Genomic DNA, 115,343 nt, shown 5'->3' on the forward strand with positions numbered 1-115,343 from the left:
TAAAATCTGCACTGAAAGATTTACCTCTTCCTCTTGCCATATCTTTCTCCTAAATTATTCAATTTATTTTATCTTTTAGGAATTTAAACTTTGTTGTTTATGTCTTAATATTTAGTGGCATTATAATCAAGAACCATATGAAGCAGTGATGCTAAGAAAAGACAAAACAACTTTTCCAGCAATAATTAGAGGAAAGAATATTACTTTGAATAATGAAGTAATTCGTATCTCTGCAATTATTGATATAACTAAGATAAAAGAAAAAGAAAGAGAAATATCTAAACTTGCTTTTTATGATTCTCTAACATCTTTACCAAATAGAACCTTGCTTAAAATAAAAACAGAAGAACTTATTTCTAATAATAAAAGAAATTTAGATTATTGTGCATTCATTTTTATTGATCTTGATCACTTCAAAACTATAAATGATACAAAGGGTCATCTTACAGGAGATATTATTTTAACTCAATGTGCGAAGAGACTTGAAAAACTAATAAAAAGAGAAGACATTATTGGAAGATTTGGTGGAGATGAATTTATTATACTAATTAATACTCATAATAAAAATAATATAGAAGCAAAAGAAATTATAAAAAAAATTGCAAAAAAAATTCTAAATACAATAAAAGAAATTTTTACAATAAATGATGAACAGTTTCAACTTAGTGCAAGTATTGGTATTGCTATGTTTAATAAAGAAATTTCATTCCATGAACTACTAAGAAGAGCTGATACTGCAATGTATTCTGTAAAAGATAAAGGAAGGGATGATTTTTGTTTTTTTAATTCTAAACTCCAAGAAACAATAGAGAGAAAAGCTATAGTATTACAAAGATTAAGAAAAGCTATACATGCAGAAAAAATAGATATCTATTTTCAAAAACAAGTAAACTCAAACAATAAAACTATAGGAGTAGAAGCACTTGCAAGATGGAATGATAAAAAATTAGGACTTGTAAGTCCTAGTGAATTTATACCAATAGCTGAAGAAAGTGGATTAATTATTAAATTTGGTTACTATCTGATTGAAAAAGCAGCAAAGGTTTTATATGAATGGAAAGAAGATATAATTAAAAAGTATTGGAGAATATCTATAAATGTAAGTCTTACTCAATTTCAAAGAGATGATTTTGAATATTTAATAAAAAATACTATTTTAAAATATAATATAAATGCAAATCTACTTAGGTTAGAAATTACAGAAAGTATTCTACTAGAAAATGCAGATAGAGCTTTAAAAAAGATAGACTATCTTAAAAGTTTGGGATTAACAATTTCTATTGATGACTTTGGAACTGGTTATTCTTCATTAGCTTATTTAAAAAAAATCCCAATAGATGAGTTAAAAATTGATAAATCTTTTATTAATTCTATTGATACAGATAAAAGTGATGAAACAATAGTATCAGCAATTCTAGAAATAGGAAATCAGTTTGGGTTTGAAGTAATTGCAGAGGGAGTTGAAAATATAGAAATATACAATAAACTTTTAAGTCTAGGTTGTAAATATTTTCAAGGCTATTATTTTGCTAAACCTCAGAAAAAAGAAGAATTATAGTATAAACTTCTATTACTCCCTAAATAACTTATCCTAAAAAATAGTAGAATCAAAATGTTTATGTTATGATTCTTAAAAAAGGATTAGTAAGTGAACAATAAATATACCTACAAAGGTAATAGCTACTATATTTTAGAAGATAAAGTTAAAATCCAAATCGATGATGTTTGGGTAGAAGGTGTTTTATACACAACCGATGATTGTGAGTACAAGTTTGTAAGAAGCAAAGAAGAGTTTTACTCAAAATTTAAAAAAGTAGAAGAGTAGTTTTAAGATAGTTTATCTATCCATTAAAACTTCTGCTTCACTTCTAAGTTTTTTATTTAAAAACTTTTTTTCTCTATCAGAAAATTTTGAGTTACTTTTTTGTTTAGTTTCTTTATAAATTTTCTGCTTTTCTGGTTTTTCTTCTACTTCTTTTGAAACAGTATTGTTTTGTTTAAAAAGTGTTAATAATATATATGCTGACACACCTATATTTAGTAAAATCACAAACCATTTTATAGGAAGAATATAATCTAGATATTGAGTTTTTTCAGTCAACTTCAAATATTCTATAATATCTGCATATATCCACTGAGATAACAATACAGTTGAAAGTAATAAAACTACAAGGGTAAGTCGCTTTCTAAACTTATATACAAGTGTCCAAAATATTGCTGATTTAACTTGTCTAAACATACATTACACCAAAAAATCAAGTCCAAGTAATGCCAATGCTCCAACCAAAGTTGTATTTTTCATAGTATCTTTAATTTTTTGTTTTTCGGCTGTTAACATTACTTCAATCTCTTCATCACGATAATCATCAAATGACTTATGTCTCATTGCAAGTTCAGCTTTTAAATTGATTACTGCTTTTTCTTGTATTTTAAAATCTATTTTTTCTTTTACACTATCACTTTTTATTTTGGCATAATCATAAGATTTATCAAATTGTTCTTTTGTAATATTTACCAAGTTTTGTGATGATGTTTTAAACTTTTCAATTAGTGCCATTATAATACCTTATTATATTTATAGGTATCGATTGTAGCGTAAATACTTTTAAATGATTAACTTCATTAAAACTTATATGTTAATACAACTGCCATTACTTTAGTATCTACATCATCTCTATTTTCAGGAAGCTCTTTTCCATTTTGAAATGAGTACTTAGCAATAATATCAAAGTCTTTAAATTTCTTACCAAAACTTAGCATATAGGTTTTATCTTGCTGCATAGCATGATGTTGTACTTTTGTTCCATCATCTAAAACTGTAAAAATTCTCTCTCCAAAAAAAGCGCCAACACCAGCTACATAGCCTTGATAGTTTGCTGCAAATTTTATACCAGTAGTAAAATAGTCTTTGTCTTTAAATACATAGCTTCCATAAGTTTTACCATCAATATCAATCTTTTTAGCAATAGCAGTTGCTCTTAGTTTGATATCTTCTATTTTAAAGCTTTTTGAAATAGCAAAATCATATTGCTTTACATCAAAATCTTTATAGTCACTTTTGTATGCATTTAATGAACTACTTAAACCTTTAGAGAACTGATAAGTTCCACCTAAACCATATACTTTCCCTTGGTCTGTTGGTGCTAGATTATCTATAATTTTTATATAACTAGTCTTTAAAGAAAAAGTGTCATTTATTTTATAGTTATATTTAATACTATATTTTTCTACATCCAGAGATTTCAAATTTACATTTGAAATAGAATGCTTTCTAATAACATTATCCCCTTGATAAGATAAGTCAATTTTATGATTTGACACCTTATGTGAAATACCTACAGTTTTAACATTTCCATCTTTTTTTGTCATAGAGTTTTTATAGTCTTTAAACCCATACTCATAAGAGATACTAGTATTATTTGCATATAAAAGACCACTTACAAATAAAAAAGATAATATTGTTTTCTTCAAATTTCAATCCTTTTTTTGCAACTTAGTTGCATATTTTGAAGAATTATAAGTAAAAACTATTTAAATGCAACTTAGTTGCATAATTAAAACTTATTTGTTTATATTAAACTTTTTTAGATTTCTTAAAACCATTCTATATGAAAAATAAATAACCACAGACCATAAACAAAGCCATATTATCGAACTTAAATATTCCATCATTTTTCCTTAATAATTGTGTGCATGAGGATCTTCTATCTCCTCTTTTGTGATTTTCACCTTATCCATTTGATACCAAACATAAGTTATATATGCGATTACAAAAGGAACCATCAACGATACATATGACATTGCAGTTAAAGTATAGTGACTTCCTGAACTATTTTGTATGGTAAGTGAACTTTGTAAATCAAAAGTTGAAGGATAGTAAGCTGTATTATTAAAACCAACATTTAAAAATAGTGCCATTACAGTTAACACAATCCCTACTCCACCTGTTTTAATACAACAGGTCATATTAAGATGAATTGTTGCAAAAACTGCAATAATAACCATCAAAACACCAACAACAAACATACCTAAAACAAATGGCATATCTAAAAAGTTTTGAAGATACTTATACTCTTGTATAAATACAACTGTATTTTCATCATAAGCAAAACCATTTTTAGTAAATAGTAAATATAAAAATATTAAAAAGAAACATAAGAATATAAGCATATCAATTTTTATACTTTTGATTGCTCTTTGTTTTATTGTTTCATGGCTTATGTTATTTATAAAATAAAGTGCTCCAGAGATTCTTACTAAAAAGAATAAGGCAAAACCTAATGATAAATTGAATATATCAGTTAAAGCTTCTAATCCTCGGAAAGGCGTTTGCCAATGGGAAAAGTTATTATCATCAACTAAAAATGAAGAACCTGAAAAAAATGTTGCTATTGCAACTCCAAGTAAAATAACTCCTAAACTTCCATTTATAAACAAGAAACTTTCATATACTTTTTGTCCTAGAAAGTTATCAGGCTTTTTTCTAAACTCATAACTTACTGCTTGAATAATAAAACAAAAAAGTATTGACATCCAAACCCAATATGCTCCACCAAAACTAGTAGAATAAAACAGAGGAAAAGCAGCAAATAAAGCTCCTCCAAATAAAACTAAAGTAGTAAAACCTAACTCCCACTTTCTACCAAGTGAGTTAATAAGCATAGTTTTTAAAACTTCATCACCTTTTGAAAGTCTTCCTATTAAGGTTTGTCCACCTTGAACAAACATAATAAAAGCAAAGAGTCCTCCAAGTAAAGATATTATAATCCACCAATATTGTTGTAGTTGTAAAAGTGTTAATTCTTCAAACATCTTAGTGACCTCCATTTGGACCGATTTTTATCTGCTTTAGCATAATTTTTATCTCTGCTATTAATAAAGCAGTAAATAAAAAGGCAAATAAGAAAAAGGTAATTTGTACATTCGTTGTTGAAATATTTGTTACAGCAACACCAACTGGCATTAAATCTTGTATAGCCCAAGGTTGCCTTCCAACTTCAGCTACTATCCACCCTGCTTCACTTGCTATGTATCCTAAAGGAATCGAAAGCACTGCACTTTTAAGAATTAATGAATAGTTCATAATCTCTTTTTTAAGTGTTAAGAATAATAAAAGAGCAAAAAGAATTAAAAACCAAGTTCCAAGAGCAACCATTAAGTGAAAAGTATAAAATGTTATTGCAATAGGAGGAACTATATCCTCTGGTTTTTCTAAGTGTCCATAGCCAAAGTACTGCATGTTTTCTTCTAAGACTTTTTGATATTGTGATGCTTTTAATATGTCATTACTTTTTTTAGCTTCTTTATAGTTTTTTAAAGCCTCTACTGCAATTTTTCCTTTATCTATTTTTGATTGTGCTGATTCGATATTGTATTTTTCATTTCCATAAACTAAATCATTAAGTCCTGGAACAAAAGCATTTATATCGTGATAACCTAAAAAAGATAGTGCATAAGGAGCTTCCAATTCAAAAAGAAAAGGCTCTTCATCGTTTGTTAGAGTCTTTTTAGGATTTAATACTCCTATTCCTACAATTCCAGCTTGTTCTTTCCCTTCATAAAGACCTTCCATCGCTGCTAGTTTTACTGGTTGTTTAAGTGCAACTTGATGAGCTGACTCATCTCCTGTAAGAATAATAAATATAGAAGAAATCAAACCAAAAGTAGCTCCTACAATCATAGACTTTTTGGCAAAAAGAACTTCTCTTTTTCTAAGTAAATACCAAGCAGAAATTCCTACTACAAAAAGTGAAGCAACAATATATCCACTTGTAATTGTATGTAAAAATTTAGAAATAGCAACGGGAGAAAATAAAACATCCCAGAAGTTATTCATTTCATTTCTTACAGTATCAGGATTGAAAGTCATACCTACTGGATACTGCATCCAACCATTTGCAACTAAAATCCAAAGTGCACTTAAGTTTGAACCAATTGCAACTAACCAAGTTGATAAAAGGTGAAAGCCCTTTGAAACTTTATCCCAACCAAAAAACATCACTGCAAAAAATGTTGACTCCATAAAGAAAGCCAATATTCCTTCAACAGCAAGGGGAGCTCCAAAAATATCTCCAACAAACCAAGAGTAGTTTGCCCAGTTTGTACCAAACTCAAACTCCATAATAATACCAGTTGCAACTCCTATTGCAAAGTTAATTGCAAAAAGTGTCATCCAAAATTTTGTAGTCTTTTTCCAAAACTCATCACCTGTTTTAACATAGATTGTTTCCATAAATGCAATGATAAATCCAAGTCCTAAAGTTAAGGGAACAAAAAGCCAATGATAAATTGCAGTTAATGCAAATTGAGCCCTTGACCAATCTACTAATTGCTCTTCCATTTCTATTCCTTTGTTATATTCTTATAAACAAAATCTATTTTTTCTTGTTCTGTTATATATTCTGTTTTTATATTTTTATCATGTATAAAGTATTTCAAAAAGATTAAAATAACTGCAAGTTTTATGAAAACAATTTTCCATAAAGTTTTACCTAATGTCATATTTTTAAAGCCATCAATATACATAAATAAAAAGTTTTTACATTTGTTCATCTTATAATCCTATTATAATATAGACTTATATTGGAATTATAATAAGATAAAGTTAATTCTTTGTTAATTTTATTATAAGTTAAACTTATACTAGACAAGAACTATTAAATAAATAGTTCTTATTTTGAAGATTATTTTCTAAGTAGTTGTGTATTTAGTTTTAGGATATCATTTAAAGAGTTGAATACTTCAGTTGTAGCATCTTCTATTTGTGCAGCTGCTGTTTTAAGTGATTTATTATCAACTCTTGAAGCATTTAGATTTATATAATCTTGTACTTTACTATGGACTAGTTCATGCTTTTTCTTTAAGATTTTCCACTCATTTGAGTGTACAAAATCTCTTTGTTCTGTTTCGCAAGTTAGTACCCATTTTCCTAGGTTACAAGATTTACAATCAGTTACCGTACAAGTCTCAAATTTATCTAAATCATCAAAGAACTTTCTTTTGAAATTGATATGGTCATTCTTATATTTTGATACTTCTTGAATAAGATTAATATCATCAACCATATCATAATACTTATCATCTATTTGCGCTTGAGACGTGATTCCTAACAGTCTAGTTGAAAGGTTAGCAACCTGTTTTGATAGATTGTCAATATTTGATGAAGTAGTTGCATTTTTTTGCGTCATTTGATCAAGTAAATTTACAGCATCATTAATTTGAACCATTCCTGTTTCTTGCTCTTTTATTGCTGAACTTACACTATCAATAATACCTCTTGTTTGTGAGATTTTATTTGATAAATTGTCATATCCAACAATCATTTCATCAGCAATTGTTTTACCCTCATCTGATTTAGTACTAGCTTCCTCAACTAATGTTTTTATCTCCCTTGCAGCTTCAGCAGATCTATTTGCTAGGTTTCTTACTTCACCTGCAACTACTGCAAAACCTTTTCCGGCTTCACCAGCAGTAGCAGCTTCTACAGCTGCATTTAGTGATAAAATATTTGTTTGGAATGCAATCTGGTCAATAACAGAAATTGCTTCATTGATAGCACTTACTTTTTCGTTTATTTCATCCATAGAAAGTGAAGTTTTATTAGCTAAATCATTTCCTTCTTTCGCAGTATGGTCAAGCTCACCTGCAATATTAAGCATCCGGCTTACATCATTTGAGCTTGATTTCATATTACTTGTTATCTCTTCTACAGCTGCGGCTGTTTGTTCTAAACTTGAGGCTTGTTCATTTGCACTACTTGAAAGCATTTGAGATGATTGAGTTAAAGTTCTAGTATTATGTTGTAACTCTTCTCCTGCATTTGTAATCATAGCTATAAGCTGAGATGTAGATTGTCCTAAAAGAACAGAACCAGTCGAAAGTGTACCAAAGTCACCATACATACCAATCTTTTCTTCATCATTTAATCTAAAGTTGTATTTACCCATCGCATAGTGGTCAAGAACTTTATTTATATTATTTACTTTTTGTTTTGTATAAGTAATCATTTTATTGATAATCTGTTTTAAAGACTCAACTTCACTTGTAGAAGCTACTTCATGTACTTTGTATTCAAAGAAACCATTTGAAACTTTACCCATAACATCAGAGATTTCACTTACTACTTTTTTATCTTGTTCAATAGAAGCTTCAATTCTTTTGATTTTTTCATTCATATCTTTTGTCATTAAAGCAAACTCATCACTTCCTTTTACTTCCATAGGATGAATATGCTCTTTTTCTCTAATAACATACATAAAGAAATCTTCAAGTCCAGATTTAAAGTTTTTTAAAGACTTAACAATAACTCTTGTCATAAAAATACTTATAATAAACACAATAACTAACATGATAATATTAAATGTAACCATCATAATAAAATCAGCATTTAAACTAGAGTTTTTCTTATCGATATATTTTTTAATATTTACAGCTAAACTATTTGATAAAGAGTTGAAATAATCAATTCTATTTGAAGAAGATAAAAACCATTTTTCAGAATCTACTCCATACATATTTGAACTTAATAGATTAAGTGATTTTATCGCTTTTGCATCATCTATTTCTATCATAGAGTTTATCTCTTTGATTGGTTTATTTAAAGAGTGTGCATCCATGATATCTAAAGAACTAGCCAAGTAGTTGTCAAAAACTCTTTTTATATCTTTTAAAAGTCTTTTCTCTTCTTTTGTTGTATTAGGAAGTCTTCTATATCTATTTAGCTTTCGTGAAACAGAAGTGTGAAATTTTTGAATCTTGTTCATCTTATTTTCATCACCACTTAAAACATAGTCTTTGAAATTATGAATTAAACCACCATATCCTAGATATGCTTGTACTTCTGAAATAAGTTTGTCTTTTTGACTTTTGTTATAGATAATATTTCTAAAATCATCTACTTGTTTACATTCATCACAAGTTGACATTTTTTCTATTAATTCTAATTGTTCTTCTGTAGCAACTTTTTTAAAAAGTTCTAAAAATGTTTCTTGGGCAACAACTGATGAAGTAAAATTAAAATAATCATCATTTGACAATTGTCCCTTTTCAAATACTTCTCTTACAACTCTTCTTTCATTTGTTGCTTTTTCAATAATATTTGCAATAGAGATATATGCTTGAAGTTTCTTTGATAACTCTCCATCATTACTATAACTTAGAATTTCATCCATAAAAGATAGTATAGTATCGATAATCGAAGTATAATAAACAATTAAATCTTCATCACTAATAGAAATACTATCAACTTTATTTCTTGTTTCTTGTATTGAAGTCAACTGCTTTTTTAGTGTATCTATTTTAGTGATTACGTCATTTCCATATTTAGAAGAGTCAAACTCTTTTAAATACTCACTTAAGATATCAATTTTAGTATCCGTATCTTCTCTTAAATTTAAAAGTTCACTTTTTTTGTTTTTTCCATAACTTGAAATAAATATTAAACTAACTTCTCTTTCTTCTTGTAATGAACTTAATACCTTATTTGAAAGAATTGTAAACTCCAAATAGCTTTTAGTGTTTACCATTGAGTTTTTTTCATCTAGTTTACTAAGAAGTATGTCTGCACAAAGGAATATGATAGTTAAAATAGGAAGTGTCAAAATAAGTAAAATCTTATTTTTTAAAGAGATGTTATGCATAAAGTTTTACCTTAAAATATTATTTTTAAGGTGACATAGTAGCTTTAATAAGTTACAAGGTGGTTACATATATTATTTTAATGCCAAAAGCTTATAAAGAGTTGGTAGATAGTTTTATTATTATTTACCCAAACTAGTGGTGATTTATTGTGTTTATGGAAAAATTCTATTTCTAAAAGAGCTTCTTCATAGGATATAAACTCTTGATTTTGTACTTCAAAAACAACCCAATCATATCTATGGAGAAAATAAAAGGAACACTTCTTAAAAGTTATATCATTTTGAAAGTCATCAAAACCTATATAATAACCTCTTATACTATCTTGGAATTTTATTTGTAAGTTTTTTTCATAAAAAGGCAAGTAAATATTTGCTTTATAACAAACCTCTTGTTTAAGATTAGTTAAATCAATTCCTTCTAAATACTCTTTTGTACTCTCTTTAAAAAGTAGTGGTAATTGTTTATCTTTTAGTTTCGTTAGTTTTCTAATTAAGGTATCGTTTTTATTTGGACCAATATATCTATCAAGCTCTTTTTCTAATCTTGCATCATAAAAATAGTATTTATATATTAGTTCAACATGTTTAAAACAGTTTTCTTTTTTATCAAAAACTATGAAATCCAACTCACCTAAGGTATTTTTATTTTTGATTATTTGAATATTTTTTTTAAGAACTTCATATCTGTTACTTAGATTTAAATAGTGTTCAAAAAAGTACTCTACTCTTTTTCCTAAAGGAAGTTTAGTATCAATTCTTATATTTTCTATTTTTAAATCTGAAGTATCAATCTTCTCAAAAGAGAACTGCTTCAAAGTATAAAGTTCATCAAAAAGAACAGGTGTATTATAAAAGCCTAAAAACTGCTCTTTTAAACTACTCATTATAAATCATCAATTAATTTAATTCTATCTCTACAATCTTCTAAATAAGTGATTCCAAAAAGATTATAGTGATTTAAATAGTGGTATAGATTATATATCTCTTTTCTTGTCTCAAAATCTTTTTCCAATGGGTACTCTTTATTATACTCATCATAAAACTCTTTTGAAAAACCACCAAACATATAAGTCATAGCAACATCAACTTCTCTATTTGCAAAATGAACAGAAGGGTCCATTAAATATATATTTTTATCTATATCATTATAAAGAACATTTCCATACCATAAATCACCATGCACTATAGAGGGATGTTTCGTATGTTTATTCAAATAAGAGATTAGTTTCTTTTTGTTTTTTTCTAATACTGATAAAAAATCATTTTTAAGTTTTTCATTCTCAATTAAAGACACTTGATACAGCAATCTATACTCAAAGAAAAACTCTCCCCACTCTTTAGTTAAAATATTTTTTTGATTTGCAAGACCAATGAAATTATCAATTTCAAAACCATAGTTTTTGAACTTTATCTTATGAAGTTTAGCTAAACCTTTTCCAAGTTTCTTCATATTGTTTGTGTCAAAATCTTTTATCAAAATTTTTTGAAGATGTAGTTCTCTTTGTGTAACTTTATATATTTTAGGAACAAAAATTTCTTTTATATTATAAAGGTCTAAAGATTTTCGTAAAAGCGTTAAGCCTTGCGCTTCTCTTATTAGAGATGCGTTATTTATCATGTGTTCTTTTATAAAAATAGACACTATTTAAGCCTGTTTTTCGCTAGTTCTATATCACTTTTATATTTGTAAATCATATAATCGATTAATGTACTTCCTCTATTTTTTGAAAAAAATGATAGCATTTCAATAATTCTATATGACATTCTAAAAAATGCAGTAAAAGGAATAAGATAAGTTACTAAAGTTTCATATCTTCTATATGGATAATATAAGTCAAACTCCATTTTCAGTTCAGTTAAAATTTTATTCTCTTCTAATAATTGTTCTCTTGACTTTTGATTCATTGTTCTAATTGCAATAACTAAATTTATAAAAAACATTAATAGGTTTAAATTCCAACCTAAAATAAATATCTCTTCATACGACAATTCTACTTACTCCCATATTTATTTCGGTTATTTTAACTAAATACATATGTGTTTATTCTTTTACATAAGTTCTTTTTGTATAATACATTTTTCAAAAAGGATTTACTTGAAACTATTAGAAGAAAATATTACTCAAACAATAAATGAATCATATTTAATAGAAACACTAAATTTAAATAATAAAAAAATATTAGAGCTTGGTTGTGGAAATGCAAACATGACAAAAATGATTGCACAAAATGGTTTCGATAGACAAATCATTGCCTGTGAAGTAGATGAAATTCAACATGAAAAAAATCTAAAAGAAAATATAGATAATATAGAATTCATTTTAGCAGGAGCAGAAGATATTCCACTAGAAGACAATTCAATTGATTTTGTTTTTATGTTTAAATCATTTCATCATGTCCCAAAAAATATGATGCAAAAAGCATTAAGTGAGATAAAAAGAGTTTTAAAGCCAAATGGTATTGCTTATATTTCTGAACCACTTTTTCAAGGTGAACAAAATGAACTTATAAGATTGTTTCACGATGAAGAACAAGTAAGAATTGATGCCTTTGAAGCTATAAAAGAAGCAGTAGAAAAAGAAGAGTTTAAACTATTTCAAGAAATCTTTTTTCAAAGTGAAGTTACATATGAAAGCTTTGAAGATTTTGAAAATAAAATGATGAATGTAACTTATAATGATAATAATATAGATGAAACTTTACGAAAAAAAGTAGAAGAAAAATACAAAAGCTTGGGTGTTAAAAAATGTAGTAATGAAAAACTAACATTTTTAAAACCATTCAGAGTAGATATATTACAAAAGGTATAAAAAATATGGAAGAAACAATCACACAAGAAGAATACAACAACAATATCCAAACACTTATTTCTTGGGCACATGCTTATTATGTAGAAGACAATCCAATTGCAACAGATGAAGAGTATGATAAGTTATCAAGAACTTGTTTAGCTTATGAGCAAACATACCCTCAAAACTCTCACCCAAACTCTCCTAATAAAAGAGTTGGAGGAATGGTTTTAGAAGGTTTTGAAAAAGCCTCTCACCTTTCAAGAATGTGGTCTCAAGAAGATGTGTTTGATACACAAGAGTTAATAGACTGGATAAATAGAGCTAAAAAAGTAAATACAAACTTAGAGTTTATGTGTGAACCTAAGTTTGATGGGGCTTCATTAAATCTTATTTATGAAAATGGAGTTTTAAAACAAGCAATTACAAGAGGTGATGGATCGGTTGGAGAAGATGTTACAAACAATGTAAAAACTATCCACTCTATTCCACTTCAAATAGAAGAAAAAGGCCTTTTAGAAATAAGAGGTGAAGTTGTTATAAAAAAAGCTGATTTTGAAAAAATCAATGAGCTTAGACTAAAAAATGAAGAACAACCCTTTGCAAATCCTAGAAATGCAGCTTCAGGAAGTTTAAGACAACTAGACCCAAGTATTACTGCTTCAAGAAAACTATTTTTCAATGTTTGGGGAGTAGGACAAAATGATTTAGAGTTTAAAAGAATCTCTGAAAAAATGGATTATATCTACTCTTTAGGTTTTGTAAAACCTCCTTTACAAGTAGTTGTAAAAGATGTGGAAGGTATAGAAAAAGTTTACCATGAGATAATTGCTTCAAGAAATAATATTCCTATGATGCTTGATGGAATGGTTGTAAAAATTGATGATATAGAAACACAAGAAGAGTTAGGATATACAGTTAAGTTTCCAAGATGGTCTTGTGCCTATAAATTCCCAGCAGTTGAAAAAACTACAAAAATAAAAGATATCATTCAACAAGTTGGAAGAACAGGTGTTATCACTCCTGTTGCAGTAGTTGAGCCAACACATATTGATGGAAGTATGGTTGAAAGAGCTTCTTTACACAATTATGATGAGATAGAAAGACTTGATTTAAGAATCAATGATGAAGTTATTATTATCAAAAGTGGGGATATCATTCCAAAGATTACAAAAGTATTTCATGATAGAAGAGATGGAAGTCAAGAAAAAATATCTAGACCAACAAACTGCCCAAAATGTGATAGTCAATTACATGATGAAGGTACTTTAATAAAGTGTCAAAACCTAGATTGCCCAAGTATTGTTACAAACTCTATTATCTACTTTGCTAGTAAAAACTGCATGAATATAGATGGTTTAGGAAACAAGATTGTAGAACTACTTGTGAATGAAAAAAAGATTTATGATATCTTAGACTTATACTCTTTAAAATATGAAGATTTACAAGACCTAGAAGGGTTTAAAGAAAAAAGAATCTCAAACCTTTTAAATGCTATTGATAAAACAAAAGGAACTGAACTACATAGAGTTATAAATGCTTTAGGAATCGAACATATTGGAGAAGTGGCTTCAAAACAAATCTGCTTAGAGTTTGGCTTAGAAGTTATAAATATTGATTTAGATTCTCTTATTGCCCTTGATGGAATTGGAGAACAAATGGCTAAGTCTTTTGTTGATTTTATGAGAGTAAACCATGATTTAGTTACTAAACTTATTGAAATAATTAACCCAAAAGTTGAAGAGAAAATTGAAGTAAGTGAAAATGCTTTTAAAGGCAAAACAGTAGTTTTAACAGGAACTATGAGTAAAAGTAGAGGTATTATTAAAAAAGACCTTGAAGCTTTAGGAGCTAAAGTTAGCTCATCTGTATCTAAAAAAACTGACTACCTTATTTACGGTGAAGATACAGGAAGTAAATATGACAAGGCAGTTGATTTAGGTGTAAATACTCTTACAGAAGAGCAAATGTTAGAGATGATTTAATTCATCTCTAATTTTTATTATTTACTATATCTTCATCAACTAAATTTTGTAAATCAATTAAACAACCATCTAAATCCATAATATCTTTATAATGCAAGTCTAATTCATCAATCATACTATTTATTTTGACTTGTTCTTGATAAAGCTTATCCTTCTCTTCTAAATCTTTTTTATGTTGTTTGTTTTCATTAAAAAGCTGAAGATATACACTTAGCTTTGAACAAAAAATCTCATCATCTATTGGTTTAGAGATAAAGTCAATTACCTTTGAAGAACTAGAATAAGCTCTTCGCTGATGTTCTAAGTCATTGTAAATACCTGTTATTAACATCACTGGTATGTCTTTTGTAGCTTCCACTTCAGATAGATATTTTACAAACTCAAAGCCATCAACTCCTGGCATTTGAATATCACTTAAAATTAAATCAATATCATTTTTCATTATATGCAATAAAGCTTGCTGTACATTTGAAGCTTCTAGTATTTCAATATTATCAAAACTACTTTCAATAAGTAATCTTAATGAATAAATATTATCTGCAATATCATCTAAAATTAAAACTTTAAAATTATTATTCATTACTTATCCTTTATTTGTTTTATTATTTCTTTTGAATCTAATGTTTTATCTATAGTTTCAAACTTAGATAAGCTATTAGCTATTTTGTTTTTATCAACCAACAATAAAACCTCTTTCTCTTCTATTTTTTCTATTTTTTCTATATCTTCATTTTCAACATCAATAATATAAAAGTCATAATTTTTTCTTTTTTTAGACTCTATAAAATCATCTATACTATTAACTTGTTCTACATTAAGATACTGATTTAGTCCAACTATAATTTTAAACATATTTATAGGGTTTTTATTTAAAATTAAAACTGTTTGTGTTTTTTCTTTTATATCTAAATTATCTTTTTTATCTATATTTTCAAGGGCTTTAATCTCTTCTTCATTTTTAGCAATAAAAACTCTAAAAATACTTCCTTTTCCAAAAACACTTTGTACTTTAATATCTCCACCTAATAAAATACTTAGTTCTTTACAAATTGCAAGACCTAGTCCTGTACCTCCATATCTTCGTGAAGTACTCTCTTCTGCTTGTTTAAATCTATCAAAAATATGTTCTAATTTCTCTTCTTTTATTCCTATACCATCATCTTTTACAAGTATTTCAACAAAGTTATTTTTATCTTTTACTTGCACTTCTATCTTTCCTTTTGCAGTAAATTTTAAAGCATTACTTAAAAGGTTTTCAACTATTTGTTTGATTCTTTGTTTATCATTATGAATAAACTTAATTGAGTCTTCAACTGAAACTTTTAGTTCTAGATTTTTATTTGTAACTTGTGGTTTAAAAATTTCTGTTATATCCTTGATTAAAAGTTTTAAATTTATATCCTCTTTATTAAGAATAATTTGATTTGCTTCAAGTTTTGAAATATCTAAAACATCATTGATTAAATAAAGTAAATCATGTCCACATTTGTTTATCATATTTAGATTGTAAACATCTTTTTCACTTAGATTTTCTTCTTTATTTCTTACCATTACAGAACTAATTATATTAATAGAATTTAATGGTGTTTTTAACTCATGACTCATATTTGCTAAGAAATCATCTTTTGCTTTATTTGCAATAATTAACTCTTCTTTTTGTTCTTCTAAGTCCTTAGTTAATAGTTTTAATTTCTCTCTTCTTGTTTTTAAATCAAACTGCATTTTATTTAATGAGTTTGCTAAAACTCCTATTTCATCTTTATTGTTTTTATAAGGTATTTCTGGTGTTTTTGTTTCACCAATCTCTTTTGCTACATCTGAAAGATTTGTTAACATTCTTGTTAATCTAGAACCAATTAAATAAGAAAGAAGCGTTGAAAATAGTATTTCTATAAAAATAATACTTAGAGTATTTCTAATATTTTTTGAAATAAACTGTTTATTTTCTGAAGTATCAAAAACAATATAAATACTTCCTAATTGCGTCTCATCCTCTTTTATCTCTTTATATCTAATCTCATAGTTTTCATCATCAATTTCATATTTAAAATCTTTTTCAAATGTAATTAACTCATCTAAAGAAAAGTGCTTAAAGTTATAGACTTCTGATAAGATTTTTTTATTTGAATCTAAAACTACAATAGAATCAATATGTCTTAACTCTTCTGTTTTATATAAAAGATTATCCATAGTTGCTAAATCATAAATACTTAATGGAACTTTTAACATCTCTTCTAGAAAAGTTATATTAGATTCAATTTGCTCTTTAATTAGTTTATTAGAAGAGTTATTTATTGCTATGAAGTTAACTGATACAATTAAAACAATAAAAAATACTTCTAAAAGTACAAAAGATACTATGAACCTATATTTAAATGACATGTATGTCCTTTGTCAATTAATTTGACTTTATCTCTTTGATTACTTCATACTCACTTGAATCAGTAACAATAAACTTCTTTATACTTAAAATCTTTTTTAAATCTTCTGGCATATCTAAAAATGCTTTTTGTAGTTTTTCTATTATATCTTTATCTACTCTTGGATGAGCAGCAATTGGGTGACTTGGATATGCATTTGTTTTATAAACAATAGATATTTTTTCTTTATCATTCTTATCTTTAAAATTATTGTATGTTCTAACTATTCCACCACCTACATCACCTACTTCTCTAGCAACTCCTTTGTATACTGAGTCATGTGAGTTTACATATAAAACCTTTGCTTGCTTATCAATATCAAAGTTATATAGTTTTCTTAACTCATATTTTGTTAGTAAAGTTGCTGCAAAAGCATTTGGTGCAGGAAATAAAAATGTCTTATCTTCTAAGTAATTACTCTTTAAACTAAAGTTTTTATCTTTACTTAATAAAATACCTTCAATTTGTTTATTTGCTCTTGTAAAAGCCTCATAGTTTTGCTGTTTATTAGCAACTATAAAATGATATGGATTCATATAGGCTATATCATATCCACCAGAGTATAATACCTTTTCAAAACTAGGAATAGACCTTTCAGTTTTAAATATTACTTTTATGCCAGTTTCATCATGTAGATACTGTGTAATTTTTTTCCATTTTTTAGAAAGTTTCAAGGGACTTTGTTGTGGTACAACACCCAAAGTAAGTTCAACTGCAAAAGCACTTATACTAAGAACTAGTAATAAAGCTAAAACTCGTTTCATAAGACATCCTTTTAATATATTAACACTATTATAACACTTAATAGTATTCAAAAAGTATTAGAAGAATATCTTTTCCCAAAATTTTTTATAAAAGTAAAATGTTACTTTTTTATATAGTTTTTTATATATCATAAAAAAAGTTTATAAATCCCTCTTTTATTTTTACTTTATTTCATATAATAAGATTAGTAAATTATATAAGGCTATAAGATGAGTAATAGAAAAGACAAATCATTAACAATGACTATGCTAATGACACCAGATAAAGCAAATTTCACTGGAAATACAGTTCATGGTGGAGAGATTTTAAAAATGCTTGATCATGTAGCTTATGCGTGTGCGGCGAGATACTGTGGAACATATGTTGTAACACTTTCAGTTGATATGGTTTTATTTAAAGACCCAATTAAAATTGGTTCATTAGTAACATTCCATGCTTCAGTTAACTACTCAGGTAGAACATCAATGGAGATTGGAATCAAAGTAATTTCAGAAGATATAAAAGACCATACTTTAAAAAATACAAATGTTTGTTACTTCACAATGGTTGCAGTTGATGAGGACGGTACTCCAGTTCCTGTACCAAAACTAGAACCTGAAACAGAAGATGAAAAAAGAAGATATAACGATGCTTTAAAAAGAAGAGAGTTTAGAATGTCTTCAAAACACTCTAAAAGTCATTAATTATTTTTTATGAGAAAAGAAGCTTCTTAAGCTTCTTTTGACTCAATATATTCTTCGTAAGTTCCCTTGAAATCTACAATAGAACCATCTTCTTGAATCTCAATAATTCTATTTGCATAAGCGTCTAATAACTCCCTATCGTGAGAAACACAAATCACAGATCCTGGATATTCTAATAATCCTTCTCCAAGTGCAATAATAGCTTCTAAGTCTAAGTGGTTTGTAGGCTCATCAAGTACCATAAAGTTTGGTTGCTCTAACATAATCTTAGATAACCACATTCTATGTTTTTCTCCCCCTGAACAAGACTCAACTTTTTTCTCTTGCTCTTGACCGTTGAATAACATTCTTCCTAGACAGTTTCTAATCTCATTGATGTCTGCATCTCTATCGAAACCTCTTAACCAATCATATAAAGTCATATCACCTTTGATAATATCAGTTGCATTTTGTGGGAAGTATCCATTTTGAATAGTTGCACCCCAGTGAACTTCACCAGCATCTGGTTTAATATTACCAACTAAGATTTCACATAGTGTTGTTTTACCAATACCATTTGGTCCAATCAGTGCAATTTTATCACCTTTTTCAACTGAGAAAGAGATGTCATTTAATACTTGCTCATCATATGATTTAGAGATATTTTTAACAGTTAGTAACTCTTTACCAACTTCTCTTTTTTGTCTAAAGATAATTGAAGGGTCTCTTCTACTTGAGATTTGGATTGCTCCCATATCAAGTTTATCTAGTTGTTTTTGTCTAGAAGTAGCTTGTTTTGCTTTAGAAGCATTTGCTGAGAATCTAGCGATGAACTTTTCTAGTTCTTCTTTCTCTTTTTGCTTTTTATTCATATCAGCTTGTGCTTGTTTAGCTAATACTGTTGAAGCAATATACCAATCATCATAAGTACCAGTAAACTCTCTAATTTGCTTATAATCAACATCTAAGATGTGAGTACATACTGCATTTAAGAAGTGTCTATCGTGAGAGATAACTACCATTGTACCATCATGGTGTTGTAATTGATTCTCTAACCATCCAATTGTTTCGATATCTAAGTTATTCGTAGGCTCATCTAAGAATAATACATCAGGTTTTGGATATAAAACTTGTGCTAAAAGGATTTTGAATTTATCTCCACCAGTTAATGATGACATTAAATCAGTTTGTTGAGATGCAGGGAAACCTAAATCTTCTAAAATCTTTGTAATTTTTACATCATACTCATATGTTGGGTCTTCTTCAACGCAAACAATTTCTAACTCTGCAAGTCTGTTATTTACTTCATCAGTAAACTCTGGACTCATATATAATTCTTCTTTTTCTTTTATTGCGTCATATAATCTTTTGTTTCCTAATAAAACTGTATCAAATAAAGAATACTCTTCATATGCAAATTGGTTTTGGCTTAATGTTCCAACTTTTTTACCATTTTGAACTTGTACTTCACCTTCTGTTGCTTCATCTTCACCAGAAAGAATCTTAAGAAAAGTAGATTTACCTGCACCATTTGCACCGATAAGACCGTATCTTTTCCCTTGATCTAGTTTTAAATTGATATCTTGAAATAACACTCTTGGTCCGAATGCTTTTTTAAGATTTACTACTTGAACCATAAAATTAACCTTTTTGTTCTTGATTTTGGGCGATTATATCTAAAGTAAACTATAAATACATTTAGAGATTTTTATAATCTCTATTTATATAACTTTAGAGGAGAGAAAAGGTGGAAAAGCTTAAAAGCTTTCCCACTCATCATCATCTTTTGTATTGTTTGCAGTTATTGTTTTTGTTTGTGATTGTACTGAGTTGGTACTCTTTTTTGTTTCACTTTGAGAAATAGTACTCTTTGTTGTATTTGCTTTTACAGGAGTAGCTTGAACTGTTTTTTGCTTTGTAGTTTTTGTTTTGTTTGAACCGATATTTATATTATCTTTTCCATCAAACTCTTTTTTATTTGCATCTTCTACAATATCCTCAGAGATTTTTGCAGTTTGTGTTGCAATATCATATGTTTGTGTTGCAACTGAAGCATTCTCTTGAGTTTGTTTATCTAAAGAGTTTACAGCATCATTAATTTGTGAAATTCCTACTTGTTGCTCTTTAGAAGCTGATGAAACTTCATTTATAAGTTCAATTGTTTTAGAGATATTCGTATTTAATTGAGAATAACCTTGAATCATCTCTGTAGAGATTGTTTTACCCTCATTTGCTTTTACATTTGCATCTTCTACTAAAGTCTTAATCTCTTTTGCTGCTTCAGCTGACCTTGAAGCTAGGTTTCTAACTTCTTGCGCAACTACAGCAAAACCTTTACCTGCTTCACCTGCTGTTGCTGCTTCTACAGCTGCATTTAGTGAAAGAATATTTGTTTGGAATGCAATTTGGTCAATTACAGTAATTGCTTCATTAATTGCTCCAACTTTTTCATTTATCTCATCCATTGAAGCAGTTGTTTTAGTTGCTAAGTTTTCACCTGTAGATACAGATGCAGTTACATCACTTGCTAAGTCTGACATTTGATGCATTTTTTCAGAGTTATTGTTAACTGTAGATGTAATCTCTTCTAATGCTGCTGCTGTTTCTTCTAAAGAAGCTGCTGCTGTATTTGAAGCATTGTTTAGATTATTTACATTTGATAATAACACTGAAGATGAATCTTGTAAGATAAGTCCATTTCTTTTATTATCTTGTAGCATTTTTGTTGTTGCTTCACCTAGGTTATTTACTCCAAGAGCAAGTTTTTCTAAATGCTCTTTAATACCTTGACTATCAACTTTTGCTCTAAAGTCAAGATTTGAAAAGCTTTCTAATACAGCTAATACTTTACTAATATTTGTTTCAAGGTTATCACCCATTTTATTAACAACTGTTAATAATTCACTTAGACCTTGATTTCTAGTTGAAACATTAATTCTTTGAGATAAATCACCTTGTTCAAATTCGTGCATTACTTGAACTACTTGATTTATAACATTTTTTTCACTCTCTAATTCAAGTTCAATATTTTTGATATTTTGGTTGATTACTTTAGACATAGTTCCTACTTCATCTTTTGAACTATCATCTAAAAGTTTTACACTATCAACTTCTTTATTTAAATATCTAAAGAAGTCTTCTAAACCTTCTTGGAATGCATAAATACTTCTATTAAGTCCATTACTAATATAGAAACTAAATACCAATACTAAAATAATAGAAATAACAATTAAAGTGAAAATCATAATTTTGATTTGAGTAAATTTATCTTCAATTGCCTTTAAAATATCTTCAGTCATTTTTGCATGCATTTTTTCAGTTTTATGAATTGTAGCTCTCATTTGTTTCATAATACCATCATTTGAAGTAAGACCTTTTTTTACTTCTGCATCAATTAATAATAAAAAGTCTTTTTTATACGTTTTAAGATTTTCAACTCTTTCAGGTGTCATCAAAGTAGAAGAAGCCAATAACTTATCAATTATAGATTCAAACTTTTTTACATACTTTAAATCTCTTCTTAACATGAAATCTTTTTCTTGCTTTCTTAAATCATAAACTATAGCAAGAAGTTCACTATTGTTTGATTTTTTTGCTGATTCTTGAACCTTATGAACAGAAGCTCTTAAACTTCCATATAGCCCATCTTTAGGATTAAGCCCTATTTGCTGTTGTAATGTAACTAAATCTAAAAAAACACTTTCATACTCTTTTACATAAGCTAAGAACGTTTCAATATCTTCTGTTGCAATATCTTGTTCTGTTAAATCTTTTAAAAGCATTTTTTCATTGTTTTCTAAGTCATTAACAGTCTTTACAAATTTATCTTTGTATTTCAAATCTTTTCTAGCTAAAAAATCTTTTTCATGCTTTCTTAACTCATAAGCATTTGAACTAAGTCTTTCAACTAAAAGTTGACTTTCTGCTAATACATGAAAATCGTGAATTATTTTATTAACAAAAAAAGCAGTTAAAAGAAAACCAAATGTAGAAACAGAAGCTATGATAATAAGCTTCATTTTGATAGTTAAATTTTTCATCTATTCCCCTAAGAAATCAGTTATATCAAATTATATAACTAAATAGTATCATAAGAGTAATAAAATGAGGTTAAAAAATATACTTAATTCAATAATTCAGGTTCGTGGTGGTAAAAACCTTGTGAGTAGTCGATTTTTAGAGACTTTACTATCTCGTCAACTTCTTTATTATGAATAAATTCTGCTACAGTTTGAATATTTAAAACTTTTGCAAAATTTACAATAGTAGAAACTGTAAGTTTAAGGTTGTCATTAATATGAATATTTTTGATTAATGAACCATCAATTTTTAGAATATCAACTTTTAATTTAATAATATACTCAAAGTTAGAATAACCTGTTCCAAAGTCGTCAATTGCTACTTTACAACCCAGTTTATGTACTTCTTTTATAAATGCTCCAACTTCCTCAAACTTCTCTATCTCTTCAGACTCTACAATCTCTAAAGTAACTTTGTGGGCAGTATTTGTCTCTTTTAGTTTAGAAATAAGGTAATCAATAGTTTTTCTATCTTTAATGTCTTCAATCATTAAATTAATAGAGAACTCTTCATCTTTATCTTTAAAGTAGTTACAAGCTTTGTCTATAACAATCTTTGTCATCATAGGATATAGTCTTGCTTTTTTTGCATGATTTAAAAACTTAAATGGAGAAACAATAGTTCCATCTTCTAATCTTAATCTCATTAAAGTTTCATATTTATATTCACTAGAAGTATTACAAACAATCTTTTGACCATAAATTAAAATATTGTCAGTTTCAATTGCCGTTTTTATCTGTTTTGTTAGCTCAATATTCTCTCTTAATTCTTTATAGATAGGCATATTTTCATCAAAGATTACAATATCTTTATGGGTTTGTTTTGCCCATTGTAGAGATACTTCTGCTTGAGTTAATAGTTTATCACCATGTCCAGCTAAACCAACACTATATGAAATATCAAACTCATATTCCCCTATTTTATACTTTTGAATTAAAGGATTATGAATAATACTATCTGTTGTTCTTAATAACTCTTCTTCTGAAATATTCCCATATGCTAATAATCCAAAAACATCCCCAGAAAGTCTATATACTTTTAGGTTAGTTGATCTATGTTTAACTAATCTTTTTGAAAGAGTTTTTAATATCTCATCCCCTACTTCAAAACCGTAGGCATCATTAATATCTTTAAATCTATCGATATTGATTAAAGCAAGTTTTGGTTTTACAAACTTTTTTATATCATCTAATAGTCTTTGTCTGTTTGGTAAAGAAGTTAAATCATCAGTAAACTGCTCATAAATAACTTTATCTTTTTCAAAAACTTCAGTTAAATCATTTCTAATACCGATAAACTCTACAATTTCATCATTTTTATCTAAAATAGGAACAAGAGTTGTATCAACAAAATATGAATCCCCATTTTTCTTTCTGTTTTCAATTACACCTTTGAAAACCTCTTTATTCATAATTTTTCGCCAAAGTGTTTGAAAAAACTCTTTTTTAGTATTTGGATGTCTAATAATATTATGACTTTGCCCGATTAATTCTTCTCTGCTATAGCCTGAGATTTTACAGAAGTTATCATTTACGTAAGTGATAATACCCTTTTTATTTGTTTTTGAAACAATTGAACTTTCATCTAATGCTTTTCTAAACTCTTCTAGTAAAAAGATTTTATCAATTAATTGTTCCCATTGATGGTCAGTTTTTAGTATTTTATTTATTTCAGAAAAGTATTTATTTTTATTTTTTAATTTTTCATTTTTCTTTTGTAAGTTTTCTTCGTACTCTTTCTCTTTTGAAATATCTCTAAAAGTTGTAAAGAACATTTGTCTGTGGTCAATTGTTACTGCTTTTAAAGTAATTTCAACTAAAAACTCATTGCCTTCTAAGTCTTTATGTAACCATTCAAACTGCGTAAAACCTTGCTTTATACACTCATGAAAAATTTCATTTGCTTTCTTTTCAGAGTTTTGACCATCTGGTTGATTTTTTGGTGATAATTGAGAAGGATGAAGCTTATAGATATCCTCTTTTTTATTGACTTTGAAAACCTTTGCCATGGCATCGTTTGCCTCAACAATCAAACCATTGTCAATAATAAACATAGGCATATGGGCATTTTCAAATAGATCTTTATAATAAATATCATTAATGTAAGCCAAAAAAAGTCCTTCAATAACCAAAAATAGTATATATATTATACATCAAAAAAGTTTATAGGCTAGTTAAGGGTAACAATAGTCTATATTTTTCCTATATTTTGACAAAATAAACCTATTAAAACTACTTAATTAAATATATAATAAAATAAAAAGAGTCTATCATGGAAACTTCAAACAAAAAAATCTGGTTAGTTGGTGGAAGTAGTGGTATAGGACTAGAATTAGCAAAAATAGTTTTAGAAAATGGCTTTAAATTGGTAGTTAGTTCAAGAACTGCATCAGAAAATGAACAACTTTTAAAACTAAAAAGTTCATATAAGGATAATATCTATTTACTAGATTTTGATGTAAAAGATACTAAAAACGTCCAAGCAAAAGTAAAAGAGGCTTGGGAAGCCTTTGATGGCTTAGATATTTGGTTTTATAATGCAGGAGCTTATGAAGTCATGGATATGAAATCATGGGATTATAATAAGTTTGCACAAATGAATAGTACAAACTATTTAGGTGCAATAAATATCATGACAACTATTTCAAAATATTTTATAAAACAAAAAAGTGGTAAATGGGTTTGGAACTTAAGTCTTTCTACATATTTTGGACTTCCAAAAGGCGGTGGATATTCTGCTCCAAAAACAGCTTTACTAAATCTTGCACAATCAATTCATCCAGAGCTAAAAGAAGAGAATATTGATTTACAAATTATAAATCATGGCTTTGTAAAAACTAGACTTACAAATAAAAATAACTTTGAAATGCCTCAACTTATGGAAGCAAACTTTGCGGCTAAAGAGATTTTTAAAGGTATTACGAAAGACAATCGCTTTGAGATAAGATTTCCTACAAAACTAAGACTATTTCTACAGTTTTTGAGTCTTATTCCATATAAGTATTCCCTTGCGATTACAAAAAGGATGTTAAAATGAAAGCTCAAAACTATGGCTTATTTTTCGAGTCTATCAATAAAGACACACCATTAAAAGAGTATGCAAAATATTTTGATTTGAATGCAAAATTTAAAGACCCTTTCCATGAAGTAAAAGGTTTACAAAATATTTTTAGAGTCTTTTTAAATATGTATAAAAAGTTAGATGAACCAAAATTCAAAATTGATGAGATAGTTGAAAATAGAAATATTGCTTATATTAAATGGACTTTTACTTTTAGATTTAAAAAAGAAAAAAAGACTCAAAGTTTTGAAGGAGTTAGTAGAGTTATTTTCAACTCAGATGACAAGGTAATTCTACATGAAGATTTTTGGGATGCAGCTTCAAATCTATATGAAAAACTACCTGTGGTATCATTACTTATAAAATTTATAAAAAGAAAAATAAATGACTAAAGCAACTTTAACCTACTATAGTCTTCTTGCTGTTCCTTTAGCAATACTTGGACTTCCATTGTATATTTATTTGCCAACATTTTATGCAAAAGATGTTGGAATAGATATGGCTATTGTAGGTGGTACGCTTTTTTTAGCAAGACTATTTGATGTTTTTTTAGACCCTTATTTAGGTTATTTAAGTGATAAAAGCAAACAAATATTTAACTCAAGAAAACCTCTTGTACTAGTTGGAGCTATTTTATTAACTATTAGTTTTTATTTACTTATAAATCCAAATGAAGAGTATGCAAATCTTTGGTTATTTACCTTTTCATTTATAGTTTATATTGCTTGGAGTATGGTTAATATTCCTTATCTTACTTGGTCAGCAGAGATTACTTCAAATTATCACTTCAAAACAAAGCTAAATAGTGTACGAGAGATAGGAACAATTATTGGTGTATTAATAGCTTTACTTCTTCCTTTTCTATTCTCTATTTCAAATAATACAAAAGAGGTTTTAGATTTACTATTTGTTGTTTTTCTTATACTTTTTACTTATTTTACTATTGTTTCATTACTTAAAATAAAAACAGTTACTACAAAAGATAGTGAAGATTTTAAGATTTCATATTTAAAAACTATTTACAAAGAGTTACCGAAAATCAAAACACTTCAAATAGGATACTTTTTTAATAACCTTGCAAATGCAATTCCAGCAACACTATTTTTGCTTTTTGTAGAGTTTGTAATAAGAAAACCTGATTCAAGTGGTTTACTATTGATATTATATTTTTTATCAGGGGTTTTAGCGCTTCCTGTGTGGACTGCTATTTCTAAAAAAATCAGTAAAAAAAGAGTATGGATTTACTCTATTATTTTAGCCTCTAGTGCTTTTATTTTTGTTCCATTTTTAGATGAAAATAGTTTTATTCCTTTTTTAATAATATGTGTTGTTTCTGGCTTTTCTTTAGGAGCTGATTTGGCTTTTCCAACTTCAATTCATTCTGATTTAACTCAAAAAGCAGAAGAGATAAAAAGTAACTGTTCTGGTTTACTTTTTGGATTATGGGCAATGATTACAAAACTATCACTTGCCTTAAGTGTGGCTATATCTTTTGGTATTTTAGGACTTTTTGATTTTGATAAGATTAATCCAAATGAAAACTCTATTTTAATACTTGCCCTACTTTATGGTTTAGCTCCTGTTATTTTAAAAGTTATTGCAATATTTTTTATCAATAAATATAAAGAAGATAAACAATAATTTATTAACTGACATTTTTTTTATACAAAAATCCTTCAGTAACATATAAAATGTCTATTGAAAGGAGTTTGATATGAAATCAATAATTTTAATGCTAAGTATAGTTTCCCTACTATCTGCGTCTCAAACTTCTTTTAAATTTAATGCACCAAAGCCCGTTGAATACGTCAGTCCTAAAAGTTTTGCTGGGCTTTGGTACGAAATAGCTAGAACTTACAATAAATTTGAAGAAAACTGTGTAGCTGCTACAGTTGAATATAAACCAATTAATAACAATAAATTAAAAGTTTTTAATAGATGCTTTGAATATGAAATTGATGGAAAACTAATCTCTTATTCAGGTGTTGTTGAACCTCTATTAGAAAACAATCTTGCACAACTTGATAAAACCTATTATTGGATTTTTTCTAAAGAGTATAGTATTATCTATTTAGACAAATCTTATCAAACTGCAATTATGAGTGATGAATCTATGGAAAATCTATGGATTATGCATAGAAATCCTTTTATAGAAAAACAAGAACTAGACAAACTGCTTGTATTTCTAAAAGAGTATATGGATACATCAAAATTAATATTTACAAAACAAGATAAGAATGGAAAATACAAATGAGAAATAAAAGATTAAAAATAGCAGTACTAGGAGCTGGAATCAGTGGATTAGGCTCTGCATATTTATTAAGTAGAAAACATCATGTTGACCTTTATGAAAAAAGTTCAAGACTAGGTGGTCATGCTAGAACTACTTTTGTAAAAGAAGATGATAAAGAGTTTGGTGTAGATACTGGTTTTTTAGTATTTAACCATGAAACCTACCCTTTACTAACAAAACTTTTCAGAGAACTAAATGTTAAAATTGAAAACTCTGATATGAGTTTTGCATTTTGGGATACAAAATCAAATACAGCTTATAATGGGCAAGATTTAAAAGGTATGTTCTTTCAAAAGAAAAATCTATTTAATCCAAGCCACTATATTATGATTAAAGATATTCTAAAATTTAACAAAAAAGCAAATGAAGATTTAAAAAATGACAGTGAAGATTTAGATTTAAGTTTAGGAGAGTATTTAAAACCTTATTCAAAATACTTCAAAGATAGATATATTATTCCTATGGGAGCATCAATTTGGTCAACACCAACTAAAAAGATGAATGAGTTCCCAGCAAGAGCTTTTTTAAACTTCTTTAAAAATCATGGCTTATTAGGAGTTGATACTCACCACCAATGGTTAACTGTAAGTGGTGGTTCAATAAATTATGTAAATAAAATTGCCTTAGAAATTTCTGGAAAAATATATACTAACTCTACGGTTAAAAGTATAAAAAGAGAAAATGACAAAGTTATTTTAATACATGAGGACTTGAGTGAATCTATTTATGATAAAGTTATTCTAGCTATGCACGCACCTGATGCACTTAGTATGCTAGATGACCCAACTAATAATGAAATGAATATTCTTTCGAGCTTTAAATACAAAGATAACGATGCTGTTTTACATACAGATACAAAAGCTCTATTTCCTAATAAAAAAGCCTATGCAGCTTGGAATTATAAAACAGATGGGAAAGAAGATAATGTAACTCTTTCTTATTGGTTAAACACACTACAAAATCTAAAAAAGAAAAAAGAGTATTTTGTCTCTTTAAATGAAACACAATCTTTAGATAATGTAATTGAAAAAATAAACTATTCCCACCCTCAATTTGATTTAAAAGCTATAAAAGCTCAAGAAAAAAGAGAGCTTATAAATGGGAAAAACAATACATATTATGCAGGAGCATATTGGAGATATGGGTTCCATGAAGATGGATTATATAGTGCAAATACTATTGCAAAAGAGTTTGGATGCCAGTTATGAAACACTTAATTTTTGATGGAATGATTTATCATAAAAGACTACTACCAAAAGAGCATAGTTTTAAATACAAATTCTTTATGCTTGATATTGATTTATCTTCTATTGAAAATTTAGAAAATAGACTATTTTCATATAACAAATTCAATCTATTCTCTTTTTATTCAAAAGATCATTTTGGAAATAAAAAAGAGTTCTTAAAAAATATAGATTTTTTATTAAAAAGCTTCGCCATAAAACCTACTGAAAAAATGAGATTTATAACTCTTCCTAGAATTGCTGGTTTTGTTTTCAATCCAATTAGTGTATTAATTCTTTTTGAAAATGATAAGCCTTCTTTTCTTATTGCAGAGGTTCATAACTACAATGGTGGAAGAGTTATCTATCCAGTGAAACTTTCTTCTTGGAATGGCAAAATATTCCAAGGAAAAACGAAAAAAGATATGTATGTTTCTCCATTTTTTAAAAGGGATGGAGATTATGAGTTTTCACTAATCTATGATGAAAAAATACTAAGTTTAGATGTAACTCTTTTTGAAGATGAAAAGAAAAAATTAACTTCAACTTTTACAGCAAAAGCAAAAGAGTTTACAACTCAAAACTTAACAAGCCTGTTTTTTAAACATACGTTTTTAACTTTTTGGGTTGTTACAAGAACAATTTATCAAAGTATTAAACTAAAACTATTGGGTTTAAAATGGAATAAACCCATTCAAAAAGATACAGTAAGGAGATACTAATGGAAACTTTCTGGAATAAAATCGGAGATAAATTTTTATCTAAAATAAAAAGAGGTGACTTAGAAGTTCACTTTAGTAATGGACAAATTAAAACCTATGGTGATAAAACTTATCCAAAAGCAAAACTTATTTTAAACAATGCAAATCTTTTTAAAAGACTTACTTTTTATGGAGATATCGGTTTTGCAGAAAGCTATATGGATAAAGATTTTGATTGTGAGGATTTAACTTCTTTAATCAAAATTGCTCTTTTAAACTCAAATGAACTTCAAACAAAAAGTGAAGATGAAAAAGGTTTTAGTCTTTATAATCTATTTCCTTTTTTTAATAAAATCAAACATACTCTTAGAAAAAACTCTAAAACAAGAGCACAAAAAAATATTCAAGAACACTATGACTTATCAAATGATTTCTTTAAACTAATGCTTGATGATACGATGATGTACTCTGCTGCTGTTTTTCAAAATGAAAATGAAGACCTATTTGAAGCTCAAAATAGAAAACTTGATGTTTTAGCAAAGAAACTAAATCTAAAAAAAGGTTCAAAAGTACTTGAAATAGGTTCTGGCTGGGGAGCTATGGCTATGCACTTAGTAAAAAAGTATGAGTGTGAAGTTACTACTTTAACCCTTTCAAAAGAGCAAAAAAAGCTTTGTGAAGATAGATTTAAAGAGCATAAAATAGAAGAATCAATAAATATTATGCTGAAAGACTACAGAGATATGCAAGGACAATTTGATGCAATTATTGCAGTTGAAATGTTTGAAGCCGTTGGACGTGAGTACTTTGATATCTTCTTTAAAAAGTGTCAAAGCCTATTAAATCCAAGTGGTGTTTTAGTTATGCAAATAATTACAATGCCTGACCAAAGGTATAGTTCATATTGCAAAGGAACAGATTTTATTCAAAAGTATATCTTCCCAGGTGGACATCTTCCAAGTGTAGGGAAAATACTTGAAACAACAACAAAACATACAAAGCTAAACCTTCTACATATGGAAGAGTTTACAGAACACTATGCAAAAACACTAAATGTTTGGCATCAAAATTTTTTAGATAACCTTGAAGAAGTGCAAAGACTAGGTTTCGATGAATACTTTATTAGAATGTGGAAGATGTACCTTTGTTATTGTGAAGCAGGTTTTTTAACAAGAAATATCAACCTTGTACAACTTGTATTTACGAGATATGAAAATATGCATTTAAATGAAGGACTTGTAGCATGAAAAATTTAACTAGATTTTTTAGCAGTTTTTTTATTGCTTTAGCAATTTTATTTTTTACAGGATGTAGCAAAATGCAAATAGAAGATTTTAAAAATAAAAGCCCTGAGTTTATTCCACAAGAGTATTTTAATGGAAAACTAACTGCCTATGGTTTAGTAAAAGACAGAAGTGGGAAAATCATTAGAACTTTTAAAGGAACACTTATTGGTTCTTGGGATAAAAATGGAGTTGGAACTTTAGATGAAGAGTTTGTTTATGACGATGGTGAAGAGCTTACAAGAGTTTGGAAACTAGTTCCCACAGGAGATAAAACCTTTGATGCAACAGCAGGAGATATAGTAGGAACTGCTAAGATGCAAGCTTTAGGAAACACTGTTATGATTGATTATGTAATGAGAGTTCCATACAATGATAGTACTATTGATATTAGTGTAAAAGATTGGCTTCACTTACAAGAAGATGGAGTAATCATAAACCACTCAAAAATGAAAAAGTTTGGCTTTACAGTTGGAGAACTTGTAATTACTATAATAAAAGATTTTCCTAAAAAGTAATTTTTAATAAATATTTTAAATTGCTTTAAAGTCAAACTTCAAGACAATATGCAAAAAAGATGAAGGATTTTTATGAAAGTAGTACTTTCAATTGCTGGAAGTGATAGTAGTGGTGGAGCTGGTATTCAAGCTGATTTGAAAACCTTTGAAGCCTTTGATACTTTTGGTTGTAGTGCCCTTACTGTTTTAACAGCTCAAAACACTCAAGGAGTTACAAATATTCAAGAAATATCTCCTTCATTTGTACAAGAACAGATACAAAGAGTTTTAGAAGATTTTGAAGTAAGTGCGATAAAAATAGGAATGCTTTTTTCAAATGAAATAATTGATATTGTAAGAGAAACAATTAAAGATTTAGATATTCCTATTGTATTTGACCCTGTATTTATCTCTAAAGCTGGTTCAAAACTTCTAAATGATGATGCAATTGAAAACTTAAAAACACTATTTCCATATGTAAATATCATTACTCCAAATCTATATGAAGCAAAAGCTTTGTTTAATTATGATGTATTAAATGAAAAAGCCATAGAAGAGATTTCTAAACTTCCTTGTAAAGTAGTTATCAAAAATGATATTGTAAAAAAAGAGAATGAAGATTTTAGTATGGATACTTTCTTTGACAATAATGATAAAAAAGTGTTCTATACAAAACTTATTGAAACTACAAATAATCATGGAACAGGCTGCAGTTTTTCAAGTGCTATTGCTGCGAATATAGCTTTAGGAAAATCCTTAGAAGAAGCAATTAAAATATCAAAAGAGTTTATATACCAAGCAATTTTAAATGCACCAAACATAGGTCATGGAAAAGGACCAATTGCACATAAAAAAGGAAAAGAATGTCTGTAAATTTAAATGGTTTATATGTAATTAGTGATGATAAACTAACACCTAAAGAGACAATTCTATTTCAAATAGAAAAAGCCTTAATAGGTGGAGCAACAATAGTACAATTAAGAGATAAAATCTCTTCTGATGAAGAGATAGAAAACCTAACGTTAAAATTGCAAGAACTTTGTAGAAAATACAATGCCTTATTTGTATTAAACGATAGAGTTGAACTTGCAATAAAACTTCAATGTGATGGTTTACATATTGGAAGAAGTGACCATCATAGAGTTGAAGAAATAAGAAAAGAGTATAAAGGTGTTCTAGGTATTTCTTGTTATGGTGAGCTAAATCTTGCTAAAAGCATGGAAGAAAAAAATGTTGACTATGTTGCTTTTGGAGCATTTTTTGCATCTTCAACTAAACCAAATGCAGCTGTTGTAGATAAAGAAGTTATAGCTAAAGCAAAAGAAGAATTAAGTATTCCTGTTTGTGTTATTGGTGGAATTACAAGTGATAATGTAAAAGAGCTGATAGAAAAAGGAACTGATATGGTTGCAGTTATAAGTGACATATGGCAGAGTAAAAATATAGAAGAGAAATGTAAAAGTTTCAAAAAATCTTTTGAAGGATAATTATGAGAGCGATTATTTTTGTAGCACATGGAAGTAAAAAAGAAGAATCAAATGAAGAGTTTTTATCTTTAGTTGAAGAACTTTCTCACAAAGATAGATTTTATGGATTAAAAAAAGCAGCTTTTTTAGAGATTGCAACTCCTGATATAAAAAGTGTTGTAACAGAACTAATAATAAAAGGTGCGAGAGAAGTTGTTCTTTATCCTTATTTTTTAAACTCTGGAAAACATGTAACTAGAGATTTACCTAAAATAGTAGAAGAGTTAAAAGAAGAACACAAAAACATTATGTTTAAACTACTTCCTCACTTTGGGCAGTCAAAAAAGATTCAGGACATAATTATCGAAGACATAAATCCTCTTTCTACATAAACTGACATTTTTTTACTACAAAGATTCTACTTTATCTATTAAAATTCATTATAATATATAAACTGCATATTAAAATGTAAAGGAGCAATAATGCTTAAAGAACTAATTTACTCTGGACTTGGAGCTGCTGTTATAGTAAGACAAAAAGTAGAAGATGAGATTAAAACCTTAGAGAAAAAAGGGAAAATCAAAAAATCTGATGCTAAAGAGTTCCTAAAAACTTTAGAAAAAAAAGGAAAGATTGAAGATAAAAGAATCAAAAAACAGATTAAATCTTTAATCAAAGAAGTTATCGACGAGCTTGATTTGGCTACTAAAAAAGACTTAAAAAGATTAAAAGAAGAGCTTAAAAAATAAAGGAAGTTTTATGCCTGACTTAACAAAGATGAGACAAGAGTACATCTCAAAAGGCTTAGATAGAGAAGATTTAGAAGAAACACCTTTTAAACAGTTTGAAAAATGGTTTAGTCAAGCACTTGAAGCTGAACTTATAGAGCCTAATGCATTTACACTAAGTACTGTTGGAACTGATTTAAAACCAACTCAAAGAACTGTATTACTTAAGATGTATGATGATAAAGGTTTTGTGTTTTTCTCAAACTATAAAAGCAAAAAATCACAACATATTGATGAAAATCCAAATGTCTCAGCACACTTTGCTTGGTTAGGTCTTGAAAGACAAGTAAGAATAGAAGGAAAAATTGAAAAAATCTCAAAAGCTGCTTCTATGAAATACTTTTTATCTAGACCTAAAGGTAGTCAACTAGGAGCTTGGGTTTCACACCAAAGCCAAGTAGTAAACTCAAGAAGTGTTTTAGAATCAAAATTTGATGAAATGAGAAAAAAGTTTTCAAAAGGAGAGATTCCCTTTCCTTCTTTTTGGGGTGGATACCAAATAGTTCCTACTTACTTTGAGTTTTGGCAAGGTGGATTAAACAGACTTCACGATAGATTTGTTTATGAACTAAAAGATGATAATTCTTGGGATATTTATAGATTAGAACCATAAAGGAAAATTATGCCTTGTAATAGATGTGATATAAAATATGAGTTTAGTAATGTTGCTTCTAAAATTTATTTTATAAGTGAATTTGATGAGCTTATAACTAAAGTAAACCTATTTTTAAAGAAATTAAATATTCACTTTGAAAAAATTGAAAACATAGTCTATATAGATGTAGAAAATACAAAAGAGTTCTTCTATGAAAATATAGATGCTATTGAAACAACTTTTAACTCTTTAGAATCAGAAGATATAAAAGTTTTTATTGATTACAACAATGAAGGACTATCATATAAAGCAGTTTTAAATTCAAAACCACTTCAACGATATATAAATATGATTGAAGATGAAGAGTTCTTTGATGTAATAAAAAATCAATCTTTAACTTCACATTTTCAAGCAATAATTGATGCAAAAACTGACCAGATTTATGGATATGAAACTTTAGTTAGAGGTGTTAGACCTGATGGAACTTTAATCTACCCAAATGAACTATTTGAAAAGTCTACTAGAAATGATATGAACTTTAATCTTGATAGACTTTGTAGAGAGAGTTCTTTAAAAACAGCAGCTACAAAAAAAGTCAAACAAAAAGTTTTTATTAACTTTCTTCCTACTTCTATTTATGACCCAGAGTTTTGTTTAAACTCAACAGTTAAATGGGCAAAACAACTAGAGTTTGATACTTCAAATATTGTTTTTGAAGTAGTTGAAACTGAAAGTATAAAAGATCAAAAACACTTAAAAAAGATACTTGAATTTTATAGAGAACAAGGCTTTAAAATAGCACTTGATGATGTAGGAGAAGGATACTCTAGTTTAAATATGATTATAGAGTTAAAGCCTGATATTATAAAAGTAGATAGAAATATCATTTCAAATATCAATAATGATGAACTAAAACGTTCAGTTTATAAAGCTTTGTTTAATCTTGCTAAAGAAAATGGTATTGAGATATTAGCTGAAGGAATTGAAACACCTTATGAGTTAAATACAATAAAAGAGATTGGCGTTGATTATATGCAAGGATACTATTTCAATAAACCAATGCCAGAACCTATTAGAATGATATATCATTAAAAGGATTTATTATTAAATTTTATTCACCACTTAGAGTTTATAGGGTTTTTATATTTTTACTAACAGTTTATTTAGTTATAAAAAGAAAAGATAGCTTTTTATTTATTAAACCACTTAAACCTAAAAAGTTAAAACATACAATTGTTAAACTAGGGGCTTCATTTATAAAACTTGCTCAAGTTCTTGCTACTAGGTCTGATTTTTTTAATGAAGAGTATTTAGAAGAGCTTAAAAATCTTCATGACCAAATTCCTCCTATGAAGGAAAAAGATTTTGAAGAGATTTATAATATTGCTTTTGAAGAAAAGCAAATTTTTAAAGAGTTTGATAAAGAACCAATTGCTTCTGCTTCTATTGGACAAGTTCATAAAGCAATCCTAAAAAACGATAAGAAAGTAGCAGTAAAACTAAGACGTAAAGGAATAAAAAAGCAAGTCTTAGCTGATATAAAAATCATAAATATTTTTAATTCATTATTTAAACCTCTATTTTCAAGTTATACAAAAAACTCTATTGAAGCAGTAATCTCAGAGTTTTCAAAAATGATTGTTGAGGAAGTTAGTTTAAATCAAGAACTACAAAACCTAAAAAACTTCAAAAAAGTATATAAAAAACAAAAGGTGAAATTTCCAAAAGCATATAAAAAGTACTCTTGTGATGATGCTTTAGTTATGAGTTTTGAAGAAGGTTTTAGATTTGATGATAAAGAGAATATCTTTAAACATAAAATTGATTTTAAAAAGATTATCTCAAATCTAGTAGACTTTTACACAACTCAAATGCTTATAAATGGATATTTCCATGCAGACCCACATCCAGGAAATCTACTTGTAAACAAAAAAGGTGAGCTTATTTTACTTGACTTTGGTATGGTAAAAACAGTTCCAAATGATAAAAGAGTTGCAATAATTGAGCTTATAAAAGCTGCAAATGAACAAGATTATGAAACATATATAAATGCAAGTAAAAGACTTGGAACAATAGCTTATGAAGCACCTATAGGTGAACTAACTGAATTTACTTCAAAGATGTTTGATATTTTCTCAAATGATAATCTTGATAGTGAGTCAATGCAAAAATTAGCTTTTGAAGTATTAGAAAGTACTAGAGATTTACCATTTAAACTTCCTAGTGATGCTATTTATATTCTTAGAGTTAGTGCTATTGTAGAAGGTCTTGGAACAACATATATTGAAAACTTCAATGGTGTAAAAGATATCTTACCAATTTTACAAAAAAATCTTCCAAAAGCTCTTGGTGCAAAAGAATCGATAAGTGAAACTATTATTGAAGAAGTAAAAGATTTACCTTTTATTGTAAAAGATTTTAAGACAATGATAAAAAGAGCGAGTGAAGGGAATCTTGAAGTAGAACTTTCAAGAAATCAACTTGAATATCTTCAAGAATCAAGTAAAAAGCAAATCAAAGCTTATGGTGTCTCTTTTGCTTTCTTTTTTGCTGCAATCTTTTATTTACTTTATGGTTTTGAACCAAAAGAAGTTTCATTAGCTCTTTTTGCATTTGGATTTATAAGGATTTTATACAAATGAAAAATATTGAGTTAAATATAGAAGATAAAAACCGTTTAATACAAATGGCTTGGCAAGATAGAACTACTTTTGATGGAATAAGAAAAGAGTTTAATCTTACAGAGAATCAAGTAAAAAATCTCATGCGTGAACTTATTTCACCACAAGCATATAAAAGATGGAGAAAAAGAGTTCAAGGAAGAGTAACAAAACACGAAAAAAAAGTTGATTTTAAACCAATTAGATTTAAAGGACCATGGTAATGTATAGATTTGGATTTTTTTGTTCAAAAAGTGATAATAGCTTATCAACAAATAGAACTATGAATTTAAACAACCTAAACTATGAAAATGTTGAAAAAAAAGTAAAACAAAATGCTAAAGAGCTAATTGATTTACTAGAGTACTCTAAATCCCAAGACTACCCTATTTTTAGACTGGGAAACTCTTTTGTTCCTTTTATTTCTCACAAACTATTTGATATGGCTTGGCTTGATAAACTAGCACCTATTTTTGATGAGACAAAAGAGAGATTAAAAGATTTTGATATAAGAATTACAATACACCCTGGACAATATACAGTTTTAAACTCTCCAAAAGAGAATGTTATAGAAAACTCATTAAGGGAGTTAGAGATGTTCTTTTGGCTATTTGATAGGCTAGGAATTGATGAAAATGGAACAGTTTTAATTCATGGTGGTGGAGCCTATGGAGATAAAGAAACTGCATTAGAAAGACTTATTGAAACTATAAAAAAAGAGAGTTGGTTAAAACAAAGACTTGCTTTAGAAAATGATGAGAGAGTTTATACAGCTGAGGAAATCCTTGGAGTATGTCAAGCAACAGAAATACCAATGGTTTTTGATATATATCATCACAGTCTAAACTTAAGTGAATTTAACCCACAAGATATACTAAAAACATGGGGAAACAGAAGACCTAAAGTTCATCTTTCTTCTAAAGGTGATGGAAAGTTTGGAAATCATGCTGACTATATTGAAGCAAAGGACTTCTTTGAGCTTGAAAAGATGTTTCAAAATGATACTAAAAATATAGATATTATGGTTGAAGCAAAGAAAAAAGAGCTTGCAATACAAAGACTAAGAGATGATATAAAGTAATAAAGTTTTTAATTATTTAAATTCTCAATCTTTACAATTCCACGTTATTTATAAGTTATAAAATATTAATAGTAAAACTCAAATAGTAGCTAAGAAAATTATTACCAAGAAAATGTCAAGAAAAAATGTATAAATATCTTGACATTTAATTTGTATAATTTGACACTTTACAAATAAAAATAGTTAAAAATTACTAGGAGTTTGAATGAAACTATACGCACCTTGGGAAAAAGCTTTTAAGAAAGTGTCCACACCTTTTGAAGAATTTTTACATGCCCAAACCACTACAGGCTTGATTTTAATAATAACAACAATATTAGCATTAGTATTAGCAAATAGCCCTTTATATGATGTATATTCACACTTTTTTCATACATATATTGATTTAAACGTAGGTTCATGGGAACTTTCACATTCACTTCATCATTGGATAAATGATGGACTTATGGCAATTTTCTTCTTTTTAATTGGTCTTGAAATAAAAAGAGAGATTACAGCTGGTGAACTATCAAATATAAAAGTAGCAATGCTACCTATTTTAGCAGCAATTGGTGGTATGGTTTTCCCTGCACTTATTTATACAAGTTTAAACTACGGAACAGCTGGTGCAGCAGGTTGGGGAATCCCAATGGCAACAGATATCGCTTTTGCTATAAGTGCTTTAGTTTTATTAGGTAAAAGAGTTCCAACTACACTTGTAACATTCTTAGTTGCACTTGCTATAGTTGATGACTTAGGAGCTGTTTTAGTTATCGCTATTTTCTATACTGAAACTATCAATATGGTTGCACTAAGTTTAGCAGGTCTTATGTTTGCTTTAATGATTGCCTTTAATAGATTTGGTATTCATATGATATTACCTTACTTTGTTGTAGGTTTAATAATGTGGTTCTTCATGTTAGAATCTGGTGTTCATGCTACAATTGCAGGTGTTTTAGCTGCATTAGCAATACCTTCAACTCCCAAAAGAGCTCCAGAAACATTTACGCAAGATACAAAACATTTATTAGATGAGTATGACAAGTACCCAGTTCAAGAAAACCATATGATGCACGAAAAGCAAAAAAAGATTCTTACAAATATAAAAGATAAAATTGACCAAGTAGGAACACCTGCTGCAAGGTTAGAGCATAACCTTCATTTACCAGTTGCCCTATTGATTATTCCTATTTTTGCTTTAGCAAATGCAGGTGTTAAAATTGATTTTAGTTCAATTGGTACAACAATCTTAGAGCCTGTTTCTTTAGGTATTATTTCAGGACTTATTTTAGGAAAAGTTATTGGTATCTTTGGTGTTTCATGGTTAGCAGTAAAACTAAAAATTGCAGAGCTTCCAAAAGGAAGTAATATGAGTCAAGTATTTGGAGTAGCATTCCTAGGTGGTATAGGATTTACTATGTCAATATTTGTTGCAGACTTAGCCTTTGTTGGAAACCCTGAACTTATTTTCCAAGCTAAAATAGGAATCCTAAGTGCTTCTTTATTTTCAGGTTTATTTGGATATTTTTGGTTAAAATCAGTATCATCTAAAAACAAAGAACAAAATGATATAACAAAATAAAAAAGGTAAAAAGTGAAAAGTAAAAGTGTGCTATTGATTGAAGACAATATTGAACTACAAGAACTTATAAGCACATTTCTAAAAGATTATAACTATACTTGTGTTGTGTATTCAGAGCCTTTTGAAGCATTAAAAGAGTTTGAAGAGAACCACTTTAAGTATTCAATAGTTATTTTAGACTTATCACTTCCTAGAATGGATGGCTTTGACCTTTTTAAAAAAATTAAAAAAATAAAAAATATTCCTATTATCATCTCAACAGCAAGGGATGATATAGGAAACAAAATCTACGGCTTTGAACTAGGAGCTGACGACTACTTATCAAAACCCTATGAACCAAGAGAGTTAGTTCTTAGAATTGATGCAACACTTAAGAGATACAATGATAGTGAAGAGATTCAAATAAATGATTTAAGAATTGACTTAAATAAAAAAAGAGTCTTTTTAGAAAATCAACAAATTGAATTTACTAAAATAGAATCAGAGATTTTCTTTATGTTTATAGAAAATATGAATAAAGTTGTATCAAGAGAAGATATCATAAATCAAACATCATTAAAAGAAGATACAAAAAATAGAACTATCGATATGCATGTTAGTAATATTAGATTTAAGATAAATGATGATTCTAAAGAGTCAAAATATATTAAATCAATTTGGGGTATAGGGTATAAATTTATAGATGACAATTAGGCAAAGACTTTTTATCTCATTTTCACTAATACTACTTATTATATTATCTATAATAGGAGTATTTTTTTATACAATCTTCAATCTAAGTGAAATACATAAAAGTCAAACCCATAGATATGATCAAATAAGAAGAGTAGAAAAACTAAAAGAATACAATAACTCTTTTTCATGGATTGTGCTAGATATTGTAACTGACTATGAAAAAATGGATGTAGTAAAAAAACGTCTTGAAAAATCTGATAAACTTTTTAAAACTTTGATTATAAAAAAAAGAGTAACAATAGAAAACTCTGAATCAATAATTGAAAAACAAAATCTACAACAAATCTTTCAATATTTTGAAGAGATTGAAAAACTTATAAAATATGAACTTTATGAGCTTGTTTTAATCAGTAAAGATGAAAAGAACTTTACACCTTTCAATAAAAACTTCGAAAAACTAAGCTTTAAGATTGATAAGCTTTTAAAAGAAGAGATAGAATATTTGCAAACAAGACTAGATAAAACAGAAAAAGATAGAAATCAATTTATTGATACTATTAAAGTAGAACTAGTGTTTCTTTTTATAATTGCTTTCCTTTTATCTTCTATCATCTCTTCACGTATTACAAAACAGATAAAAGATAAGCTTGATAAACTAAACAAAGGTGTTTTACAGCTTTTTAAAGATGATGAAACTACCATTAAAATAGATATTGGAAAAAACAATGAGTTAAGTGAAATAACACATAATCTAAACTCATACCTTGAAAAACAAAGTGATATTATTCACTCAAGAGAAGAGCTGTTAAGAAATATAAGTCATGAACTAAAAACACCTATTTCAAAAGCAAAATTCCTACTTGAAAATCTAAGACACAACAAAGACAATAAACAAATTGATAGTCTAAATAGTGTTTTTGTAGATATAGAAGAGCTAACAAGTAAACTTTTACAAAGGGAGAAATTAAACTTTGCAAAAGTAAACTCTTCGAAATTTAAAACTAGTAGTTTAATTCTTGAATCATTATCTAAACTCTCTATTGATGATGAGTCAAAAGTAGAAGTAGATATAAAAGATGACTTCAATATACATGCAGATAAATACTACTTAACAATTGCACTTAAAAATTTAATTGATAATGCAATGAAATATGCAGATGAATACCCTATTGTAATTGAAGCTAGTGAAAACAAAATAGAAGTTAAAAACATTGCAAAAAAACTTTCAAGTGACCTTATTTACTACACGCAACCTTTTACAAGAGAACCAAACCAACAATTAGGTCATGGATTAGGACTAAATATTGTAAATAAGATAATTCAAATGCACGATTTTAAACTAGATTATACTTATAAAAACCCATATAACATCTTTTCAATTACTTTTAAAAACTAAACTTTGTCAAGATTTTGTCAAGTAATAACACATTCCTATATTGACACTTATTCTATAAAATATAATTAGTTTTAAAGAAGGAGATAGTATGAGTTTTCTAAGAAACCTAATTGTTTTAATAGCCGTATCTTTCACAGCTATCGGTTTTATTAGTGCAAGCTTCTAAGACAGTATAATTCCTAATAAGTAAAACTACCAAAGACTATGGTAGTTTTACACCCTCACATTAAAATCCCAAACAAAACATTACAAAATGCAATAAAACAATAAACAAGAAATATTTTGAGTTAAAATATCTTTATGAGAAAAGATATTTACGAAAAGATGCAAATACTTGCAGATAGTGCAAAATATGATGTAAGCTGTAGTTCTAGTGGAAGTGATAATAATCACAAAACAGGAGAATTAGGAGCAACACACAATAGCGGAATCTGTCATACATTTACAGCTGATGGACGGTGTGTATCTTTACTTAAAGTTCTACTTACAAACTTTTGTATTTATGATTGTGCTTACTGTATAAACAAAAAAAGCAATAACATAAAAAGAGCTGCTTTTTCACCAAGAGAGTTAGCTGATATTACAATCAATTTTTATAAAAGAAACTATATAGAAGGTCTATTTTTAAGCTCTGGAATTATTCAAAGTGAAGATAACACTATGAATATGATATTAAGAACCCTTAAAATACTAAGACATGAATATAGATTTAATGGCTATATCCATGTAAAACTAATTCCAGGCTCTGATGAAAAACTTATTGAGCAAGTAGTGGCTTTAGCAAATAGAGTTAGTTCAAATATAGAACTTCCAAGTGATAACTCCCTAAAACTTCTAGCACCAAATAAAACCAAACAAAAAGTTTTGCAGCCCCTAAAACATGCAAGGGAAAAAAGTCTAGAAAAAGATACAAAACCAATAGGAATGAGTACTCAACTAATAGTTGGAGCAACACCTGAAAGTGACAAAGATATCTTAAAACTTAGTTCTGTTTTATATGATAAAGCCTTGTTAAAAAGGGTATATTATAGTGCATATATTCCAGTAAATGATGATAAAAACCTTCCTGCAATAATAAATAAACCTCCACTTTTAAGAGAACATAGACTTTATCAAGCTGATTGGCTTTTGAGATTTTATGACTTTTCTTATGATGAAATAGTAAGTGATGAGTTTCCGAACCTTGATGAAGAAGTAGACCCAAAAACCTCTTGGGCACTTTTAAACTTACAATATTTTCCAATGGAAATAAACAAAGCAAGTAAAGATGAGCTTCTTAGAATCCCAGGAATTGGAGTAAGAGGTGTATTTAAAATACTTAAAGCTAGACGTTTTAAATCTTTAGATTTTGATGATTTAAAAAAGCTAAAAATATCTCTAAAAAGAGCAAAATATTTTATAACTTGTAAGGGGAAGTACCATAGTAAAACTCCTTTTTATAAAGAGGATATAAAACAAGCAATAATTGCACCACCTAAAAAGAAAATAATACAACCTTCACTATTTGATATAAACTATAGTCATATAACAGGTGAATTATGATTTTAGTTTATGATAAAACATTTGAAGGTTTTTTAACTTTAGTTTATGATGTGTACTATGAAAAACTACAGCCAAAAAAAATTCTAACTAAATTTCCAAACACTCTACTTTTAGAAGATATATTAGAAATAAAAACAGATGAAGAAAAAAGCCTAAAAGTTTTAGAAGCTATGAAGAAAAAGTTTCCTAAAAAGTGTTTTGAATTAATACTTAATATTTTCATGTGTGATACAAAAGAGTTTGAACTTAATCTGTTAAGATACATCATTTTAGGTTTTAGAGATAGTAATGAACTTTTCAATATAAACCAAAAGGAAGTTTTCTTTTTACAGAACCTAGAAAAAGAGCTGTTTAGACATGTTCATAAAATGACAGGATTTGCTAGATTTGAAGAGCTTAAAGATGGAACCTTATATGCAAAAATTGAAACAAAATTCAATATAGTCTACTTCTTAGGAAAACACTTTTTTAAAAGATTAAATAATCAAAACTATATTATCCATGATATTAATAGAAAACTTGCATTTATAAAAAATAGTGACTTTTTAGGAGTTCAAAGTATTGCATCATTTGAAGAACCAAAACTATCACAAAATGAACAAAAGTTTAAAAAACTTTGGACTACTTTTTTTGAAGCAGTAGCAATACAAACAAGAGAAAATAAAAAGTGTCAACAAAACTTTGTACCCCTATTATATAGAATATACATGACAGAGTTTTTATAAACTTCTATAAAATACCTACTAAAAAACAATATTTTTTTATATACTAAAATAAAAAGGGAAACTAAAATGAAAAATATTTTTCTTGTTACGCTAGTCTTATTTTTGTTTACAGCTTGTTCGTATAAAGACCCAAATATAAAAAGTGTACAAAACGTTGATTTAGATAGATATATTGGTTCTTGGTATGAAATAGCAAGGTATGAACATAAGTTTGAAAAAGATTGTAAAAATGTAACTGCAACTTATAGTATTAAAGAAAATGACAAAATAGAAGTAATTAATAGATGTACTAAAATGACTACAGGTGAAAAGACAGAAGCTATTGGAGAAGCTTATGCTGTTGATAATACAAACGCTAAATTAAAAGTATCTTTCTTTTGGCCTTTTTATGGAGACTATTGGATTATAATGCTTGATAAAAACTACTCTTATGTAGTAATTAGTGAACCAAGTAAAAAATATCTTTGGATTTTATCAAGAGAAAAAAAGTTAGATGAAAAAACAAAAGAGAAGATTTTAAAAAGATTAGAGTCTTTGAATTATGATTTATCTAAACTTATTTGGACAGTACAAGAGTAAAAAAGTTGTATAGACCTATTGGGGTCTATACACTTTAATATTGTTATAACCTTTTGAATCAATTAGATACTGAGCATGTAATTGACTTAAAATACCTTTATCACAATAGAAAAGATACTGTTTATCTTGAGGAAGTTTCTCAAACTGAGCTTTTAGTTTGAAAAATGGTATCTTTATAGTTTCACAAGAAGTTTCAATACAATCATCACTTTGTCTAATATCAATAATTGTATAATCTCCACTTGAAATATCACTTACAACATCAACTTTACCTATTTCACTTACATCTTCATCAATTTCATTTACATTTATTGTAATTGCGTCTTCAACAGCTTTATCTAAAACCTCATAATTGAATTTTTTTGCTTCTTTTTCCATTCTAGAGAAAGAACCATGAACAATAGGATTTTTAGAAATAACACCACAATATTCTGGCATAGACTCTGCAAATCTTCTAGTTCCTATTTGATTTGCCATTTCCATAATTTCAGGTTTATTCATAGTTGCTAATGGTCTTAATACAAGTTTATTTGTAACTTGGTCAATTAATGCAAGATTTCTTAGAGTCTGACTTGAAACCTGAGCAACACTTTCTCCTGTAAGAAGTGCTTCAATTCCCATCTTATCTGCGATTTTTTCAGATGCCATAAGCATAAGTCTTTTTAGTGTAACACCCATATATGATTGGCTAGTTGAGTTAAAGATTTCTGTTACAACATCCTCAAAAGGAACAGATGTAAAAGTTATTCTATGAGAACTTCCATATTTATTCCAAAGGTAATATGCAACTTGCTTAACTCCAATTTCATGAGCTATTCCACCAAGATTAAAGAAGACAAAGTGTGTTTTAATTCCTCTTTTCATAGTTAAATATGAAGCAATAGTAGAGTCAAAGCCACCAGACATAAGTGATAAAATATCACCTTGTGTCCCAATAGGAAAACCTGATAGACCTTGATACTTTTGTGTAATAATATTTAATTGCTTGTTAATAAGTTCAATATTTATAGTAACTTCGGCATCTCTTAAATCAACACCTTTTGAATCAGGATTTTTTGCAAGCATATATCCACCAATATTTCTTTCAATATCAGTTGATTTAAAATCATGTTCCCCTGTTCTTTTTGCTCTTACTACAAAAGTTTTTCCTTGTACTTCTTTAGCTGTATATTTATTTACAATCTCTTTCATTTCATCAATTGTTGTGATGTTATCAAATTGTAAAGCCTCTAATACAAGCTCGATTCCTGAAGTATTTAGTAAGTTTTGTCTAACTTCTACAACTACTTCAATAGGACATACAATCTCTATTTTGTCAAAAAACTTTTTATACTCTATATCATTGCTAATTCGCCCTAGTATTGTTCGTATGTTGTTGTAAAGCTGGTCAATCATTTGCCTTTTAGCTTTAGTACCTTTTACCATAACTTCTGGAAAGAACTTAACAATAAACTTTTGCGTCTTTGCTTTTGATTCGCTCATTATTTAAATACCTTATTATTTTATAAAGTCGCGATTATACCATAAAATATTGATATTTCTAAATTATACAACCATCACTGGACATTTGGCTAATCCTGTAACCTTATGGGAAACACCACCTAGTAAATATCCTGATAATTCCCCTTGTCCTTTTGAACCAATTATAATCAAATCAATATCATTCTCTTTTCTAAATTTTAAAATCTCTTTTGCTGCAGAACCCATTTTAACAAAGGCTCTAACCTTTGTTATTCCTTTTTCTTTTAGTATCTCTTTTCCCTGTGATACTATCTCTTTAGAAGACTCCCTTAACACATCTTCTAAATTTCCTTTATCAATACTACTATTTAGTGAAGCAAAAGAACCTTCTAGAAAACTATACTTTTTAAAAACAGATAGTAAGAAGATTTCAGCATCATATGTTTTTGCAATATTACTTGCAAAATCCAAAGCCTCTAAAGACTTATCAGAACCATCCAAGGGAACTAGTATTTTTGTAAACATTTTTTATTCCTTACTTTTTATTATCTAAAGGCTATATCTCTTAAGAACAATGCAATTTGTGGGAAGAAAATCAATGCCACTGATACACTTAAAAGAATGAAGATAAAAGGAGGTGTTCCTTTAATAACTTCAAGATATGGTCTTTTAAATACTGCAATTGCTGTAAAAATATCACACCCAAATGGTGGAGTTGCAGAACCAATTGCAACTTGTAATGTAATAATAGTTCCAACTAATACTGGGTCAAGACCAACTGCATTTACAACTGGTGCAAAAATTGGTACTAAAACTAAAATAACAACAATTGGGTCAACAAACATACAACCTACAAAGAAAGCTATTGAAATAACAGCTAAAACTCCATATGGCCCCATCTCACTAATTCCAATTGAGCTTAATATCTCTTGTGGCACTTGTGCATAAGATAAAATCCAAGCAAATCCAGCACCAGCTCCTACTAAAATAAATACAACTGCTGTTACTAAACCTGTTGATTTAGCTGTTGAATAGAAGTCTTTTAGTTTCATTGTTCTAAAAACTATTCCTTCTAGGAAGATTGCATAAGCAACACTAACAGCAGCAGCTTCTGTTGGACTAAAAATTCCACCAAAAATACCACCTACAATAATAGCAGGGAAACCTAAAGGCCAAAGTGCTTTATATAAAGCTGTAAATCGCTCTTTCCATGAAGCCTTTGGTTCAGTCGGAATATTATGTCTATATGCATAAATAATACTATAAATTGAAAATAGTGCTAAGATTAAAAGTCCAGGACCAATACCTGCTATAAATAGTTCAGGAATAGAAGTTTTTGCAACAATTCCATAAATAATCATCCCAATACTTGGAGGTATTAAAAATGCAATATCACTTGAATTTACAATAAGAGCTAAAATAAATGAGTCTTTATAACCACCTTTTTTTAGCCTTGGTCTAAGTGGAGAACCAACTGCTACAACTGTTGCTTGAGTTGAACCAGAAACTGCACCAAACATAGTACAAGCTCCTGCTGTACTTATTGCAAGTCCACCTTTTATATGTCTTACAAATGCCATTACAAGGTCGATTAATTTTTCAGCAGAGTGTCCTCTTGTCATAATATCAGCAGAAAGTATAAACATTGGTACTGCAATTAACGCAGCTGGTCTAATACCTGCCATCATCTGCTGTACCATAAATTGCATTTTTGAAAAATCAGAATCAAAAAGCAAAAATATTCCAAAAGTTGTCCCAGCAATTAATGGAATCTTCATAGGGAAACCTAAAAGAAGTAATACAACCATCAATATAAAAATAGAAGTTGCAATATTGCTTTTTAAAAACTCATATAAACTAAAACTAGTATCTTTGATTTCACTTGAAGTAACTGTGCTTAAAATGTCTCCATAATCATCAACCATTGTTGCTTCAATAGAGATTTTACCATCAGCTAAAGAAGAGATATCTGCATCTACAATTTCCCACATACCTCTTTTATCAGTTTCAGCCTCTATCAATAAACTCTCTGAGTCTTCATCTCTAAAAACTACTTCTACAACTCTCCACTTATGACTATCAAAATCTTCTGCTTCTGAATATCCATATACAGTAGTAAAAAACTTATCTTCTTTCTTTAAAGTTTGAATTTCTTCTATTGCCATAGTTACAGTATCTTGTGCAAAACTATTTGAAATAAGACTAAATAAAATAAAAACTAAAAGCAATAATTTTTTTAATATATTTGTTTTCATGATACAGCCTTATACTTCAATATTTGTTTCTTTATAGCCATCTTGAACCTTTGTTGAAAGAAACACATCTTTTTCTCTAAGGTTTTTAATAACTGTAAAACTATATTGTAAACCTGTAACAGCAAAACCAATAGGAACCCATAGATATATATAAAACACTGGTATTCCTAAAGCAGGAAGTATCCTTCCACTCTCATAAACTTCAACAATATAACTATAAGAATAGTATGTTAGTACAAACATAAAAAAAGCTGTAACTGAGGAAATAAATATTATTAGTAGTTTTCGAAGAGGTTTAGATAAAGCATCATAAATAGCAGACATTCTAATATGTCTTGCATTTCTTGCTGCATAACTAAGTCCCGCAAAAGTAACGACAATGATAAATATCATATTTAATTCATCAGTAACAGTTAAAGCATCATTGAAAATAAATCTTGTAACAACAGAAGTAATTGTTACAACAGCCATAGAAACAACACCTATAGCTAACATAAACTCTTCAAAACGGCTAAGCATTAAATCTAAAAAATCAATTCCTTTTAGAAATGGATTTTTGTTATTTGAGTTTTCAGGCAAATCCTCGCTTTTCTCATCATTCATCTCTTCCCCTTTATTAACACCTAGCAAAAGCTAGATGTTTTCATATTACTTTGTATTTTTTTCAGCTTGAGCTAAATCTCTTTTGATTTGATCCATAATCTTTTTGTTAGATGCACTTTTTGAAGCAAAAGAGTCTTGAACTTTTTGTGCTGCTTTTTTAAATACAGCTCTCTCTTCTTCTGTTAACATATTGATTTTGTAATTAGGATTTGTCTTTACAATTCTTCCAATACCAATTGCATCAAGTTTTTGAGCCTCTTCAAGAATAACTTTTTGAGCATGTTTAGCTGCTTCTTGAACTAATCTTTTATCTCTTTTTCCTAATCCATCAAAAAAGTTTTTATTTGCACTTACTGATGCATTAAAGTGTCCATGACCAGTATAAGTAAGTACTTTAGTTAACTCATCTAATCCATATGCTTCAATCCATACTGTTGGGTTTTCTTGTCCATCTACCATTCCAGTTTTAAGAGCACCAACTAAGTCACCCCAAGTCATTGGTTGAGGAGAAGCTCCAAATGCTTCATAAGTTTCTACTAAAATAGGAGAACCTGGCATTACTCTCATTTTTTTACCCTTTAAATCAGCAGGGCTTCTAAACTCTTCCATAGTTGTAACTGCCATTTCACCTTCTGGGAAAATAGCTAAAAGTTCTAATCCATGCTTATTAAAGATTTTTGGAAGCATTTCATTTACTACTTTAGAGTTTTTAAAGAAGTAATCAAGTTGTTTTGTGTCTGTTGGAAGAACATACGGTACTGTGAAAACATCCATTTGAGGAATTGTTCCACCCATATATCCAGTTGATTGACCAATAAAGTGTAATAATCCAGCTTTTGCTTGCTCCATCATATCTGCTTCTTCACCTAATGAACCAACCTTATAAAGCTCAATCTTGTGTCTTGAGTTTTCCTCTACAAAATCTTTAAATGCTGTTGCATAGATTCCTTGTGGATCACTTACACCTTCTCCAAAAGCATATTTCCAAGTGGCTGCACTCATACTTGTAGCTGCAAGCATACCCGCTAAAACCAATCCTTTGAATTTTGTTAATTTCATTTTATCCCCTTGTATGTTAAAATTACACAACAAGTATGACAAAATTTTACTTATGTTACACAATTAATTTGCTTATTAATTGTTCAATTTAATATATATTTACTTTCAACATAAGCCCTAACAATAATACATTTATTTCACTTTTTATGTTTTTTGGATGCTTAATATTTTCTTTCTATTTACATAGATATGTTTCTGCTTATTATCAAATTAATTGTGCTAAAATTACATTCTCTCTTAAAATCTACAAAAAGGTTATTACTATTAAAAAGACAGCTATTATTACATTACTATTTTTATCAATGACAACTATGATGTCAAATGTTGCTATTGTAACTGCACTACCTAGATTCCAAGACTATTTTAGTGAAATACAAAATATTGAGTTTTATTCAAGACTAATGCTTACTTTACCATCTGTTATAATTGCCCTATTCTCACCATTTTTAGGGCATCTTATTTTTAAATTTGGAAAAAAGAAATCAGCAATTACAGCTTTAACTATTTTTGCGTTAACAGGAAGTGCTGGTCTATATTTAGAAACAGTTGAGATGTTTTTACTTTCAAGAGCCCTATTTGGAATAGCAATTGCAACACTTATGATTGTATCCACATCCTTAGTTGGTGACTATTTCCAAGGAGAAGCTAGACATAAGTTTATGGGTTATCAAAGTGCATTTATGTCTATAGGTGGAGTTGTATTTGTTGTAGGTGGAGGTTTTTTATCTGATATAGATTGGAGACTTCCCTTTGGAATATATTTAATTGGTTTTTTACTTCTTCCTATGGTTATATATTTTTTAGTTGAAAAACAACAAGAGGAATTGAAACAAGATGACGTAACTGTTGTACCTACAAATCTTATTGGAGTTTATTTCTTAGGCTTTTTTTATATGACTATTTTCTTTATTTTGCCTACTCAACTTCCATTTTTAATGATAAATGAATTTCATGCAAGCGGAAAACTAACTGGTTCTATAATTGGTGTTGCTTTTTTAGCAAATGGAGTTGGAGCTATGTACTTTTCAAAGTTTAAAAAGAAATATAGTTTCTCTACTATTTATTTAATAGCTTTAACTATATGTGCTGTAGGATTAACTGCTATCTCATTTGTATACAATGTTTATTTCTTCTTTTTAACAGGTATCTTACTTGGATTTGGTGGAGGAGTTATGATGACTAATATCTCTGCTTGGATGTTAAGTAAAACTACTTTTGAGAAAAGAGTTAAAGCTTCTGGTTATCTGACAAGTTCAGTTTTCTTAGGACAATTTGCTTCACCTATACTATTTTATCCAGTAGTAAAAAGTCTAGGAATTCATGATTTCTTTTTAGCTGTAGGAGTTTTTTTATTTGTAATTGTTTTAATTGGAAGTTTATATAAAAAGCTAGCTTAATTGCTAGCCTTTATTTATTTGATATATTCTACAATATCTTCTAGTTTTTCTCTTTGTTGAGTTGATTGTTCATTAATTCTATATCCAAATGGTAAAACTAATGATAATTGATATTTTGTTGTATCTAATTCTAAAATCTTTTCAACATTCTCTTTTTCAAAACCTTCAATAGGACAAGAATCAATTCCTCTTACCGCTGCTGCTGTCATCATATTTGAAGCTGCAATATATGTTTGTTTTGAAGTCCAAGCATAGATATTTTCATCAGTTGAAAGAGTTTCTTTTAAATGATCTGCATAAAGATTTAAATAAAAATCTAATTTTTCTTGAGGCATCTCTCTTCTTCCAAACTTTCTTCTTGGCACACCAGACTCTGGTTTTACATTTTCAATAGCTGCAAGAACAATTACAAGGTGAGAACAAGTTGTTACTTGTGGCTGATTCCAACATACCTCTTTTATTTTTTCTCTTAAGTCATCATTTGTAATAACTAAAAATTTCCAAGGTTCCATACCAAAAGAAGAACAAGATTTTCTACCTGTTTCTAAAATATATGTTAAATCCTCATCACTAATCTTTTTTGTTTCATCAAAAATCTTACAAGCATGTCTAAAATCCATAGCTTCCATAAAAGTTTTTTCCATCTTTAAATCCTTATATATCTAGTTTTTTTAATTTATCTATATTTAAACTTTCAAGTTTATCTTCTAAAGCATTTACAAATGAGATAAAATGTTCTTTTTTCTCATGATTTGATAAAGCCTCTTGATTCTCCCATGTTTCAACAAAAGTAAATGAGTACTTATCTTCTGTATCTTGGTGTAAATCATATTGAATACAACCATCATCAAACTTGTGTGTATTTGAATGAAGTTTAACCAACTCTTGATAAACTTCATCTAAAAACTCTTCTTTTACTTTTAGTTTTGCTACAACAATAATATTTTTCATTTTTAACCTTTTAAATAATTTTCAAAATTTTATAAAAAATCTAGTAATTCCAAAATAGAGAGGAAAAACTAAATATTTCATGTTTCACTAAGTGAAACTATTTAGCCAAAAAATTATTCTCTAAAATATTTGTAAACTTAGATAACTCTGCATCTAAATCTAAATCACCCTTGAAAATATCATGCACTGCATAACTTTCAAGTGGAGTCATTCCACAAAATTGGAAAATCTTATGAACAGCAATATGAGCTTCATCTAAAGATAATCCATCAAAGAAACCTTTTTCATTATCAAATTCAGAAACTGGACAGTTATAAGTTAAAGATAACATATACTTACCATTTAATAATCCACCACTTCCATAAGTTTTTGAAGCATCTTCTCTACTTCTTCCATCACTTGAGTAATGAACTCCTTGAGTTAAAACTTCATCAAAATATTTTTTTGCAATCCAAGGCATACTCATCCAATATACTGGATATTGGAAAATCACATAATCTGCCCAAACTAACTTTTCTGCCTCTTCTTTGATATCATAACCCTTTTCAATATGAGTAGTCTTTACAGTAAAACCTTTTTCTTCTAAAAGTTTTGTAGCTGTATTGATATAAGTAGCAGTAAGCTCCCCTTTTGCAACTACATCATAATGTTGGTGTCCATTTATAATCAAAACATTTTTCATTGAAAATCCTTGTTTAATTTTGAAAATTATATACCTTATAAACTTAATTTTACCTTACTTTACTTTAGGTAAGTAATGGAGTTTAATAATGCTTATGTTATAATAGTCACAATATTGAAAGGATTTAAATGTATTATATTAATGATAAAGAGTTTAGATGCTCTATCAACGTAACTCTTGATATTTTTAATGATAGATGGAAACTATCAATTATTTGGCATTTACTAGAAAGTGACAAAAGATTTAAAGACTTACATGAAGAGATTTCAGATATAACTCAAAAAACTTTAACAGTAAAATTAAAAGAGTTAGAAGAAAAAAATATTATAAATAGAGAGGTTTTCCCAGAAGTTCCTCCAAAGGTTGTTTACTCTTTAACTGATGCAGGTAAAAGATTAAAACCTGTATTACATGAGATGTTTGACTGGGGTGTAGAATACGTAAATGAATACGGAAAAATCACTGAAGAAAACATGTGTCATACAGAATTAAATAGAAAAAAATAGATGGAAAACTTTGCATTAATTGCTATCGCGATTATAGTAGGTTATGCTCTTCAAAAGTTTAAAATCTTCCCTGAAGAGACTTCAATAATTTTAAATAAATATATAATCTATATTTCATTACCTGCTATTATTTTATTACAAGTTCCAAAGCTAACATTCTCATTTGATGTTCTTATTCCAACAATTATTGCTTGGCTTGTAATGGCAATTTCTGCTGTTATTGTTTTAATTTTTTCTAAAATATTCTCTTGGTCAAAAGAAATAACTGGAAGTTTACTTCTTGTATCAATCCTTACAAATAGTTCTATTATGGGTATTCCTATTATTGAGTTATATTTAGGAGAAGAGGCATTACCTTATGTTTTAATCTATGACCAACTTGGTACTTTTTTAGCCCTTGCTGCTTATGGTACTTTTATTACAGCATACTACAGTACAAGTGGAAATATCAAACCTAGAGTTATCATTCAAAAAATACTAACTTTCCCCTCTTTTATAGCTTTAGTTATAGCCTTACTTCTTTTAGGTCAAACTTTTCCACCAATAATTACTGATGTTTTAACAAAGTTTGCAAATACTTTAGTTCCTGTTGCACTTGTTGCAGTTGGTTTACAACTACAATTTAAACTGCCAAAAGATGATTTACTTCCTCTTAGCATAGGTCTTTTAATAAAACTAATTCTAGCTCCACTTATTGCTTTTGGAATATGTATTACTTTTGATTGGTATAATCTTGCAGGTAAAACTTCTATCTTTGAAGCTGGTATGGCTCCAATGATTACAGCAGGAGCAGTTGCTTCTATGGCAAACCTTGCACCAAGACTTAGTACTGCAATTGTTGGATATGGAATTATTTTCTCATTTATAACAACTTATATTTTATCTTTGATTATTTTGTAACTATAAGTAAAAATTATCAAAAAAACAAAAAACTACATATAAACTAAACATTAATATTGTATTATCATTAAAATTTTTTATATAGGAAATTAAATGATAAAAACAGCTAGAAATATTTTATTAGCACTTTCATTAACTACAGGATTAAGTGCAGCAGATAAACTATCGCAAAAAGATTTAAAAGAGATTCAAGCTTTACCATTAATAAATATGGCACAAGTTGAAGTTAAAGGTGGAACTGACTTTGGAAGCTTATATGGACTAAGTGTAAAAGTAAAAGGAAGAATGGACACAATCTTTTTAACAAAAGATAAAAAATACTTACTTCCAGGTGATGCTATTAGTACTCAAAATGGACAACAACTACAATTACCAGTAGATATTTCATCAACTATTGGAAAAGAAGCATTTACTTATGGAACTGGAAGTGATGAGTATATTCTTTTTACTGACCCAGAGTGTCCATATTGTAAGAAGTTTGAATCATACTTTTCTCAAATAGAGGATAAAGTTAAAATTAGAGTATTCTTCTTCCCATTATCTTTCCATGAAAATGCAAGAGATATCTCACTTTATATTATGAGTCAAGACTCTTATAAAGCAAAAGCAAATGCAATGATTAACACAACAAAAGATACTGAAGAGTTTAAAAATAGAAAAATCGACTCTACTAAACTTGCAAAATTAGAGAAATCTTTAGATGAGCAAATGAATATTGCAAAAGAACTTGGAATAACTGGAACACCTTCTTTATTTGATAAAGATGGAAATAGAATAATCTGGGCACAAATGCTACAAGATTATGGAGTTACTGTAAAGTAAAAAATTGAAGAGATGATAAGGATGGAGTTTTAGCTCCCCTTATCAAACAATTTACTAAAGCTGTATTACAAGCAAACCTTAAATCTCATCTAAAAATCTAAAGTTAATATCAAACGCTTTTCATTGGCTATTAATTCTGGCGAACGATGGACTAAACCTGCATTTTCATTACCATCCCAAAGTGTACCTTTAATCAATGCAACATCACCACAAGCTAGTTGTTGAATATTACTTTCACTTTGATAAAGGCCAGATTCACTGTCAGGCAAGCCATTACAACCCCACCCTAGTTTTGTTTGATCAACAACCTCATGTGGCAACCATTCTGTGGCTGTGCCTTGATAGGTTGTCACAAGACGGCAAGGTACTTTGTCCACATGAAATTTAGGGCACATAGCTTTATCTAAAACTTTCAAACGCACACCTGCTTCTTTAAGTTCAAACAAATAACAAAACATATCCACAAGCTCAGCTATATCTTCGCTAACTTCAGTCATTTTGTTATCAAAAAATTCATTAACACGTGAAAGTGCATCTTGTGGCGTTAAAGTCATTTCCTTTTGAAATGTAGGATTCAACTCTAAAAAATCTTTTACCGAAGACTTCAAACTATTTGGTCTTTCACGCTGCCAAATGGCTATATTTATTTTTTCTTGATAGATATCACTCAAAACCGTTGGCTGTTTACCATGAGCCATATGTAGAGATATTTTTTCTGCTTGAGCCCATTCACTAGCAATATTGAAACTTTTTTTAGTCATCGTCAATTTCCCTTTAGTATTTATTGATGTTCATCTTCATGTTCATCAAGCATATTTCTAATCTTTTTATACATATCTTTTGCATCTTTATTTGATAGTTTTTTCTCTTCAATCAATTTTAAAACTTGATTTAATTCTTCAATAAAAAACTCAACATCTTTTTTTGCTTCCACAATCTCTTCTTTATCATTTCCATTTTGTATTTCTTCATTTAATTCATCTAAAAAAGCTTTTGATTCTGGTAGCATCACATTAAATATTATACTTTCTAATTCTACTTCTATATTTTTCACTTATTTCCTTATTTTTACTTATTCCACATAAGCAAATTTAATTGCGTAATCATAAATCTTTTTTTGCAACCTAGTTGCAATTTTGGATTTTATCTGATATTTTTTAAGTGCAACTTAGTTGCATAAATTATTTTCTTCTAAATGTTTTATTTAAGCTTTAAACTTGGAGTAAATTACAATGGTTATGTAGTAGGATTTGGTATATTAATGGGGGAAAAGGTGTTTTAATTTGAACTATAGAAGAGTCTTCTTCTATAGCTTTACTTCCTTTGAAGTATCATATACTAACTCATAGTATTGATTATTATTAAACTCAAACTCTTGAATTACTTCTAAACCTAACTTTCTAGTATGAGCTTCATAAGACCTTGGATTTATTTTATTTATAAACGTTACTAAAATAGGAAATCTTTTTGCCATATGTACTCTTGCATACTCAAAAATTCTTTCTAGTACTTGTTTTCCTCTTACAGTTTTATCTATACATACAGGTCCATATTGATATGAGTTTTCTACACTTAATGTTTGACTTAAATAGTTTAGTTTTGGTAACTCTTCAATCATAAATTTAAACATAGGCCAAGAAGACCAAAACTGCCAAGAAGCACACATCACATAAGCTACAACTTTATCATCAAGCTTTGCAATAAAGAGACCTTGTTCTTTTTCAATCAAACTTGTAAGTTGTTCTTTTGTAAATGGTGTTGTAACAAAACCATCTTTTTTGTCTTCTTCTTTAATAGAGTCAACTTGATATTTATAATGTAATTCTAAAACATCATCTATATCACTTAGTTCTGCAACTTTTAATAACATATTATCTTCTCCTTTTTGGATTTGAGACTAGTTTAACTAAAAAAGTAAATTAGCACAATCCAGAAATTGCTTTTATTCAACTTCACAAATATCAATTGCAAGTCGTAAAAAAGCAGTTAAACAAATATTCTCTTCGGATAAGTTTTTAGGTACATTTTTTTTAATCTCATCCAAGGCTTTTTTAAAACCTTTATAAAACTCAAAACTAGGTTTTGGTTTATATTTTAAATCTTTTAGTTCTAAATAGTTTATTATATTTTTTGCCGTTGTAGGTTTTATAAAATACTCTTTTTTTCTATTCATATAATATGGCACTAATGACACTAAAGTCCATTTTGCAAGACTATATTCACTAAGTATTTCTACAAAAGAGTCATAGCCATCTTTTTTATTACCATGCAATAAATCATATAAAGCAATACTAAACATATCTTTTTGGTACATTCCCATATCTTTTATTGCATCTTTTAATTTCATCTTGTCATAAAAAGAGACTACTACAGACTTTGAAACTATTTTTATAAAATTTTCACAGACTATTTCTGGTTGAGAGAAGTTATCTTTATGAAAATACTGTTTTGAAAGCTCTTCTAGTTTTGAAGGATTAAATTTTTTCATAAGTTTTAAAAGTCTTTCATCCTCAAAAGCCTTTGGGTACTCTTCATAAAACTCTGCTTCTAAATCTTTTAATTTTTCTATATTCATATATTTTCCATAATATTTTTATTTACATAAACTTTGATTACTAAAGCTTTTGATACAATTGCGACATTATAAATTCTATCAAATAATTTATAAAATATTTGATTTTCTAGGAGAAAATAGTATGAGGACGTTAGAAAACTTTTTAGCTAGAGTTTTAAGTGATGATATGGGGAAACTAGTACTAAGATTAACTCTTGGTATTTTAATGCTTTTCCATGGAATAAGCAAACTTGAAAAAGGAATTGATGGTATTAAGTTTTTAGTTACAAAAAATGGCTTACCTGAATTTTTAGCTTATGGTGTTTACCTTGGAGAATTAATAGTTCCAATTTTATTAATCATTGGACTTTATACAAGAATTAGTAGTTTTATATATGCAACAACAATGGCATTTGCTATCTATTTAGCTCATGCTTCATATATTTTAGGAACAAGTGCAAAAACAGGTGCTCTTTTAATTGAAACTCCACTTTTATTTATGTTAGGAGCTGTTGCTTTAATGTTCTTAGGTGCTGGAAAAATCAGCGTAGACAAAAGATAATCCATATTAAAGTACCATTTAAAACTAAATGGTACTTTTAAAATCTGGCATATTGTTAATCATCTGATTATAACTACTATTTGCTTTCAATGCTTTAATAACTATATCTAATGGGTTTGAATAATAAACTCCTAAATCAAACTCATTTTCATTTAATTCAAAGGCTAACTTCTCTTTTGGAGGAATAAATTGTGCATCTACTTCTTTTTTATTTCCCCTTGCATCTATTTTTAACCAACCAAACTTTTCTAAATAAACAGCATTTAATCCATGTAAAGAGAATAGATTTTCTTTATACTCTTCACATGAAAGTCTTTGATAACAAAAAGCTGTAGGAATACTATTTGCTCTTAATAGTGCAGCAAGTAAGTGAGCCTTTGCAAAACACCAACCAGTTTTTGCTTCTAAAACTTCACTAGCCTTACAAGTTACCTTATCAATTTTATAATCACCACTATGCTTAATCTCATCTCTTACATACTCAAAACAGTTTTTTACTATCTCTTCTTTTGAAGAAGTATTAAATGATAACTCTTGAGCTAAAGCCTTGATACTTTTATTTGTAAAATCTATTATCTCACTCTCTTCTAAATAACTTTTTTTATTAATAATCATCTTCTTACCTAATATTTTATTTATAATATCTTCCAACATAATCAAGAATGTCTATTTTTATTACAGCAGTTCCTTTGACCATTTTTTCAGGTAATTCCTTTCCTGTTAAGTGTGGAGTAAACTTTTCTACAATCTTTAATAAAGCAGTATGTTTTTCATCAAATTCTTTTACTAAACTTGCTGTTCCTCTAAGAATAATACTATTAAACTCAGTATTAACATCACAAGGGTTTTCAACTCCTTCGTAAAGTAAAGAAAGCATTTCATCTATTTCAAAACAAACATTGGAATTAAATTTTATATTATCAATTTTCTTTCCTTTTGGTAGACCATGCATATATATTTTACTATCAAAATGTACAAAATGCATAGGTAAAACATAAGGATAACCATCTTCACTATATGTTCCTAATCGTCCAACATGTGAACGAGTAAACAAATCATCTATTTGTTCCTCTGTTAGTAAATGTGTTTTAGTTCTATTTCTCATCTTCATCCTTTTTTTTATTAATTGCTTTTTGAAGTTTTGAAAACCCCTCTTTTATCTCCTTTTTTGAGATATTTAATGAAGGTAAAAAACGAACAATATCTTTTCCTGACTTTAAAACTAAAAGCTTTTCATCTAAACATTTTTCAATTAAAACTGCTAGATTTTTTTCATCTTTTAGTTTTAATCCTAACATCAAACCTAAACCACTTTTAGACACAAACAACTCTTTATTTTCCTTAAAACATTTATCTAAATATTTTTGAAAATAGTAAACTCTTTTTTCTAGTTTTTTAGTTTTTTCTTCCTCTTCTAATACATTTAATACTTCTAAAGCAACACTTGTAGATAAAGGATTTCCACCAAAAGTTGAACCATGATCTCCTAAAGTAAAAACATCTTCTATCCAACTCATCATAAGACCAATTGGCAAACCACCTGCTAAACCTTTTGCTAAAGTTATTACATCAGGTTTTATTTCATAATAGTTTGAAGCTAAGAATTTTCCAGTCCTATATACACCACTTTGAACCTCATCAATTACTAGCAGTATCTTTTTTTCTTTCAACTCTTTTGCTAGTTTTTGTATCTGCTTTTTATCAAAGGCATTAATACCACCCTCACCTTGAATAAGTTCAAGCATTACAGCAACTGTATTTTTATCTATTTTATTTTTTATATCTTCAATATCTTTTGCATAAATAAACTCATCAGAAAAAGGACCAAAACCTTTTTGTTTATCTTCTTGTGCTGTTGCTTTTAAAGTAGTTAAAGTTCTTCCATGAAAAGAGTTATTTATAGTTATGATTTTATGGTTTTTAATCTTCTTTAAATAAGCATACTTTCTTACAAACTTTATAGCTGCTTCATTTGCTTCTGCTCCACTATTACAAAAGAAGCATTTCATATTTTTATAATTACTTAACTTTACTACTTTTTTTGCACATTCTTCTTGAGCTTTTATTGGATATATGTTTGATAAGTGTATTAGCTCTTTTGATTGTTTGTTTATTGCTTTTATCAAATTCTTATTTCCATGACCTAAACTATTTACACCAATACCAGAAGTGAAATCTATATACTCACTATTATACTTATCATATAATTTGGCACCTTTTCCTTTTTCAAACTCTATATCTATTTGCTTATATACAGGGAATAAATATTTACTCATCTTTAAACCTTAGCTATGATAAACTTCAAACTGCTTATCTTTTTCTTTTACTTGAAGTCTTTTATTTAATGAGTTTTGAAAAGCTTTTCCTAGATATTTAGACTCAACTGCTTTTTTTGCTAAATCTATATCTATACTTGGATTTACAATAAGTTTATTTAGTACACTAATAGTTAAGCTCTCTTCTACTCTTTGTTTAAACTCAAACTTATCATGCTTAGTTATTACACCCTCTTTTATAACCTTTGCATACCATCCCGTTAGACCACTATTGAAAATAAATTTTGTCATCTCTTTTTTATTTGTGTTTGCACTTAGTTTCCAACAAGGTTGTCTAGGTTGTGTTATTTGTATAATACTTTCACCTATTTTATAAATATCACCTATGCAAATCTCTTCTTCACTTATATTTGATAAAACTATATTTTCACCAAAATGAGATACCTCATCTATCTTATAGTTTGTATTACACTGTTTATTTATCTTTTCATAAGTAGAACTTGCAAATAAAAACAGAGCTTTATTCTCTCCACCATGATGTTTTAAATCTGCTTGTTCATCTTCTAGGAAACCTGTTTTTGTTAAATATGCTTTTTCTACTGGATACTTCTTAATTGCTGATACTAGCTCTTTTCTTTTTTGGTTTTCTAGTTTTGATGTAGTTACCTTACCTACTTTTACAAAAAGTACTTCTGCACTATTTTGCATCTAATAATCCTTTAATAAGTTTTTCAAAAGTATAATATCAACAAATTGTACTTTTTAAAAGATACAAAATTATATTTTTTGACAAGGTCAGTTATGTATAAACTAGAAAAGTCATCTTTACCTTTATATATACAACTATATACACAAATAAAAGAAGATATTGTAAATAACACACTAAAAGCCAATACTAAACTTCCTTCTATACGAAAGATGTCAAGTGATTATAAAATCAGTAAAACAACAGTTGAGTCTGCTTATAGTCAGTTGTATGCAGAAGGTTATATAGAAAGTCATCCTCAAAGTGGTTATTTTGTTAGTAAAGATATAGTTCAAAATTTTACTAGTACTACTGAGATAAAAGGTACTAAAGAAAAAGAAAAACAATACAAGTATAACTTTTATCAAGCAAGACATAGTGAAGATATCTTTCCTAAAAAGCTCTGGTCAAAAATATATAATAAGGCTTTGTCTTCTATAAACTTTGGTTCTTACCCAAATAAACAAGGAGACTTAGGTCTTAGAAAGGAACTTGCCTCTTATCTTGCGAAATCAAGAGCTGTAATATGTGATGAAGAACAAATTATTATTTGTAGTGGTTTTTCTGACTCTATGTTTATTATTTCTAATATACTTAAAAAGTTCACTTCTTCTATTGCTATTGAGTACCCAGGGTATAAAGTTGTTCAAGAAGTTTTCTCTTTACAAAACTATGAGATTAAAAATATTCCTATTTTAAAAAATGGTATAGATATAGAGACACTTAAAAAAAGTAAAGATAAACTTCTTTATGTAACCCCTTCTCATCAATACCCTACAGGTAAAACTATTCCTATTTCAAATAGAATTGAGCTTATTAACTGGGCTTGTGAAAACGATAGTTATATTATAGAAGATGACTATGATAGTGAGTTAAGTTATAACAATAGACCAATACCCTCTTTACAAGGAATAAATGATAACCAAAGAGTTATTTACTCTGGAACATTTTCTAAAGCTTTATCCCCTGCTATTAGAGTAAGTTATATAGTTTTACCTAAAAAGCTAGTAGCTATTTATAAAGATATTTTTCATTTCTCTTTTTCTGGTGTTCCTTTAGATATGCAAAAGAGTTTAGAACTATTTATAAAAGAAGGTTACTGGGATAAACATATAAGAAAAATGAGAACTCTAAATAAGAAAAAACATGACCTTATGAAAAAGGCTATAAAAGAGTATTTAAAAAATAGTGTTGAGATTATAAGAGAAGGAAGTGGTTTAGCTATTTTAATAAAAGCAAAAGTAGAAATTGATTGGGAGAAGTTAGATATATTTTTAGAAGAAAACTCTATTAAAATATATTCAACTACTTGTGATACAAACCTAAATGACAACACTTTATACCTAGGATTTGGTTGCTTTAAAGAAGATGAGATTTCAATTGCTGTAGAATCATTTGCAAAACAATGGTTTAAAGCTATTAAAAAAACTAAGTAAAAGGATCTTTTCATGAATATTATAGATTTTGAAAATATTAATGTAGGCTATGATGAGAAGATTGTACTAAAAGATATCACGTTAAAAATAAAAGAGAAAGAGCACTGGGCTATTTTAGGTGCAAATGGTTCAGGTAAATCTACTCTTATGAAACTTATACAATCTGAGATTCATCCAAGAAGAACTTCAAAGTTTAAAAAAGAGATTTTAGGTAAGTCTACTTATTCTGTTTTTGAACTAAGAAAAAGTCTAGGTATTATCACAAATGATTTACATAACTACTTTGCAAGAGAAGGAAGTTTTCTTACAGGATATAAAGTTGTATTAAGTGGGCATTATAGTTCTATAGGAGTTTATACTTTCCAAGACTTCTCACAAGAGCAATTAAATAAAGCAAAAGAAGTTATGAACTTTCTTGAAATAGAACATTTAAAAGATAAAAAAGTAAATGAGATGTCAACAGGAGAACTTAGAAAGTGTATTGTAGCACGAGCCTTAATTCATAGTCCAAAAGCATTTATTCTTGATGAACCAACAGTTGGCTTAGATATAAAAGCACAAATAAACTTTATAAAAATGCTTAAAAAACTTTCAAAAGAAGCAAGTATTATCTTAGTAACTCACCATTTAGAAGAGATATTTGAAGAAATAGATAATATCGCACTAATTCATAATAATACAATCTACAAACAAGGCAAAAAAGAAGAGTTACTTACAAGCAAAAACTTATCTTCTATCTTTGATACAGAAATTCATGTTAATGAAAAAAACAATAGATACTTTATAGAAGAGATTTTATAATCTCCTCTATACTTTTAGCTTCTACTACGTAACAAAACAAAAGTAGCAAATGATGAAATCAAAATCCCTACTATCATCCAAATATTTATAAACTTAAATTCAAATACTAGTAAAAGAAGTGCAATAGCTGCTGGGTTTAAATACACATAAGACATAACTTTCTTAGGACCTAAATGAATAGTTCCCTTTTGATAAAGATATGAAGTTACTAAAGTAGCAGCTATACTTAGATAAGCCATAGATAAAAACTGCGAGCTATTTATCTTATTCCACTCTAAAGGAATATCAAAAGCTATCAAAGCAATACTCATCCAAATACTTCCACCCACAAGAGTTAGAAATACTAATACCACTAACTTATCATCTTCTTTATGAAAATACTTTGCACATACTGAGTATAAAGCCATACATACAATAGAAGCAATAAACAAAATATCCCCTTGATTTAAAGCTAGAGATAAAAACATTTGTAAACTACCTTTGAATACTACAATACAAGTTCCAAGTATCCCTAAAAAGTAAACTAAGTACTGCTTTGAAGGAATTTTTTGTTTAAATACAAAAATAGAGAATATAGCTGTAAGTAAAGGTACAAGTGTAAATAGCGTTCCAGTGTTAAGTGCTGTTGTATACTCTAAAGATTTAAATAGTCCAATAAAGTATAAAGAGTAAAAAAAGCTAATAATCATAGCTCTTTTAAAAGTAAAAGTTATTAGTCTTCTAAACTCTTTATTTAATAAAACAATTGGAGCTAAAATAACAGATGCAATCACAAATCTAAGAAGTGTAATTGAGATAGGGTCAATTATTCCAGATAACTTTTGAGAAACGATAAATGAACCAGCTACTAAAAATGTAGCAAATAAAATAATAAGATGAGAGTTTAACTCTTTTGACATATTCTTCCTTTTTTTGTAGAAGATTATTAAAATAATTTCTTTTTGTCATTTACATATGTTGATTTTTTAATAAATATATACTATTCTTTGCAAAAAATATATGAGATATTATGAATATAGATAAAAATGAAATTTTTGCTTCATTGAAAAATACTATGGACTCTTATACTAAGATTTCTGAAACTACTTGGAATGACTTTAAAGATATATGCACTATAAAAGAGATTAAAAAAAATGACTATGCCTTTGAACTATATGATAAAATTGATGCTATCTCTTTTGTTTATAAAGGACTATTTAGAACCTTCTCTACAAATGAACATGGAGAAGAGTACACAAAAAACTTCTTTTGGGAGACTAGATTTTATGGTCCTATGGTTGCACTACTTTCAAATACTGAAAATACCTCATCAGTTCAAGCTATTGAAGACTCTATTGTTGTAGATATAAACCATACAAAATATAGAGAGCTTTTAGCAAAGTATGAAGACTTGAAGATGTATCATATTTTATATTTAGAAAAACATTGGATATTACAAAAAGACCATAACACTTATGCACTAGTTTTAGAAGATGCCCAAGTTAGATATGAAAGATTTTTAAAAGAGTTTGAGCATATCTTATCAAGACTATCTCAACACCATATTGCTTCATACTTAGGTATCTCACCTACTCATCTTAGTAGAATAAGAAAATCTCTAAAGAGTAAAAAATGACAAAACACTCTATTATGAAAGAGATAGCTTTCAATGAACACAAACTTATCTTTAAACATATAAATAAAAAACACTCCTTTGCTAAACATATACATGAAGATAACTATATGCTTGGACTTTGTATAGAAGGTAAAGGAGTGTTTTCAATGGACAATAAAGAAAACGAAGTAAAAGAGAAAATGCTTTTTATTGTACCACCTAATACTGTTCATGCTTGTAACTCTTATAATGTTGATGGAAGATGGAGCTTTTTAACTTGTTTCATACCAAAGGAGTTTTTTGAAAGTATTGCTAATAGTATTTGCTCTAAAAGTAACTATACTTTCAAAGAGTATTTCATAAAAGATGAGATGTTATTTGAGTATTTAGAAGAGCTTATAAAAACAACTTTGCACTCTGAGAAACTAATTTCAGAAGAGATAATAAACTTTATATCTTTACTTTGTGAAAAGTATATGACATATAAAGAAAAAATCAAAACAATAGAAAATGAAAAGTTTGAACTACTATTTAAATATCTAAAAGAAGAGAGTTATGACCTAAAAGAGTTAAACTTTTACAAAATGGCTGAGGTCATGAAAATGAATCCTTACTATTTTCATAGAACTTTTTCTAAAACAATTGGTCTTACACCACAAAGTTTTATAAACTTTTTAAGAGTTTCAAAGGCAACCAAACTTTTAAAAGAGCATGAGTCTTTAGCTTCTATTGCACAAGAGTGTGGGTTTTATGATCAAGCACACTTTACAAAAGAGTTTAAAAAATATCATGGAATCACACCAACAAATTTTAAAAATATTTCTTAATTGTTCAAAATATTACAATACAAAGATTTCTATACTTGATAAAATCCTATAAAACAAAAGGATAAACTCTTATGATAAAAAATATTGCTTTTATTTGTATTCCCTTATTTTTATATTTTATTTTAAATAGTTTTATTGGGGAAACAAAAGATTTAATACTAATCACTTTGATTCTTTCTACTATTGCTTATTGGGCAACAAATATAATACCTTTGTATTTTTCATCACTTATATTTTTATTTACTTGTTTGGTATTTGCACTAAGTCCTAAAGAGATAGTCTTTTCTGGTTTCTCCTCTTCTGCTTTTTGGTTAGTTTTTTCTGGTATGTTAATTGCAACTGCTATAAAAAATGTAAACCTAAACAATAGATTCTCTAACTTCTTTTCTATAATCAAGGATATTAGCTATTTAAAACTTCTAATCTATATTTCTATATTCAGTGTGGCATTTAGCTTTTTGATGCCTTCTAGTGTAGTTAGAGTTGTTTTATTAGTACCTTTAGCTATAACTATTGCAAAAGCTTTAGGCTTTGAAGAAAAGGACAAAGGATATATTGGAATACTGCTTACTTTTATACTTTGTACTTCTATTCCAGCCTTTACTGTTTTACCTGCAAATGTTCCAAATATGATATTAGGTGGACTTACAAAAGAGATTTATGATTTTGAGCTTTTATTTTCTCATTATTTATTATCAAACTTCTTTGTTTTGGGTTTTTTAAAAAACATTATAATTGTTGCTTTAATATACCTATTTTTCAAAGATAAGATAAAACATAACAAACTAAAAAAAGAGAATAGCTCTTTTAGTAAAAATGAAAAAATAGTTATGATAACTCTTTCTATCATGCTTCTATTTTGGTTGACTGACTTTATTCATAAAATCTCACCTAGTGTAATAGCTATGATTGGAGTTTTATTTTTAGCATATCCAAGTATAAATATCATAAAAAGCAAAGATATAAATAGTATCAACTTTTCTTCTCTGATTTTTGTAGCTGCTATTATAAGTCTTGGAAGTATTGTTGCAAATAATGAGTTTATAAAAGAGAGTTTACTTAATATCATAAACTTATACACACCATCAGAACATGAGTTATATGACTATATAAAAATCACTACCTTGATGTCTTTAAGTGGGATTATTATCACGCAACCAACTATTCCAGCTATCTTTACTCCAATGGCAGAACACCTAAGTAGTATAAGTAGTTTTTCATTAAATGAAATCTTTATGATGCAAGTTGCTGCTTTTTCTAATGTTTATTTTCCATTTCAAGCTCCACCTTTAGCAGTGGGACTTGCTTTATCTGGAATCAAACAAAAATATATGTTAAAAGTAGTACTTGTGTTAGCTATTATCTCTATTGTGTTTTTATATCCTTTAGAGTTTTATTGGATGAAATTTATAGCGTAACTGTTTTAGTAGCTTTTAAAAGGTTTTTAACTAAAGTTCAATTTAGTAATGATATTCAATACTAATAATAAAATCTTTTGGAGTTACTTTGGGTTTAGAGTTTGCAATATATTTTTTAGCAGCATTTTTTGAAATATTAGGATGTTATAGTTTTTGGATGGTTTTTAAACTTCAAAAATCTTCTTTATGGCTTTTTACAGGTGTTGTCTCTTTAGTTTTTTTTGCCTATTTACTTACAAAAGTAAATTTAGAGTTTGCGGGACGAGCTTATGCTATTTATGGAGGTATTTATATTATCTCTTCTTTGGTTTGGCTATTTTTAGTAGAAAAACAAGCTTTTAATAAATGGGATATTATAGGTTCTTTAGTTGTATTTGCGGGAATTTGTATTATTCTTTTTGGAAATCAAAAAGCTATAAGTAGTATATAAATGAGAGTAATTAAACTCTCATTTTATTAGTTAGATTTTTTAACAAACTCTTGTTTTAGTTTGATTGCTCCAACTCCAGAAATCTTACAGTCGATATTGTGACCGTCATTTCCTTCTACAAGTCTGATACCTTTTACTTTTGTACCAACTTTAATACCAGAAGAGCTTCCTTTTACTTTAAGATCTTTGATAACTGTTACATCATCTCCATCTTGTAAAATCGTACCATTTGCATCTTTTACTACTAGTGTATCTTCATCTTCAGTTTCTACTGCATCTTTTGACCATTCGTGCGCACACTCTGGACAGATTAGTAAACTTCCATCTTCATAAGTATATTCACTATTACACTTAGGACAATTTGGTAATTGCTCCATTTCTTTCCTTTGACTTAATATAATTATAAGCGCATGTTATCATAAGTTTGGTTACATATGGGTTAATTATATATATCGAAGTATTGAGTTTACCTCATCCTCTTCTAAAGAAAAGCTTTTTATATCTAAGTCTTGTTGCATATGAGTTTTAGAAGTAGTTCCATTAAGTGGAGTTATTCCAAGATGATTTAAAAACTTATAAAATATTTGAGGAACTGTTCTTTTATAGTTCTTTGCTAAAGTTTGTATCTCATCAAGCTTTAGTAACTGAGGATTTGCCGTTAGTGACCAAAAACTTTGATACATAATACCTTTTTGTCTTGCAAACTCTCGTATTTCTTTATCGTAAGAAGTTTCAGCATAAAACCTGTTTTGTATCACCTTTGGTTTTACCTTTGCAATATCATAAAGATAGGCAAGTAAATTTATGTCATAACAATTTGAAATACCTATTTGCCCTACTTCACCAGAGATAACAAACTCTTCCATAGTCTTATATACTTTTATTAAATCTTCTAATGGAGCAAAAGGTGAATGAATAAGATAAGAGTCTATAAAATCTACTTTTAGATTTTGTTTTGATTTGTAAAATGATTTTTCAAGTTGAGTCAAAATATCATCACTAGCTTCATATGGCATATTTGTTCTATCTTGCCCTGCTATTGGAGTGAACTTTGTTTGTATAAAAATATCTTCTCTTTTTATACCATTTTTAATAGCATTTTCAAGCCCTATTCCAACTAAGTCTTCTCTGTAGTGTTTTGGTTGACAAGCAGTATCAATAGCTTTGAAACCACACAAAAGTGCTTCTTCTACTAAAGAAGCCGTATTCTCTTTTTTCCATGCTGTTCCATAAATCATATTTGGCATAATCAATCCTTTTAATTAAGGGCTTTATTTACAGCCTCAATTGCATGTATATATGTTGTATCAAATAGTTTTGTTTGAGTATCTTTTTGAGATACTAACATTCCTATTTCTGTACAACCTAAAATAACACCTTGTGCACCTTTATTTTCAAGTGAGTCTATTATTCGTAAGTACTCTTTTTTTGATGATTCTTTTATCTCACCTTTACATAACTCTTCATAAATGATTTCATGAACTATTTTTATATCTTCATCATTGGGAACAATTACTTCAATATCAAAATTATCTTGTATACTATTTTTATAAAAATCTTGTTGCATAGTAAAAGCCGTACCCAAAAGTCCTACTTTTTTAATACCATCTTCTTGAAGTTTTTTTCCAGTAGCATTTGCAATATGTAAAATAGGAATATCAATATTTTCTTGTATAGTAGGAGCTACTTTGTGCATAGTGTTTGTACATATAACTAGAAAGTTGGCACTTGCATTTTGAATATTTCTAGCAGCTTCGCTTAATATCTTTGCAGTTTCATCCCACTTTCCCTCGTGTTGAAGTTTTTCTATCTCACCAAAATCTACACTATAGATGACTACTTTAGCACTATGTAATCCACCAAGTTGTTTTTTAACTTCTTCGTTGATTTGTTTATAGTATAAAGCTGTACTTTCCCAGCTCATTCCACCAAGTAGTCCTATAGTTTTCATCTAATTCCTTATTTTATAGAGATATAAATCTCTATCTCATCTTCTTTTGCATACTTTTCAAAATCATAATTGTATGCTCTTTCATACTCGCAAGCTTCTGATGCAAAGTAATCCCAAACATCTTTCCATGCTTCAATTACTACTTCTGGAAACTCTCCATTTTTTGTAAATACTAAATATTTGTCTTTTTCTATAGTGATAGCATTTTTAGGTTTTGTAACTTCTACAGCAATAGTATAATCATAATCAGAGTTTACATCACTTTCATATTTGTTATAAACTCCATACATAGCCATAGATTTTGCTTTATTGAAAGTTTTACCTTCTATGTTTTCTTCTGCATATTTATCCCATAAGGCTGGAATCTGTGCAGTTTCTTCGTTTAGTTCTTTTTCATTGTTTGTTCTTGTTGTAATACCTGCTACATAAAATTTTTCTAAATATTTTACTTTCATTTGTCTCTTTCTTTTTTATTTATATTTATTATATTATCAAAAGAAAATAAAAGCAATTTGATAAGGTGAGGAAAAGATAAAATACATTGCCAAAAGGCAACGTATTATTTTTTATAGTAAGAGATTAAAGAGGCTTTAGCTAGAGCATGAGTATTTAAATAGTAACCTACAATTGCAGGGTTTGTATTTTTGTCTAAACCTAGTTTATCAGTATCTAAAGCATATACTGTAAAAATATATCTATGTGCTTTATCACCTTTGGGAGGACAAGCTCCACCAAAACCAGTTTTACCATAATTTGTAACACTTTGAATTATCTCTTTATCTTCTTTAGAACCAAAGCCTTTTTCTAAACTAAGTTTATCTTTTGGAATATCAAATACTACCCAATGCCACCAACCAGAACCAGTAGGAGCATCTGGGTCATAAACTGTAACAGCAAAAGATTTTGTTTCTTTTGGAGCATTTTCCCAAGCCAAATCAGGTGAAATATTTTCACCACTACAACCAAAACCGTTAAACTCTTGAGCTTTTGTTAGTTGTCCTTTTAAAGAACTACTTTTTAAAGTGAAGTTTTCTGCAAATAGACTAAGAGCTATAAAAGTTATAGCAAACAATATTTTTCTCATATATTTCCTTTTAGATTTTAAAGATAAGAGATTATAAAAGAAAATAAAAATTTAAGATATTAGAAAAACTCTAATTTTTGTTGTTTTTTATTTGTTTTGGAGTTAAGTTGTATTGTTTTTTGAAAGCTTGTATAAACCATGATAAGTTATCAAAGCCACACTCAATACAAACTTCACTTACATTTTTAGGTGTATTTTCTAAAAGTACTTTTGCTTTTTCTAGTCTCTTTAGAACTTGCCATTTTTTAGGAGTTGTATTATAAACCTCTTTAAACTTCTGCCTAAAAGCTAATGGAGTCATTTTTAACTCATCTGCTAAATCTAAGATATTATCCTCATAAGAGAAGTGTTTTTCAAGAAGTATTTTAAAAGAGTTATTTTTATAAATAGAGTATAAAAAACCTTTAAACTCTTTTGCAAGGGAACTATTCAAAATATTTAAAAAAGCCTCTTCTAGTTTTAGTTTTATTAGTTGGTCATTTTGTATTGCTGTATTTCTCATATAATCACAAGTTGAATCAATAAGTATTTTTAACTCTGCTGTTTTCTTTAACTTTAAAATATTTACTTCTGATATAAGCTCTTTTGAAAAAGTGATATTATATTTAGAGATAAACTCTAACAGTACTGAATCATCATAATTGAAAATCATCGCTTCATAATACTCATCTAAAACTTCGCTCATAAGATATGAACCACTTTTTAAGAATAAAAAATGATTTTCATCCACATTGATATTTTCATTTTCTAAATGCAATATCTTAGTACCCTTAGTTACTAAAATCAAACTATTTGAAGAAAGGATAATTTCATTTTTGTGTTGTGGCTCTTTTTGTATATAAGTAAAAAAAGAAAAGTTTTCTGACATAAGTTTATTCATATTTATTTTGCTACTCTTTTGCGAAATTTATTGTATTTTGAACAGATTTTCTAGTCTTTGAAGAGCTCTTCTCTTCTAAAAGCCTTTGCTCTTTTTCTTTTAAAAATACCATTTTAATCTCTTATAAATAAGACTATACACAAAGCTATTCATTACTATTTTTTTATTGTTTTGTCAATTAAAAACTACAAAATAAACATAATCTTAAAATAGTGTTACAAAAATACTCAAATACTATTGACTTGTTTTAATTTTTTTTGTATACTTCTTAAAATAGTCAAAAAAAAAGGCAAAGTGTACGCCAATACACTCTGCCTTTTACTTACGAATAATTCGTTCAAATTAATGGATTATACCAAAAGTATTCTTTTTTGTCTATAAATTAAAAAAAAGGATACAAATGATTCAAAGAATCATCGATAACATCAGAACTATTGTTGATACAATCATATTAATTATTGATGTAGCAGAATATATTCCAAGTATATAAACGATGAAGTTTCTTCATCTTTTATATTTACATTAAAAGTTCTTAATCAAATCCACATAAACATCAGTTAAACCTTCTACTTCTTTAACTGTTGTTCTCTCACCTACAGAGTGAATAGTATCATTGATAACACCAAACTCGATAGCTTCTATTCCAAATGCTCCAAAATATCTAGCATCAGAAGTTCCACCAGCAGTTGAGTGTTTTGTAGTTACGCCAAGTATCTTTTGGATTGAAGTTTCCATAGCTTTTACTACTTTTGATTCTTTGTTTGTAACAAATGGAAAAGAGCCTTGTGTAGTTCTAAAGTCATACTCTAAACCTTCAAGATTTTTATTGATAAACTCTTCTACTGATTCTCTTGTAGTATTTGTTGAGTTTCTTACATTGAACATAAGTTTTAACTCATTTGGAGTTACGTTTGTAACTTGCATACCACCTCTTATATCTGTGATTACCATTTTACTAGGAGCAAAGTATTCATCTCCATCATCAAGATTATGACCAGCTATTTTAGGAAGTACATGGGCAAAGTTATGTACTGGATTTATACACTTTTCAGGATATGCAGCATGACCTTGCTTTCCTTTGATAGTGATATATCCATTGATACTTCCACGTCTACCTACTTTGATTGCATCACCAAAAACCTCTTCACAAGTTGGTTCTGCTACCACTGCGTATTGAGGTATAAAGTCAATCTCTTTTAAGTGTTCTAAGGCTTTGATAGTTCCATAAGTTCCTTCACCTTCTTCATCACTTGTCATTAAAATTGAAAGTGTTCCATCAAAGTTTTGTGCATGTTTACAAGCATATAAAAAAGCTGCATCCCCACTTTTCATATCTTGAGATCCACGTGCAGTTATCACACCATCTATGATATCAGCTGCAAATGGGTCAACATCCCAACCCTCACCTGGAGGTACTACATCAATATGTCCTGCAAAACATAAGTGCTGTGGATTGTCATTAAACTTTTTATAATAAAATCTATTTTTTGTATCTTCTCTATCGATATTTATACAAGTCCATTCCTCACCTAAATACTCTTCTATAAAATCAAATGCTCCATCATCATCAGGAGTAACAGATTTAAACCTTAATAATTTTTGAAATAATTCTATAACTGTCATTTTGTTCCTTTATTGTAAACGGATTGTAGCTAATATTTAGTTATAATAATATTGAATACATAAAAAGGCTATGCCATGAAAAAAAATAAATTAGCTTTAATACTATCATCTATATTAATCATCTACTCAATCTTAGGTTTTGTTGCTGTTCCAAAAATAGTTAAACCTATTATTATAGATAATATAAATGCAAATATTACACAAAAAGCAAGCTTAGAAAAAGTATCTTTCAATCCGTTTTTACTTACGGTATCACTGGAAAACCTAAAAATCCAAGATAAGGAAGAAACGACATTTTCTATTGATTCATTGACTATTGATTTCAATCTTTTTAGAACTATTAGTGAAAGACACTTAGCTTTCCAAGATTTACAGTTAGTTAATCCTTATATTCATGTTATTGAAAATGAAGATAAGAGTTTCAACCTAGAAAAACTAGTTAAACCAAGTGAAGAAACTACTTCAAAAGAAGAGACTCAAGCAAGTGAAACAACAGAGCCAATCAAGTTTCAGATTTACAAAACAGCTATTCAAAAAGCTAAAATCAAGTTCACAAAACTACAAAAAGATAAAAAACCTTTTGTAGTAAATATCAAAGAGTTTAACTATACATTCTATGATATGGGTACATTTAGAAATATCTTAGCCTCACATAGTTTAGATATTTTGATAAACAAACACACAAGACTAGATATAAATGGTGGACTTAGAGTTCATCCTTTCCATATGTATGGAAATGTAAAGCTTTCAAGTCTTAGACCAAGTGAGTTTTTACCATATAAAGAAGAGTTATTTAACTTCAAACTAACAGATGAGACAAATATTGATTTAGCTTTTGGATATAACGTAGATACTAAAAAAGAGTTAGATATAAAAATCAATAACCTAGACTTTGCACTTACAAACCTAAATATCATGCAAAACAAACACTCAACGGTATATTTAAAAGCCCTTAAAATACAGGACTTAAATCTTAACTACCCAGAAAATAATTTAGATATTCAAGCTTTCACTTTAGAGCAACTAAACACAAAGATTATCAAAGATAAAAAAGAAGTTATAAACCTTACAAAACTTGTAAATATCGAAGAAGAGAAAACTTCAAAAAAAACAGAAGAAACAAAAGTACAAACTGAAACTTCTAAGCCATGGAAAGTAAACTTAGCTAACATAAATATAAATAATACAAAAGTATTATTTGATGATCAAAAAGCTTTACTTTCAACTATGATAAAAGACATAAACCTTCAAGGGAAAAGTTTAAAAGTTAACAACAAAGATATTACACTAGAAGAACTATCTTTAAAAAACAGTTTAGATTTTAAAGATACAAAAAACAAACTTGAAGTAAGCACTCTAAACAATAGCTTCTCAGTAAGAAACATCTCTACAGATACAATAAACAATCAAGTAAGCTATCTTGATTTAAAATCACAAGAGATAAAAGTATCTGACAAGAAATCAAAAACTTATATCACTACAAAAAACTTTGATATAAATATCAATGAAGTGAAAAATAAAAATCAAGATGTAGAAATATCAAAAGTAAGTCTAAATAGACCAACTATTTTAATTGATGATAAAAAAACAGATAAAAAGATTTCAATAAACAAACTTCTTATTGATGTAAATAAAATCAAAAAAGTAGGTACTAAAGTTACGGTTGATAATGTAAAAGTAAATGAACCAAGCTTTAGCTTTAAGGACAACAAAGCAAAAACTGATATTCAAGCAAAAGATATCAATCTATTAGTAAATAAAATAACTCATAATAACAACGAATTAAAGATTGTCTCATCTTCTATAAACAAACCTTTTATAGCAGTTACACTAGGAAAACAAGCTAAGAAAAAAGAAGAAGAGAAAAAGAAAGTAGCTAAAAAAACAGTTGCTAAAAAAGAGAAAAGCAACTTCTCGTTTGATATTGGTCCAGTTAAAATCAAAAATGCTCAAATGGTATTCCAAGATAAAAACCTACCAATACCATTTAAAACAAATATATCAAAACTACATGGAGACTTTTCAAGACTTCACTCTAGTTCTTCAAAACCAACAAAACTTCAACTTGAAGGAAAAGTTGATAAATATGGTTATACAAAAATCACAGGAACAGTAGATATAAATGATATAAAACTTTTAACTGATACAACTATTTTATTTAAAAATATTGCTATTAAAAACTTCACTCCATACTCTGGAAAGTTTGTGGGAAGAGAGATAGATAGTGGTAAATTAAACCTTGATTTAAAATACAATATTAGAAAATCAAATCTTGATGCAAAGAACTCTATTATAATCAGTGATATAAAACTTGGAAAACAAGTACAAAGTGAAGATGCAGCAAACTTACCACTTGATTTAGCAATTGCTCTTTTAGAAAATAGTGATGGTGTTATTGATTTAGAACTTCCTATTACGGGAAATGTAGATGACCCACAATTTGCTATTGCTCCAATTGTATGGAAAGTATTTACAAACCTAATAGTTAAAGCTATATCTTCACCATTTACACTATTAGCATCAGTTCTTGGAATAGAAGCAGATGAGATTAAAAGTATTGATTTTGAGTATGGAAATACTACAATTATAGCCTCAGAAAAAGAAGCCTTAGATAATATTGCAAAAATTCTTGCAAAGAAGAAAAGACTTGCTATAAATGTATCTCCGTCATATCATCAAACATATGACACCCTTGCAATACAAGATAAAAAGTTTGATAAGTTCTTAGAAAAAAGAATGAAAAAAATAGTAAAAGGTGATGAATACAAAGAAGCACTTGAAGACCTTTTTGAAGAAACATTTAAAGATAAAGATTTAGATGATATAGAAGAGATGTTTGAAAAAACTGATAAAAAAGGTAAAAAATACTTTGATAACAAAGCTTATGTTGAGTATCTAAGAAAAACTCTAGCTAGTCTACAAAAAGTTTCTACAAATGAGCTTGAGACATTAGCTAAAACAAGAAGTCAAAATATTTTAGACTACTTAATCAAAGAGAAAAAAGTAGAAAAAAATGCAATTGTAATTGATAAAAAAACCAATGTACAAATCGATGAAAAAGATAAATGGTCAACATTTAACTTAAGTGTATCAGTAAAAAAGTAAAATAAGTTAAAATTATATATTAACTATTTTATTTACTTATAATTATTATAATAGTAATATTCTTTTAAATATAAACAAAAAGGAATATTACTATGAAAAAAACACTACTTCTAATCCTTGCTATTGCTCTATTCTTTGCCTATGGAATCTATGAACAAGTTAACAAAAAAACTATCAAATCAAAAAGAGTAGCTTGCCAAGAGCAAACAACTACCTTTGAAAAAATATCAAATAAAGACAAAATCAAAGAAGCAATAAACTTATTAAAAACTCAAAATATAAAAATGACTTCAGATATTGAGTACTCTACAATTATGAAATCAGTTTTAATAAATCATTACTCAAAAGAGAACCTACAAACAGATGTAGATGAAGTTCTTAGTTCATATTTCACTTCAAATAAAGATTTAAAAAAGAAACTTGAAATAGATTATTATATATATGAAAATGACAAAGAAGACAAAGGCAAAAAAAATAAAAAAGCGAAACTATATGCTGGTTATTTAGTGTTTGAGTTTAAAGTTGATGAAAAGCAAGTATATAAGATTCAGACTGATTATATGAAAGAAGATGGAAATGACATAAAACAAAGAATAGAATGTGTATTTAAATCATTCATTTCTTTATAATTAAAGTAGAACAATTTTAAAAAGAACTGCAGAGAGAAAAGTAGAAAATAGTGTAATAGCAATTATAATTTCAATAGACAAGTCTGACTCCTAATATGATAAATATTAGGAATTATAGTCAGACAAAGTATCAGAAAAGTAATATTTTATTTTTGATGTAAATATACATCTCTTATAGGGAAAGGAATCTCAATAGAGTTTTTCTTTAGAGTCTCAAAAATAGCAAAGTTTACTTTGTATTGTGTCTCAAAATAGTTGTTTGTTTTTGCCCAATATCTATACTCAACATTTACAGAAGAGTCACCAAACTCTTTTATCCCAACTTGAGGTTTAGCTTCTTTAGAGATAAACTCATCAAACTTATTTAACTCATTTAAAATCAAAGAGATAGTTTTGTCCATGTCACTATCATAGGCAACACCAATTGTTGCTTCTACAATTCTATAATCAAAAGAGTTAACAATAACCTCTCCAATAATATATTTGTTTGGAACTGTTATTTGCTCACCATCCTCTGTTAAAAGTACTGTATAGCCTAGTTTTATCTCTTCTACAACTCCAAATACATCTTGTACTGTAATCGTATTTCCTACAATAAAAGGTCTAGTGATAATAATAGAAAGCCCTGCTCCATAGTTTGACAGTGTTCCTTGTAAAGCAAGTCCTGCACCAAGTGAAGCAGCACCAATACCAGCAATAAATGGAGTTAAGGTAATACCTAGTTTTCCAACTGCAATTATCACGGCACCAATTATAATTGCAAATCTAACAGCATTTACAATAAATTTTGTAAGAGTTACATCTAGATTATTTTTATCACAAAGTCTTTGTACCGCTTCTGATACTTTTTTACCTATGTAAAACCCAAGTATTAAGATTATTATAGCACCAAGAATTTGGAAACTATAATTCATAAAAAACTCGATTAAAAGATTATATACCTTTTGTATTGATTGGATTTCTTGTTCCATTTGTTCCATACTTTTCCCTTATAGTTTTATAACTTTTGCACCAAAACCACCACTACTTGGGTGTGCATCTTCATATGCTTTTACTTTTGGATGTTTATCAAGATATTTTTTAGTTGCAGCTGCTAATTTTCCAGTACCAATTCCATGGTAAACTAAAACTTCATCGAATCCAGCAATTAAAGAATCAGAAATAAACTTATCTAAGTTTTCTAAAGCTTCTTCTACTCTTTGTCCATGTAAGTCTAGTTTTACATGACCTGAATCTGGTTTTTGAACTGTTACAGTTGCTTTTGGTTTTTGTTTTATTTTAGGAGGATTTCCACTTCTTGAAAGGTCAACTAATGGAACTTGAAGTCTCATTCCCATCTCATTTTCAATAAAGGCTCTTTTACCTTTAATTGAAATAATAACACCTTTTGAGTTTCTATATTTAACTCTATCACCCTCTTTTAAGTTCTCCTCAACATCTTTTACTTTTTCAGTTTTAATTTGTGAAGCTTTTTCATGGGCTGTATTTAAGTGTCTATGTCCCTCTTTAGAGATTTTTGCTTTGATTGCTTTTTTAGCTTCATCCCTTGCATCTCTATACTCTTTATGAAGTTTTGATTTTTCCATGAAGATATGATTATCTAAACTCTCTTTTGTATCTTTTAAATTTCTATTTAATCTTTCATGCTCTTTTATCTCTTCATCTAGTTTTGCAATCTTTTGTTTTAACTCAATTTCTAGGGCTGAACTTCTTTCAATAAGCTCATTTAATCTATCTTTATCTTCCCCATAAACTTGTTTAGCTCTTTTGATTACATTATGAGGAATTCCATATCTACTTGCTGTTTCAAAGGCATATGATTTTCCAATAGTTCCTTGTAAGAACTCATAAGTTGGTTTTTGGTTTTCTTCATCATAAAGTGCTGCTATTAACTCAACATTTTCATTTGAAGCCATAAGAGCTGCAAGTCTTTTATGGTGAGTTGTAATAATAATCTTCATATCTTTTTGAATTAAGTCTTCAATTATCACTTTAAACAGACTTGCTGCTTCATCTGAGTCTGTTCCAAGCTCGATTTCATCAACTCCAACAATTGCACCTTTACTTGAAAATAGTTTAGAAAACTCTACCATTCTTCCTGCAAAAGTTGAGATATCATTTTTTACACTTTGAGGGTCATCTAAAACTGCTTGAATTGACTTAAAGTTTCCAATTTCTGTCTCATGGTGAGCATTATAAGGAAGTAAATATTTAGATAAAAATACTGCACTTAAAATGGATTTTAACATCATAGTTTTACCACCGGCATTTACACCAGTAATCATAACAACTGATTTACTAAAATCAATAGAAATAGGTTTTGGCTCATGAAGTGCAGGATGCGTAAACTCTACAAGTCTATTTTTACCTTTTTTATTTGGTAAGATAAAGTTTTTATCTCCTATTTTTGCAAAGTGCAGTCTTGCTTGATAATGGTCAAACCTATCAAACTCTTTGTTAATAAACTTTAAAAACAGTAAATGCTTTTCAAAAGTAGAAGTGATTTGTTTACAAAGTTTTAATAAAATCTCTTCTTGTTTATTTTGTAAATCATTTTGTTTTTGTTTTAAAGTACTAACACTATGGGGTAAAACATAAAAGAATCCAGAATTTGACCTATCTAGAACTTGTGCTTTTAAAACATGATTAAACCCACCTCTTACAAGTAAACACTCTTCACCATTTATATAATGGACTTGAGAATCAACCATATAAGATCTAATCTTACTTGAATTTATTGTTTTATAAAGGTTTTGTTTTATCTCTTGCTTATTTTGTTTTATTGCTTCAACAACTCTATCATAGTCTTCATCTATTCCATGTTTTAACTTTGCTTTTTCATCAAAATAATCACAAACTTTTATAAGCTCTGAAGGAATAATAATTTTTTCTACCCACTCTTCTAACTTACCCTCAAAAGAGAACTTTTTTAGATATAAAAAGTAATTAATAATTTTTATAAATTCATATATTTCATAAGATTTTAAAATACCTTGTTTTTGAATATGAATTATTTGTGTATCTAAGTTTTCTACATTTTGTGGTTGTTTTATTTCATAATTTGAAAGTTCATTTATCAATCTAAAGTGAAGATTGATATCACCCTCTAGCACTACAGGCTTTTGCCTTGCAAAAAGTTTTGAAAAAGAGTCTATATACTCTACTAAATCTAATTTTTTTAATATTTCATTCATAGGCGCATTATATCTTAAAAGCATTGATTATTTTATAAATAATATTTTGTTGTAATTATTTATAATTAGAAAAATTAATAATTCTACATAATAAAATTCACAGAATTGTTATTATACAATCGCGCGTTTAATTACTGGTAGGGAATAATAAATGGGACGAGAAATAACTTTAGACAAGGATACAATGATTGTGTCCGAAACTGATGAAAAAGGCATAATGATTTATGCCAACGAAGACTTCTGTAAAATCGCAGGATATACAAAAGATGAGTTGATTGGTCAACCACATAACTATGTTAGACATAATGATATGCCTAAAGCTGCTTTTGAAGATATGTGGAAAACAATCCAAAATGGAAAAATATGGAAAGGTATTGTAAAAAACAAGACTAAAGATGGTGGATTTTATTGGGTAAATGCTACAGCTTTTCCTTCAAGAACTGCAAATGGGAAAAAAAGATATGTGTCTGTAAGAGTTAAACCAACTCCTAATGAGATAGAAAAGGCAGAAGCCCTATATAAAAGCTTAAGATAAAGGGAGTTGATGTTTTTTAAATCAAACAATACAGAAAATATAATTAATGCACTAGATCAAATAGAAGAGTTTGTAAAAGGGAATACAAATTCTATTGAACTTGATGAATTAAAAAAAGATGATAAAGTTTTAAAAAAGATTCACTCTCTTGCAAACTTAATAGCACACAAACAGGAAGAAGATGTAACTATTTATGGTGAAATCATGATTTGTGCAGAGAAACTGTCTGATGGTTTTATTGATGATAGAATTACAAAAACTACATCAAATGCAAAGCTAAACTATATTGCTAAGACTTTTAATAAGATGTCAAATAAGCTTGAAGAGTCTTTAATAGAGATTGATAAAGTATTAGATGAATACTCTAAACAAAACTTTTTAACAAGTATAAATGAAGATTTATTCCGTGGCGGAGAGTTAAAAAACTTATCTATTGGAGTAAACTACTTAAAAGATGAGATTACTAAAAATCTTATGTCAACGTATAGAACAAGTCTTGTTATGCAAAAAGAATCAAAAGTTTTACTTGAAAATAGTACTAACCTTTCTGAAGCTACATCTTCACAAGCTGCATCTTTAGAAGAGACTTCTGCTGCAATTGAAGAGATTACAAATAGAATTGTATCAACTTCACAAACAGCAAAAGAGATGTCGATTTATGGAAAAAATGTAAAAGATGAAATCAAAGAAGGTATGAATTTATCTTCACAAACAGTTCAAGCAATGGATGAGATAAATAACTCAACAAATGCTGTACATGAAGCTGTTGAGATGATTGACCAAATTGCATTTCAAACAAATATTCTTTCACTTAATGCTGCTGTTGAAGCTGCAACTGCTGGTGAAGCAGGAAAAGGTTTTGCAGTTGTTGCTGGTGAAGTTAGAAACCTAGCAGCTAGATCTGCTGAAGCTGCAAAACAGATAAAAAGTTTAGTGGAAAATGCCACAAGTAAAGCAAATGAAGGTAAAACAATTGCCGATAAGATGATTGAAGGCTATGGAATACTAAATGAAAATATCAATGAAACTACAAAACTTATTCAAGATGTAGTTGAAGCTTCTATAGAACAAGAAAGAGGGATATCTCAGATTAACTCAACTGTTTCAAATATTGATGTTTTAACTCAAAGAAATGCAGATATTGCTGAAAATGTAAAACATATCTCGCATAGTTTAAGCAAAATAGCCGATAAAAATGTAGAGAGCACAAGTCATATGCAGTTTGAAGGAAAAGATACCCTAAAGATTAGAGACTCTGTGTCACCAAAAAGTTACCAAGGCCAAGAAAGACGTCAATTTTAATGGTGCTTAATAATTTTTTTTATAACTTTAAGGTATCATTCTTGTCACATTTAATTACTAAAAATAGGGATATATTATGTTAGAAAGAAAAGGTTCTATACTTTCGGTTAGAAAAGACGTAAAAGTTTTTGACTGTACTATAAGAGATGGTGGACTAGTTAATAATTACCACTTTACTGATGAATTTGTAAAAGCTCACTATGAAATGTGTGTTGCTGCTGGAATTGACTATATGGAAATCGGTAAAAATGTATCACCAACTGTTATGAGTGAAGATGAGTATGGACCATGGAACTTCTGTAAAGAAGAGGATATTAGAAGAATTGTAGGTGAAAACGATACTAATATGAAAATTGCTACTATGGCAGATGTAGGAAGAACTATTAAAGAAGAGATTCCACCAAAATCTGAATCAGTAGTAGATATGATTAGAATTGCTACATATATTCACCAGCTTCCTGAAGCTATTGAGTTAATTGAAGATTTCCATGCAAAAGGTTATGAAACTACATGTAATATCATGGCTATTTCAAAATCATTTGATGATGAATTAACAGAAGTTTTAACACAATTAGCTGAAACAAATGTAGATGTAATCTATATTGCAGATAGCTTTGGTTCTTTTTATCCAGAACAAATCAATAAACTAACAGATAAATATTTATCATTTGCAAAACCAGCTGGTAAAAAAGTTGGTATCCATGCACACAATAACCTGACACTTGCATATGCAAATACTTTAGAAGCTATGATTTATGGAACTAGTTACCTTGATGTAACAGTTAGTGGATTAGGTAGAGGTGCAGGAAACTGTGCTATGGAATTATTACTTGGGTTCTTAAAAAATCCAAAATACAAATTAGCTCCTGTATTAAAATTCATTGAAGAGCATATGGTTGCTTTAGAAAAGGAGTTAGACTGGGGTCCAAGCGTACCGTACATCATTACAGGTCACTTAAATGAACACCCAAGACCAGCTATGAAAGCAAGAGATAAAGGTGATACTGAATACGTTAAATTTTATGACAAATTAACTGAAGAATACAGTTAAGATTTCATAAACGAAGAATCACATTTAACTCTTTAAAAGGCTAGTAAAACTACTAGCCTTTTTTATACTTCAAACTCTCTTTTAACTAACAATTCCAAGATAAAATACGTAATATAAACAAGGGTACATAACTAAGCATGACCCAAGTACAAATAAATCTTCTTTCATAAATTTATTTTACATCAATAAGATATTACAAAAGTATCATTTTATAGTGTTTTTTATTTTATTTAGAATATGTAAAAGTAAAAAAAGAACTAAGTTCTTTTCCTACTAAAATTAAAACTATTAATATCTAGTTTAATTTTTTATTTAATACTTCTGTTAGCTCAGTAAGATACTTCTCAAGTTTATTTTTTTCTGCAAGTTGTGAAGTTGCAATTGAAGCTTGCACAATTGTCTTTTTATCTAAAGAGTATAAAACAATAAAAAGTTCAGCCCCAAAACTTGTAATAGTAGTTGGTGTTTTACCTGTAATAAAATATTTAGGCTCTAAATTCTCTAAAGAATTTTGATTCCAAGCTACTGTATCATAGTTTTTATAATCGAATGGTGCCGCACCAGCATTACTAAAGTAACTATATGATTTCGTTGGTCTTTTTTCATCAGAGTAATATAAAGTCCACTCTTTTTCCTGAAAAAACTCTTCTATCGAACTAGAAACATTTTCTAAATTAGCATTAAATACTAACCTTTCTTTTAAAGCAAGATTTTTTGTATTAACTATTTTAGGTTGAAGTGTTGAACAACCAGTTAAAAATATTAATAGAAAAAATATACTAACTAACTTCTTTCCCATTTTTGTCCTTTTAAATAAAAAATATATTATTATTTAAAAGCTTAATTAATAATAATTTATTTTAATATTTATTATTTTAATATATTTTATCAAAATGTTAAAAAGCTCTTTTAATTTTTACACTTGCTTTGATGATGGGATTTGGTGGATTTAAAGAAGAAGAAATAGAAAAAGCAGTAACTGCTTTTTCTAAGATATGGTTTGAGTCAATTAGTTAAAAATATATGACTCTTTTTCTACTAAATTGCTATCAAACTTTATAAGATGTGCTTCTTCTCCTACTTCTAAAGAAGCTCTTTCTTCATTTGTTACAAGTAGAGCATTACTCTCATAAAGTGCTGTAATCATAGCAGCACCGTATTTATTTTCCCTTGTAACTTTAAAGTTTCCACTCTCTACTTTTCCAAGGACTATATTTACTTTTCCTTGTTTTACAGTAAATCTTTGAGTATTCATAGCAAAAGTTGTATCATGATAAAAGGCTTTACTTCCTTGTTTTTTACTAAGCACTGGCAAAATAAAAAGATATGTATTAATTAAAGCAGGAAGAGGATTTCCAGGTAAAGAGATAACTACAGTATTATCCATTTTACCCATCATAATTGGTTTTCCAGGTTTGATATTAACTCCATGAAAAGCAACTTCTAAACCATTTGCTTTGAAAGCTTGTGAAACAAAATCAGCATCTCCCATAGAGATACCACCAGTTGAAATAACTACATCATATTTTTTAAGATTTGAAATACAGTTTGAGGATTCTTCTAAATTATCAGGAATAACTCCACAATAAGAAGCTTCAAAACCTTTTTGATTTAATAAAGAGATTATTCCATATGAGTTACAGTTATAAATCTCTTCATCATCAGATGTTTCCCAAGGCTCTTTTAATTCATTTCCAGTTGAAATTACAGCAATAGAGATTTTCTTTATAACCTCTACCATTGTGATTCCTTGTGAAGCTAAAAGAGTTATATGAGAGAAGTTTATAGTTTCACCCTTTGTAATTAAACTATTTCCTTCTTTTTGTTCTTCACCTTTTAGTCTTAGATGATTTCCTTTTTTGATTTCACTTGGAATTGTTACTTTAGTTTCGCTAACATCACTACAAAGCTCAATTGGAATAATAGTATCTACATCATCTGGAACTTTTGCACCAGTCATTATTTTGTAGCATTCATTTTCAGCTAAAGAAGCAGACCTTCCTTTATCCCCTGCAAAGATTTTACTTTTTATTGTTAAAGTTTTTCCTGCATCACTAGCTTTTACAGCAAAGCCATCCATTGCAGAGTTGTTAAAAGCAGGTAAGTTTTTAATGCAAGTAATATCTTTAGATAAAACTCTTCCTAATGCTTTTTCTAAAGGAATTGATTCAATTAAAGTTGAAGCATCTGCTAACTCTAAACTTTTTTTGATTGCTTCTTCTAAACTAATAAATATTTTATTCTTCATTTAAAGCCTTAATTTGTCTATATTTTAAATAGATAGTTTTTACTATTTTTTTAACATCTATCTCTTCATCAGTTTTATAAAATGACAAACTAATAGAGTTTCTACTAGTAAGCTCATCATAACCCATCTGTTGAATTATTTGAGAGGGTTTAGAAAGTCCTAAAGAGCACCCTTCTCCATTTGAAATAAAAATCTTATTTAAAGCAAGTGTTCGTATTAATTCCCTTGCTTTTATTCCTTTTAATCCAAAGTGTAAAGAGTACTCTAGTGTTTCACTTGGTTCTACAAAAAAATAGATATCATCTTTGAATAATACAATTAATTCATCTAAAAACTCTTGTTTCAAGTCATGATTAAAGTTTTGATTTTTTATTGCATCTAAAGTATATTTTACAGCAAAGGTATCAATTTGACCTATAGAAAGCTGTTCAAACTCTTCTTCATTGAAAAGTAAAACAGAAGCTGAACATACCCCAAAAAGTTTATAAGAATCAAAGTATATCACATCACTAAGAGTATCTTTATGAGCAGTTGCATTTGAGATAATTTTTGCTTTTGTTTTAGTTTTAACCTCTTTTAGTGAAGTCTTAACAAAAGTATCCATTACATAAGAAGATAAAAAAAGAAAATCTATATTTTTATTTTCTAAATCATATAAATTTACTTTTCCATCTTTATTTAAAGAAAGCCAATGAACATTAAATCCAAGCTTTTCATATAGTTTTGCACCATCAATTACTGCTTTACTTTCACCTAAACTTACAGCAATATTTGAACTAAGTTCTAAAAAAAGACCTAAAAAGCCCTCTTTTGAAAAAGAAAAAGTTTTAAACTTTTTAAAACCAAAGTTATCTTTATACTCTTTTGATAAATTATCAAAAAACTCATTTGGAGTAAGTGCATCTAAAGATAAAACATCTAAACAACTATCTTCTAATTTATGATATTGAAGACTATTTAGTTTTGGCAACTTTCTTACCCTTTCTTTCTCTAAAACAACCTAACTGACAATTTGTAACTTCAATGTCAGAATTTTTAACTGTAGAACCAACAGTTTTTAAACTACTATTTCTTGCTTCTTCAAAAAGAACTTTACATGCTAATTGTTTAGTTCCACTGTAGCTTTCTTTTAAGTTTTTATATACTTCAATATTTGGATCAAAGAACTTTAACTTTCCAAAAACTCCTAATTCACAATTAGTAATTCTTATTCCTAAACTCTTTGTAACAGCAGACATTTCTCTTGGCTTTTTACCAATTAATCTTGCTACTTTAAAAGCTTTAAGACATGATAGTCTTCCATCTGCATCTAAGTTTGTAAGAAGTAACTCTTTTTGTGTATTATCAAGTTGTATATTTATATTGTCATCTATACTAGACATCTACTCTTCCTGTATGAGTATAAAGGTTCATTTTTTTATTTCTTGCAAAACCAATTAAAGTGATACCATGTTCGTTAGCACTTTTAATACCTTGGAATGTTACTGCTGCTTTAGATACAACAATTGGTATTTTATGCATAACACATTTTACAACCATTTCCATTGATAATCTTCCACTAGCATAAAGAACAGCTCTTTTAACATCTTTTCTTTCTAAACTAGCTTGTCCAATAACTTTATCAATAGCGTTATGTCTTCCAATATCTTCTGAAATATATACTGTACCATCTTCAAGCACTAATTCTGCTTTATGAACACATCCAGTATTATCAAATAATTCACTTGGTGTATTAAACTCTTTCATATGAGCTAAAATATCTTTTGCTTTTACAGTATAGTCAGTACTTACAAAGGCACAATCAAAAGTTTTCTCTGCATTTCCTGTTACACCAACACAACAACCTGAAGTTAAAGTTTTCTCTTTGAATAGGTTTTGGAAACCTTCTTCACTTACATTTGCAATAACTTCTACTTTTAAACCATCTTCACTTACATTGATTGTTTGAATATCATCTACACTATTTATAACAGCTTCACTTAATAAAAATCCAACAATATGAGCATCTTGGTTTTTAGCAATTGTCATTACTGATAAAAACTTTTCACCATTTAAAAAAAACTCTACTTTTTCTTCTCTAATAACATAATCTTCTAAAATCTCTGACCCATCTTCATAGACTCTATCAATAATCACTTCTTTACAGTATTGTGAAGAGTTTGTATGAAAAGGGCAGAAGTTTTCACTTCTGTATGGCTTAGTCATACTATTTCCCTTTTCCTTCAATATCTGCTAAAACATCTGGTGCTAATTGCTCTAAATGTTCTCTTGGATATTTTCCAGTAATAATACCTTTTAAGTTTCCTTTTATTGCTACTCCTACAGAATAAACAAAGTCCATCATGAAGAACATAATCATAACAGATGAACCAAAGTGAATATATAAAAGTAACCTCTTAAACTGAATAAATTCACCATGAGTGAATGCATCCGGATGTAAGAACCAAATTAAGAAACCACTAACTAGTAAACCTCCACCCATCATTACAAAGAAGAAATAAATAATTCTTTTCATAGGCTTATACTTACCAGGAAGGATAATCTTGTTTGTTAAACTATTTCTGAATAAAAGTTTAGCATCTTTAAATGCAATAATACTCATTAATAGCCAAATTGGAAACCATGCAATTCCAGTAACTTCATGTAATCCTCTTAAGAAAAATGCGATATCACCACCGCCAGATCTTAGTCCCCAAGTAATATTAAAACCAGTAATTATAAGAGTAATTACGATTAAAATATTTGCAATCATCACAAATCTTTGAAATAGTGAGAATACTTGAACTTCGTCATCTGGTTTAGTAATAACAGCTTCTTTTCTACCGTACTTAACATACATAAAACAAAAAATTGCAATTTCAGCAACAAATACCCACCAAATAAAAAGCTGTCTTTCATTACTTGCTCTGATAATTTCAGGAGCAAAAGCTTCATATCCTGGTCCAAAGGCTTTATTAACCATTGCTTCATAAGTAGAACTTGGTGGAGTTAAAACTCCATCCAGGTTCCCTGTAAATAGGATTGCTAACTTGTACTTAATAAAGTAGTTCCAGTCAATTACCATCAGGAACTCAATAAATACAAATCCCACTAATGATAGCCCTAGAAATGTTAAAATATATGCCTTATTTCTTTCGTAAAACGAGCTATTGTCCATTTATATTACCATCCATAAGATTCTGTTGCGATACCTTTTCCTTTGTGCGTAGCTCTATATGTTTTAATTAAAGCAACCTCGTCAGCATCACCAACAAGTAGCGCTTTAGTAGAACACATTGAAGCACACATAGGAACCTTACCTTCTGAAATTCTATTTTGACCGTATTTATGGAACTCTTCTGAAGAGTTAGTTTCTTCTGGACCACCTGCACACATAGTACATTTATCCATTTTACCTTTTGTTCCAAATGCACCGTCTTTAGGGAACTGAGGAGCTCCAAAAGGACAAGCAAATAAACAATAACCACAACCGATACAAACATCTTTATCATGTAATACAATTCCGTCTGTTCTGATATAGAAACAATCAGTAGGACAAACTTGTTGACAAGGAGCATCACTACAGTGCATACAAGCCATAGATACAGAAATTTCTTTCCCTACTACACCTTCATTTACTGTAATAACTTTTCTTCTGTTTACACCAACAGGAACTTCATGAGCCTCTTTACAAGCAACTACACACCCATTACAATCAATACATAGGTTTTCATCACAATAAAATTTCATTCTTGAAAATTCTGGTTGTTTTCCCATATTTATTCTCCTATGCTCTTTCTAATCTTACTAGAGAACATTTAGTCTCTGGACAAGAAGTTTGTTGATCGTAACCATAACTTGTAACTTGGTTAGAACTCTCACCGAATGCATATGGTGCAGTCGCTGCTGGATATCTCTTACCTAAGTGTTCACCACTCCAGATACCAGAGAAGTTTTGTGGTAAGAATACAGAATTTTCATCTACTCTTAAACTGTGTACACATTTAATTTTGATTTTTCCGCCACCAGTTCCATGAACCCACATCATTTCACCATCTTTGATTCCAAGTTTTGCACCTAGTTCTGGGTGTACTTCACCGTACATTTCACCTGCAAGCTCTGCTAAGTATTTAGAAGCTCTTGTTTCAGTACCAGTTCCCATATGCTCAACAATTCTACCTGATACAATATTCACTGGATAATCATTTACCCATACTTGTGCATTTTGCTCAGATTTATATCTAACATTTGTTCTATAGTGACTCTTAATATCGTCAACTGCTGGATATTTTTTAACTAAATCAGGTCTAAATGAGTGTAATGGCTCTCTATGCTTAGGAATATTATCTCTAAAGTTCCATACAATAGTTCTAGCTCTAGCATTTCCATATGGAGCAAGTCCAGCTTGAAGTGCATATTTTACTAGGATACCACTATCATCAGTTTTCCAGTTTGTACCTTCAACTGCTTTTTTCTCTTCATCAGTTAATTTAACACCTGCTAATTCTTCAATGTTTTTATAAGTGATTTCTGCATAACCACCTTTAACTTTAGAACCAACTGGAGCAACACCATTAGCTGCTAATAAACTCTTTCCATTTCTTTCAGTACCAAATCTAGCTCTGAATCCCATACCACCTTGTGATACTGGTAAGTTTACGTTATATAATACTGGACTTCCAGGGTGTTTTTCATCCCAACAAGGCCATGGTAAACCGTAATATTCTTTAGAAACTGGTCCTTTACCTTTTAATGAAGTAGAGTTAAATAAGTGCCAATTATCAGTATGCTTTTTAATTCTTTCTGCTGTTCTACCTTGGAAACCAATAGTTTTTAAACTTCTTGCAATCTCATTAGTAGCATCTTCTGGCCATTTAAAGTTTTCACCTTTACCCATACCAGCAATAAACTCTTTATAGAATCCCATTCTCTTAGCGAAATCGAATAAGATATCGTGGTCTGTTCTTGCTTCATATAAAGGATCTACAACTTTATATCTCCATTGTGCAGTTCTTGCAGTATTTACAACTGTACCTTCAGTTTCAACTTGTGAAGCTGCTGGTAATAAGAACATGTTATCATTTCTTGTAGTGATAACTGCTGCATCATTTACATAAGGATCAATAAATACAACTAAGTCTAAGTTGTCTAATGCTTCTTTTACTTTGTGCGTTTGAGTAATTGTAGAAATACCATTACCGATACAAACTAGTGCTTTTAAAGGAGCTCCACCATTGTTAGCTTCGTTCTCTTTTTCATTTACACCATGGATCCATAAAGATAAACTGTATCCTGGTTTTTCCATCATTTCTTTAGATTTGAATCTTCCTCTTAACCAGTCGTAATCTACATTCCACTGTTTAGAGAAGTATTTCCAAGAACCTTCTTTAATACCATAATATCCTGGTAATGTGTGTGATAAACAACCTAAGTCAGTAGAACCTTGTACGTTATCATGACCTCTAAGAATGTTACATCCACCACCTGGTTTACCCATGTTACCAAGTACTAATTGTAAAATAGAACCTAATCTTGTGTTTGAAGAACCGATAGTATGTTGTGTCCATCCTTGATTCCAAATTAAAGCACCTGGATCAGCCGCTGCATATGCAGTAGTAGCTTGAATTAATACTTCTTTTGGACATCCAGTAACATCTTCTACGTGTTCAGGAGTAAACTTCTCACACTCTTCGAAGATTTCTTCCATACCATAAACTCTATCGTTAATGAATGACTTGTCAAACCAACCATTTTTCTTGATTAGTCTAATCATACCATACATAAATGCGATATCTGTACCAGTTCTAATTCTACAATAGATATCAGACTTAGCAGCAGTTTTAGTATATCTTGGATCAACAACAATAATTTTTGCCCCGTTTTGTTCTTTTGCTTTTAAAATATGTTGCATAGAAATCGGGTGGTTAGAAGCTGGATTAGCTCCGAAAATAATGATTGCTTTTGAATTTTGCATATCACCAATATGATTTGTCATAGCACCATAACCCCATGTATTTGCCACACCGGCAACTGTTGGACTATGTCAAATTCTAGCTTGGTGATCTATGTTATTCGTTCCAAACATAGCAGCAAATTTTCTAATATAGAAAGCTTGCTCATTACTTACCTTTGCAGATCCTAAAAACTGAACTGAATCAGGACCATATTTCTCTCTAAGCTCCATAAGTTTATCAGAGACTTTGCTCATAGCATCATCCCATTTTAATCTTTTCCAAGCACCATTTACTTTTTCAATTGGATATTGTAGTCTGTTAGTTGCTCTGATTTTATCAATCATATCAGCACCTTTACAACAATGTCCCCCGTGACTAATCGGGTGGTCTTGAGCTACCTCTTGTCTAACCCATACACCATTTTGAACTTCAGCAATTACACCACATCCTACCGAGCAATGCGTACAAACTGTTTTTACAAGTTTTGAACCTGGGAATGGATTTTTAATCTCATCCTCAGTCGCATCTCTTAGTACTGTCTTAGTACTAGCAAAGGCAGAAGTTGCTGTAACAGCAGTTGCAAGTGAAGCCATCTTTAAGAAGCTTCTTCTTCCAAAGCTTTTAAGCATATTCATCTTCTTCTCCTATCTAATTATTTTGCAGCGTTATAAAATTCGCTCCAAGCCGCAGTCTTTTTATACAGAATCTCTTTCTTGTTAGAAGTTCCAGTTACAACACCATTACCAACGTTGCTTCCTTCTCCTCTGTCTTTATTTTCAGAAGTCGCAGCAGTTGCTACAACAGAACCAGCTAAAACAGTAGCTGCAATTCCTGCTCTTTTAATAAAGCCTCTTCTTTGAGTTAACTCATCAGCCATATTAAACTCCTTATTTTATTAGTGGGTGAAAAACCCTCTAAAAACTCTTTAAGTTCTTAGAGGGAGTTTCACTCCCTTAACCTATGCTACTTTTTCAATTTCTAAATATGATCTTTCAAAATTGAAGAAAATATTTAGTAAAGAACCTACATGAGAATAAACATCAGAGCCACTTGATACAAGTTGGAATGAAAACTTCTCAACGAATGGATTAATTACTTCTTTAAATAACTCTTTTTGTAAATTTTCTTTAATCTCACCTTCTACTTGTTGCTCAATTAAATAAGCACAAAGTGTAAAGATAAATCCAAAGTTATCTTCTGGTGCTGTAAAGGCTTTTTCATCTTTTCTAATTTTAGTTTTTCCTAAAATATCTCTAACCTTTAAAAGCATTAGTCCAGCTTCTCTTTCATCATAGTGCCAAGAAGCACTTAATGAAACTGAATTTCCAAATGGAACTAAAAATAGTTGTTGATATTGAACATAAAACTCATCTTTTTCATATGATTCTAACTCTTTGATAATACTATTTACAGACTCTGCAAAATCAGTATCAAATGGATTTTCAGATAAAAGCTTTAGACTTTCAAGTATTTGTGCTTGATTATCTTTTACTTGGTCTTCTAAAAAAATCATTGCTAAAACGTTATAAATAAACTGTCTTGCTTTATCTATTTCTTTACTATGCATTTAATAATCCTTGTTTAATCATTAGTTTTGCTTTACAATCTTCACAACAATAAAGTGTTCTTTGTTTTACTGGGTTTGAAGCAAAAATTGGTCCCATCATATTTGCAATCTTTTCAACTGCTTTAGTTGTAGCAAACTCTTTACCACACTCAACACATGCAAAAAGTGTATCTTGTGCTAATACTTCTTCTTTAAACCATGTTGGTTTTAATTCAATTACATCTCTTTCAATTGTTAAACAATCAGCTTCTGGACATGAAGACTCACAATATCCACATGCTGTACAAATTGATGAATTTAATCTTAATGTATTATCTTCTGCATTTGCTACTAAAGCATTAACATTACATGCCCCAACACATGATAAACATAAAGTACAGTTAGCTTCGTTGATTTTTACTTTTCCATAATGAACAACTTCACCAGTTTTTACTGTTCCATAGTCTTGGTCACCAACAAGCTTTTCTAATCTACTTGCAAATACTTCTCTTTTTCTTTGCCCTTGTTGATTATAATTTACGTATGAGTTTTCAATAAAAGAAACTTCTTCTAGTTTTTCTTTTAATTCATCTTCTGTAGAAGCTGTTAAAATTGCATCTTTTTTATATTTTGCTTGATAAACATCGTTTATAATTTGAATAGAGTTCTTAATAGAGTCTGAGAAGTAATCATTATAAATTACTACTTGAGAACCAGACATTTGAGTAATAGTTAATAAAGAACTTTCATCTAAAAATAGTGCTGTATCTAAAACAAAAGGAAGTACATTCTCTTTTACTTCTATCTCTAAACTTTTTAGGTTCATTTTTGACGGTACAACTAAAGGATGAGTATCTTTATAGAAAGTACTTACATTGTAAATAGATTCTTTTCCTTGAGGTGTGTACTCTAATGAACCTGATGGACAAACAGAAAAACACTCTCCACAATTAGTACAATCTACATGAGAAAACTCTAAATGTTTTACTTCATCAATTTTTGTAATAGCATTTGTTGGACAAACACCTTCACATCTTCCACAAACTTCTTCTCTTCTTTCATGGTATTGACAAATTGAAGAATCATAAGCTATTACTTTTCTATATTCAAAATTAGAGATGTTTGTTCTAATCTGAGCTAATACGTCATCTAATCCCTCTTCTACAGGGTCAAAGATTCCTGAATATTTACAGGCAATATCTTTTTGGTTGTACCAAATAACTTGACTAATATTTAAATCAACATCTTTTTCACCATCTGCTACAGTTGCAGTAAAGTTTCCAATTTGTCCTTCTAAATCTTTAACAATATCTTCAGTTACATGAAAAAGATCAAATTCATCAGGAACCATTGATCTTAAAACTTCACTTTTTTGTTCATTATCGCAAATAAGTAAAACAGTATTATTAACTTCTTCTTTGAAAAGCATATCTCTTGCAAAATCAAATTTAGTAGCATTTATTTCATAAAGCTTTTCTACATTTTTAATTTTACTTGCTAAAGAGTCTTGTGAGTTTTTGATATAAAAGTCTATTTCATCGGCAACAAGTTCAGCTTGTGTACCTTTTGTATTAGAAACAATATATTCATTTTGAGGGATATCTGTTAAACTTTGAGTTACTAAAATAGTTTCAGGTAATGGAAAATCTATTCCATCTTTGTTATAATATATAAATTCCTGCATAACCTATGCCTTTTGGTAAAAAATATTTTACTTTATTCTATTAACTTAAAACTTATATGAAACTTAAATAGTTAAATATAGTTTACCATTTGTTAGGAAACTGTTACTTTTTGGTAAAAAAAGTTTGACTATTATGCTATAATCTTAAAAAAACATAGGATTTTATTTGATAAAATATATTTTTATATTTACTTTAATATTTGTTTTAAGTTATATAAAACTAAATAGAAATGAGTTTAATGAAGATACTTTATATTTAGGAACCTCACTTCCTAAAACTGGTATTATGAAAGCCATGGGACACAATGTTTATGTTGGTGCCAATGCATATTTTAACTACGCAAATGAAATTGGACTTCTTCCTGATAACAAAAAAATCAAGCTTCTTTGGTATGATGATAAATATGAACCTGAACTTACAAAAGAGAACTTAAGTAAACTAATTGACAGCAATAGGCTTTTTGCACTTTTTGGTTTAGTGGGAACTCCTACAGTAAAAAACATCTTACCAGAACTAACAAAACTAGAGATCCCATTTATTGCTCCATTTACAGGCGCTTCATTTTTAAGAAATGAACAACTTTCAAGTTTTATAAACTTTAGAAGCTCTTATCAAGAAGAGATAGATCAAATTGTCACATATCTACATGATAAAAAAGGTATTAAAAGATTTGCAGTTTTCTATCAAAATGATACCTTTGGTGAAGAAGGTTATGTATCCCTAATTAAATCCCTTAGTAATAAAAGGTTAAATATTGAAGGTGAAGGAATGTATAAAAGAAACACTCTTTCAATAAGACATGCCTTTTTAGAAATCAAATCTCATAATCCTGAAGCAATAATTATGATTGGAGCATACGAAGCAAATGCTCATTTTATAAAAAAAGCAAAAGAAGATAAAAGTTTTAAAGATACAATTTTCTGCAATATCTCATTTGGTGATGCAAATGAAATGGTAAATGAACTTAATGATTCAACATCAAATATTCTTTTTTCACAAGTTGTTCCACCATATTATGATAATAGAATCAGAATAGTAGCAGAGTATAGAAACATAATGAAAAAGTATTTTCCTAAAGAGCCATTAGGTTTTATCTCTTTAGAAGCTTTCCTTGCAGCTAAAACAACAGTTGAAGCAATAAGACAAATTGATGGAGATATAACACAAGCTAAGTTTTTAAAAGCAATTAAAAACCTACCTACTAATACATTAGAAGGTATAAAACTTAAATATAAAAACCATCAGCTTTTAAATAAAGTATATTTATATGAATATAAAAACAATAACTTCAAAGAGATAAAATATGATTAAAAAAGTTTGGTCTTATTTCGACGATTTACCCTTTTCTTATAAAACTTCTATTTTAATATTTATTATCACAGGTGGAATGATTTCTATTATTATTCTTTCTCAAATATCAATTTATACTTTAAAAAATGACTTTGATATCCTTTTTGAAAAAAGAACTAAACCTATTATCAAACTAGAAAAAATCAAAGATACTTACAAAATAAATATCTATGACACTTTATATGATATTCAAAAAAACAATATCACTATAAAACAATCGAAAGAGATAATCCTTTTAGGACAACAACTTATTAATAAAAACTGGGATAGTTATCTAAAGACTTCAAAAGATGCGAACTTTAAAAAGTCTTATGTTACTAGAAAAATTAATGAGCTATTTGGAGTAACTTATCACTCTAGTAGTCAAATTTTACAAGATAGTATTATTTCAAATATAAATAATAAGATTTTAGAGTTACATAGAAAAATCCAAAGAGCAGTAAAACTTTTAGAAGAAGGTCAATCACAAGAAACCTCAGAGCTAATCAATGAAATCTATTTTGAGATTAATTCAATTAATATTTATATTACAAATCTTTCTAACTATGACCTAAACCTAGCAATTAGTGAAAGAAGAGAAACATTAAAAACTTTTAGTACTTTAACAACTGTATTAAATGTCTCTATTGTATTTGTGTTTTTATTCTCAATTATTTTATCAATTTTACTAATCAACAACTTTAGAAAACTTCACTTTAGACTTGAAGATGCAGTTGATGAAAAAACAAAAGAGTTACAAGAGCTTAATGACTATCTTGAAATCAAAATTCAAAAAGAAGTAGCAAACTCTAGAAAAAAAGATTTAATCATGTTCCAGCAATCAAAGCTTGCTTCTCTTGGAGAGATGCTTGGAAATATTGCCCATCAATGGAGACAACCTTTAGGTTCTTTAATGATGATTATTCAATCCTTCCAAACAAAGATGGAACTTGGAAAACTATCTTTTGAGTTTGTTGAACAAAAAACAAATGATGCAATACTTCTTGCTGAAAATATGTCAAACACACTAGAAGATTTTCAAAACTTCTTTAGCCCAAATAAAGACAAGTCTTCATTTAGTTTAAAAGAGTGTGTTGAACACTCAATTGAGCTATCAAAGTATATTTTAGAAAGAGATAATATCAACCTAAGACTAATAGTTGAAAAAGATTTAAAAATTTATGGCTTTTATAATGAGTTATCTCATGTATTTTTAAATATAATCTCTAATTCAAAAGATGCCCTTAAAAATCTAAAAAAAGATAGATATATTAAAATTATCATCAAAGAACACAAAGGTCATGCTAGAATAAATATCTATGATAATGGTGAAGGAATTGACGAAAATATCCTTCCTCAAATCTTTGAACCATACTATACTACTAAATATAAAAGTGCAGGAACTGGTATTGGACTTTATATGTCAAAGCAAATTATTGAAAGACATATGAATGGTAATATAAAATGTAAGAATGTTTTTAATAAAATAGACGGATACAATTTAGAGCATGGTGCATTATTTATTATAGATATACCAATTGACAAACAAATAGAAGGAACAAACTAATGTCAGAAAGAGACCTAAATATTTTAAATAAGTTTAATATTCTTTATTTAGAAGATGACAAATCCCTATTAACTCATACAAAAGATATACTTGATGATTTTGTTGCAAATGTTTATGCAGTGAATACATCAAAAGAAGCTTTACAAATACTTGATACAAAAAAAGTAGATGTTATTATTTCTGATATTTTATTAGAAAATGAAAATGGAATAGATTTCTTACGAAGTCTAAAAGAGAATGAACATATTAATATTCCAGCTATTTTAACAACAGCTCACACTGATACAAAGTACCTACTAGATGCTATTAAGCTAAAAGTAGAGAACTATATTGTAAAACCTATAAATATCAAAGAGTTATTAAATACTTTACATGATGTTCTTTTTCCAATCATTCAATCACAAGAGATAGAAAAGAACTCAAATATTATTAAAACAATTTCTGCTATCACAGACAGTAAACAAGTTGATGTAGTAAAATATATTGTTGGAAACTTAGATAAAGAAAATCTTCTTCACTCATCATATAGTGATATTATGAATGAAATCTCTATTTCGAAACCAACACTTATAAAACTTTTTAAAGATTTAGCAGCAAAAGATATTCTTACAAAAGTAGCACATAAAACATATAAGTTTAATGAAAAAGCATTAGACATAATCTAAAAGGAAAAAATTGAAAATTGATATTACAAAGATTGCAAATGCAATTTTATATATGCTTGAAAAAGATGTAAAACATCTAAATGACAGAAAGGTAGCTATTCTACTTTTTTTAATGGATTTTGAGAACCAAAAGAAAACTGGTGAAAAAATATTTAATGAAGACTATATAAAAGATAAAAGAAATCCTGAACCAGTTGTTATTGGTGAGATTTTTGAGATTATTGCAAATAGTGAAGACCTAGATGAAGAAGATGAGAGATTATATATTATTCAAGAGTTACTTGACTATTTAGATATTGAAGTTCTTACAAAAGATAAATTTATAGAATTAAAATTTATAAAGATGGAAGAAGAGTTTGATAAATCACTTTTCTCAAGAAAAGAGTTAAATAGTATTGAAGCTGTTATTGAAAAATATGGTGAAGATACTGCAAGAAAAGTTGCTAATGCAACATTTAAAATTCAAAAAGTTAGAGATACTGCTTTAAATGAAATTATTATCTAATAGAATAAAAGAAGATATCTCTTCTTTTATTTTAAATCACATCCACAAGAGGTAATACTCTTTTCTACTTTTAAATAGTCCCTACTCTTTTTAGAAATCAAATCAATACAGATATTTAAAATAGCTGTTACTATTAATAATAACATCATCTTATCAAGTCTAAAATCAGCAATTGCAGAATCAATAAAGAAACCTAAAGTAGCAACTCCTAATATCCCTAAGATAGCTGATTCTCTCATAATTATTTCCCATCTGTAGAAAAGGAAAGCTAAAAATTGAGAATAGATTCTTGGTAATACTTCATATAAGTAAAGTTCATTTTTCTTTTTTGTTACATCAAGTCTAAAGTCTATTTCATCTGTTTGTTGTCCCATAAGAAAACCTATTATCGCTCCATTATGAAGCATAAGTGCAAGTGCAGCAGGAAGCATAGATGGTCCAAAAATCTGTAAAAATAGATATGCTAAGATATACTCAGGAGTTGACCTTAAAACTACTAAAAATACATGAGAAAGAGTTCGTGCAAACTTGTTTGTAAACTTCTTTGAAACTAAAGGAAAAGTTGCAAGAGCTAAAAAAGCTGTTAAAACCAAAGAAATCTGAGTTAATAAAATTGTATTAAAAACTCCAATTAAAATCTCCTCTTTAAAAATAGATTCAAACCAAGCAATCACTTCTGAAAAAGGTTTATCTGTTCTTATAGGATGAGGAACTATATCACTTGTAATAAACCTAATAAAGTTATCAAAACTAACTGTTCCAAAATCATCAAGATAAAATAAAGATGATACAACTACAGGAATAACAGTATATTTATTTACCCACCATCTAATAGTTGCAATGATTATATAAAACATAATTAAAAGTAACCATACTTCATTATAATAACCTTGCATAAAAGAAGAAGATAGATAATAACCTAAAGTAGTAATTCCTACAAAACCTAAAATAGCAGTTGATCTTAAAGCACACTCAAACCTATAATAAGTATATGCTACAAGGTGGGGAAAAGCATCAGGTATTTTTGTATAAAGATAATAGGATACTTTTGATTTTCCTTTTAATTCATTTGGAAAAGTATCATGCTCTTGTAAAATCTCCGCATAGACTTTTGCCAAAATTGCACTATAAGGCAAGATAATTGCTAAAAGTGCAGTTAAAGTATTTAAACCAAAGATTTGTAAAAAAATCAAAGCCCAAAAAAGTTCATGAATAGCTCTTGTAAAAGCTAATGTAGTTCTTACAAAAAAGTTTTCAAAAATAAGGGCTAAAAAAAATCCAATGATTGAAGATACAAGCATTGCAACAACCGCAATAGAAATCGTAGTAAAAAGAGCTGGAATTAGTTTTGGAACTTCTAAAACATTTATCTCAAATAGTGCAAGTGAAAATCTTTTTAACTCTAAAAAAGGTTCTAAAGTTGAGATTGAAAAGTCAGCAAATATAAATGATACAACTGCAACAGCTAAAAATATAACTGATACATTTAAACTCTTACTTTGTAGCATGGTAAAGTCTGTTTCTATCTTCTTGTGTAAGTTCTGAAGAGTGTTTGTCTACTAATACTTCCCCATCTTTTAAACCTATTACTCTATCAAAGTTTTCTATTGCTAAATCAACATTATGCATTGTACAAACTACTGTTTCAAAAGAAGAGTTAAGTTTTTCAATAACTTTTTTTGATAAAAACTCATCTAAAGCTGAAACTGGTTCATCTGCAAGTAAGATTTCACTTTGTCCATACATTGCTCTTGCAATTGCCACTCTTTGTCTCTGACCACCAGAAAGGTTTAAAGACTTTGTAAATAGTTTATCATCAAGTAATAAACCTTTTAGAATATTAGAAATTCCACTTACTTGTTTTTTACATGGAATAATAAAATTTCTAATATTATAAAATAAAGAGTTAGTATCAAGTTTTGAAATATATACATTATGAAAAACTGATAGGTTATTTACTAAACCTAACTCTTGAGGGATATAAGAAGAAAACTCTTTTTGTAATTCAAACATTCTTTTTAATAATGTCGACTTTCCACTTCCACTTTTACCCAAAAGGGCTACCTTTTCGCCCTTTTGGATATTTAGTGTTAAAGAGTCAATTGCTTTGAAATCATCATAGAATATTGATTCATTAACAAGATTAAATGCCATATTAGTCAATAATCCCTATTTTTCTTCCAGTTTCTAAGATTGCATCAAAGTCTTTGTTTTCAGCTTTGATAAATCCACTTCTAGGGAAAGAGTTTAAGATTTTTTCATCTTTAATAGCAATTAATGCAGCTTGTAATTTTTTAGTAAATCCTTCACCATAAGTTGCATCTAAATCACCTCTTGCAGTGAAGTTATAATCAGGGTAACCTGGTGTTTGATAAATAATTTTTACTTTAGAAGTATCAATTTTACCAGCTGCTAACTCTTTTTTCCATACTTTATAGTTAACTGCACCAACTTCATAAGCACCACTTTGAACTAATGCAATAGTTTTTGAGTGATTTCCAGAGAATCCAACTTTTTCAAAAATCTCATTAGGAGCTTTGTTAAATGCTTGTCTAATAAAATATTCTGGCATTAATCTACCAGAAGTAGAACCTTTTGAACCAAAAGTAAATGTTTTACCTTCTACACCTGCTGGAATTTCTCGTGATTTTTCTAAACCAGTTGATGTATTTGCGATTAAGAATGAGTGGAAGTTAGGGTCTTCAACACCTTGTGCGATTGCAACTGCATTTGGAACAATAAGTCTTGCTCTAACACCAGATAATCCACCAAACCATGCTAATTGCACTTGGTTGTTTCTAAATGCTGCAATTGATGCAGAGTATGATTTAACAGGAATAAATTTCGCGTTAACACCTAATTCTTTTGATAAATAATCAGCTAGTAAAGAGAATCTCTCTTTTAATTTAGTTTCATCCTGGTCAGGAATCGCCGTAAATGCAAAATCTTTTGCAAAAAGTGAACTTACACATAAAAGTGCAATAAACAGTAGTTTTTTCATTTGTACTCCAAAATTTAATTGTTTTGAAGCATATGTAGTCATAAATTAATTTGCATGCATAGTTAATTTTTATGTCCAACCTAAGCCTTAGGTTATGCTTTTTAATGTCGTAACTATAGTAAACTGTAAATAAATTTCCACTTAAATAGTAAAAAAAATTTTACCTTACTTAAACTAGCTTTAAATAATTAATAAGTAAAATCTAAACAATATAAACCTATGGATTAGGTATACATAAATGTTTTATACTTACTTTTAACTTCAATTTATCTATACTTTCTCCATATAAAAATACAGGAATATTTTATGAGTGACGAATATAAATTAACCAAATTCGTTCAAGCTGCTGGTTGAGCTGCAAAAATGGGTCCGGGTGACCTTAAACAAACAATTTGTAGTTTAGTTCCATGTGATGACAAAGTGCTTGTTGGATTTGAGAATAATGATGATGCATCTGTATATAAATTAAATGATGAAGAAGGTCTAGTACAAACATTAGACTTTATTACACCAGTTGTAGATGATCCATATATTTATGGAAAAATTGCTGCAGCTAACTCTTTATCTGATGCTTTTGCAATGGGAGCAGACGTTAAAACTGCTTTAAATATTGTAGGTTTTGATAGAAAAAACCATGGTACAGAAGTACTAAGAGAGATGCTTAGAGGTGGAAATGAGAAAATTCAAGAGTGTGGTGGACTACTTATGGGTGGACACACAATTGAATCACCTGAAATGTATTATGGATTATCGGTTTCTGGATTAGTGCATCCAGATAAAATATTAAGAAATAATACTGCAAAAATAGGACATGTATTAGTTCTTACAAAACCTTTAGGTATGGGTATTTTAACAACAGCTATTAAAAGAGATGTAATAAGTGATAGTGCAAAAAAAGAGGCTATAAAAGTTATGGAAACATTAAACTATCTACCTGCAAAACTTTTAAAAGATTATGATGTTAGTGCTTGTACTGATATTACAGGATTTGGATTATTAGGTCATGCATTAGAAGCAACTGGTCCTTTTAACTCTTTTGCAATACATTGTGGAGTTGTACCTGTAGCACCAGAAGCTCAAGAACTTGGTGACCAAGGGGTAGTTCCAGGTGGTACAAAAAGAAATATGAAGTACCTTGAGGATAAAACAACTATTATGTGTCCAACGGATAAGTGTTATCAAATGTATTGTGATGCACAAACTTCTGGTGGGCTACTAATTGCAATGGATCCTGAAGATGCAAAAGAGTACGTAAAAAGAGTAGAAGACTTAACTTACGGATATGCAACTATTATGGGTGAAGTTATTCCAAGAGGTGCAACACCAATTATTATTTACTAATTTGTAAATAAAAAACTTTATACTTTTTCTAAAGTATAGGGTTTTATTTTTAATATATTTGATTTTATTTTTATAGAAAAGATGATTATTGTTTGGCGAGAAGGTGTAGGAATCGAACCTACCGCGGCGTTTACACAAAAACCGCCGATCAGGGTTGAAGCCTGCGGTGCCCACCAGGGTCACATACCCCCCAAACGTAAATAAGACTGAAATTCTACAATAAAAAGATTAAAAAATTCTAAAAGGGTAAAAATGACTTTACTAAAATCTATTCCTAAGGTTGATAAATTAGCATCTAATGAAGCTTTTAAAAATTTATCAAACACTTTAATTACTTCAATTATAAAAAAAGAGATTGAAGAATTAAGACAAAATATTTTAGCTAAGAAAACTGATTCAATAGATGAAGAAGAATTAGTATCAAATATTTTAAAAGAGTATGAAACTATTATAAAACCCTCACTTCAAAAAGTTATAAATGCAACTGGAGTAATTGTTCATACAAACTTAGGAAGAAGTTTAATAAATAAAGATGTTTTTGAAAAAGCAAAAGATATAGCAACTTCATACAACAATTTAGAATATGATTTAAAGATGGGAAAAAGAGGAGAGAGATATTCTCATATCTCTAAAGTTTTTTGCGAACTTCTTGGATGTGAAGATGTTTTAATTGTAAACAACAATGCAAGTGCAGTTTTCTTAATCCTTAACACTTTTGCAAAAGGAAAAGAAGTTGCAGTAAGTAGAGGTGAACTTGTAGAAATTGGCGGAAGTTTTAGAGTTCCAGATGTTATGAGTAATAGTGGAGCTATTTTAAAAGAGATTGGAACTACAAATAAAACTCACCTAAGAGATTATGAAAATGCAATCAATGAAAACACTTCAATGCTTATGAAAGTACATAAATCAAACTACTCTATTGAAGGATTTTCTCAAGAAGTTTCTTTTAAAGAAGTTATTGATGTAGCACAAAAAAATGATGTGATAGACTACTATGATATGGGAAGTGGTCATTTAATTGATTTACCTTATGGATTAAAAGAGTCTGAACCTTCTGTATTAGATTATATGAAACATAATCCAAGTCTGCTTAGCTTTTCAGGAGATAAACTATTAGGTTCAGTACAAGCTGGAATCATAGTTGGAAAGAAAAAGTATATTGAGCAATTAAAGAAAAACCAGCTTCTAAGAATGCTAAGAGTTGATAAATTAACCCTTGCTATTTTAGAAGAGAATGTAAAGTCAATCCTTTTAAAAGATTTTGATTCAATTCCAACTCTTAAAATGCTTTTTAAAACATTTGAAGAGTTAGAAACAAATGCAAAAAGAATAAAAGAGGAAATCTCATCTTTTTGTACTTGTGAAATTATCGAAACTAAAACTGTAATTGGTGGAGGAACAACACCAAATAAAAAAATACCAACAATAGCTTTAAGTATTGAGTTTAAAAACTATAAACCTAATAAAATAGAAAAACTATTTAGAAAAAACAATATCATCGGAAGAATTGAAAATGAAAAATTCTTATTAGACTTTAGAACAATTTTAGAAGATGATTTAGATATTTTAATTGAAAAGATAGGACAGATTATAAATGAGTAACTATATTATTGGAACGTGTGGACATATTGACCATGGAAAAACTGCATTAATCCGTGCATTAAATGGTTATGAAGGTGATTCAACTAAAGAAGAACAACAAAGAGGAATAACTATTGATTTAAGTTTTTCAAATTTAAGCCAAGATGATAAGAATGTTGCTTTTATTGATGTTCCTGGACATGAAAAACTGATTAAAAATATGATTGCAGGAGCCTTTTCTTTTGATTGTGTGATGATTGTTGTAAGTGCTGTTGAGAAAATTATGCCTCAAACAATTGAGCATCTTGAAATTTTAAATCTTCTTGGAGTTAAAAACGCAATTTTAACTATCACTAAAAAAGATTTAGTAGATGAAGAAACACTAAAGAAAAATAAAGAAGAGATTGAACAGTTTATAAATGATGAGTATGATTTTAATATACTATTTTCTAAAGCAGTTTCTATTTACGATGAAGAGTCAATCAATAAACTAAAAGAAAAACTGTTTACACTTGATGCAAGTACAAAAATAGAAGAAAACTTCTTTAGATACTATGTGGATAGAGTTTTCTCTTCTTCAGGAAGTGGTACTATTGTAACAGGAACAGTTTTAGGAAAACCTCTAAAAAAAGATGAAAAAGTTTTTATTTGTGATATTAAAAAAGAAGCAAAAGTAAAAAACCTTCAAGTTCATGGAGAAAATAGTGAGATTTCTAACATATCAAATAGAACTGCAATTAATCTAAGTAATGTAAATACTAAAGATATTAAAAAAGGTTTCTTAATCTCTAAAAAAGGTTTTTTAAGAGGCTTTGATAAAATAGATATCTCTTTTAAATGTCTAAAAAACAAAACTATAAAACATAATCAAAAATACTCTATTTTTATTGGAACTAAAAGAGTTGAAGCTAGAGTTTTACTATTCAATTCTACGGAAGGATTTGAAGTATCACAAGGTTTTGCACAACTATCACTAAGTGAACCTATTTTCTCTATTTATAAAGAGAAAATTATCATTAGACAATCAAATGATACTATTGCAGGGGCAACTGTATTAAATCCAATTATTGACCCTATGAAAAAAAGTCAAAAATTAAATTTACTAGAAGCTTTAGAAAAAGAAGATATAGAAAATGCATATAAAATCCTACTAGAAGCTCATAAAAAAGGTCTAGGACTGGTATCTTCTGCACAAAGATTTGCACTAAGCCATGAAAAAGCATTAGAGTTTGCTAAAAGTTTAGAGAATGTATTTATTGATGAAAACTCACTAATCTTATATCCAATAGAGACAAAACAAGTAATCAAAGACATAATTGTATCAATTTATAAAAAGAATCAATATGCCCTACTTTCTGTTTCTTCAATTGCATTAAGACTTAAGTGGGCAAGTGAAAACTTTATTCAAATCGTTATGACAGAATTAGTAAATGAAGAGTTTTTAGTTCAAGATGGAAAACTATATAAAAGCTCAAATATTAAAGAAGATTTCAAAAAAAGTCTAGAAAATATCATTTTAAAAAGACTAGAACAAGAAGATGTTGCTCCAACAGCTCCATATAATATCTATGATGATTTAGATATTGATAGAAAAATGGGTGATAATATTCTAAAATCACTTTGTTCTAAAAAAAGTGTAATAAGATTACAACATAATATTTTTATCCACTCAGAAAGCTTAAGTAAAATTATACTTGAAATGAAAAATATCATTAGAAACGAAGGTTTTATCGATATTTCAAACTTCAAAGAAAAATTCCCACTTAGTAGAAAATACCTAATTAGCTACCTTGATTACTTAGATAATTTCTCAGAAATCAAAAAAGAAGAGAATAAAAGAGTATTTATCTCTTAATTTCTTCTTTAAAAATATCATTTTTTTTCACATTTAAACCAAAATGTAACCAAGCTATCTTATAATTATAGAATCAGGAGATTAAGATGTTAAAAAAATTTACAATCAAAACAAAAATTATTGTTTTAGTGGTATTCTCACTAAGTTTTCTAACAATAATTCTTACTTCTTTCTCAGTAAAAGAAGCAAAAGACAGTCTTTTAAACCAAAACTATGCAATGTTAACTGCAGCAAGAGATTCTAAATCAAACCAAATCTCAAACTTTTTTAAAGAGAGAATTGGAGATATCAATGTTCTTGCAAAAAGTTACAACATTGTTGAGCTAATTTATGATTTAAGAAATACGTATGATATGCTTGACATCGAAGAAAAAGGTGCATTCCCTGTTGATTCTGTTGTAATAAAAGATGCAACACAAAGACATGAAGCTTTTTTACAACACTATTTAAAAGAGTATGGATATTATGATATCTTTTTAATAGATGCAGACACATCACATGTAATCTATACAGCAGCAAAAGAGTCTGACTATGGTGCAAACTTAAAATATGGAAACCTAAAAAATAGTGGTCTTGGAAAAGTTTACCATCAAACAATGGCAAATAAAAGACCTACTTTTATTGATATGGAACCATATGCTCCAAGTAATAATGCCCCTGCAATGTTCTTAGGTAATCCAATTATTGATGAAGGAAAAGTAATTGCAATTTTAGTTTTCCAAATTAGTGATAGAGCTATAAATACTATCATGCAGTTTAGAGAAGGTTATGGTAAATCACAAGAAGATTATCTTGTAGGTGAAGATTTACTTATGAGAAGTGATAGTTACTTAAATCCAAAAGCATACTCACTTGTTGCATCATTTGCAAATAAAGCAAAGGTTGATACAGTTGCAGCAAAAAATGCACTTGCAGGAAAAGAGAATACAGAGATTATCATGGATTATAATAACAATCCTGTTTTATCTGCTTATTCTGAAGTTAAAATTGGAAAAGATTTCAAATGGGCAATTCTTTCAGAAATTGATGAAGCAGAAGTTTTAATAACTCCAAATGCAATTAGAAACCTAATTATTATAATCTCACTAGTTGTGCTAGTATTAGTGATTATTGGGACTATTATTGTAATTAACAATGTAATAGTTAAAAGATTAAAATCATTCCAAGAAGGATTACTAGGGTTCTTTAACTATATAAATAGAGATGCGAGCAATGTTCAAGAACTAGAAAGTGATAGTGAAGATGAAATAGGTCTTATGTCTAAAGCAGTTAATGAAAATATCTTAAAAGCACAAAAAGGTATTGAAGAAGATAGAGCTATTATTGATGAAACAATAAAAGTTTTAGGTGAATTTGAACAAGGTGATTTAAATCAAAGAATCACAACTCAAGTTAACAACCCTGCTTTAAATGAACTAAGAGATGTTTTAAATAAAATGGCTGACAACTTAGAAAGCAATATTGACAATATCCTAAAAGTATTAGGAGAATTTTCTAACTATAACTATAAAGATAGAGTAAATACAAGTGGTATTAAAGAACACTTAGAAAAACTTGGAGTTGGAGTTAACTCTTTAGGTGATTCAATTACTCAAATGTTAGTTGAAAATAAAAGAAATGGTCTTATTGTAGATGAGTCTTCAAATATTCTTCTAAGAAATGTAGATACATTAAATCAAGCATCAAATGAAGCTGCTGCTTCATTAGAAGAAACAGCTGCTGCTTTAGAAGAGATTACAGGAAATGTAAAATCAACTAGTTTAAAAGTTAGTGAAATGGCAGAGTTTGCAACACAAGTAACAAACTCAGCAAGTGAAGGTCAAGAGTTAGCAACAAAAACAACTTCAGCTATGGATGATATCAATGAGCAAGTAACAGCTATTAATGAAGCTATTACTGTTATTGATCAAATTGCTTTCCAAACAAATATTCTATCTTTAAATGCAGCAGTTGAAGCAGCTACTGCTGGTGAAGCTGGAAAAGGTTTTGCAGTTGTTGCACAAGAAGTTAGAAACTTAGCATCTAGATCTGCTGAAGCAGCAAAAGAGATTAAAGATTTAGTTGAAAATGCAAATATCAAAGCAAATGAAGGTAAAAATATTGCTGGAAATATGATTGAAGGTTATACTAGCTTAAATACAAATATTGATAAAACTATTGAGCTTATTTCAGATGTTTCAAATGCTTCTAAAGAGCAAGAGACTGGTATCGTTCAAATAAATGATGCAATTAACTCTCTTGACCAACAAACTCAGAAAAATGCAGCCGTAGCAACAGAGACACAAGAGATTGCTACAAATACAGCAGCTTTAGCAAAAGAGATTGTTTCAGAAGTGGATAAAAAAGAGTTTGAAGGAAAAAACAATATTGATATATCAAGAGATATAAAAAATAAAAGTAATCAAACTACACATTCAACTCCAGTACAAACTAATAAAGTAGTACACAAAGAACCTGCTAAAAAAATAGAGAAAAACCAAGCATTTAAAGACACTAGTTCAAATGATGAGTGGGAAACATTTTAAAAGAAAGACTCTTATAGAGTCTTCTTTTAAATCATAAACTGCCAATAAACTAAAGCAATAATTGTTATTGATAAAATTCCTAATAGATTAAATACAAATCCATATTTTGCCATATCTTTTACTTTTACAGCTCCACTACTCATAGCAATAGCATTTGGAGGAGTTGCAATAGGAAGCATAAAGGCATAAGAAGCACAAATAGTAGCTACGAATAAAATTAGTTGAATATCAATCTGAGCTGCTTCTCCTAAAGAATAGATTATTGGTAAAGCAATAGAGATAAGAGCTGTATTTGAAGTAACTTCTGTAGTAAAAGTCACAAGAGCAGCAACTAAAAGAATAAGTAACATTACAGGTAAAGAAGTCAAGGCTAATAAGTAACTTGCAATTTGCTCAGCTAATCCTGTTGAAGAAAAAGCCATTGCAATAGAAAAACCTGCACCAAATAAGAAAATGATTTCATATGGAATTTTTCTTGCATCTTCCCACTCTAAAAAACCTAATTTAGGAACAAACATTAAAAGTCCATATCCTAAAAGTATTCCTTTTTCATTGATTCCAAGACCAGAATAAAAAGGTTCAATTTTAGAGTTTACAAAAAGTAAAACAATAAGAGTAAGTAAAATCATTCCTAATCTTTTTTGCTCACTTGTTAAAAAAACTGCCTTTCCAATATCCTTATCTAACTCAATAGCCTTTGCTCCTAAAGATAAAATAAAAGGTATTATAATAAGCATTACTACAGCTAGTGGAGCTGTTAGGAAAATCCAATTTACAAAAGAAATTGTCTCAATACCTTTTTGCTCTAAGAATCCAAGAAGAATCAAGTTAGGTGGTGTTCCAATTGGAGTTACAATACCTCCAACACTTGCACCATATGCAATTGCAAGAACAAATCTTAATTTCAATGAAGTTTCATTTGTTAAAAACATTGCAATAGGAATAAGTAAAAGAGCTGTTGTAGTATTTGAAATTAGTGAACTTAAAAAAGCAGAAGTTACAGCTAAAGAAAAAATAATACCCCTTGTTGTGCTTGGGAAAATACTTAAAAGTTTATTTGCAATGTACTTATGTAATTCAGTTTTTTGAGTTGCAATTGCAATCATAAAACCACCTAAAAACAGAAATATTATTGACTTTGAATAATTAGATGATGTTTCTGTTGTACTTAAAATATCAAAAGAAGGAAATAATACTATCGGTAATAATGAAACAACCCCCAAAGGTAAGCCTTCATTTGTCCATAAAGAAACAAGTAAAACAAGTATTCCAATCAAAGTAGCATGTTGAACACTAAAAGTTGTTGATGCTAATGCAAAGCCAATTATCGCCAAAAAAACTGAAAATAATATCTTATTCATTTTTAACACTCCTATATAATTATCAATTATACAGAAATGCTCTTAAAATAATTTTCTATAAGCAGAATGATTACTAATTAATAACAAAATTAGTTTTTTTATGTAAAGTTCATTTAAAAGTAATAAATATACAATTAAATTACTATCAACCTCAAAAGGATATGCTATGCGTGAAGTTGAACTAGATAAAAAAACAATGATTGTTTCTGAGACAGATGAAAAAGGTATTATCATTTATGCAAATGATGATTTTTGTAGTATTGCTGGTTATACTAAGGAGGAGTTAATAGGTCAACCACACAATATTGTAAGGCATCCAGATATGCCAAAAGCAGCATTTAAAGACCTTTGGACAACAATCCAAGAAGGAAAAATCTGGAAAGGTATTGTAAAAAATAAAACAAAAGATGGAAACTATTATTGGGTAAATGCAACAGCTTACCCCTCTACTTCCTCAAATGGCAAGAAGAGATACATCTCTGTAAGAATTAAGCCCACAAGAAAAGAGATTGAAAAAGCCGAAGAGCTTTATAAAACTATGAATTAAAAGGATTTAAGATGTTTGGTTTCCTCAAAAAAAATAAAAAAAATGAAATAATTGATGCAATAAAAACCATTGATCAATATGTCCAAAGTGAAATAAACTCAATAGAAAAAATTGATCATAATTGTACAGGAGAAACAAGAGAAGTTATTGAGACTATTTTAGATTTATCTCATTTGATTGAATCAAAGCAAACAGAAGATTTAACTTTGTTTGGAGAGATAATGCTTTCTACTGAAAAGCTTTCAGATGGTTATACAACTGATAGAATTACAATTAAAACATCAAATGAAAAGTTAAACTATATTGCAAAATCAATAAATGTTATGACTGAAAAGTTAGACCAAAGTCTTACTGAGATTGCTGACACCTTAAAAGAGTATGGAGAACAAAAATATATCAAAGATATAGATGAAACTCTTTTTAAAGGTGGTAAATTACAAGAGTTGGCAAAGGGAATAAACTATTTAAAAGGAGAGATAACAAATAGTTTACGTCTTAAATATGAAACAAGTATTTCATTAAAAAATAAATCATTAGATTTACTTGATAATGCAATGGCTCTTTCAGATGCTACAAACTCACAAGTTTCAGCAATAGAAGAGACTTCTGCTGCAATTGAAGAGATTACAGCTACAACAAGAGGCAATACTCAAACTGCAAAGACAATGTCAACACAAGGTGAGAATGTAAAAACATCTATAAACCATGGTCTAAAACTTGCAACTGAAACAGTAAATGCCATGAATGATATAAATGACTCAACAAATGCTGTTCATGAAGCAATTAACTTAATAGACCAAATTGCATTTCAAACAAATATTCTTTCACTTAATGCAGCAGTTGAAGCAGCTACTGCTGGTGAAGCAGGAAAAGGTTTTTCTGTAGTTGCAGGAGAAGTTAGAAATCTAGCAAGTAGATCAGCAGATGCAGCAAAAGAGATTAAAAATTTAGTTGAATCAGCAACAAGCAAAGCAAATGAAGGAAAAACAATTGCTGATAAAATGATTTTAGGTTATCAAAAATTAGATGAAAATATATCAAAAACAACAAGACTAATAGAAGAAGTTGTTGAAGCATCACATGAACAAGAGAAGAGTATTACTCTTATAAATGATTCTGTTGCTGAAATTGATACCTTAACACAACAAAATGCTGATGTAGCTCAAAATGTAAGAGAAACATCTTCAGAAATCAAAGATATTGCAAATGAAAATGTGGAGCATATAAATAAAGCTGAATTTATAGGTAAGCATTAAAAGTTTCAAAGACACATTTATAAATGTGTCTATTGAAAATATAACTATTTTTTCTTTGGTCTAAAAGGTTTCATAACCTCTTCATTACACTCTAAAAATGGTCCTTCCATTAAATCAATACAATATGGAACTGCAGGGAATACTGCATCTAAACACTCTCTAATTGATTTTGGTTTTCCTGGAAGATTGATAATAAGTGAACTTCCTCTAAGACCTGCTGTTTGTCTTGAAAGAATTGCAGTTGGTACAAACTTTAAAGACTCAGCTCTCATAAGTTCTCCAAAACCTGGCATCATTCTATCACACACAGCTTCTGTAGCTTCTGGTGTTACATCTCTTTTAGCCGGTCCTGTTCCACCTGTTGTTACTACTAAACAACAATTTTCATTATCAACAAGCTCTTTTAATGTATTCTCAATAGTTGTTTGGTCATCTTCAATACATCTATAAACTGGTTCCCATGGTGAAGTTAAATAATCATTCATAGTCTCTTCAATAGCTTTTCCAGAGATATCTTCATAAATACCTTTACTTGCTCTATCTGAAGTTGTAATAATTCCTATTTTTGCTATTTCTTTACTCATTTTAAAATATGTCCTTTCTCTTTTATATAATAAACTGTTGCAAACTTTTCAAAAAACTCTTTTGCACTTGTAGTATCAATAATTTTATCTTTTTGACCTAAGTAAACTTCGATTTTAGTTCCCTTGTTTAAAAGTTCTTCTAAATCTTTTTCATCCCATTTATAATAAAGTAGTTCTTCAAGCTCTTGTACTGTAGCTTCTTTATAATAATCTTTCATATTAACTTTAGAAGGGAAAGAAACATTTTGTAAAAAAGTATTACAGTAAGCTTGTTCATCTTTTTTATAATACATTAATTGCATTCTTTTAAACTTTTCATCTTTAGTTTCAAAAAAAGCAGGAGAAAAAAGTTGCAATAAATCAACTCTTCTTTTTGTAGTTAAAGCATATTCAAATGCTTTTATAGTCCCATAAGAAAATCCAGAAACAGTTAAGTCGTTTTCAACTAAGTAATCCTCAAAAAGCTCTTTTTCATTCTCTAAAGAGAAGCCAGAAAAATATTTAAATGTCATTTTCTAAAATTACCTCATTTTCTAAAATAAGTGTTTTTAATCTATTTATTTCATTTACATTTTGAGAAATAATTGACCTTAAAGAGTTTGAAACTTCATCTATAATATTTTGAGAGCTTTTTACCATTTTATACTCTTCTTTCATATCTTCAGCTAACTCATATGCTTTTTTAATATCATCTTTATTTATTGCATATTTCTCATTTTTTATAACTTCAACTGCAATTGAACCACAAAGATATCTTTTAATATTTTCTAGTAATTCATTATATGAAGGGTAAATAGAGTCTAAAACAGAAACTTTTTCATCAAAAAGTGAAACTTTTGATTTAGTAATATAAGCCTTACTTGCTTGATAGATTGCTAAAATCTCTTTTTGTTTATCATCTAAAAGTAGTGTCTGTTTTTTACCAAACTCTATTTTAGTTTTTGCAATATCAATATCAACTTGCTCTACAACTTTTGATTCTCTTTTTATCATATTTAATAAGGCTTCATTTACAAGTGTAGAAAGTGCAGCAGAAGAGAAACCTGAAGTTTCATGGGCTAATCTATCAATATCAAACTCATAATGTTTTTTATTTAAATATAGTTCTAAAATCTTTTTTCTATCTTCTATATTTGGTAAGTTTACAAAAACTCTTCTATCAAATCTTCCAGCTCTTAAAAGTGCATCATCTAAAACTTCAATCTTATTTGTAGCTGCAATAACGATAACTCCTGAATCACCTTCAAAACCATCCATTTGTGTTAGAAGTTCATTTAATGTTGATTCTCTTTCATCATTTGCTTTTCCATCTCTTTGTTTACCAATTGCATCAATTTCATCAATAAATACAATAGAAGGGGCATTTAATTTTGCTTGCATAAAAAGTTCTCTAACCTTTTTTGCTCCCATTCCAACATATATTTGAACAAAACTTGCACCACTTTGATAAAAAAATGGAACATCTGCTTCACCTGCAACAGCTCTAGCAATAAGTGTTTTACCAACACCTGGAGGTCCTACAAGTAAAACACCCTTTGGAAGTTTAACTCCATGTTTTAAATATTTACTTGGTTTGTTTAAAAAATCAACTATCTCTTCAAGTTCTGCTTTTACTTCAGAAATACCTGCAACATCATTGAAGCTAACATCAGAACTAACTGCTTTTATTGAAGAATTTTCTTCTTGTGTCTCTTTTAGTACTGATGTTTGTTTTGCTTCTTTTAATTCACTTGAAAAGCTGTTTTCGTTCTCTTTTCTATTTTTATTTAAAAACTTTTGAATCTTATCTTGTTTGATTCTTGCAAAAACTGCAAATGCTAATAAAAATAGTAGAAAGATAATTCCAAAGTAGTATGAACCAGACTCTATATGAGCACTACTTTTAAATAGTGTATATAAAAATAGTACTATTAATACAACAGCCGAAACTGCCATCAACTTAATATTTTTGTCTAGTAGATTGTTCTGTTTTTTGTTATTAGAATTTTGCCACATTTTTTTCTTCTTTTGCTTCATAGTTTTCAATTGTTATCCAATCACCAACTAAATCAGCACTACTTTCAACTTCTATTTGATTGAAGTGTTGATCAAGTCCTTGATATTTACCATCTTTATATGATTCGATTAACACATCTAAAGGATTTGTATTGTTTTGTCTAAACTCTAAATTCTTTTGTTTAATTATTGAAGTTAATTCGTTATATCTTAATTTTGCGATATCACCTCTTACTTCATCCTTCATTGTTGCACTTGGAGTTCCATCTCTTTTTGAATAAGTAAAGGCATGAACATGAGTTAAAGGAAATCTATGTAAGTTTTCAACTGCTTCTTTCCATAACTCATCTGTTTCACCAGGATGCCCTACAATAAAATCAGTACCTAAGGCATAGCCATTATCTTTTAAGAACTCAAAAAGTTCTAAATCTGATAATACTTTGTTTCTTCTATTCATAATTTTTAACATAGTTTTAGAAGTATGTTGAAGTGCAATATGTAAATGTTTTGCCATAAAAGGTTCATTGATAATCTCTTTAAACTCATCATCAATTTGAATAGGCTCAATACTTCCCATTCTAATTCTTCTAACACCTTTTATTAAAGACATTTTCTTTAATAGTTTTGCTAAAGAAGTATGTTGTTTCTTTCCATAAGAACCAACATTTGTTCCAGTTAAAATAAACTCTCCAAAACCATTTGCTGCTAAAGTAGTAACTTGCT

At 28.6% G+C, this 115,343-nt stretch carries 113 protein-coding genes, 1 tRNA gene and 2 pseudogenes (1 of these 116 running past the window's edge); 54 read left to right on the top strand and 62 right to left on the bottom strand.

Annotation, left to right across the window (positions count from 1 at the left end; genetic code table 11):
• Positions 1-205 precede the first annotated feature (205 nt).
• Positions 206-1,558, top strand: a complete 1,353-nt coding sequence (locus CRV03_RS10635) for a bifunctional diguanylate cyclase/phosphodiesterase (RefSeq protein ID WP_164968653.1) — start codon at positions 206-208, stop codon at positions 1,556-1,558.
• Positions 1,559-1,648: 90 nt separating this feature from the next.
• Positions 1,649-1,825 (top strand): DUF1653 domain-containing protein, encoded by a 177-nt coding sequence (locus CRV03_RS10640; protein WP_129085122.1) that lies wholly within the window; start codon positions 1,649-1,651, stop codon positions 1,823-1,825.
• A gap of 12 nt (positions 1,826-1,837) precedes the next feature.
• Here CRV03_RS10640 and CRV03_RS10645 read toward each other — a convergent pair whose 3' ends face one another.
• The 10 genes and pseudogenes from CRV03_RS10645 to CRV03_RS10690 form a co-directional block, all read right to left on the bottom strand.
• Positions 1,838-2,239: a hypothetical protein gene (locus CRV03_RS10645; RefSeq protein ID WP_129085123.1), complete on the bottom strand. Its 402-nt coding sequence runs from the start codon at positions 2,237-2,239 to the stop codon at positions 1,838-1,840.
• A 3-nt stretch (positions 2,240-2,242) separates the two neighbouring features.
• Positions 2,243-2,557 carry a hypothetical protein gene (locus tag CRV03_RS10650; protein WP_129085124.1) on the bottom strand — a complete coding sequence of 105 codons (315 nt, stop codon included), beginning with the start codon at positions 2,555-2,557 and terminating at the stop codon, positions 2,243-2,245.
• Positions 2,558-2,622: 65 nt separating this feature from the next.
• Positions 2,623-3,471, bottom strand: coding sequence for a hypothetical protein (locus tag CRV03_RS10655; protein WP_129085125.1), 849 nt, complete (start codon positions 3,469-3,471; stop codon positions 2,623-2,625).
• A gap of 207 nt (positions 3,472-3,678) precedes the next feature.
• On the bottom strand, positions 3,679-4,812 hold the full coding sequence (gene cydB / locus CRV03_RS10660; protein WP_129085126.1) for a cytochrome d ubiquinol oxidase subunit II: 1,134 nt from the start codon (positions 4,810-4,812) through the stop codon (positions 3,679-3,681).
• 1 nt (position 4,813) lies between these two features.
• A complete protein-coding gene (locus CRV03_RS10665; RefSeq protein ID WP_129085127.1) occupies positions 4,814-6,340 on the bottom strand; it encodes a cytochrome ubiquinol oxidase subunit I in 1,527 nt (508 codons plus the stop codon).
• Between the two features lie 2 nt (positions 6,341-6,342).
• Entirely contained in the window at positions 6,343-6,552 is a 210-nt protein-coding gene (locus tag CRV03_RS10670) for a DUF4492 domain-containing protein (protein ID WP_129007500.1), read from the bottom strand.
• Positions 6,553-7,244: 692 nt separating this feature from the next.
• Positions 7,245-9,638: pseudogene (locus tag CRV03_RS10675) on the bottom strand (methyl-accepting chemotaxis protein); the annotation flags it as partial.
• 77 nt (positions 9,639-9,715) lie between these two features.
• Complete coding sequence (locus CRV03_RS10680) at positions 9,716-10,522, bottom strand: DUF1853 family protein (protein WP_129085128.1); 807 nt, start codon at positions 10,520-10,522, stop codon at positions 9,716-9,718.
• Positions 10,522-11,280: a fructosamine kinase family protein gene (locus CRV03_RS10685; RefSeq protein WP_164968654.1), complete on the bottom strand. Its 759-nt coding sequence runs from the start codon at positions 11,278-11,280 to the stop codon at positions 10,522-10,524. The genes CRV03_RS10680 and CRV03_RS10685 overlap by 1 nt, the downstream gene beginning before the upstream one ends.
• A complete protein-coding gene (locus tag CRV03_RS10690; RefSeq protein WP_129085130.1) occupies positions 11,280-11,627 on the bottom strand; it encodes a hypothetical protein in 348 nt (115 codons plus the stop codon). The genes CRV03_RS10685 and CRV03_RS10690 overlap by 1 nt, the downstream gene beginning before the upstream one ends.
• 106 nt (positions 11,628-11,733) lie before the next feature.
• Here CRV03_RS10690 and CRV03_RS10695 point away from each other — a divergent pair, with 106 nt between their 5' ends.
• Positions 11,734-12,447 carry a class I SAM-dependent methyltransferase gene (locus CRV03_RS10695; RefSeq protein ID WP_164968655.1) on the top strand — a complete coding sequence of 238 codons (714 nt, stop codon included), beginning with the start codon at positions 11,734-11,736 and terminating at the stop codon, positions 12,445-12,447.
• Between the two features lie 17 nt (positions 12,448-12,464).
• Positions 12,465-14,411 (top strand): NAD-dependent DNA ligase LigA, encoded by a 1,947-nt coding sequence (gene ligA, locus CRV03_RS10700; RefSeq protein ID WP_129085232.1) that lies wholly within the window; start codon positions 12,465-12,467, stop codon positions 14,409-14,411.
• 7 nt (positions 14,412-14,418) lie between these two features.
• Here ligA and CRV03_RS10705 read toward each other — a convergent pair whose 3' ends face one another.
• The 3 genes from CRV03_RS10705 to CRV03_RS10715 are packed head-to-tail and all read right to left on the bottom strand — an operon-like array spanning position 14,419 to position 17,595.
• A complete protein-coding gene (locus tag CRV03_RS10705; protein WP_129085132.1) occupies positions 14,419-14,991 on the bottom strand; it encodes a PleD family two-component system response regulator in 573 nt (190 codons plus the stop codon).
• Positions 14,991-16,793, bottom strand: a complete 1,803-nt coding sequence (locus CRV03_RS10710) for a HAMP domain-containing sensor histidine kinase (RefSeq protein WP_129085133.1) — start codon at positions 16,791-16,793, stop codon at positions 14,991-14,993. The genes CRV03_RS10705 and CRV03_RS10710 overlap by 1 nt, the downstream gene beginning before the upstream one ends.
• A 16-nt stretch (positions 16,794-16,809) precedes the next feature.
• Positions 16,810-17,595 (bottom strand): phosphate/phosphite/phosphonate ABC transporter substrate-binding protein, encoded by a 786-nt coding sequence (locus CRV03_RS10715; protein ID WP_129085134.1) that lies wholly within the window; start codon positions 17,593-17,595, stop codon positions 16,810-16,812.
• Positions 17,596-17,805: 210 nt separating this feature from the next.
• Here CRV03_RS10715 and CRV03_RS10720 point away from each other — a divergent pair, with 210 nt between their 5' ends.
• On the top strand, positions 17,806-18,279 hold the full coding sequence (locus tag CRV03_RS10720; RefSeq protein WP_129085135.1) for an acyl-CoA thioesterase: 474 nt from the start codon (positions 17,806-17,808) through the stop codon (positions 18,277-18,279).
• A 26-nt stretch (positions 18,280-18,305) separates the two neighbouring features.
• Here the strand turns inward: CRV03_RS10720 and CRV03_RS10725 are convergent, their stop codons facing one another.
• From CRV03_RS10725 to CRV03_RS10735, 3 genes are all read right to left on the bottom strand, one after another.
• A complete protein-coding gene (locus tag CRV03_RS10725) occupies positions 18,306-19,895 on the bottom strand; it encodes an ABC-F family ATP-binding cassette domain-containing protein (protein ID WP_129085136.1) in 1,590 nt (529 codons plus the stop codon).
• 120 nt (positions 19,896-20,015) lie between these two features.
• Positions 20,016-22,298 carry a methyl-accepting chemotaxis protein gene (locus CRV03_RS10730; RefSeq protein ID WP_129085137.1) on the bottom strand — a complete coding sequence of 761 codons (2,283 nt, stop codon included), beginning with the start codon at positions 22,296-22,298 and terminating at the stop codon, positions 20,016-20,018.
• 83 nt (positions 22,299-22,381) lie between these two features.
• Positions 22,382-24,448, bottom strand: coding sequence for an EAL domain-containing protein (locus tag CRV03_RS10735; RefSeq protein ID WP_129085138.1), 2,067 nt, complete (start codon positions 24,446-24,448; stop codon positions 22,382-22,384).
• 161 nt (positions 24,449-24,609) lie between these two features.
• Between CRV03_RS10735 and CRV03_RS10740 the strand changes: the two genes are divergently transcribed.
• The 23 genes from CRV03_RS10740 (at position 24,610) to CRV03_RS10850 (ending at position 44,463) form a co-directional block, all read left to right on the top strand.
• Positions 24,610-25,374, top strand: coding sequence for an SDR family oxidoreductase (locus tag CRV03_RS10740; RefSeq protein WP_129085139.1), 765 nt, complete (start codon positions 24,610-24,612; stop codon positions 25,372-25,374).
• Entirely contained in the window at positions 25,371-25,790 is a 420-nt protein-coding gene (locus tag CRV03_RS10745; protein WP_129085140.1) for a nuclear transport factor 2 family protein, read from the top strand. Before CRV03_RS10740 ends, CRV03_RS10745 begins: the two co-directional genes overlap by 4 nt.
• Positions 25,783-27,039, top strand: coding sequence for an MFS transporter (locus CRV03_RS10750; protein WP_129085141.1), 1,257 nt, complete (start codon positions 25,783-25,785; stop codon positions 27,037-27,039). The genes CRV03_RS10745 and CRV03_RS10750 overlap by 8 nt, the downstream gene beginning before the upstream one ends.
• A 73-nt stretch (positions 27,040-27,112) precedes the next feature.
• Positions 27,113-27,652, top strand: coding sequence for a lipocalin family protein (locus CRV03_RS10755; protein WP_258239067.1), 540 nt, complete (start codon positions 27,113-27,115; stop codon positions 27,650-27,652).
• Positions 27,649-28,899, top strand: a complete 1,251-nt coding sequence (locus CRV03_RS10760; RefSeq protein ID WP_129085142.1) for an NAD(P)/FAD-dependent oxidoreductase — start codon at positions 27,649-27,651, stop codon at positions 28,897-28,899. Before CRV03_RS10755 ends, CRV03_RS10760 begins: the two co-directional genes overlap by 4 nt.
• The gene (locus CRV03_RS10765) at positions 28,896-29,636 is read left to right on the top strand and encodes a DUF1365 domain-containing protein (RefSeq protein ID WP_129085234.1); all 741 of its coding nucleotides are present in this window, start codon (positions 28,896-28,898) and stop codon (positions 29,634-29,636) included. Before CRV03_RS10760 ends, CRV03_RS10765 begins: the two co-directional genes overlap by 4 nt.
• Positions 29,636-30,862, top strand: a complete 1,227-nt coding sequence (locus tag CRV03_RS10770) for a cyclopropane-fatty-acyl-phospholipid synthase family protein (protein WP_129085143.1) — start codon at positions 29,636-29,638, stop codon at positions 30,860-30,862. The genes CRV03_RS10765 and CRV03_RS10770 overlap by 1 nt, the downstream gene beginning before the upstream one ends.
• The gene (locus CRV03_RS10775; RefSeq protein ID WP_129085144.1) at positions 30,859-31,416 is read left to right on the top strand and encodes a DUF3833 domain-containing protein; all 558 of its coding nucleotides are present in this window, start codon (positions 30,859-30,861) and stop codon (positions 31,414-31,416) included. Before CRV03_RS10770 ends, CRV03_RS10775 begins: the two co-directional genes overlap by 4 nt.
• Before the next feature lie 72 nt (positions 31,417-31,488).
• On the top strand, positions 31,489-32,268 hold the full coding sequence (gene thiD / locus CRV03_RS10780; RefSeq protein ID WP_129085145.1) for a bifunctional hydroxymethylpyrimidine kinase/phosphomethylpyrimidine kinase: 780 nt from the start codon (positions 31,489-31,491) through the stop codon (positions 32,266-32,268).
• Entirely contained in the window at positions 32,259-32,882 is a 624-nt protein-coding gene (gene thiE / locus CRV03_RS10785) for a thiamine phosphate synthase (RefSeq protein ID WP_129085146.1), read from the top strand. The genes thiD and thiE overlap by 10 nt, the downstream gene beginning before the upstream one ends.
• A gap of 2 nt (positions 32,883-32,884) precedes the next feature.
• On the top strand, positions 32,885-33,253 hold the full coding sequence (locus tag CRV03_RS10790) for a sirohydrochlorin chelatase (protein ID WP_129085147.1): 369 nt from the start codon (positions 32,885-32,887) through the stop codon (positions 33,251-33,253).
• A gap of 90 nt (positions 33,254-33,343) precedes the next feature.
• Positions 33,344-33,610, top strand: a complete 267-nt coding sequence (locus CRV03_RS10795) for a hypothetical protein (protein ID WP_129085148.1) — start codon at positions 33,344-33,346, stop codon at positions 33,608-33,610.
• A gap of 10 nt (positions 33,611-33,620) precedes the next feature.
• Positions 33,621-34,262, top strand: coding sequence for a pyridoxamine 5'-phosphate oxidase (gene pdxH, locus CRV03_RS10800; protein ID WP_129085149.1), 642 nt, complete (start codon positions 33,621-33,623; stop codon positions 34,260-34,262).
• Positions 34,263-34,271: 9 nt separating this feature from the next.
• A complete protein-coding gene (locus tag CRV03_RS10805) occupies positions 34,272-35,336 on the top strand; it encodes an EAL domain-containing protein (RefSeq protein WP_129085150.1) in 1,065 nt (354 codons plus the stop codon).
• 11 nt (positions 35,337-35,347) lie between these two features.
• Complete coding sequence (locus CRV03_RS10810) at positions 35,348-36,886, top strand: AarF/ABC1/UbiB kinase family protein (RefSeq protein WP_129085151.1); 1,539 nt, start codon at positions 35,348-35,350, stop codon at positions 36,884-36,886.
• Positions 36,883-37,128: a TIGR03643 family protein gene (locus CRV03_RS10815; RefSeq protein ID WP_129085152.1), complete on the top strand. Its 246-nt coding sequence runs from the start codon at positions 36,883-36,885 to the stop codon at positions 37,126-37,128. Before CRV03_RS10810 ends, CRV03_RS10815 begins: the two co-directional genes overlap by 4 nt.
• A complete protein-coding gene (gene uvsE / locus CRV03_RS10820; RefSeq protein WP_164968656.1) occupies positions 37,128-37,985 on the top strand; it encodes a UV DNA damage repair endonuclease UvsE in 858 nt (285 codons plus the stop codon). The genes CRV03_RS10815 and uvsE overlap by 1 nt, the downstream gene beginning before the upstream one ends.
• Positions 37,986-38,190: 205 nt before the next feature.
• Positions 38,191-39,546, top strand: a complete 1,356-nt coding sequence (gene nhaA, locus CRV03_RS10825; protein WP_129085154.1) for a Na+/H+ antiporter NhaA — start codon at positions 38,191-38,193, stop codon at positions 39,544-39,546.
• Between the two features lie 12 nt (positions 39,547-39,558).
• A complete protein-coding gene (locus tag CRV03_RS10830) occupies positions 39,559-40,239 on the top strand; it encodes a response regulator transcription factor (protein WP_129085155.1) in 681 nt (226 codons plus the stop codon).
• The gene (locus CRV03_RS10835; protein WP_129085156.1) at positions 40,229-41,617 is read left to right on the top strand and encodes an ATP-binding protein; all 1,389 of its coding nucleotides are present in this window, start codon (positions 40,229-40,231) and stop codon (positions 41,615-41,617) included. Before CRV03_RS10830 ends, CRV03_RS10835 begins: the two co-directional genes overlap by 11 nt.
• Positions 41,618-41,917: 300 nt before the next feature.
• A complete protein-coding gene (locus CRV03_RS10840) occupies positions 41,918-43,159 on the top strand; it encodes a putative DNA modification/repair radical SAM protein (protein ID WP_129085157.1) in 1,242 nt (413 codons plus the stop codon).
• Positions 43,156-43,884, top strand: coding sequence for a TIGR03915 family putative DNA repair protein (locus tag CRV03_RS10845; protein ID WP_129085158.1), 729 nt, complete (start codon positions 43,156-43,158; stop codon positions 43,882-43,884). Before CRV03_RS10840 ends, CRV03_RS10845 begins: the two co-directional genes overlap by 4 nt.
• 66 nt (positions 43,885-43,950) lie before the next feature.
• Entirely contained in the window at positions 43,951-44,463 is a 513-nt protein-coding gene (locus CRV03_RS10850) for a lipocalin family protein (RefSeq protein WP_129085159.1), read from the top strand.
• 15 nt (positions 44,464-44,478) lie between these two features.
• Here CRV03_RS10850 and thiI read toward each other — a convergent pair whose 3' ends face one another.
• The 5 genes from thiI to dctP form a co-directional block, all read right to left on the bottom strand.
• Complete coding sequence (thiI, locus tag CRV03_RS10855) at positions 44,479-45,945, bottom strand: tRNA uracil 4-sulfurtransferase ThiI (RefSeq protein ID WP_129085160.1); 1,467 nt, start codon at positions 45,943-45,945, stop codon at positions 44,479-44,481.
• Positions 45,946-46,008: 63 nt separating this feature from the next.
• Positions 46,009-46,449 (bottom strand): universal stress protein, encoded by a 441-nt coding sequence (locus tag CRV03_RS10860; RefSeq protein WP_129085161.1) that lies wholly within the window; start codon positions 46,447-46,449, stop codon positions 46,009-46,011.
• Between the two features lie 20 nt (positions 46,450-46,469).
• The gene (locus tag CRV03_RS10865) at positions 46,470-48,179 is read right to left on the bottom strand and encodes a TRAP transporter large permease (RefSeq protein WP_258239068.1); all 1,710 of its coding nucleotides are present in this window, start codon (positions 48,177-48,179) and stop codon (positions 46,470-46,472) included.
• A 9-nt stretch (positions 48,180-48,188) separates the two neighbouring features.
• The gene (locus CRV03_RS10870) at positions 48,189-48,782 is read right to left on the bottom strand and encodes a TRAP transporter small permease (protein WP_129085162.1); all 594 of its coding nucleotides are present in this window, start codon (positions 48,780-48,782) and stop codon (positions 48,189-48,191) included.
• Between the two features lie 45 nt (positions 48,783-48,827).
• Positions 48,828-49,841, bottom strand: a complete 1,014-nt coding sequence (dctP, locus tag CRV03_RS10875) for a TRAP transporter substrate-binding protein DctP (protein ID WP_129085163.1) — start codon at positions 49,839-49,841, stop codon at positions 48,828-48,830.
• Positions 49,842-49,987: 146 nt separating this feature from the next.
• Here dctP and CRV03_RS10880 point away from each other — a divergent pair, with 146 nt between their 5' ends.
• The gene (locus CRV03_RS10880) at positions 49,988-51,238 is read left to right on the top strand and encodes an MFS transporter (RefSeq protein WP_129085164.1); all 1,251 of its coding nucleotides are present in this window, start codon (positions 49,988-49,990) and stop codon (positions 51,236-51,238) included.
• A 14-nt stretch (positions 51,239-51,252) separates the two neighbouring features.
• Here CRV03_RS10880 and CRV03_RS10885 read toward each other — a convergent pair whose 3' ends face one another.
• The 3 genes from CRV03_RS10885 to CRV03_RS10895 all read right to left on the bottom strand — a co-directional run bounded on the left by CRV03_RS10885 (position 51,253) and on the right by CRV03_RS10895 (position 52,871).
• A complete protein-coding gene (locus CRV03_RS10885) occupies positions 51,253-51,882 on the bottom strand; it encodes an NAD(P)H-dependent oxidoreductase (RefSeq protein WP_129085165.1) in 630 nt (209 codons plus the stop codon).
• 10 nt (positions 51,883-51,892) lie between these two features.
• Positions 51,893-52,189: a putative quinol monooxygenase gene (locus CRV03_RS10890; RefSeq protein ID WP_129085166.1), complete on the bottom strand. Its 297-nt coding sequence runs from the start codon at positions 52,187-52,189 to the stop codon at positions 51,893-51,895.
• Between the two features lie 97 nt (positions 52,190-52,286).
• Positions 52,287-52,871, bottom strand: coding sequence for an NAD(P)H-dependent oxidoreductase (locus CRV03_RS10895; protein WP_129085167.1), 585 nt, complete (start codon positions 52,869-52,871; stop codon positions 52,287-52,289).
• A gap of 128 nt (positions 52,872-52,999) precedes the next feature.
• Here CRV03_RS10895 and CRV03_RS10900 point away from each other — a divergent pair, with 128 nt between their 5' ends.
• From CRV03_RS10900 to CRV03_RS10910, 3 genes are all read left to right on the top strand, one after another.
• The gene (locus CRV03_RS10900; RefSeq protein WP_129085168.1) at positions 53,000-53,377 is read left to right on the top strand and encodes a helix-turn-helix domain-containing protein; all 378 of its coding nucleotides are present in this window, start codon (positions 53,000-53,002) and stop codon (positions 53,375-53,377) included.
• Complete coding sequence (locus CRV03_RS10905) at positions 53,378-54,277, top strand: AEC family transporter (RefSeq protein WP_129085169.1); 900 nt, start codon at positions 53,378-53,380, stop codon at positions 54,275-54,277. It abuts the gene before it with no gap.
• 93 nt (positions 54,278-54,370) lie between these two features.
• Positions 54,371-55,099, top strand: coding sequence for a DsbC family protein (locus tag CRV03_RS10910; RefSeq protein ID WP_129085170.1), 729 nt, complete (start codon positions 54,371-54,373; stop codon positions 55,097-55,099).
• Positions 55,100-55,188: 89 nt separating this feature from the next.
• On the opposite strand, the gene CRV03_RS10915 is transcribed toward CRV03_RS10910, so the two are convergent.
• From CRV03_RS10915 to CRV03_RS10930, 4 genes are all read right to left on the bottom strand, one after another.
• The gene (locus CRV03_RS10915) at positions 55,189-55,860 is read right to left on the bottom strand and encodes a DUF1826 domain-containing protein (protein ID WP_129085171.1); all 672 of its coding nucleotides are present in this window, start codon (positions 55,858-55,860) and stop codon (positions 55,189-55,191) included.
• A 20-nt stretch (positions 55,861-55,880) separates the two neighbouring features.
• The gene (locus CRV03_RS10920) at positions 55,881-56,153 is read right to left on the bottom strand and encodes a DNA repair protein Rad50 (protein ID WP_129085172.1); all 273 of its coding nucleotides are present in this window, start codon (positions 56,151-56,153) and stop codon (positions 55,881-55,883) included.
• Between the two features lie 252 nt (positions 56,154-56,405).
• Entirely contained in the window at positions 56,406-56,969 is a 564-nt protein-coding gene (locus CRV03_RS10925) for a GNAT family acetyltransferase (protein ID WP_129085173.1), read from the bottom strand.
• A 72-nt stretch (positions 56,970-57,041) separates the two neighbouring features.
• The gene (locus tag CRV03_RS10930; RefSeq protein ID WP_129085174.1) at positions 57,042-57,674 is read right to left on the bottom strand and encodes a hypothetical protein; all 633 of its coding nucleotides are present in this window, start codon (positions 57,672-57,674) and stop codon (positions 57,042-57,044) included.
• Positions 57,675-57,795: 121 nt separating this feature from the next.
• On the opposite strand from CRV03_RS10930, the gene CRV03_RS10935 reads away from it, so the two are divergent.
• Positions 57,796-58,215: a DoxX family protein gene (locus CRV03_RS10935; RefSeq protein ID WP_129085175.1), complete on the top strand. Its 420-nt coding sequence runs from the start codon at positions 57,796-57,798 to the stop codon at positions 58,213-58,215.
• A gap of 24 nt (positions 58,216-58,239) precedes the next feature.
• On the opposite strand, the gene CRV03_RS10940 is transcribed toward CRV03_RS10935, so the two are convergent.
• Genes CRV03_RS10940 through CRV03_RS10955 form a run of 4 tightly spaced genes read right to left on the bottom strand, consistent with a single transcriptional unit; the run spans position 58,240 to position 61,199 of the window.
• On the bottom strand, positions 58,240-58,830 hold the full coding sequence (locus CRV03_RS10940) for a transglutaminase family protein (RefSeq protein ID WP_129085176.1): 591 nt from the start codon (positions 58,828-58,830) through the stop codon (positions 58,240-58,242).
• Positions 58,831-58,846: 16 nt separating this feature from the next.
• Positions 58,847-59,320 (bottom strand): pyridoxamine 5'-phosphate oxidase family protein, encoded by a 474-nt coding sequence (locus CRV03_RS10945; protein ID WP_129085177.1) that lies wholly within the window; start codon positions 59,318-59,320, stop codon positions 58,847-58,849.
• On the bottom strand, positions 59,310-60,491 hold the full coding sequence (locus tag CRV03_RS10950; RefSeq protein WP_129085178.1) for an acetylornithine/succinylornithine family transaminase: 1,182 nt from the start codon (positions 60,489-60,491) through the stop codon (positions 59,310-59,312). Before CRV03_RS10950 ends, CRV03_RS10945 begins: the two co-directional genes overlap by 11 nt.
• A 9-nt stretch (positions 60,492-60,500) precedes the next feature.
• Positions 60,501-61,199: an MOSC domain-containing protein gene (locus CRV03_RS10955; RefSeq protein WP_129085179.1), complete on the bottom strand. Its 699-nt coding sequence runs from the start codon at positions 61,197-61,199 to the stop codon at positions 60,501-60,503.
• Positions 61,200-61,292: 93 nt separating this feature from the next.
• On the opposite strand from CRV03_RS10955, the gene CRV03_RS10960 reads away from it, so the two are divergent.
• Together CRV03_RS10960 and CRV03_RS10965 are read left to right on the top strand one after the other, a co-directional pair.
• Positions 61,293-62,672, top strand: coding sequence for a PLP-dependent aminotransferase family protein (locus CRV03_RS10960; RefSeq protein ID WP_129085180.1), 1,380 nt, complete (start codon positions 61,293-61,295; stop codon positions 62,670-62,672).
• A gap of 12 nt (positions 62,673-62,684) precedes the next feature.
• Positions 62,685-63,473, top strand: coding sequence for an ABC transporter ATP-binding protein (locus tag CRV03_RS10965; RefSeq protein WP_129085181.1), 789 nt, complete (start codon positions 62,685-62,687; stop codon positions 63,471-63,473).
• Between the two features lie 14 nt (positions 63,474-63,487).
• Here CRV03_RS10965 and CRV03_RS10970 read toward each other — a convergent pair whose 3' ends face one another.
• Entirely contained in the window at positions 63,488-64,372 is an 885-nt protein-coding gene (locus CRV03_RS10970) for a DMT family transporter (protein ID WP_129085182.1), read from the bottom strand.
• A gap of 110 nt (positions 64,373-64,482) precedes the next feature.
• Here CRV03_RS10970 and CRV03_RS10975 point away from each other — a divergent pair, with 110 nt between their 5' ends.
• From CRV03_RS10975 to CRV03_RS10990, 4 genes are all read left to right on the top strand, one after another.
• Positions 64,483-65,088: a Crp/Fnr family transcriptional regulator gene (locus CRV03_RS10975; protein WP_129085183.1), complete on the top strand. Its 606-nt coding sequence runs from the start codon at positions 64,483-64,485 to the stop codon at positions 65,086-65,088.
• Positions 65,085-65,894, top strand: a complete 810-nt coding sequence (locus CRV03_RS10980; protein WP_129085184.1) for an AraC family transcriptional regulator — start codon at positions 65,085-65,087, stop codon at positions 65,892-65,894. The genes CRV03_RS10975 and CRV03_RS10980 overlap by 4 nt, the downstream gene beginning before the upstream one ends.
• 71 nt (positions 65,895-65,965) lie before the next feature.
• Positions 65,966-67,312, top strand: coding sequence for an SLC13 family permease (locus CRV03_RS10985; RefSeq protein ID WP_129085185.1), 1,347 nt, complete (start codon positions 65,966-65,968; stop codon positions 67,310-67,312).
• Between the two features lie 88 nt (positions 67,313-67,400).
• Positions 67,401-67,742 (top strand): YnfA family protein, encoded by a 342-nt coding sequence (locus tag CRV03_RS10990; protein WP_129085186.1) that lies wholly within the window; start codon positions 67,401-67,403, stop codon positions 67,740-67,742.
• A gap of 26 nt (positions 67,743-67,768) precedes the next feature.
• On the opposite strand, the gene CRV03_RS10995 is transcribed toward CRV03_RS10990, so the two are convergent.
• The 7 genes from CRV03_RS10995 to dapE form a co-directional block, all read right to left on the bottom strand.
• Positions 67,769-68,119 carry a zinc ribbon domain-containing protein YjdM gene (locus CRV03_RS10995; protein ID WP_129085187.1) on the bottom strand — a complete coding sequence of 117 codons (351 nt, stop codon included), beginning with the start codon at positions 68,117-68,119 and terminating at the stop codon, positions 67,769-67,771.
• A gap of 66 nt (positions 68,120-68,185) precedes the next feature.
• Positions 68,186-68,989, bottom strand: coding sequence for an aldo/keto reductase (locus CRV03_RS11000; protein ID WP_258239069.1), 804 nt, complete (start codon positions 68,987-68,989; stop codon positions 68,186-68,188).
• Between the two features lie 11 nt (positions 68,990-69,000).
• On the bottom strand, positions 69,001-69,693 hold the full coding sequence (locus tag CRV03_RS11005) for an aspartate/glutamate racemase family protein (RefSeq protein ID WP_129085189.1): 693 nt from the start codon (positions 69,691-69,693) through the stop codon (positions 69,001-69,003).
• Positions 69,694-69,701: 8 nt separating this feature from the next.
• Positions 69,702-70,148 carry a GyrI-like domain-containing protein gene (locus CRV03_RS11010; RefSeq protein ID WP_129085190.1) on the bottom strand — a complete coding sequence of 149 codons (447 nt, stop codon included), beginning with the start codon at positions 70,146-70,148 and terminating at the stop codon, positions 69,702-69,704.
• A 104-nt stretch (positions 70,149-70,252) separates the two neighbouring features.
• Positions 70,253-70,777 carry a YbhB/YbcL family Raf kinase inhibitor-like protein gene (locus CRV03_RS11015; RefSeq protein ID WP_129085191.1) on the bottom strand — a complete coding sequence of 175 codons (525 nt, stop codon included), beginning with the start codon at positions 70,775-70,777 and terminating at the stop codon, positions 70,253-70,255.
• Positions 70,778-70,847: 70 nt separating this feature from the next.
• Positions 70,848-71,657 (bottom strand): helix-turn-helix transcriptional regulator, encoded by an 810-nt coding sequence (locus CRV03_RS11020; RefSeq protein WP_258239070.1) that lies wholly within the window; start codon positions 71,655-71,657, stop codon positions 70,848-70,850.
• A gap of 522 nt (positions 71,658-72,179) precedes the next feature.
• Positions 72,180-73,280: a succinyl-diaminopimelate desuccinylase gene (gene dapE / locus CRV03_RS11025; protein WP_129085193.1), complete on the bottom strand. Its 1,101-nt coding sequence runs from the start codon at positions 73,278-73,280 to the stop codon at positions 72,180-72,182.
• A 75-nt stretch (positions 73,281-73,355) separates the two neighbouring features.
• On the opposite strand from dapE, the gene CRV03_RS11030 reads away from it, so the two are divergent.
• Both CRV03_RS11030 and CRV03_RS11035 read left to right on the top strand, forming a co-directional pair.
• Positions 73,356-76,385, top strand: coding sequence for a DUF748 domain-containing protein (locus tag CRV03_RS11030; protein ID WP_129085194.1), 3,030 nt, complete (start codon positions 73,356-73,358; stop codon positions 76,383-76,385).
• 92 nt (positions 76,386-76,477) lie between these two features.
• Entirely contained in the window at positions 76,478-77,014 is a 537-nt protein-coding gene (locus tag CRV03_RS11035; protein WP_129085195.1) for a hypothetical protein, read from the top strand.
• Positions 77,015-77,160: 146 nt separating this feature from the next.
• Here CRV03_RS11035 and CRV03_RS11040 read toward each other — a convergent pair whose 3' ends face one another.
• Both CRV03_RS11040 and CRV03_RS11045 read right to left on the bottom strand, forming a co-directional pair.
• Positions 77,161-77,994 carry a mechanosensitive ion channel family protein gene (locus CRV03_RS11040; RefSeq protein ID WP_258239071.1) on the bottom strand — a complete coding sequence of 278 codons (834 nt, stop codon included), beginning with the start codon at positions 77,992-77,994 and terminating at the stop codon, positions 77,161-77,163.
• 9 nt (positions 77,995-78,003) lie between these two features.
• Positions 78,004-80,208, bottom strand: coding sequence for an endonuclease MutS2 (locus tag CRV03_RS11045; RefSeq protein WP_129085196.1), 2,205 nt, complete (start codon positions 80,206-80,208; stop codon positions 78,004-78,006).
• A gap of 151 nt (positions 80,209-80,359) precedes the next feature.
• On the opposite strand from CRV03_RS11045, the gene CRV03_RS11050 reads away from it, so the two are divergent.
• From CRV03_RS11050 to CRV03_RS11060, 3 genes and pseudogenes are all read left to right on the top strand, one after another.
• Entirely contained in the window at positions 80,360-80,743 is a 384-nt protein-coding gene (locus CRV03_RS11050; RefSeq protein ID WP_129085197.1) for a PAS domain-containing protein, read from the top strand.
• A 729-nt stretch (positions 80,744-81,472) separates the two neighbouring features.
• Positions 81,473-82,045 (top strand): annotated as a pseudogene (locus CRV03_RS14365) (methyl-accepting chemotaxis protein); the annotation flags it as partial.
• Positions 82,046-82,121: 76 nt separating this feature from the next.
• Positions 82,122-83,096 carry an aldolase catalytic domain-containing protein gene (locus CRV03_RS11060; protein ID WP_129085199.1) on the top strand — a complete coding sequence of 325 codons (975 nt, stop codon included), beginning with the start codon at positions 82,122-82,124 and terminating at the stop codon, positions 83,094-83,096.
• Between the two features lie 295 nt (positions 83,097-83,391).
• On the opposite strand, the gene CRV03_RS11065 is transcribed toward CRV03_RS11060, so the two are convergent.
• The 11 genes from CRV03_RS11065 to CRV03_RS11115 form a co-directional block, all read right to left on the bottom strand.
• The gene (locus CRV03_RS11065) at positions 83,392-83,895 is read right to left on the bottom strand and encodes a hypothetical protein (RefSeq protein WP_129085200.1); all 504 of its coding nucleotides are present in this window, start codon (positions 83,893-83,895) and stop codon (positions 83,392-83,394) included.
• A 210-nt stretch (positions 83,896-84,105) separates the two neighbouring features.
• Positions 84,106-85,344 carry a molybdopterin molybdotransferase MoeA gene (locus tag CRV03_RS11070; RefSeq protein ID WP_129085201.1) on the bottom strand — a complete coding sequence of 413 codons (1,239 nt, stop codon included), beginning with the start codon at positions 85,342-85,344 and terminating at the stop codon, positions 84,106-84,108.
• The gene (locus CRV03_RS11075; protein ID WP_129085202.1) at positions 85,334-86,314 is read right to left on the bottom strand and encodes a cysteine desulfurase; all 981 of its coding nucleotides are present in this window, start codon (positions 86,312-86,314) and stop codon (positions 85,334-85,336) included. The genes CRV03_RS11070 and CRV03_RS11075 overlap by 11 nt, the downstream gene beginning before the upstream one ends.
• Positions 86,298-86,726: a ModE family transcriptional regulator gene (locus CRV03_RS11080; protein WP_129085203.1), complete on the bottom strand. Its 429-nt coding sequence runs from the start codon at positions 86,724-86,726 to the stop codon at positions 86,298-86,300. The genes CRV03_RS11075 and CRV03_RS11080 overlap by 17 nt, the downstream gene beginning before the upstream one ends.
• On the bottom strand, positions 86,719-87,549 hold the full coding sequence (gene fdhD / locus CRV03_RS11085) for a formate dehydrogenase accessory sulfurtransferase FdhD (RefSeq protein ID WP_129085204.1): 831 nt from the start codon (positions 87,547-87,549) through the stop codon (positions 86,719-86,721). Before fdhD ends, CRV03_RS11080 begins: the two co-directional genes overlap by 8 nt.
• 1 nt (position 87,550) lies before the next feature.
• On the bottom strand, positions 87,551-88,501 hold the full coding sequence (locus CRV03_RS11090; RefSeq protein ID WP_129085205.1) for a cytochrome b/b6 domain-containing protein: 951 nt from the start codon (positions 88,499-88,501) through the stop codon (positions 87,551-87,553).
• A 5-nt stretch (positions 88,502-88,506) separates the two neighbouring features.
• Positions 88,507-89,100, bottom strand: coding sequence for a formate dehydrogenase FDH3 subunit beta (gene fdh3B, locus CRV03_RS11095; RefSeq protein WP_129085206.1), 594 nt, complete (start codon positions 89,098-89,100; stop codon positions 88,507-88,509).
• 10 nt (positions 89,101-89,110) lie between these two features.
• Positions 89,111-91,912 carry a molybdopterin-dependent oxidoreductase gene (locus CRV03_RS11100; protein WP_129085207.1) on the bottom strand — a complete coding sequence of 934 codons (2,802 nt, stop codon included), beginning with the start codon at positions 91,910-91,912 and terminating at the stop codon, positions 89,111-89,113.
• Positions 91,913-91,929: 17 nt separating this feature from the next.
• Complete coding sequence (locus CRV03_RS11105; protein WP_129085208.1) at positions 91,930-92,154, bottom strand: formate dehydrogenase; 225 nt, start codon at positions 92,152-92,154, stop codon at positions 91,930-91,932.
• Positions 92,155-92,235: 81 nt separating this feature from the next.
• Positions 92,236-92,844, bottom strand: a complete 609-nt coding sequence (locus CRV03_RS11110) for a molecular chaperone (protein WP_129085209.1) — start codon at positions 92,842-92,844, stop codon at positions 92,236-92,238.
• The gene (locus CRV03_RS11115; protein WP_129085210.1) at positions 92,837-94,507 is read right to left on the bottom strand and encodes a 4Fe-4S dicluster domain-containing protein; all 1,671 of its coding nucleotides are present in this window, start codon (positions 94,505-94,507) and stop codon (positions 92,837-92,839) included. Before CRV03_RS11115 ends, CRV03_RS11110 begins: the two co-directional genes overlap by 8 nt.
• 166 nt (positions 94,508-94,673) lie before the next feature.
• Here CRV03_RS11115 and CRV03_RS11120 point away from each other — a divergent pair, with 166 nt between their 5' ends.
• From CRV03_RS11120 to CRV03_RS11135, 4 genes are read left to right on the top strand one after another with little or no spacing between them, the layout of a single operon-like run.
• On the top strand, positions 94,674-95,819 hold the full coding sequence (locus CRV03_RS11120; RefSeq protein ID WP_129085211.1) for an ABC transporter substrate-binding protein: 1,146 nt from the start codon (positions 94,674-94,676) through the stop codon (positions 95,817-95,819).
• Positions 95,812-97,404, top strand: a complete 1,593-nt coding sequence (locus CRV03_RS11125; RefSeq protein ID WP_258239072.1) for a sensor histidine kinase — start codon at positions 95,812-95,814, stop codon at positions 97,402-97,404. Before CRV03_RS11120 ends, CRV03_RS11125 begins: the two co-directional genes overlap by 8 nt.
• Positions 97,404-98,069: a response regulator gene (locus tag CRV03_RS11130; protein ID WP_129085212.1), complete on the top strand. Its 666-nt coding sequence runs from the start codon at positions 97,404-97,406 to the stop codon at positions 98,067-98,069. The genes CRV03_RS11125 and CRV03_RS11130 overlap by 1 nt, the downstream gene beginning before the upstream one ends.
• A 10-nt stretch (positions 98,070-98,079) precedes the next feature.
• Positions 98,080-98,574, top strand: coding sequence for a type II toxin-antitoxin system antitoxin SocA domain-containing protein (locus tag CRV03_RS11135; protein ID WP_129085213.1), 495 nt, complete (start codon positions 98,080-98,082; stop codon positions 98,572-98,574).
• A 26-nt stretch (positions 98,575-98,600) separates the two neighbouring features.
• Here CRV03_RS11135 and CRV03_RS11140 read toward each other — a convergent pair whose 3' ends face one another.
• The 3 genes from CRV03_RS11140 to CRV03_RS11150 are packed head-to-tail and all read right to left on the bottom strand — an operon-like array spanning position 98,601 to position 101,575.
• Positions 98,601-100,082 (bottom strand): ABC transporter permease, encoded by a 1,482-nt coding sequence (locus CRV03_RS11140; protein WP_129085214.1) that lies wholly within the window; start codon positions 100,080-100,082, stop codon positions 98,601-98,603.
• The gene (locus CRV03_RS11145) at positions 100,069-100,728 is read right to left on the bottom strand and encodes an ATP-binding cassette domain-containing protein (RefSeq protein ID WP_129085215.1); all 660 of its coding nucleotides are present in this window, start codon (positions 100,726-100,728) and stop codon (positions 100,069-100,071) included. Before CRV03_RS11145 ends, CRV03_RS11140 begins: the two co-directional genes overlap by 14 nt.
• 1 nt (position 100,729) lies before the next feature.
• Positions 100,730-101,575, bottom strand: a complete 846-nt coding sequence (locus CRV03_RS11150; RefSeq protein ID WP_129085238.1) for a putative selenate ABC transporter substrate-binding protein — start codon at positions 101,573-101,575, stop codon at positions 100,730-100,732.
• A gap of 306 nt (positions 101,576-101,881) precedes the next feature.
• On the opposite strand from CRV03_RS11150, the gene selD reads away from it, so the two are divergent.
• Complete coding sequence (gene selD / locus CRV03_RS11155) at positions 101,882-102,916, top strand: selenide, water dikinase SelD (protein WP_258239073.1); 1,035 nt, start codon at positions 101,882-101,884, stop codon at positions 102,914-102,916.
• Positions 102,917-103,009: 93 nt separating this feature from the next.
• Here the strand turns inward: selD and CRV03_RS14125 are convergent.
• Positions 103,010-103,108: transfer RNA gene (locus CRV03_RS14125), tRNA-Sec, on the bottom strand.
• 60 nt (positions 103,109-103,168) lie between these two features.
• On the opposite strand from CRV03_RS14125, the gene selA reads away from it, so the two are divergent.
• From selA to CRV03_RS11170, 3 genes are all read left to right on the top strand, one after another.
• A complete protein-coding gene (gene selA, locus CRV03_RS11160) occupies positions 103,169-104,518 on the top strand; it encodes an L-seryl-tRNA(Sec) selenium transferase (RefSeq protein ID WP_129085217.1) in 1,350 nt (449 codons plus the stop codon).
• A complete protein-coding gene (gene selB, locus CRV03_RS11165; protein WP_129085218.1) occupies positions 104,511-106,352 on the top strand; it encodes a selenocysteine-specific translation elongation factor in 1,842 nt (613 codons plus the stop codon). The genes selA and selB overlap by 8 nt, the downstream gene beginning before the upstream one ends.
• Positions 106,353-106,438: 86 nt before the next feature.
• Positions 106,439-108,877 (top strand): methyl-accepting chemotaxis protein, encoded by a 2,439-nt coding sequence (locus tag CRV03_RS11170; protein WP_258239074.1) that lies wholly within the window; start codon positions 106,439-106,441, stop codon positions 108,875-108,877.
• A gap of 26 nt (positions 108,878-108,903) precedes the next feature.
• Here CRV03_RS11170 and CRV03_RS11175 read toward each other — a convergent pair whose 3' ends face one another.
• Entirely contained in the window at positions 108,904-110,238 is a 1,335-nt protein-coding gene (locus tag CRV03_RS11175; RefSeq protein WP_129085219.1) for a DASS family sodium-coupled anion symporter, read from the bottom strand.
• A gap of 166 nt (positions 110,239-110,404) precedes the next feature.
• On the opposite strand from CRV03_RS11175, the gene CRV03_RS11180 reads away from it, so the two are divergent.
• Complete coding sequence (locus tag CRV03_RS11180) at positions 110,405-110,785, top strand: PAS domain-containing protein (RefSeq protein WP_129085220.1); 381 nt, start codon at positions 110,405-110,407, stop codon at positions 110,783-110,785.
• An 11-nt stretch (positions 110,786-110,796) separates the two neighbouring features.
• The gene (locus tag CRV03_RS14325; protein WP_129085221.1) at positions 110,797-112,041 is read left to right on the top strand and encodes a methyl-accepting chemotaxis protein; all 1,245 of its coding nucleotides are present in this window, start codon (positions 110,797-110,799) and stop codon (positions 112,039-112,041) included.
• A 44-nt stretch (positions 112,042-112,085) separates the two neighbouring features.
• On the opposite strand, the gene mog is transcribed toward CRV03_RS14325, so the two are convergent.
• The 4 genes in view from mog to mtaB are tightly spaced (each overlapping or abutting the next) and all read right to left on the bottom strand, a layout consistent with a single transcriptional unit that may run on beyond the window.
• Positions 112,086-112,625: a molybdopterin adenylyltransferase gene (gene mog / locus CRV03_RS11190; RefSeq protein WP_129085222.1), complete on the bottom strand. Its 540-nt coding sequence runs from the start codon at positions 112,623-112,625 to the stop codon at positions 112,086-112,088.
• The gene (gene bioV, locus CRV03_RS11195; protein ID WP_129085223.1) at positions 112,622-113,137 is read right to left on the bottom strand and encodes a pimelyl-ACP methyl ester esterase BioV; all 516 of its coding nucleotides are present in this window, start codon (positions 113,135-113,137) and stop codon (positions 112,622-112,624) included. Before bioV ends, mog begins: the two co-directional genes overlap by 4 nt.
• Entirely contained in the window at positions 113,127-114,641 is a 1,515-nt protein-coding gene (locus tag CRV03_RS11200; protein WP_258239077.1) for an AAA family ATPase, read from the bottom strand. Before CRV03_RS11200 ends, bioV begins: the two co-directional genes overlap by 11 nt.
• A protein-coding gene (mtaB, locus tag CRV03_RS11205) for a tRNA (N(6)-L-threonylcarbamoyladenosine(37)-C(2))-methylthiotransferase MtaB (protein ID WP_129085224.1) crosses the window boundary here: on the bottom strand, positions 114,604-115,343 show its 3' portion. 526 nt of this gene lie beyond the right edge of the window; the window shows 740 of its 1,266 coding nt (coding positions 527-1,266); its start codon lies off the right edge, out of view; its stop codon occupies positions 114,604-114,606. The genes CRV03_RS11200 and mtaB overlap by 38 nt, the downstream gene beginning before the upstream one ends.

It is taken from the genome of Arcobacter sp. F155 (genome assembly GCF_004116455.1).
GTDB lineage: Bacteria > Campylobacterota > Campylobacteria > Campylobacterales > Arcobacteraceae > Halarcobacter.

Coding starts and splice junctions, on each gene's coding strand:
- CRV03_RS10645 (WP_129085123.1), bottom strand. CDS start 2,239: ATGTTTAGACAAGTTAAATCAGCAATATTTTGGACACTTGTATATAAG.
- CRV03_RS10650 (WP_129085124.1), bottom strand. CDS start 2,557: ATGGCACTAATTGAAAAGTTTAAAACATCATCACAAAACTTGGTAAAT.
- cydB (WP_129085126.1), bottom strand. CDS start 4,812: ATGTTTGAAGAATTAACACTTTTACAACTACAACAATATTGGTGGATT.
- CRV03_RS10665 (WP_129085127.1), bottom strand. CDS start 6,340: ATGGAAGAGCAATTAGTAGATTGGTCAAGGGCTCAATTTGCATTAACT.
- CRV03_RS10670 (WP_129007500.1), bottom strand. CDS start 6,552: ATGAACAAATGTAAAAACTTTTTATTTATGTATATTGATGGCTTTAAA.
- CRV03_RS10680 (WP_129085128.1), bottom strand. CDS start 10,522: ATGAGTAGTTTAAAAGAGCAGTTTTTAGGCTTTTATAATACACCTGTT.
- CRV03_RS10705 (WP_129085132.1), bottom strand. CDS start 14,991: ATGAATAATAATTTTAAAGTTTTAATTTTAGATGATATTGCAGATAAT.
- CRV03_RS10710 (WP_129085133.1), bottom strand. CDS start 16,793: ATGTCATTTAAATATAGGTTCATAGTATCTTTTGTACTTTTAGAAGTA.
- CRV03_RS10715 (WP_129085134.1), bottom strand. CDS start 17,595: ATGAAACGAGTTTTAGCTTTATTACTAGTTCTTAGTATAAGTGCTTTT.
- CRV03_RS10720 (WP_129085135.1), top strand. CDS start 17,806: ATGAGTAATAGAAAAGACAAATCATTAACAATGACTATGCTAATGACA.
- CRV03_RS10725 (WP_129085136.1), bottom strand. CDS start 19,895: ATGGTTCAAGTAGTAAATCTTAAAAAAGCATTCGGACCAAGAGTGTTA.
- CRV03_RS10730 (WP_129085137.1), bottom strand. CDS start 22,298: ATGAAAAATTTAACTATCAAAATGAAGCTTATTATCATAGCTTCTGTT.
- CRV03_RS10740 (WP_129085139.1), top strand. CDS start 24,610: ATGGAAACTTCAAACAAAAAAATCTGGTTAGTTGGTGGAAGTAGTGGT.
- CRV03_RS10745 (WP_129085140.1), top strand. CDS start 25,371: ATGAAAGCTCAAAACTATGGCTTATTTTTCGAGTCTATCAATAAAGAC.
- CRV03_RS10750 (WP_129085141.1), top strand. CDS start 25,783: ATGACTAAAGCAACTTTAACCTACTATAGTCTTCTTGCTGTTCCTTTA.
- CRV03_RS10755 (WP_258239067.1), top strand. CDS start 27,113: ATGAAATCAATAATTTTAATGCTAAGTATAGTTTCCCTACTATCTGCG.
- CRV03_RS10760 (WP_129085142.1), top strand. CDS start 27,649: ATGAGAAATAAAAGATTAAAAATAGCAGTACTAGGAGCTGGAATCAGT.
- CRV03_RS10765 (WP_129085234.1), top strand. CDS start 28,896: ATGAAACACTTAATTTTTGATGGAATGATTTATCATAAAAGACTACTA.
- CRV03_RS10770 (WP_129085143.1), top strand. CDS start 29,636: ATGGAAACTTTCTGGAATAAAATCGGAGATAAATTTTTATCTAAAATA.
- CRV03_RS10775 (WP_129085144.1), top strand. CDS start 30,859: ATGAAAAATTTAACTAGATTTTTTAGCAGTTTTTTTATTGCTTTAGCA.
- thiD (WP_129085145.1), top strand. CDS start 31,489: ATGAAAGTAGTACTTTCAATTGCTGGAAGTGATAGTAGTGGTGGAGCT.
- thiE (WP_129085146.1), top strand. CDS start 32,259: ATGTCTGTAAATTTAAATGGTTTATATGTAATTAGTGATGATAAACTA.
- CRV03_RS10790 (WP_129085147.1), top strand. CDS start 32,885: ATGAGAGCGATTATTTTTGTAGCACATGGAAGTAAAAAAGAAGAATCA.
- CRV03_RS10795 (WP_129085148.1), top strand. CDS start 33,344: ATGCTTAAAGAACTAATTTACTCTGGACTTGGAGCTGCTGTTATAGTA.
- pdxH (WP_129085149.1), top strand. CDS start 33,621: ATGCCTGACTTAACAAAGATGAGACAAGAGTACATCTCAAAAGGCTTA.
- CRV03_RS10805 (WP_129085150.1), top strand. CDS start 34,272: ATGCCTTGTAATAGATGTGATATAAAATATGAGTTTAGTAATGTTGCT.
- CRV03_RS10815 (WP_129085152.1), top strand. CDS start 36,883: ATGAAAAATATTGAGTTAAATATAGAAGATAAAAACCGTTTAATACAA.
- uvsE (WP_164968656.1), top strand. CDS start 37,128: ATGTATAGATTTGGATTTTTTTGTTCAAAAAGTGATAATAGCTTATCA.
- nhaA (WP_129085154.1), top strand. CDS start 38,191: ATGAAACTATACGCACCTTGGGAAAAAGCTTTTAAGAAAGTGTCCACA.
- CRV03_RS10835 (WP_129085156.1), top strand. CDS start 40,229: ATGACAATTAGGCAAAGACTTTTTATCTCATTTTCACTAATACTACTT.
- CRV03_RS10840 (WP_129085157.1), top strand. CDS start 41,918: ATGAGAAAAGATATTTACGAAAAGATGCAAATACTTGCAGATAGTGCA.
- CRV03_RS10845 (WP_129085158.1), top strand. CDS start 43,156: ATGATTTTAGTTTATGATAAAACATTTGAAGGTTTTTTAACTTTAGTT.
- CRV03_RS10850 (WP_129085159.1), top strand. CDS start 43,951: ATGAAAAATATTTTTCTTGTTACGCTAGTCTTATTTTTGTTTACAGCT.
- thiI (WP_129085160.1), bottom strand. CDS start 45,945: ATGAGCGAATCAAAAGCAAAGACGCAAAAGTTTATTGTTAAGTTCTTT.
- CRV03_RS10860 (WP_129085161.1), bottom strand. CDS start 46,449: ATGTTTACAAAAATACTAGTTCCCTTGGATGGTTCTGATAAGTCTTTA.
- CRV03_RS10865 (WP_258239068.1), bottom strand. CDS start 48,179: ATGAAAACAAATATATTAAAAAAATTATTGCTTTTAGTTTTTATTTTA.
- CRV03_RS10870 (WP_129085162.1), bottom strand. CDS start 48,782: ATGAATGATGAGAAAAGCGAGGATTTGCCTGAAAACTCAAATAACAAA.
- dctP (WP_129085163.1), bottom strand. CDS start 49,841: ATGAAATTAACAAAATTCAAAGGATTGGTTTTAGCGGGTATGCTTGCA.
- CRV03_RS10880 (WP_129085164.1), top strand. CDS start 49,988: ATGTTTTTTGGATGCTTAATATTTTCTTTCTATTTACATAGATATGTT.
- CRV03_RS10885 (WP_129085165.1), bottom strand. CDS start 51,882: ATGGAAAAAACTTTTATGGAAGCTATGGATTTTAGACATGCTTGTAAG.
- CRV03_RS10890 (WP_129085166.1), bottom strand. CDS start 52,189: ATGAAAAATATTATTGTTGTAGCAAAACTAAAAGTAAAAGAAGAGTTT.
- CRV03_RS10895 (WP_129085167.1), bottom strand. CDS start 52,871: ATGAAAAATGTTTTGATTATAAATGGACACCAACATTATGATGTAGTT.
- CRV03_RS10900 (WP_129085168.1), top strand. CDS start 53,000: ATGTATTATATTAATGATAAAGAGTTTAGATGCTCTATCAACGTAACT.
- CRV03_RS10905 (WP_129085169.1), top strand. CDS start 53,378: ATGGAAAACTTTGCATTAATTGCTATCGCGATTATAGTAGGTTATGCT.
- CRV03_RS10910 (WP_129085170.1), top strand. CDS start 54,371: ATGATAAAAACAGCTAGAAATATTTTATTAGCACTTTCATTAACTACA.
- CRV03_RS10915 (WP_129085171.1), bottom strand. CDS start 55,860: ATGACTAAAAAAAGTTTCAATATTGCTAGTGAATGGGCTCAAGCAGAA.
- CRV03_RS10925 (WP_129085173.1), bottom strand. CDS start 56,969: ATGTTATTAAAAGTTGCAGAACTAAGTGATATAGATGATGTTTTAGAA.
- CRV03_RS10930 (WP_129085174.1), bottom strand. CDS start 57,674: ATGAATATAGAAAAATTAAAAGATTTAGAAGCAGAGTTTTATGAAGAG.
- CRV03_RS10935 (WP_129085175.1), top strand. CDS start 57,796: ATGAGGACGTTAGAAAACTTTTTAGCTAGAGTTTTAAGTGATGATATG.
- CRV03_RS10940 (WP_129085176.1), bottom strand. CDS start 58,830: ATGATTATTAATAAAAAAAGTTATTTAGAAGAGAGTGAGATAATAGAT.
- CRV03_RS10945 (WP_129085177.1), bottom strand. CDS start 59,320: ATGAGAAATAGAACTAAAACACATTTACTAACAGAGGAACAAATAGAT.
- CRV03_RS10950 (WP_129085178.1), bottom strand. CDS start 60,491: ATGAGTAAATATTTATTCCCTGTATATAAGCAAATAGATATAGAGTTT.
- CRV03_RS10955 (WP_129085179.1), bottom strand. CDS start 61,199: ATGCAAAATAGTGCAGAAGTACTTTTTGTAAAAGTAGGTAAGGTAACT.
- CRV03_RS10960 (WP_129085180.1), top strand. CDS start 61,293: ATGTATAAACTAGAAAAGTCATCTTTACCTTTATATATACAACTATAT.
- CRV03_RS10965 (WP_129085181.1), top strand. CDS start 62,685: ATGAATATTATAGATTTTGAAAATATTAATGTAGGCTATGATGAGAAG.
- CRV03_RS10970 (WP_129085182.1), bottom strand. CDS start 64,372: ATGTCAAAAGAGTTAAACTCTCATCTTATTATTTTATTTGCTACATTT.
- CRV03_RS10975 (WP_129085183.1), top strand. CDS start 64,483: ATGAATATAGATAAAAATGAAATTTTTGCTTCATTGAAAAATACTATG.
- CRV03_RS10980 (WP_129085184.1), top strand. CDS start 65,085: ATGACAAAACACTCTATTATGAAAGAGATAGCTTTCAATGAACACAAA.
- CRV03_RS10985 (WP_129085185.1), top strand. CDS start 65,966: ATGATAAAAAATATTGCTTTTATTTGTATTCCCTTATTTTTATATTTT.
- CRV03_RS10995 (WP_129085187.1), bottom strand. CDS start 68,119: ATGGAGCAATTACCAAATTGTCCTAAGTGTAATAGTGAATATACTTAT.
- CRV03_RS11000 (WP_258239069.1), bottom strand. CDS start 68,989: ATGCCAAATATGATTTATGGAACAGCATGGAAAAAAGAGAATACGGCT.
- CRV03_RS11005 (WP_129085189.1), bottom strand. CDS start 69,693: ATGAAAACTATAGGACTACTTGGTGGAATGAGCTGGGAAAGTACAGCT.
- CRV03_RS11010 (WP_129085190.1), bottom strand. CDS start 70,148: ATGAAAGTAAAATATTTAGAAAAATTTTATGTAGCAGGTATTACAACA.
- CRV03_RS11015 (WP_129085191.1), bottom strand. CDS start 70,777: ATGAGAAAAATATTGTTTGCTATAACTTTTATAGCTCTTAGTCTATTT.
- CRV03_RS11020 (WP_258239070.1), bottom strand. CDS start 71,657: ATGAATAAACTTATGTCAGAAAACTTTTCTTTTTTTACTTATATACAA.
- dapE (WP_129085193.1), bottom strand. CDS start 73,280: ATGACAGTTATAGAATTATTTCAAAAATTATTAAGGTTTAAATCTGTT.
- CRV03_RS11030 (WP_129085194.1), top strand. CDS start 73,356: ATGAAAAAAAATAAATTAGCTTTAATACTATCATCTATATTAATCATC.
- CRV03_RS11035 (WP_129085195.1), top strand. CDS start 76,478: ATGAAAAAAACACTACTTCTAATCCTTGCTATTGCTCTATTCTTTGCC.
- CRV03_RS11040 (WP_258239071.1), bottom strand. CDS start 77,994: ATGGAACAAATGGAACAAGAAATCCAATCAATACAAAAGGTATATAAT.
- CRV03_RS11045 (WP_129085196.1), bottom strand. CDS start 80,208: ATGAATGAAATATTAAAAAAATTAGATTTAGTAGAGTATATAGACTCT.
- CRV03_RS11050 (WP_129085197.1), top strand. CDS start 80,360: ATGGGACGAGAAATAACTTTAGACAAGGATACAATGATTGTGTCCGAA.
- CRV03_RS11060 (WP_129085199.1), top strand. CDS start 82,122: ATGTTAGAAAGAAAAGGTTCTATACTTTCGGTTAGAAAAGACGTAAAA.
- CRV03_RS11065 (WP_129085200.1), bottom strand. CDS start 83,895: ATGGGAAAGAAGTTAGTTAGTATATTTTTTCTATTAATATTTTTAACT.
- CRV03_RS11070 (WP_129085201.1), bottom strand. CDS start 85,344: ATGAAGAATAAAATATTTATTAGTTTAGAAGAAGCAATCAAAAAAAGT.
- CRV03_RS11080 (WP_129085203.1), bottom strand. CDS start 86,726: ATGTCTAGTATAGATGACAATATAAATATACAACTTGATAATACACAA.
- fdhD (WP_129085204.1), bottom strand. CDS start 87,549: ATGACTAAGCCATACAGAAGTGAAAACTTCTGCCCTTTTCATACAAAC.
- CRV03_RS11090 (WP_129085205.1), bottom strand. CDS start 88,501: ATGGACAATAGCTCGTTTTACGAAAGAAATAAGGCATATATTTTAACA.
- fdh3B (WP_129085206.1), bottom strand. CDS start 89,100: ATGGGAAAACAACCAGAATTTTCAAGAATGAAATTTTATTGTGATGAA.
- CRV03_RS11105 (WP_129085208.1), bottom strand. CDS start 92,154: ATGGCTGATGAGTTAACTCAAAGAAGAGGCTTTATTAAAAGAGCAGGA.
- CRV03_RS11110 (WP_129085209.1), bottom strand. CDS start 92,844: ATGCATAGTAAAGAAATAGATAAAGCAAGACAGTTTATTTATAACGTT.
- CRV03_RS11115 (WP_129085210.1), bottom strand. CDS start 94,507: ATGCAGGAATTTATATATTATAACAAAGATGGAATAGATTTTCCATTA.
- CRV03_RS11125 (WP_258239072.1), top strand. CDS start 95,812: ATGATTAAAAAAGTTTGGTCTTATTTCGACGATTTACCCTTTTCTTAT.
- CRV03_RS11130 (WP_129085212.1), top strand. CDS start 97,404: ATGTCAGAAAGAGACCTAAATATTTTAAATAAGTTTAATATTCTTTAT.
- CRV03_RS11140 (WP_129085214.1), bottom strand. CDS start 100,082: ATGCTACAAAGTAAGAGTTTAAATGTATCAGTTATATTTTTAGCTGTT.
- CRV03_RS11145 (WP_129085215.1), bottom strand. CDS start 100,728: ATGGCATTTAATCTTGTTAATGAATCAATATTCTATGATGATTTCAAA.
- CRV03_RS11150 (WP_129085238.1), bottom strand. CDS start 101,575: ATGAAAAAACTACTGTTTATTGCACTTTTATGTGTAAGTTCACTTTTT.
- selA (WP_129085217.1), top strand. CDS start 103,169: ATGACTTTACTAAAATCTATTCCTAAGGTTGATAAATTAGCATCTAAT.
- selB (WP_129085218.1), top strand. CDS start 104,511: ATGAGTAACTATATTATTGGAACGTGTGGACATATTGACCATGGAAAA.
- CRV03_RS11170 (WP_258239074.1), top strand. CDS start 106,439: ATGTTAAAAAAATTTACAATCAAAACAAAAATTATTGTTTTAGTGGTA.
- CRV03_RS11175 (WP_129085219.1), bottom strand. CDS start 110,238: ATGAATAAGATATTATTTTCAGTTTTTTTGGCGATAATTGGCTTTGCA.
- CRV03_RS11180 (WP_129085220.1), top strand. CDS start 110,405: ATGCGTGAAGTTGAACTAGATAAAAAAACAATGATTGTTTCTGAGACA.
- CRV03_RS14325 (WP_129085221.1), top strand. CDS start 110,797: ATGTTTGGTTTCCTCAAAAAAAATAAAAAAAATGAAATAATTGATGCA.
- mog (WP_129085222.1), bottom strand. CDS start 112,625: ATGAGTAAAGAAATAGCAAAAATAGGAATTATTACAACTTCAGATAGA.
- bioV (WP_129085223.1), bottom strand. CDS start 113,137: ATGACATTTAAATATTTTTCTGGCTTCTCTTTAGAGAATGAAAAAGAG.
- CRV03_RS11200 (WP_258239077.1), bottom strand. CDS start 114,641: ATGAAGCAAAAGAAGAAAAAAATGTGGCAAAATTCTAATAACAAAAAA.